The 97633-nt window shown below is 46.1% G+C and carries 78 protein-coding genes, 10 tRNA genes and 2 rRNA genes (1 of these 90 running past the window's edge); 43 read left to right on the forward strand and 47 right to left on the reverse strand.

Annotated elements, in window-relative coordinates:
• The 6 genes from KJS63_RS05385 to KJS63_RS05410 form a co-directional block, all read right to left on the reverse strand.
• On the reverse strand, positions 1 to 293 hold the start of the coding sequence (locus KJS63_RS05385) for a SpoIID/LytB domain-containing protein (RefSeq protein ID WP_213618229.1). 1813 nt of this gene lie to the left of the window's left edge; only the first 293 of its 2106 coding nucleotides appear in the window; its start codon is at positions 291 to 293; the stop codon falls past the left edge of the window.
• Between the two features lie 39 nt (positions 294 to 332).
• A complete protein-coding gene (gene ruvB / locus KJS63_RS05390; RefSeq protein WP_213618338.1) occupies positions 333 to 1334 on the reverse strand; it encodes a Holliday junction branch migration DNA helicase RuvB in 1002 nt (333 codons plus the stop codon).
• Positions 1335 to 1367: 33 nt separating this feature from the next.
• Positions 1368 to 1982, reverse strand: a complete 615-nt coding sequence (gene ruvA / locus KJS63_RS05395; RefSeq protein WP_213618230.1) for a Holliday junction branch migration protein RuvA — start codon at positions 1980 to 1982, stop codon at positions 1368 to 1370.
• Entirely contained in the window at positions 1979 to 2482 is a 504-nt protein-coding gene (gene ruvC / locus KJS63_RS05400) for a crossover junction endodeoxyribonuclease RuvC (protein ID WP_068615818.1), read from the reverse strand. The genes ruvA and ruvC overlap by 4 nt, the downstream gene beginning before the upstream one ends.
• A 146-nt stretch (positions 2483 to 2628) precedes the next feature.
• Complete coding sequence (locus KJS63_RS05405) at positions 2629 to 3318, reverse strand: BofC C-terminal domain-containing protein (RefSeq protein WP_213618231.1); 690 nt, start codon at positions 3316 to 3318, stop codon at positions 2629 to 2631.
• 96 nt (positions 3319 to 3414) lie between these two features.
• Entirely contained in the window at positions 3415 to 4476 is a 1062-nt protein-coding gene (locus KJS63_RS05410; RefSeq protein WP_213618232.1) for a Gfo/Idh/MocA family protein, read from the reverse strand.
• A gap of 423 nt (positions 4477 to 4899) precedes the next feature.
• On the opposite strand from KJS63_RS05410, the gene paiA reads away from it, so the two are divergent.
• Positions 4900 to 5418, forward strand: a complete 519-nt coding sequence (gene paiA / locus KJS63_RS05415) for a spermidine/spermine N(1)-acetyltransferase (RefSeq protein ID WP_213618233.1) — start codon at positions 4900 to 4902, stop codon at positions 5416 to 5418.
• 303 nt (positions 5419 to 5721) lie between these two features.
• On the opposite strand, the gene KJS63_RS05420 is transcribed toward paiA, so the two are convergent.
• From KJS63_RS05420 to KJS63_RS05430, 3 genes are all read right to left on the reverse strand, one after another.
• Positions 5722 to 6591 (reverse strand): SDR family NAD(P)-dependent oxidoreductase, encoded by an 870-nt coding sequence (locus KJS63_RS05420; protein ID WP_213618234.1) that lies wholly within the window; start codon positions 6589 to 6591, stop codon positions 5722 to 5724.
• Positions 6592 to 6640: 49 nt separating this feature from the next.
• Positions 6641 to 7591, reverse strand: coding sequence for an NADP-dependent oxidoreductase (locus tag KJS63_RS05425; RefSeq protein WP_213618235.1), 951 nt, complete (start codon positions 7589 to 7591; stop codon positions 6641 to 6643).
• Positions 7592 to 7802: 211 nt separating this feature from the next.
• Positions 7803 to 8561 (reverse strand): SDR family oxidoreductase, encoded by a 759-nt coding sequence (locus KJS63_RS05430; protein ID WP_213618236.1) that lies wholly within the window; start codon positions 8559 to 8561, stop codon positions 7803 to 7805.
• Between the two features lie 182 nt (positions 8562 to 8743).
• On the opposite strand from KJS63_RS05430, the gene KJS63_RS05435 reads away from it, so the two are divergent.
• A complete protein-coding gene (locus KJS63_RS05435) occupies positions 8744 to 9382 on the forward strand; it encodes a TetR/AcrR family transcriptional regulator (protein WP_213618237.1) in 639 nt (212 codons plus the stop codon).
• Positions 9383 to 9852: 470 nt separating this feature from the next.
• Here KJS63_RS05435 and KJS63_RS05440 read toward each other — a convergent pair whose 3' ends face one another.
• From KJS63_RS05440 to KJS63_RS26115, 11 genes are all read right to left on the reverse strand, one after another.
• Entirely contained in the window at positions 9853 to 11028 is a 1176-nt protein-coding gene (locus KJS63_RS05440) for an MFS transporter (protein ID WP_213618238.1), read from the reverse strand.
• Positions 11029 to 11161: 133 nt separating this feature from the next.
• The gene (locus KJS63_RS05445; RefSeq protein ID WP_213618239.1) at positions 11162 to 12229 is read right to left on the reverse strand and encodes an Atu2307/SP_0267 family LLM class monooxygenase; all 1068 of its coding nucleotides are present in this window, start codon (positions 12227 to 12229) and stop codon (positions 11162 to 11164) included.
• A 147-nt stretch (positions 12230 to 12376) separates the two neighbouring features.
• Positions 12377 to 12658, reverse strand: a complete 282-nt coding sequence (locus tag KJS63_RS05450; protein ID WP_100537217.1) for an ArsR/SmtB family transcription factor — start codon at positions 12656 to 12658, stop codon at positions 12377 to 12379.
• A 320-nt stretch (positions 12659 to 12978) separates the two neighbouring features.
• Entirely contained in the window at positions 12979 to 13218 is a 240-nt protein-coding gene (locus tag KJS63_RS05455; protein ID WP_213618240.1) for a NifU family protein, read from the reverse strand.
• Positions 13219 to 13537: 319 nt separating this feature from the next.
• Entirely contained in the window at positions 13538 to 14935 is a 1398-nt protein-coding gene (sufB, locus tag KJS63_RS05460) for a Fe-S cluster assembly protein SufB (RefSeq protein WP_213618241.1), read from the reverse strand.
• A 42-nt stretch (positions 14936 to 14977) separates the two neighbouring features.
• Positions 14978 to 16285, reverse strand: a complete 1308-nt coding sequence (gene sufD, locus KJS63_RS05465) for a Fe-S cluster assembly protein SufD (RefSeq protein WP_374706244.1) — start codon at positions 16283 to 16285, stop codon at positions 14978 to 14980.
• A gap of 23 nt (positions 16286 to 16308) precedes the next feature.
• Complete coding sequence (sufC, locus tag KJS63_RS05470) at positions 16309 to 17088, reverse strand: Fe-S cluster assembly ATPase SufC (protein WP_213618242.1); 780 nt, start codon at positions 17086 to 17088, stop codon at positions 16309 to 16311.
• Complete coding sequence (locus KJS63_RS05475; RefSeq protein ID WP_213618243.1) at positions 17069 to 17590, reverse strand: MarR family transcriptional regulator; 522 nt, start codon at positions 17588 to 17590, stop codon at positions 17069 to 17071. The genes sufC and KJS63_RS05475 overlap by 20 nt, the downstream gene beginning before the upstream one ends.
• Before the next feature lie 327 nt (positions 17591 to 17917).
• Positions 17918 to 18148, reverse strand: coding sequence for a hypothetical protein (locus KJS63_RS05480; protein WP_213618244.1), 231 nt, complete (start codon positions 18146 to 18148; stop codon positions 17918 to 17920).
• Positions 18149 to 18430: 282 nt separating this feature from the next.
• Positions 18431 to 19045: a tyrosine-type recombinase/integrase gene (locus KJS63_RS26110; protein WP_244862485.1), complete on the reverse strand. Its 615-nt coding sequence runs from the start codon at positions 19043 to 19045 to the stop codon at positions 18431 to 18433.
• 184 nt (positions 19046 to 19229) lie between these two features.
• Positions 19230 to 19394: a hypothetical protein gene (locus tag KJS63_RS26115; RefSeq protein ID WP_244862486.1), complete on the reverse strand. Its 165-nt coding sequence runs from the start codon at positions 19392 to 19394 to the stop codon at positions 19230 to 19232.
• A 491-nt stretch (positions 19395 to 19885) separates the two neighbouring features.
• Between KJS63_RS26115 and KJS63_RS05490 the strand changes: the two genes are divergently transcribed.
• From KJS63_RS05490 to KJS63_RS05520, 6 genes are all read left to right on the forward strand, one after another.
• Complete coding sequence (locus KJS63_RS05490; RefSeq protein WP_213618245.1) at positions 19886 to 20677, forward strand: ParA family protein; 792 nt, start codon at positions 19886 to 19888, stop codon at positions 20675 to 20677.
• Entirely contained in the window at positions 20667 to 21701 is a 1035-nt protein-coding gene (locus tag KJS63_RS05495) for a ParB N-terminal domain-containing protein (protein ID WP_213618246.1), read from the forward strand. Before KJS63_RS05490 ends, KJS63_RS05495 begins: the two co-directional genes overlap by 11 nt.
• A complete protein-coding gene (locus KJS63_RS05500) occupies positions 21698 to 22138 on the forward strand; it encodes a DUF6075 family protein (RefSeq protein ID WP_213618247.1) in 441 nt (146 codons plus the stop codon). The genes KJS63_RS05495 and KJS63_RS05500 overlap by 4 nt, the downstream gene beginning before the upstream one ends.
• 36 nt (positions 22139 to 22174) lie before the next feature.
• On the forward strand, positions 22175 to 28765 hold the full coding sequence (locus tag KJS63_RS05510; RefSeq protein ID WP_483874610.1) for an SNF2-related protein: 6591 nt from the start codon (positions 22175 to 22177) through the stop codon (positions 28763 to 28765).
• A gap of 214 nt (positions 28766 to 28979) precedes the next feature.
• Entirely contained in the window at positions 28980 to 29807 is an 828-nt protein-coding gene (locus tag KJS63_RS05515) for a DNA adenine methylase (protein ID WP_213618250.1), read from the forward strand.
• Positions 29807 to 32944 carry an Eco57I restriction-modification methylase domain-containing protein gene (locus tag KJS63_RS05520; protein WP_213618251.1) on the forward strand — a complete coding sequence of 1046 codons (3138 nt, stop codon included), beginning with the start codon at positions 29807 to 29809 and terminating at the stop codon, positions 32942 to 32944. Before KJS63_RS05515 ends, KJS63_RS05520 begins: the two co-directional genes overlap by 1 nt.
• A gap of 78 nt (positions 32945 to 33022) precedes the next feature.
• Here KJS63_RS05520 and KJS63_RS05525 read toward each other — a convergent pair whose 3' ends face one another.
• Entirely contained in the window at positions 33023 to 34972 is a 1950-nt protein-coding gene (locus tag KJS63_RS05525; protein WP_213618252.1) for a UvrD-helicase domain-containing protein, read from the reverse strand.
• On the reverse strand, positions 34957 to 37035 hold the full coding sequence (locus tag KJS63_RS05530; protein WP_213618253.1) for an ATP-dependent nuclease: 2079 nt from the start codon (positions 37033 to 37035) through the stop codon (positions 34957 to 34959). Before KJS63_RS05530 ends, KJS63_RS05525 begins: the two co-directional genes overlap by 16 nt.
• 166 nt (positions 37036 to 37201) lie before the next feature.
• Here KJS63_RS05530 and KJS63_RS05535 point away from each other — a divergent pair, with 166 nt between their 5' ends.
• The 30 genes from KJS63_RS05535 (at position 37202) to KJS63_RS05680 (ending at position 61680) form a co-directional block, all read left to right on the forward strand.
• Entirely contained in the window at positions 37202 to 38179 is a 978-nt protein-coding gene (locus KJS63_RS05535) for a DUF3991 and TOPRIM domain-containing protein (RefSeq protein ID WP_213618254.1), read from the forward strand.
• 201 nt (positions 38180 to 38380) lie between these two features.
• On the forward strand, positions 38381 to 38863 hold the full coding sequence (locus KJS63_RS05540) for a hypothetical protein (RefSeq protein WP_213581088.1): 483 nt from the start codon (positions 38381 to 38383) through the stop codon (positions 38861 to 38863).
• Entirely contained in the window at positions 38844 to 40079 is a 1236-nt protein-coding gene (gene mobP3 / locus KJS63_RS05545) for a MobP3 family relaxase (RefSeq protein WP_213618255.1), read from the forward strand. Before KJS63_RS05540 ends, mobP3 begins: the two co-directional genes overlap by 20 nt.
• Positions 40080 to 40359: 280 nt before the next feature.
• Positions 40360 to 41010 (forward strand): hypothetical protein, encoded by a 651-nt coding sequence (locus KJS63_RS05550; protein ID WP_024982821.1) that lies wholly within the window; start codon positions 40360 to 40362, stop codon positions 41008 to 41010.
• A gap of 33 nt (positions 41011 to 41043) precedes the next feature.
• Complete coding sequence (locus KJS63_RS05555) at positions 41044 to 41742, forward strand: hypothetical protein (protein WP_024982820.1); 699 nt, start codon at positions 41044 to 41046, stop codon at positions 41740 to 41742.
• Between the two features lie 54 nt (positions 41743 to 41796).
• Positions 41797 to 42450 carry a hypothetical protein gene (locus KJS63_RS05560; protein ID WP_213618256.1) on the forward strand — a complete coding sequence of 218 codons (654 nt, stop codon included), beginning with the start codon at positions 41797 to 41799 and terminating at the stop codon, positions 42448 to 42450.
• Between the two features lie 189 nt (positions 42451 to 42639).
• Positions 42640 to 43134 (forward strand): hypothetical protein, encoded by a 495-nt coding sequence (locus KJS63_RS05565; RefSeq protein WP_024982818.1) that lies wholly within the window; start codon positions 42640 to 42642, stop codon positions 43132 to 43134.
• A complete protein-coding gene (locus KJS63_RS05570; RefSeq protein ID WP_024982817.1) occupies positions 43103 to 44695 on the forward strand; it encodes a VirD4-like conjugal transfer protein, CD1115 family in 1593 nt (530 codons plus the stop codon). The genes KJS63_RS05565 and KJS63_RS05570 overlap by 32 nt, the downstream gene beginning before the upstream one ends.
• 15 nt (positions 44696 to 44710) lie before the next feature.
• Positions 44711 to 45052, forward strand: coding sequence for an Mbov_0395 family pilin-like conjugal transfer protein (locus KJS63_RS05575; RefSeq protein WP_024982816.1), 342 nt, complete (start codon positions 44711 to 44713; stop codon positions 45050 to 45052).
• Between the two features lie 64 nt (positions 45053 to 45116).
• A complete protein-coding gene (locus KJS63_RS05580) occupies positions 45117 to 45347 on the forward strand; it encodes a DUF6133 family protein (protein ID WP_024982815.1) in 231 nt (76 codons plus the stop codon).
• A gap of 57 nt (positions 45348 to 45404) precedes the next feature.
• Positions 45405 to 46253: a conjugal transfer protein TrbL family protein gene (locus KJS63_RS05585; RefSeq protein WP_231504261.1), complete on the forward strand. Its 849-nt coding sequence runs from the start codon at positions 45405 to 45407 to the stop codon at positions 46251 to 46253.
• Between the two features lie 15 nt (positions 46254 to 46268).
• A complete protein-coding gene (locus KJS63_RS05590; protein ID WP_231504263.1) occupies positions 46269 to 46469 on the forward strand; it encodes a mercury transporter in 201 nt (66 codons plus the stop codon).
• Positions 46470 to 46543: 74 nt separating this feature from the next.
• Positions 46544 to 46873, forward strand: a complete 330-nt coding sequence (locus tag KJS63_RS05595) for a hypothetical protein (protein WP_024982812.1) — start codon at positions 46544 to 46546, stop codon at positions 46871 to 46873.
• Between the two features lie 13 nt (positions 46874 to 46886).
• Positions 46887 to 47312, forward strand: coding sequence for a prepilin peptidase (locus KJS63_RS05600; protein WP_024982811.1), 426 nt, complete (start codon positions 46887 to 46889; stop codon positions 47310 to 47312).
• 12 nt (positions 47313 to 47324) lie between these two features.
• Positions 47325 to 48080, forward strand: a complete 756-nt coding sequence (gene cpaB, locus KJS63_RS05605) for a Flp pilus assembly protein CpaB (RefSeq protein WP_024982810.1) — start codon at positions 47325 to 47327, stop codon at positions 48078 to 48080.
• Entirely contained in the window at positions 48073 to 48882 is an 810-nt protein-coding gene (locus tag KJS63_RS05610; protein ID WP_024982809.1) for a hypothetical protein, read from the forward strand. Before cpaB ends, KJS63_RS05610 begins: the two co-directional genes overlap by 8 nt.
• The gene (locus KJS63_RS05615; protein ID WP_024982808.1) at positions 48879 to 50225 is read left to right on the forward strand and encodes a CpaF/VirB11 family protein; all 1347 of its coding nucleotides are present in this window, start codon (positions 48879 to 48881) and stop codon (positions 50223 to 50225) included. The genes KJS63_RS05610 and KJS63_RS05615 overlap by 4 nt, the downstream gene beginning before the upstream one ends.
• Positions 50222 to 51154, forward strand: a complete 933-nt coding sequence (locus KJS63_RS05620) for a membrane protein (protein WP_024982807.1) — start codon at positions 50222 to 50224, stop codon at positions 51152 to 51154. Before KJS63_RS05615 ends, KJS63_RS05620 begins: the two co-directional genes overlap by 4 nt.
• A gap of 25 nt (positions 51155 to 51179) precedes the next feature.
• Positions 51180 to 51479 carry a hypothetical protein gene (locus KJS63_RS05625; RefSeq protein ID WP_197029761.1) on the forward strand — a complete coding sequence of 100 codons (300 nt, stop codon included), beginning with the start codon at positions 51180 to 51182 and terminating at the stop codon, positions 51477 to 51479.
• Positions 51463 to 52227 (forward strand): JAB domain-containing protein, encoded by a 765-nt coding sequence (locus KJS63_RS05630; RefSeq protein WP_024982805.1) that lies wholly within the window; start codon positions 51463 to 51465, stop codon positions 52225 to 52227. The genes KJS63_RS05625 and KJS63_RS05630 overlap by 17 nt, the downstream gene beginning before the upstream one ends.
• A gap of 13 nt (positions 52228 to 52240) precedes the next feature.
• The gene (locus KJS63_RS05635) at positions 52241 to 53113 is read left to right on the forward strand and encodes a hypothetical protein (protein WP_024982804.1); all 873 of its coding nucleotides are present in this window, start codon (positions 52241 to 52243) and stop codon (positions 53111 to 53113) included.
• 15 nt (positions 53114 to 53128) lie between these two features.
• Positions 53129 to 53524 carry a DUF4320 family protein gene (locus tag KJS63_RS05640; RefSeq protein ID WP_024982803.1) on the forward strand — a complete coding sequence of 132 codons (396 nt, stop codon included), beginning with the start codon at positions 53129 to 53131 and terminating at the stop codon, positions 53522 to 53524.
• Positions 53521 to 54057 carry a hypothetical protein gene (locus KJS63_RS05645; RefSeq protein WP_213618257.1) on the forward strand — a complete coding sequence of 179 codons (537 nt, stop codon included), beginning with the start codon at positions 53521 to 53523 and terminating at the stop codon, positions 54055 to 54057. Before KJS63_RS05640 ends, KJS63_RS05645 begins: the two co-directional genes overlap by 4 nt.
• Before the next feature lie 113 nt (positions 54058 to 54170).
• Complete coding sequence (locus tag KJS63_RS05650) at positions 54171 to 54776, forward strand: DUF6550 family protein (protein WP_213618258.1); 606 nt, start codon at positions 54171 to 54173, stop codon at positions 54774 to 54776.
• Between the two features lie 73 nt (positions 54777 to 54849).
• A complete protein-coding gene (locus tag KJS63_RS05655) occupies positions 54850 to 56583 on the forward strand; it encodes a DUF8193 domain-containing protein (RefSeq protein ID WP_244862487.1) in 1734 nt (577 codons plus the stop codon).
• 26 nt (positions 56584 to 56609) lie between these two features.
• On the forward strand, positions 56610 to 57302 hold the full coding sequence (locus KJS63_RS05660; protein WP_024982799.1) for a TraC-like domain-containing protein: 693 nt from the start codon (positions 56610 to 56612) through the stop codon (positions 57300 to 57302).
• A complete protein-coding gene (locus KJS63_RS05665) occupies positions 57292 to 58137 on the forward strand; it encodes a C39 family peptidase (protein ID WP_244862488.1) in 846 nt (281 codons plus the stop codon). Before KJS63_RS05660 ends, KJS63_RS05665 begins: the two co-directional genes overlap by 11 nt.
• A complete protein-coding gene (locus tag KJS63_RS05670) occupies positions 58138 to 59958 on the forward strand; it encodes a VirB4 family type IV secretion system protein (protein ID WP_213618259.1) in 1821 nt (606 codons plus the stop codon). It begins immediately after the preceding gene.
• A gap of 95 nt (positions 59959 to 60053) precedes the next feature.
• Positions 60054 to 61064 (forward strand): hypothetical protein, encoded by a 1011-nt coding sequence (locus KJS63_RS26120; RefSeq protein ID WP_244862489.1) that lies wholly within the window; start codon positions 60054 to 60056, stop codon positions 61062 to 61064.
• Positions 61065 to 61353: 289 nt separating this feature from the next.
• Entirely contained in the window at positions 61354 to 61680 is a 327-nt protein-coding gene (locus KJS63_RS05680; RefSeq protein ID WP_280520789.1) for an acyl-CoA thioester hydrolase/BAAT C-terminal domain-containing protein, read from the forward strand.
• A gap of 52 nt (positions 61681 to 61732) precedes the next feature.
• Here KJS63_RS05680 and KJS63_RS05685 read toward each other — a convergent pair whose 3' ends face one another.
• From KJS63_RS05685 to KJS63_RS05715, 7 genes are all read right to left on the reverse strand, one after another.
• The gene (locus KJS63_RS05685) at positions 61733 to 63619 is read right to left on the reverse strand and encodes a hypothetical protein (RefSeq protein WP_213618261.1); all 1887 of its coding nucleotides are present in this window, start codon (positions 63617 to 63619) and stop codon (positions 61733 to 61735) included.
• Between the two features lie 7 nt (positions 63620 to 63626).
• Positions 63627 to 64037, reverse strand: coding sequence for a transcriptional regulator (locus tag KJS63_RS05690; RefSeq protein WP_163859544.1), 411 nt, complete (start codon positions 64035 to 64037; stop codon positions 63627 to 63629).
• 48 nt (positions 64038 to 64085) lie between these two features.
• Positions 64086 to 64658: a hypothetical protein gene (locus KJS63_RS05695; protein ID WP_213618262.1), complete on the reverse strand. Its 573-nt coding sequence runs from the start codon at positions 64656 to 64658 to the stop codon at positions 64086 to 64088.
• 397 nt (positions 64659 to 65055) lie between these two features.
• Positions 65056 to 66747 (reverse strand): methyl-accepting chemotaxis protein, encoded by a 1692-nt coding sequence (locus tag KJS63_RS05700; protein WP_213618263.1) that lies wholly within the window; start codon positions 66745 to 66747, stop codon positions 65056 to 65058.
• 171 nt (positions 66748 to 66918) lie between these two features.
• The gene (locus KJS63_RS05705) at positions 66919 to 73530 is read right to left on the reverse strand and encodes a fibronectin type III domain-containing protein (protein WP_213618264.1); all 6612 of its coding nucleotides are present in this window, start codon (positions 73528 to 73530) and stop codon (positions 66919 to 66921) included.
• Between the two features lie 788 nt (positions 73531 to 74318).
• Positions 74319 to 74648 (reverse strand): hypothetical protein, encoded by a 330-nt coding sequence (locus tag KJS63_RS05710; protein ID WP_213618265.1) that lies wholly within the window; start codon positions 74646 to 74648, stop codon positions 74319 to 74321.
• Positions 74649 to 74818: 170 nt separating this feature from the next.
• Positions 74819 to 79153, reverse strand: coding sequence for a fibronectin type III domain-containing protein (locus tag KJS63_RS05715; protein WP_213618266.1), 4335 nt, complete (start codon positions 79151 to 79153; stop codon positions 74819 to 74821).
• Positions 79154 to 79544: 391 nt separating this feature from the next.
• Between KJS63_RS05715 and KJS63_RS05720 the strand changes: the two genes are divergently transcribed.
• Positions 79545 to 82163: a winged helix-turn-helix domain-containing protein gene (locus KJS63_RS05720; RefSeq protein ID WP_213618267.1), complete on the forward strand. Its 2619-nt coding sequence runs from the start codon at positions 79545 to 79547 to the stop codon at positions 82161 to 82163.
• A gap of 269 nt (positions 82164 to 82432) precedes the next feature.
• Here KJS63_RS05720 and KJS63_RS05725 read toward each other — a convergent pair whose 3' ends face one another.
• The 6 genes from KJS63_RS05725 to KJS63_RS05745 form a co-directional block, all read right to left on the reverse strand.
• Positions 82433 to 82957, reverse strand: a complete 525-nt coding sequence (locus KJS63_RS05725) for an S-layer homology domain-containing protein (RefSeq protein WP_213618268.1) — start codon at positions 82955 to 82957, stop codon at positions 82433 to 82435.
• A gap of 264 nt (positions 82958 to 83221) precedes the next feature.
• Positions 83222 to 84022, reverse strand: coding sequence for an ExeA family protein (locus KJS63_RS05730; RefSeq protein ID WP_213618269.1), 801 nt, complete (start codon positions 84020 to 84022; stop codon positions 83222 to 83224).
• Positions 84015 to 85367 carry a DDE-type integrase/transposase/recombinase gene (locus KJS63_RS05735; protein ID WP_213618270.1) on the reverse strand — a complete coding sequence of 451 codons (1353 nt, stop codon included), beginning with the start codon at positions 85365 to 85367 and terminating at the stop codon, positions 84015 to 84017. The genes KJS63_RS05730 and KJS63_RS05735 overlap by 8 nt, the downstream gene beginning before the upstream one ends.
• A gap of 49 nt (positions 85368 to 85416) precedes the next feature.
• On the reverse strand, positions 85417 to 86136 hold the full coding sequence (locus KJS63_RS26125; protein WP_306432881.1) for a DUF6431 domain-containing protein: 720 nt from the start codon (positions 86134 to 86136) through the stop codon (positions 85417 to 85419).
• A 356-nt stretch (positions 86137 to 86492) separates the two neighbouring features.
• The gene (locus KJS63_RS05740; RefSeq protein ID WP_213618271.1) at positions 86493 to 90821 is read right to left on the reverse strand and encodes an Ig-like domain-containing protein; all 4329 of its coding nucleotides are present in this window, start codon (positions 90819 to 90821) and stop codon (positions 86493 to 86495) included.
• Positions 90822 to 90882: 61 nt separating this feature from the next.
• Positions 90883 to 91467 carry a TetR/AcrR family transcriptional regulator gene (locus KJS63_RS05745; RefSeq protein ID WP_213618272.1) on the reverse strand — a complete coding sequence of 195 codons (585 nt, stop codon included), beginning with the start codon at positions 91465 to 91467 and terminating at the stop codon, positions 90883 to 90885.
• 997 nt (positions 91468 to 92464) lie between these two features.
• Between KJS63_RS05745 and KJS63_RS05750 the strand changes: the two genes are divergently transcribed.
• From KJS63_RS05750 to KJS63_RS05765, 4 genes are all read left to right on the forward strand, one after another.
• A complete protein-coding gene (locus KJS63_RS05750) occupies positions 92465 to 92848 on the forward strand; it encodes a sigma factor-like helix-turn-helix DNA-binding protein (protein WP_213618273.1) in 384 nt (127 codons plus the stop codon).
• A gap of 75 nt (positions 92849 to 92923) precedes the next feature.
• Positions 92924 to 93124 (forward strand): helix-turn-helix domain-containing protein, encoded by a 201-nt coding sequence (locus tag KJS63_RS05755; RefSeq protein WP_163859579.1) that lies wholly within the window; start codon positions 92924 to 92926, stop codon positions 93122 to 93124.
• Between the two features lie 668 nt (positions 93125 to 93792).
• Entirely contained in the window at positions 93793 to 93972 is a 180-nt protein-coding gene (locus KJS63_RS26130) for a helix-turn-helix domain-containing protein (protein ID WP_280520790.1), read from the forward strand.
• Positions 93973 to 94048: 76 nt separating this feature from the next.
• On the forward strand, positions 94049 to 95203 hold the full coding sequence (locus KJS63_RS05765; RefSeq protein ID WP_213618274.1) for a tyrosine-type recombinase/integrase: 1155 nt from the start codon (positions 94049 to 94051) through the stop codon (positions 95201 to 95203).
• Between the two features lie 56 nt (positions 95204 to 95259).
• Here the strand turns inward: KJS63_RS05765 and KJS63_RS05770 are convergent.
• The 12 genes from KJS63_RS05770 to KJS63_RS05825 all read right to left on the reverse strand — a co-directional run.
• Positions 95260 to 95345 (reverse strand) — tRNA-Leu (locus KJS63_RS05770).
• A 187-nt stretch (positions 95346 to 95532) separates the two neighbouring features.
• Positions 95533 to 95609: transfer RNA gene (locus tag KJS63_RS05775), tRNA-Arg, on the reverse strand.
• A gap of 6 nt (positions 95610 to 95615) precedes the next feature.
• Positions 95616 to 95690: transfer RNA gene (locus tag KJS63_RS05780), tRNA-Gly, on the reverse strand.
• Positions 95691 to 95695: 5 nt separating this feature from the next.
• A tRNA-Leu gene (locus tag KJS63_RS05785) sits at positions 95696 to 95779 on the reverse strand.
• Positions 95780 to 95816: 37 nt separating this feature from the next.
• Positions 95817 to 95892: transfer RNA gene (locus tag KJS63_RS05790), tRNA-Lys, on the reverse strand.
• Positions 95893 to 95935: 43 nt separating this feature from the next.
• Positions 95936 to 96012: transfer RNA gene (locus tag KJS63_RS05795), tRNA-Asp, on the reverse strand.
• A gap of 74 nt (positions 96013 to 96086) precedes the next feature.
• A tRNA-Met gene (locus tag KJS63_RS05800) sits at positions 96087 to 96160 on the reverse strand.
• A 28-nt stretch (positions 96161 to 96188) separates the two neighbouring features.
• Positions 96189 to 96264, reverse strand: a tRNA-Val gene (locus tag KJS63_RS05805).
• Positions 96265 to 96280: 16 nt separating this feature from the next.
• Positions 96281 to 96355 (reverse strand) — tRNA-Glu (locus KJS63_RS05810).
• Between the two features lie 52 nt (positions 96356 to 96407).
• Positions 96408 to 96483 (reverse strand) — tRNA-Asn (locus KJS63_RS05815).
• 8 nt (positions 96484 to 96491) lie between these two features.
• Positions 96492 to 96608: ribosomal RNA gene (rrf, locus tag KJS63_RS05820) — 5S ribosomal RNA — on the reverse strand.
• 270 nt (positions 96609 to 96878) lie between these two features.
• A 23S ribosomal RNA gene (locus KJS63_RS05825) occupies positions 96879 to 97633 on the reverse strand; the annotation flags it as partial.

Raw genomic sequence — 97633 nt, forward strand, 5'->3', positions numbered from 1 at the left:
AATGTATCCAAGCTGAACCGGATTTTGTCCCCAGCGGCAAGATTGACCCAGGCTTCCCCTCCTGCCCCGGAATTTCTGGGACCAGCCGTCCAGGCGGTGGAGGAGACAAGGGTTATTGCTGGTACCGTTGATTTATATGCACTTCCCGCGTCAACAAACAGGGCAACTCTCACTTGATCCGAGTTTGCCGAAGCCGCCGGGGTCTGAAATTGAACCAGACCCATCAGCAGTACGCCCGCTAGAAGGCTTTTTCCAACCTTAAGCATGTTGCTCTTTAATCCTGATCTCTTCATGATATCCTCCTCAGAGATGATTTGTTTCACGTACATATTTTATTTCTCGGGCATGGGAAGGCCTAAGTGATTGTAAGCGGCCGCAGTTACCATGCGTCCGCGCGGAGTCCGCTGCAGAAACCCGATCTGCAGAAGATACGGCTCATACACATCCTCGATGGTCTGGCTCTCTTCCCCTATCGTTGCGGCAATGGTATCCAGCCCTACAGGCCCACCGCGAAAGTTCGTAATCATGGCTCTCAGCATCTTATGGTCAATCAGATCAAGTCCCATCGGGTCGACCTGGAGCATCTTCAAGGCTTCCTTGGCGATTTCCACCGTAATGATTCCGTCTCCACGCACCTGTGCGTAATCCCGTACGCGCTTAAGCAGCCTGTTGGCAATACGCGGGGTTCCTCGCGACCTCAAGGCAACCTCTTCAGCCGCATTTCCGAGAATCTCAATGCCCAGAATGTCGGCCCCCCTGCTCACGATATAACTCAGCTGATCCACAGTGTAGAACTCCAGCCTGCTCACCACACCGAACCGGTCCCGGAGCGGCGCGGAGAGAAGTCCTGCTCTTGTTGTAGCACCCACCAGCGTGAACGGTGGAAGGTCCAGCCTTACGGACCGGGCACTTGGTCCCTTACCAATCATAATATCCAGCGCGAAATCCTCCATTGCCGGATAAAGCACCTCTTCCACCGTCCGGTGCAGGCGGTGAATCTCGTCAATGAACAACACATCGCCTTCCTGCAGGTTCGTTAGCAGGGCAGCCAGGTCACCAGGTCGTTCAATCGCAGGACCTGAGGTAGTCCGCAGATTCACTCCAAGCTCATTGGCGATAATATTGGCCAGGGTTGTCTTGCCAAGTCCTGGAGGGCCATAGAGCAGCACATGATCCAAGGCCTCTTTTCTCATTTTGGCTGCTTCAATATAGATCTTCAGATTCTCTTTGATTTGGTCCTGACCAATATATTCTGATAAATAACGGGGGCGAAGACTTAGTTCGACCGCCTGGTCTTCCATCATTAAGTTAGCCGATATTATCCGGTCATCCATCATCACTGTACTCCCCCTCTCAGATTGTTAATATCATGCCGTGTACAGCATTCTAAGGGCCTTTTTCATAACGGAATCCACCGACTCGTCCGGAGTAACGCCGTCCTTCAAGCTCTGCCATACTTTATCGAGCTCCGCATCCGTATAGCCAAGTGCCCGCAGCCCCTCTTTGGCCTCATGCCAGCCCGTGAATACCGGATTGAATAGATCGTGATCGGAAGATTCCTGCACAAACACCGGCGTGCTTGCAATGCCGTCCAGCTTATCTTTCAGATCGAGAATAATCCGCTGAGCCGTCTTCTTCCCGATGCCCGGCAGCTTGGTTAAGAATGTGATGTTCTCCTGATAAATCGCCGCGATTACGCTGTCCGGCGTGCCTCCGGCCAGAATTCCGAGAGCCACACGCGGACCGATTCCGGTTACATCGATCAATTTGCGGAACAGCTTCTGCTCCTCCCGGGTTGGAAATCCGAACAGCAGAATCGCATCCTCCCGAACGTGGTGGTGAATATAAGCGGTAACCACATCATCACTCTTGGCAAAAGCATACGGATTCGGACAAAATACACGGTAGCCCACATTGTGGACATCCATTACAATATATTCGGTTTCGTAATGAACAACCTGTCCCTTTAAATAATCGATCATGAACGAAGTACCTCATTTATCTTGGAATTTAATGTGCTCGAGTGAGCATGACATATCGCAATAGCCAAAGCATCTGCAACATCATCCGGCTTAGGCACTGCTTGAAGCTTCAGGAAAATCCTGGTCATCTCCTGCACCTGCTTCTTCTCCGCCTTACCATAACCCACAATCGCCTGCTTGACCTGCATCGGGGTATATTCCGCTATGGGCAGACCACGCTGAATAGCCGCCAGAACAAGTACCCCTCTGGCTTGACTGACCGACATGGCTGTAGTGACATTCCGGTTGAAGAAAAGCTTCTCAAGCGCAACCGCATCCGGTTTATATTTATCTATCAAGAGCCCGATGTCCTCATAGACATGCAGCAATCTCTCAGGCTCGGGAGTATCCTTGTGAGTCTGTATGCATCCATATTGAACAGGTACACACTTGCTGCCCTGCTTATCAATAAAACCAAAGCCAACAATGGCAATTCCGGGGTCTATCCCTAAAATACGCAAACTTGATCTCTCCTATAGTTCACAAAGCGAACATATGTATTCACTCTATTATAACAAAAGATAGCCGGGTGCAGAGGAAAAAGTTCATGTTCCATCAATTAAACGCAAAAAAGAGACGTATTCCACGTCTCTTAGAGCTCTTTCGACTAATGTTTATTCTGCTGCATGACCTTTTGCGAGGCTTCCACCGCATAATCGCTAAAGGTCGAAAGAACACTGTTATACTCCTCAACATCCTGAATCCGAATTCCCTGCTTAACCTGACGGATTACATCCTCCGGAAGTGCACTTTCCATAAACTCGATGTCCATCTGGAAAAAAGTGCGCATGACCTTCTCCTCCTTCGGAGGTCCTTCGAATAAGCTTAAGTTCCCGTTGCGGTCCAGACCGATATAACCCGAGCGCTTGCAAATGTCCGAAAGATCATCAATATGATGATCGAGCCACACCGTGCCCTCGGCATCCACCCGGCCCTTCCACTCCGGATGCTTGTTCAGCAGATCGATAATCTCAGCGCTTTCCATTCGGCCAAGGATATGGCTCTCTTCCCCGCATGTATATATTTTATTCAAATGAACCGTTCTGGAGCCCTTCATCTCCGTCAAAGCCCGTTCAAAGTCAGGTGAGGTCGTCTCCATGCTTATAGTGCTCAGATTGCCCAACGTGGCAAGAGCGGCAGGTTCTTCCCTGGTCATCGCCTGCTCCAGCTTATCCGAAAGCAGCATACCCAGCCAAGCCAGACAGGCTACAAGACAGCAGGCGGACACGGTCCAGATTGCCCTCCTCCATCTTTTCCATCGTCTTTTAAAAATTCGCTTTATTCTAAAGATGCTCACGGCAATCCCCTTCTTACTTGCGGTCTTTGATACCTATTGTGACCTTGGGATTGCCGTATTATACAAGTCATGCTGTTCTTGAATCAGCTGATTACATTACAAGTCTAATTGAACTACGCTTTGGGTCTCTGCGGCTTCAAATATCGCTTCAATCAGCTGCATAACACGGAACACTTCCTCATTTCGAATGAACGGCTCAGCTGCGCCTTCAATTACATCTATAAAATTCAAGTAAAAGCCCTGAGGTTTGATCTCCGGCTTCTCTAGAGGCAGCCTAAGCGTTGATTCTTCTGATGGAGGGGCCATCGTCTTCGTAAGCCCGTTTCCGGCCTGAATCGGCAGCGGCTCCATCTTCACCGAGTTAGAGTTAGTTTTTACAATTTCCCCGCTCAAGTCCCAATCCCTTATGATTGCTGTTCCTTCTGTGCCTTTAACATACCAGCGCGGCAGCTTGATATAGTTGGTGGTTCCTACTTCAATCAATGCCGTAAGTCCATTGCGGAACCGGATATGGGTGCTGAACCCGTCATCTACCTCATTCCCCAGAACTGTACTCAAACTCGCGGCTACATGAGATGTTTTGCTATCTGTAAGCTGGAGCAGCTGATCTAACAGATGCACCCCCCAGTCCAGCAGCATGCCACCACCATTGGCTTTAAGCTGACGCCAGTCTCCCGGGATTCCGTTGGCTCCGTGAACTCTGGATTCGATATGGAAAACCTCACCGATGACCTTCTTGTTTATGAGTTCTTTGACAATCAGGTAATCTTCATCCCAGCGGCGGTTCTGATGCACCATAAAGATCCGTTTCTCTTCTTGAGCCACCTGCATAATTTCAGTAAGATCCCTACTTGTAATAGTCACCGGCTTTTCGCAAATAACATGCTTGCCAGCCCGAAGCGCCTTGATGGACAGTTCTTTATGTACCTCATTAGGAGTAGCAATCAACACGATATCTACCGAATCGTCAGACAATACTGCCTCCATGCTTTCATAAGTGTGATACCCACGGGACCGGGCCAGATCCATTCTATAATCCACAATATCATAGACTCCAGATAGTTGAATCCGTTCAACCTCTTCTATTAACTGCCCATGATAACTGCCCATACCACCATATCCTATAATAACCACTTGGTAATTCTTATCTGTACTCATTCCTAATCCCTCCGCATCATTATCGGTGCCCTAAATATGATACCATAGGTGATCTGCACTGCGCTGTGCTTATTTTCATGAGAAAACTAACAATATGGGAAGCAAATGTTAGACTCAAATGCACAAATATCATATTCTTTTCTCTGTCTCACCTCTCTGTTTTTTGTTGCAAATGCAATAAATTTAAGTTAAATTATATTTACGATCTTTGTTGCATTTACAACAAAAGTGTTTTGAGGAGTTAGTTGTGAAGTAAAATCTTCGAGAAATTGGAATGATAGTGCTATCGCAAAACTCGAAATTAATGGTTTTATCTCTGTTCGATCTTCTTTAGAAAGTAAGAAAGAATATAGAAAAAGACTGGGAACTTGTAAAAAAGGGAACAAACGAATTTATTGATTTTATAAAGGAGCGAAACAATTAATGAGTATAGCTATCAAAAAATGCACACTTGAGGATTCACGCAAGCTTCAAGAAATTAGTTATGAAACATTTAATGATACATTCAAGCATCAGAATTCAGCTGAAAATATGCGTGCCTATCTAGAAAAAGCTTTTAATTTAAACCAATTAGAACAAGAATTATCCAATAGTTCTTCGCAGTTCTTTTTTGCTTATGTTAATGATGAACTCGCAGGATATTTGAAGATTAACACCGATGATGCCCAGTCTGAAGATATGGGTGATGAATCACTCGAAATCGAGAGGATTTATATAAAGTATGAATTTCAAAGGGATGGGCTTGGTAAATATCTGCTGAATAAAGCTATAGACATGGCGAGGGAACATCATAAAAAGAAAGTCTGGCTAGGCGTATGGGAGAAAAACGAAAATGCTATCGCTTTTTATAATAAAATGGGGTTCGTTCAAGTGGGAACCCACTCTTTTTATATGGGCGATGAGGAACAAACGGACTATATTATGAGCAAAACACTCATTTAATTTTTCAAAGGAATGAGTTATTACCTATTTAAGTTTCCGCTGAAATTTAGAAAGTCTCCTAAAATAACTTGAGGAGAAATTTAGTGCGCAGGTTACTCGATCACAAAAAAACTGCCTTTGTCATTCGGGACTTGTATCCTAGATAGCGTCCATTTGGGACACATAAGGAAAAGCTCAACCAGTAAAACTGACTGAGCTCATAATATGACTGCAAAAACAACTGAGGGGCTCCCCCGGCTCCCCCAGCCTAATGTGAGAACGTAACCTCAGAGGATGGCCTCGTAAGCAACAATCCTCTGGAATTCAGCCAATAACTTGAACATTCCCGCCAAGAAATTCATGGCTATATATATCAGATATTTTTTCCAGAACACGCTGCGCATGCTCTGTGAATTTCAAGTCCGAAATCCGATCTTTGAACAGAAACACGCCGGTCTCATTGCTGTTTTTGCCCAGAGCTCCCTCATATAATAGGTTGGCTCCATGAGTAGGCGGAGAGGAAAAAAACTTCATAAACAGTTCAAACCCTGCGGTCAGTCCGGAATCTTTTCCTTTTCTTAGCGTATTGTTAATGCCCGGGTCAACGCTGCGGATCTTGATGCCTTCCTTGGCAAGCTGCGGTGCGACGGCTTGGGTCCACAGCGAAAGAGCCAGCTTTGAAGTCGCATATGGTCCATACATTTTGCGGAAGGTTTTGGGATGTTCCAATTTTTCGATCGTAAACTCCTTCGTAAATCTAAACACCTGGGATGAAGTGTTAATCACCGTTTTTAAGCGGCCGTTCTTCAACAGCTCCTTCAATTCCATCAGAATAATATAAGGAACGACCGTCAACAATTCATAATGCAATTCTCGGCCTTGTTTCGAATAGCGCAGCTCACTTAAGCCTCCTCCGGCGTTGTTAAACAAAATATCGATCTGCTGTTCCCTGCTTTTTATTTCTTCCAAAGAGTGTCTCAAGCTGCCATAATCGGTGAGATCCTTCACTTTATAAGCTCGGAGACGTCCGGCCTTGAGATGATTTTGGAGGAATCTATCGTCCGCTGGGAAATCCGACCGGTTTAAAGCAACCACCTGCCAATTCTCCGACAGCATTTTCCGGGTCAATGCCAACCCGATCCCATTGCTTGCCCCTGTAATCAGTGCGATATGTTCTCGCTGGTTCGTATTCAATTCATGTCCTCCTTCATATTTCAGAATATTCACCGGTTATTTGCGCACATCAGTCGGAGACGGGCAGGAGGATCAATTTGCCGTGGGCACGCCCACTCTGACTGATTTCGACGGCTGAACGCCATGCATCGAGTGCGAAAGTCTTGGCGATCGGAATGGTGAACTTGCCGTCTGCTGCGTAATGGGCAAAGTCGCCTACAACGTCATAACGCAGGGTATGTAATTCTCCGTAGCTGGCGCGAACGCCAAATTCAGCGGCTGCAGCGAAATCGCTGACAGTTAGGACCTGCTCGGGATGCCCATTGACAATATGGATCAGATCTATCATTGCACCGCTGATTGGCCCGGCATCCAGGGCGAGTTCTACCGGCTGCTTCGCCAGTTCGGTCACTCGCTCGACCATTCCATCACCGTACGAAGTCACCATCGCTCCCATTGCGCGGAGTTTGTCGGCGTAGGTGGCACCTGCGGTTGCGACCACACGAGCACCGCGCATGATGGCGATCTGCACGGCGGCGAAACCTACCGTTGTGCCAGCTCCGTGCACGAGTACGGTCTGGCCCGACCTCACCCCGAGAGTGTCAATGCCTCGGTAGGCGGTTTCGACCGCCATTGGCAGTGCTGCAGCGTGTACAAAGTCGAGTCCGACCGGGATGCGGAACCAGTAGTACATGATCGCTTGGTCGGACGCACCGGCGCTCGAACCATCCATGAAATCGGCTGCACCCAGAACAGCATCGCCGATGGCGACATCGGTTACGCCCTCTCCGATCGCGTCTACAATCCCTGACACGTCCAGACCAATCCCGCGAGGCAAGGGCAGTTGACCGGCAAAGTGTCCTCGGCACATCCCCCAGTCAACCGGATTTAACCCGCAAGCAAGTACACTTACGCGAATGCGTCCCGGACCTGGTTCTGGAATCGCCACCTCCTCCAAGCGCAAGACGTCAGTTGGTTCGCCATAGTCGTGGAACCGGATTGTCCGCATGGTATTCTCCATTTCGATGTTCCCTCCATTTCGCTCTGATAGAATCATGTTCTCTGTGAAATCAAACGGTCTTCCAAGAAAAAGCAGCGAAATCCTAAACTATAAGGTTCACTAGAGGGCAGGGGGATCACGAGGGGAAAGCTCCATGAAAATTCATGACCCTCCTGCCCGCGCTTTAAAAGTCATGAGAAGAAGTACTGAGCCAGTTACGAACGGAAAGTGCTTAGATCTGGGAGCCGCCTCCGTCGACTGGGAACTCAGCCCCGGTCGTATAGGTGGCCTCAAATGCCAGGAATGCAACAGCCTTGGCGACCTCAACTGGGTCGCCAAGACGCAGCATTGGGATCTGCTGTCTCATCTGTGCCTTTGTCTGCTTGGCAGCTTCTTCCGGCATTGACTTTTCCATGATGCCTGTGTCAATAACGCCGGGACTGACTGCGTTAACGCGAATATTTCGAGGTAATAGTTCGCGTGCCAGACCTCGAGTCATGGAGCGCAGCGCCGCCTTACTAGCTGCATAAGCACTGAGCATTGGGAGACCCACTCCGTTCACAATTGAGGTGGTAAGGACTACCCCACTACCTGTGCCTAGCAACGGGGCGAGTTTCTGCACGGTGAAGTACGGTCCTTTGGCGTTGATTGTAAGTATCTCGTCGTACTGTTCTTCGGTCATTGTCTCGAAAGGGACAAACCCTGTGACACCAGCGTTAACGAACAGGGCATCTATTGTTCCAAATTCAGATTTCACTCGATCCGCTAACGCGGCGATATCCTTCAATGAGGCGGCATCGCTTAAGACCGCGATTGCGTTGCTTCCGAGTTGTTCATGAGCCGCATCCAGCGTTGTCTGAGTACGTCCAGTAATCAGAACATGTGCCCCTTCATCCACCAGCAACTTCGCAGTTGCAAAGCCGATTCCGCTGCTGCCTCCGGTAATCACGACCTTTTTGGCAGAGAATTTGCCCTTACTGAATTGTTCCATTCGAATCGTCCTCCCTTTGTATAATCCGTCATCGGATGATTAGGTACAGGACCAATTATATAGCGTCAGGTTTAATAAGTAAACTAATTTAATTAAATTAGTTCATTTAATTAATTTCATACATAAAAGACAGTAAATTTGTTATAATGAATTTTATAGGCATCAAAGGGAGGTACTTATCCATGAGAAAAGCTGTAAGTGCAGATACATATGTGGAAAAAATAAAAGCCATCATAAGAAAAACAAAATTCAGCCAACTGAAAGTCGACGATCTCGCAAAATATATGGATATCAGCAAAGTGACACTATATAAGCATTTTTCCTCCAAAGACGACATCATCGAACAAGTCGTGGATTATTACATTAATTATTCGAAGAAGGCTGATACCGCCGTCAAAGACGATTCCGTTTCTTTTTTAGATCGTTTTCAATTAACATTTTTACAATCCTTGATGTGTGCCACGTATATCTCTGACTTGTTCTTGCAGGATCTGAAGGAATTTTATCCGCACCATTATGAGAACCTGTCCCTTGCCCTTCAAAATCGGAATAAAAGCTTACAAACTTTTTTTGAATCCGGTATGGAGCAACAGATTTTCAACAGATTGAATGCCGTGTTGTTTATGGTTCAAGATGATGCTGTGCTGCGACGCTTTATCGAGCCATCATTTTCGATTCAATATGATATCACCTTGAAACAAGCGATTATGGATTTCTACAACATGAAGCAGTATCAATTGCTAAAACCTGAATATCTGAAGAAGATAGACAACTCCGATATTGAAAAGAAAATCGTTAGTATTTTGCAAGCCATTTCATAAGTGTGCCTACAGACAATCCTGCCGCTCCGCCGCTCGGCACCATCAGACGGATGAAAATGAGGATACATCGAAGGGCGTCATGAAAAAAAGGGATTCCCCTAGAGGAATCCCTTCGCTATAAATATTATAGTGCACGACTTACATCCTCTCTGCAGTTAGTAGCTGGGGCTGGCCCGTACCTTCTGTTGAAGGTGTGTTTTGCATTTTTTCCTTTGCTTTCTCTATTCCCTCCTTCTTCAAAGGTGCCAGTTCTCCGCTTCACCTATAGAGCGAAATTAAAAGGCATCCCCTCGGATGCCTTGATTTATGCCTAATAAGAGTTCTGATTGCCTTCCTATTCTAAACTCCAAGCGAGTGAAAGGATGTGGAACGTATGCTTCCGAAGTGAAAGCCCCTCCTCCGCTGCCTCCTTCTGCTGATATCATTTGTTCAACTTATATAGAAGCTTGATTTCAAACATCACTTTTCGGTTACGCTCCGTTTCGTTCCGCCGTTGTAGATCGGCGACGCATGGATAAAGAAATAATAGCCGGGATGAGTGCCATTACGACGCCAACGCCGCCAAACCAACCAACTGCTGCAAGAGAGATGTTTTCTACAATGATACCCCCAATTACAGCCCCTACGGCCATTCCCAACTGCACGATAGAATTGTTCAAACTCAGGACGATCCCCGAAGCCTGAGGAGCCATGCCGATTAAATAAACCTGTTGAACCGGCCCCGTCGACCAAGCGAAAAAGGACCATAACATAAGCAAGGGCAACACGATCATGGACGAATGGGAGAACGCTGTCAGTAACAATAATATTCCCGAGTGAAAGAGCAGGCCTCCAAGCATCGTACGGGGGATCCCCCATTTATCTGCACCGTAGCCGCCAGCTTGGGAGCCTATAAGACTGGCCAGTCCAAACGCAAACAACCCGACGTTGACCATCCCTTCACTCATCCCCGTAATGTCCAGAAGAAACGGAGTAATATAGGTGTACAGCATCGTATAACCCAATATCCAGAAAAAGCTGATGGAAAGCGCGACAGAGATTCGGGGGCTTTTTAACAAGGCAAGCTGTTCCCGAATAGGAACGGGAGCCTCTCCTTCCGATCTCGGAATCGTCAGCAAAAGGACTAACATCGCGATCAAGCTCAGGGCTCCGACCCCCGTGAAGATGATTCTCCAATCATGTGAACCCGCAATGATTCTCCCAAGCGGGACCCCTAGAATAAGCGCGAGGTTAAAGCCCACTAGAACCGTAGCGATAGCGCTGCCCTGTTTTCCAGGATGAGATAATTTAGCCGCAACCGTCAGGGCGACAACCATAAATACCCCCGTGCTGATCGCCAAAATAATTCTTGCTCCGAGCAGCATGCCGTAGCCTGTAGTTGTAACAGTGATCAAGTTCCCTATAAAAAATAATCCTAAAGCCGACAGCATCAGCTTTCTTCGATCCATTTTTGCGGTAAGTGCAATAAGAATCGGGGTGCCGATGGCATAAGAAAGCGAGTAGACCGTAATCAACTGTCCGGCTGCCGCTACTGACACTCCAATATCACTTGCAAGCATATCCAAAATGCCGGCAATCACGAACTCCGAAGTTCCGACTAAAAAGCTGACAATGGCTAAAATATAAATTTTCCATGAATTTCTCATCTTTTTTCTCCCTTTTTATAATTCTACAAATCTAAATCTATAGAAATGATAATCAAAAAAATGAATGCTCAATTCGCCGGCTTCATTTCTCGGCCCAATCAAGCCTCCCCGTTTCAAGCGTTCGTACTCTGTTTTAAGCTTTATGGCCTTGCGTCTGACGAGCGAGCTCCTTACGGACAATCGGCGCTACTTTGGTGCCGAGAAGCTCAATCGTTCGCAGCAAGTCGCGATGCGGCAACGAACTGAAATCGTTGTACATCATGAAGCGAGTCAAGCCAAGGTTCTTATGCAGCAGCACGATTTTTTCTGCGACGTATTCGGGATCTCCGACGTAAAGATCGCCGTGAAGGCTGCGGGCTGAATCGTACGAGTCACGTGTATAGGTAGACCAGCCTCGTTCCCGTCCAATGTGATTCATTTGGCTAGCCATGACAGGATAATACCGTTCAGCTGCCTCTTGTGCCGTATTCGAAACAAAGCCATGCGAATGTGTAGCAATTTGCAGCTTATTCGGATCGTGACCAGCTTTCACGGCGGCTTCTTTATAAAGCTCCACTAAGGGTGCGAATCTGTGCGGCGCTCCGCCCAGGATAGAGAAGGCAATCGGAAGTCCCAGCAAGCCAGCCCGAACAGCCGATTCCGGGCTGCCCCCTGTGCCGATCCAGACAGGCAAAGGCTCCTGCTGTGCACGAGGATAGACGCCCATATTGTCAATCGCCGGACGATGACCGCCGTGCCAGATCACCTTTTCGGAAGCACGAATCTTCAACAGCAGTTCCAGTTTCTCTTCATACAATTCCTCGTAATCTTTCAGATCATAGCCGAATAGTGGGAACGATTCGATGAACGAACCCCGTCCGGCCATGATCTCCGCTCGTCCGTTCGACAGACCGTCCAACGTTGCAAAGTCCTGATATACCCGCACCGGATCGTCCGAAGATAGCACCGTCACTGCGCTCGAGAGCCGGATCCGCTTCGTTGTAGCTGCAGCTGCTGCCAGAATGACAGCTGGCGACGAGCTTGTGTATTCGATGCGATGATGCTCACCGATGGCGTAGACGTCAAGGCCGACCTGATCTGCCAATTGGATTTCTTCAATCGCTTGGCGCAGCCTCTGGGCATGCGAGACACCGCCATTTCCGGGATTTGCATGGAGAAATGTGCTCATTCCAATCTCCATCGTATTCGTTTGACCGATCATAGTTATTCTCTCCTTAAAATTGGATTAGGAATGATTAGCTAAATGTTTTAAGAATTCTCCAAGTCGACTCGAACGCTAGAACATCATTCAAGTATGAGCTCCATCATTTCTATTGTTCTAAATATATAGAAATGATTCTTAAAAAAATTACGCCAACAAAAAGGGCGCAAATTTTTCCGCTACTTCTCGATTAACGTTATAGTGAATAAATGATCCATTCTTGCGAGAATCAATCAAGCCAGAGTCCGTCAATTGCTTTAAATGATGAGATAACGTCGAGCCTGCAACCGATTCAAGCCTTTCGCCGACGGCGGTGAAGCATAAATTGCTCTCTTTCGCGAGCAGTAAAGCAATTTTCAGCCGGGTTGGTTCCCCTAAAGCTTTATACACTTTAACCGCTTGCCCGATATCTTCTTGATTTTCTCCCACTGTTTCCACCTCCCCACACGTCTTCTGCAGTTCTATAACTATCGAAATCAATATTAGCACCATGTCGTTCAAATGTAAAGGGCGTATTGGTTTTTGCCTCAAATACGAAAGGAACTGCCGCGTCGCATGGTTTCCAACCTCTTTTCCGATCTAAGGGGCTATGATTATGATGAAGTACGGTATGATTATTGAAAAAGGAACCCATGAAGAGTTCCTTTCCGACGACACCTTCTATGCGGATTCATATAACATCCTTTTTGCTAATTTTTCAGAGCGTTTATCTTAAGGATCTTTATAAAGTCGTTTCCGTTAAAAAGAATTCAGAATACTTGTACAACTTCTTTAATATCTTCAATCTCTTCAAGAATTGCGCGCTCAATAGCAGCCTTTAACGTAATCGTAGCACTTGGGCAACCATTGCAAGCTCCCAAAAATCTTAATTTGGCTATACCGTTCTTAACCTCAACCAGTTCAGCATCTCCACCGTCACGCAGTAAGAAAGGACGTAGTTTGAGAAGCACTTCCGATACTTCATCGAATAGAATTCCATTCTCCTCCATTATGCCAGCTCCTCTCTTTGTTTTACCAACAGTCAATTCAAGTTTTTTTCACCCTAGATAGTCTGAGTAATCCTTTGCTTCTTGCCTAAGAATGGCCTCTTGATCCGAAAGTTCCCTTATAAGCGTATAAATAGAGTCTAAAGGTATCATCACACCAGAACATGCACTCAAGCTAGAAAGCATATTGAAGTAGAACTGAAGTTTCCGTATCTCTCGGGTAATTTGAGCTAGTTCTGAATTGTCCGAATTATTTTTCTTCATTCCTAACACCTCGTACTTCTTAAAGGGTGATAAAAGTTGGATCTATTAAATTAATGAATCAACCGATGCTTCCTTCCATCTCAAATTGAATCAACCGATTCATTTCAACGGCATATTCCATTGGCAATTCTTTGGTAAACGGCTCAATAAAGCCCATTACAATCATTTGTGTGGCATCTTGTTCTGTAAGCCCACGGCTCATTAAGTAAAACAATTGTTCCTCGGACACTTTGGATACTGTTGCCTCGTGCTCCAAAGTAATCTGATCGTTTTTAATTTCATTGTATGGAATCGTATCGGATGTTGACAGGCTGTCCAATATCAACGTATCGCACTTAATATTGGACTTGGACCCTGCGGAATTGCGGCTGAAGCTGGACAATCCCCGGTAGTTTACTTTGCCGCCCTGTTTGCTGATGGATTTAGATATAATCGTAGATGTTGTCTCGGGAGCAAGATGAATTACCTTCGCGCCGGCATCTTGATGCTGATCTTTACCGGCTACAGCAATTGACAAGATGGACCCCTTGGCTCCCCGTCCTTTCAATAATACAGCCGGATACTTCATTGTTGCCTTGGAGCCGATGTTGCCGTCTACCCATTCCATTGTGGCGTTTTCCTCTGCCACAGCCCTTTGCGTTACCAAGTTGTAGATATTAGGAGCCCAATTCTGAATTGTTGTGTAACGGACACGGGAATCTTTCCGGCAAATAATTTCAATAACTCCGCTATGCAGAGAACTGGTACTATAAATAGATGCTGTACATCCTTCAACATAATGGACAAAGCTGCCCTCTTCGGCAATAATTAATGTCCGCTCGAATTGGCCCATATTTTCAGAATTAATACGGAAATACCCTTGTATAGGAACCTCGCACTGAACGCCCCGCGGAATGTATACAAAGCTGCCGCCTGACCAAACCGCACTGTTAAGCGCCGCAAACTTATTGTCGGCAGGAGGGATGATCGTTCCAAAATATTGCTTAAACACTTCGGGGTATCGCTTTAATGCAGTGTCCGTATCAAGGAAAATAACGCCCCGTTCCTCCAGTTCTTTCCGCATACTGTGATAGACTACTTCCGACTCATATTGAGCCGATACGCCTGCCAGAAACTTTTGCTCCGCTTCAGGAATCCCCAACTTGTCAAAAGTTGCTTTGATCTCGGAGGGAACCTCCTCCCAGGTCTTTCCCTGTTTTTCAGACGGGCGAACGTAATATTGGATGTTATCAAGATTTAGTTCAGACAAATCCGCTCCCCATTGAGGCATCGGCATTTTGTAGAATTGTTTCAAAGCTTTCAACCGAAAATCGAGCATCCACTCCGGCTCTTCCTTGATTTGGGAAATTTCCCGGACGATCTCTTCAGTCAGACCTTTTCCAGATTGAAAAATAGACTGGTGCTCGTCGCGAAACCCATATTTATATTCGCCCATATCTGGCGCTTTTTTAGCCATTAGTATCACTCCTTTTAACCTTACAAGACTCATTTTGATTTGCTATGATCTGCCGAGCTTGCTCTCCACTAAATCTTGCAGTCGATTGCGAACCCCCTCCAGCGGGATCTCCGAAATGACAGGTGCGAGGAATCCGAAAATAACAAGATATTCGGCTTCTCTCCGTGATATCCCGCGCGACATCAGATAATAGATTTGTTCTGCATTTACTTGCCCCACGGATGCAGCATGACCGGCGGTTACATCATCTTCATCAATCAGCAGGATCGGATTGGCATCGCCGCGCGCTTTAGGACTTAACATAAGCACACGTTCTGTTTGCTGACCATCACAACGGGTTGCACCCTTTTCAATCTTTGTAATGCCGTTGATAATGGCTGTAGCTTCTTCAAGCATGACTGCACGCGTAATCATCTGGCTCATCGAACTTCTGCCAAAATGCCGGGCTTGAGTTGTATAGCTCGATTTTTGATTACCCGTGCCAATAGCAATCACCTTACTGTCGGAGACCGACCCGCTGCCTTGAAGCAAAGTCTTGGTATCGCTGGCAGTATAACCATTGTTCATCTCACCAATAATCCATTCCACACCGCCATCCGCATGAACAACCGCCCGCCGCTGGGTAAAATCTGTCGTTGCTGCAGCAAGCTGATGAACCGAAGCGACTTGTACCTTTGAGCCCGCTCTCGCAAAGACCTCCACCACACCGTTATGCAATACCTCGACATCATCCCTGCTGGATACACAATTATCCACATAAATGATCTTGCTGTTGCTCCCGGCCACAATTAAGATGTGAGGAGCAAAACGCACTCCACTTGTATCGTTAAGAAAGATCGCTTGAATGGGCGCTTCAACCTCTACACCATCCGGGACATATAGAAAAACGCCACCACTCCATAAGGCACCATGTGCAGCAGATAAACTATGCTCTTCCGGCTTCACTGCCTGAAAGAGATAACGTTGAACCAACGCCTCATGCTCTTTTGCCGCAGTATGCAGGTCCGTTAAAATGACTCCCTGGGCGGATAAGCTTTCGGACAATTTCGTATACACTACATCCGAATTGAACTGAACGATTAATCCGCCTTTCACTGGAGAAGCAACCAAACCTCGAACAACCTCCGGTGCATCTTCCAAACCAGACCACGCATTCTCAGCTTTGTAATCCCCACTTTCGTAGATATCCCAATTTTCAAGTTTGATTTTCTCCACTTTAGGCAGTTCCAGCGTCCCTGCCAGCTCGAGGGCCTGAATCCGGCGTTCAAGCAGCCAACGAGGTTCATCCTTAGCACTTGACCAAGCGCGTAAAGCGTTCGCATTCATTGAAATTCTTGACTGTATACCCACTTGCGTTTCCTCCTCTCCAGCTTTTAAACTTCCTCGCCTACCGTCTCATCCGTAATCCCAAGCTCCTCTTTCACCCAATCGTACCCTTCGGCTTCCAGACGGTGGGCAAGCTCCGGGCCGCCGGATTTGACAATCCGGCCTTGCATCATGACATGCACAAAATCCGGGGTGATATAATTCAGCAAACGTTGATAATGGGTGATGATTAAAAAACCTCTATCCGGGCTGCGCATCTCATTTACACCATTAGCCACAATACGCAGTGCATCAATATCAAGCCCGGAATCTACTTCATCCAAAATCACAAACTTGGGTTCAAGTAACATCATTTGCAAAATCTCATTCCGCTTTTTTTCACCGCCGGAAAATCCCTCATTCAAATAACGATGTGCGAATTCCGGGTTCATCTCCAATCCCTTCATTTTGCTCTCCATTTCACGGACAAAACGGATTAAGGAGATCTCATCGCCTTCTTCACGCCGTGCATTGATGGCACTTCTGAGAAAGTCGGAATTCGTCACACCGGCAATTTCACTTGGGTATTGCATAGCGAGGAACAAGCCTGCCCGGGCACGCTCATCTACCTCCATCTCCAGAAGATCCTCATTGTCCAATGTCACCTTGCCGTCAGTAACCTCATATTTGGGATGGCCCATTAAAGCCGAAGCCAACGTACTTTTTCCCGTCCCATTAGGCCCCATAATCGCATGAATCTCTCCACCATGAATCTCCAGTGTGAGCCCTTTTAGAATTTCTTTCCCTTCAATCTTGGATCTTAATTCCTCAATCTTTAAGGTCGTCATTTTCCCATACTTCCCTTCCGGAGTTTTCTTCGACATGTGCCACCAAATCACTCATAAATTTTCCAATAGTCTGTAGCTCAGCCTCTGAATAGGATTCAATGAATTGGTAAAACCTTTCTTCTTTTTCTTTGTGCAGCTCTTTATGCAAATGATAAACATGTCTTCCCTTATCCGTTAAACTAAAGTAAATCTCCTTACGATTGTTGTTCAGATGACTTCTCATGATAAAGCCCATTTCCAGCAGCTTTACACTAATTTTAGTAATGCTAGCTTTGGACAACCCCATCTTCTCCACAATCCCGGTATGATTTATCGGTTCATAATCACCAATGCAATCAATAACATGCACACTGGTAATATTGTTAGAGAGCATGTCAATCTGGTGCTTTCTGGCTCGTTGCCGAAACATGTTAATTTCATGTTCAGTATACAACTCATTCAGATGCAGTATTTTAATATATTGCTCGTAAAGATGACCTTTAAAATCATTTTGAAACTCCAATTTCGCAATCTCCCCTCTCTTGTAGTAGTTGCAGACCAAGTTCAATGTCAGCATCAGATTGTTATCCTTTTTTGTTCACCTGTAAACAAAATCATATTAACATAATTGATATTGATAATCAATATCAATTATGTTCGATGAGATGCAATTCTGTAAGCACTTTTCATTGGTTGATTCCCATCGGCCTCATGCTGCGTTCCGACTAGTTGGATCTCACCACCATTATCAGGGATTTATCCGTTTCGCTTCGGTACTACGAACCCTTGGTTCATTTCTTTCGCTCCTCCGCCTGTTCGCTAGACTCCTTGCACACAGTCTGGCTTTTGGTCATGCGAGCTCAGGCGGCACGGCGGCACGTTCTATCATCACCTCTAGCGCGGTCAGTGCGGCCATCTCCATGGAACAGCTTAGGTGCAGAGTCTCTTGAACGTCCAAGTAGCCCTCACTGTGTAAAATCTCCACTTCGACGTGATATACCCTTGCGCACTCTACAAAAATGTTAAGATTAACGATTCCGACGTAGAATTCTACGTGATGTTCGAGATCAATCCCCTTCATAAGCCTTCCTCCTTCGATATCATTTCGTACATGCCTTCTCGGCAACCTCAATCGATGCCCCATTCGGACCGGATACCGCTATCTTGATAATCTCGACATGTTTACCTCGCGCCACCATACCGCCTTTCTAATTTCGCTTATACCGTTATGTAGAATTCCGATAAGACTTCGCACGCTTTTGCGATAATTTCTTTTACACCTAATATAAGGACAGTAACTTAGCGATTTGGGACATCGAAGTCAAAAAAATAGCGCCCAATCCCGAAGGACTGAGCGCATCTGTTAATACATCTTTTCTAATGGACTGAACTTACGGTGTTCGTTCCGAACTTCATGGCTGAACATATATACGTATGTCTTCACCTGATCTAATGTCGCGTGACCAAGAACTGCCTGCAGCGCAAACACGTCTGCTCCATTCTGTATGCTCATCTTAGCAAAGGTATGCCGCAGGGTGTGAGGAGAGCAACGCACGCCCTTAATACCCGCTCTGTGGCCGTAGAACGAAATTTGCTCCTGTATTTGACGTATAGTAAGCGGAGTGTTGTTGATTGTTACGAAAAGCGTATTATGGTCGAGATTGCCCCGGAGCGCTAGGTACTTGCTGAGCTCCTTACGCATTACTGATTGAAAAGGGATTACACGTTGTTTATACCCCTTTCCATTTATTAAGATGCAGCCCTCTTTCCAGACAATATCGGTTGTTTCTATATCTGTTAGCTCCCGCACTTTTATGCCCGTCTCCGCAAATAACATCATTATTACACGGTCCCGGACACCTACGAACGTTTTTTGATCCGGCTGAGCTATGAGAAGACGTAATTGATCGGGCGTGAACGTATTAACTATAGTCTTTTTTTGCTTCAAGAGCGTCATCTTCCCCATAGGACTCTCCATTAGGTAGCCCTCTTTGACTAGAAAATTAAAGAGCGCTCGAAGAGCTCGAAGAACACAGTTAATTGACGTTTCCTTTTGCCCGCTCTCCATCATGTACAGTATTACGTTCTCTTTTAGGATATTATCCGTCAGCTTGCCGGGGTCGGTTGAGATATGCTGTTCATCAAGAATCTTCTTAAAGACATTAAATTCCCGCCGATAAAAACGCCTGCGTATGCTCACTGATGTTACGAATCTTCCCGTCCCGCAAAAACAAGTGCGCTGCACTATCGAAGTCATCAACGATATAAAGCGGCTGTGATTGCGGTGCTAAATCCTCAATTGTTAGAGCGTTTTTTCTACGTGCCATCCTCATACAACTCCATCCGATATGTTATCGTTGGGGCTGCCGAATCGACTCGCGTAATCGACCTTAGTCGAGCGCGGCTCCTGTGGATAAGCGCGTAAAACTGGCCCGCATTATTAAAACGCAAAAAGCCGATCAGACATAGCGTCCAATCAGCGTTTAAATCTCCGTCAATCCTGCGTTTTTAATATACCGGCGAGAGGACTCGAACCTCCACGGTTTCCCACTCGATTTTGAGTCGCACATGCTACTCGGAATATAGCAGAAACTAAGTCAAATAAGAGGAATCTAAAACCCGCGAAAAGCCTTGTAGAATCAAGGTTTTTCGCGGGTTTTTTTGTTGAATTCAAGCGCAGCAAGGCTTCCGGGAATTTTCTCAAAAAGTAGTCACTTTTGCACAAATGAGAGAACTCGGAGAGAACAATAACAGATCAGCCCGCTCCCTACCATTGACAGAATTAATTGAAGCTTCGGCTTCAGGGAGGGTAATTGATATGAGTAAAACAACAGTAATCACTATCGCTAATCAAAAAGGCGGTACAGGCAAAACGACCACCGCTTATAATCTGGCCTACGCCTTATCTAATGAAGGAAAAAAGATATTGCTGATTGATTTTGATCCACAAGGGAATCTCACGATGTGCTTTGGTATCGAACAACCTGATAAACTCCCTTACTCCATGTTCAACATCATGAATGCGATGATGATGGACGAACCGCTTCCATCGCCCGAAGAGTACATTCATTCTCAAGGTAACATCGACCTAATTCCAAGCAACATCGAACTGTCTGTTGCCGAAATCAACCTACGGGATGAAATGGGCGGCGAAAAAACACTAACGACGTTGTTAGAACCGTTGAAAGCCAATTACGACTATATCATTATAGACACAAATCCATCACTTGGCTTACTCACAATCAATGCTTTGGCAGCCAGTAATAGTGTTCTTATCCCGGTCAATCCCCAACTATGGTCTGCAACTGGATTAACCCAACTGCTCAAGATCATTGTGAAGGTAAAGAAACGAATCAATCCACTTATTAGCATTGAGGGCATCTTGATGACCATGTGCGACACCCGCACCAATCTATACAAAGAAGCCTTTCGCCTAGTCAAAGTATACTATCGGGAAACCTTTCGTGTGTTCAATATACAAATTCCTCACTCCGTTAAAGTTGGGGAAGCCAACTTTTACAGCCAGAGCATTATCGAGTTTCATCCAAAATCCAAAGTAGCCTTGGCTTACCAAAGCTTGGCGAAGGAGTTGATCCAAAATGGCAAGTAAACGCCCTACGCCCAAGCTCTCCAGTATTGATGAACTGCTGCTGTTGTCTGAGGAATCAAAAGTACCCGAAACCGTGACCGGAACAGGTGTAACCCAGCTACTTCTATCTGACCTGGTTCCGTTTCATAACCACCCCTTCAAGTTATATGAAGGGAATAAGCTGGATGAACTAGTTGAGAGTGTCATGGAAAACGGAGTGTTGATTCCGATCATCGTCCGACCAAAAGAACCCAATGGTTATGTAATCCTGTCCGGGCATAACCGTGTGAATGCCGCGAAAGCTGCCGGTTTAATCTCTGTTCCTTCTATTATAATGGACAATCTTACAGAGGCCGAAGCCGTCATCATCGTGGTGGACACTAATTTCCATCAACGTTCTATCCAGGATATGCTGCCCAGTGAGTTGGCTCGTGCCCTGCATATGCAGCTTAAAGCCTGTAAGGAAGCCAAGCAAAAGCAAAACAAATTAAACCAGCTTGAGAAAGGTGAAAACTCTAGTCACAGCAGCGCTTCCGAAGCCTCTGTCCCAGTGGGACAGGGAGCTTGGAGCGTAATTGAAGTTTCTGAAAAAAACGACATGAGTCCTACCAATATCAAGCGTTATTTACGTCTCAATCATTTAGTCCCTGAGTTGTTAGAACGAGTCGATCAGGGAGAAATCAAACTACGCCCCGCTGTAGATCTGTCTTATTTGAAACCGGAAGAACAGCAAACCGTGGAAACCTTGATTCAGGAACAAGGCTACAAGGTGGATATGAAAAAATCTGAGTTGCTAAGAGGAAAGTCCGAAAACCGTCATTGTACTGAACAGGTCGTTAAGGCCATTCTTTCCGGGGAAGCCACCCGGAGACCAAAAAGCAAAACCCCCGCCCCTTTTAAGTTGAAACATAAAATTTACACCAAATACTTTTCGCCGGATAGCAAAGCGGCGGAAGTCGAAGAAATCATCGACAAAGCGCTGACCTTATATTTCTCGCAACATCCCAAAGAAAACCACGATCCAGACAAGGAGGTATTTCAATGATTTTTAAAGACCTTGCGCATGAACAGTTTTATGAAGGTAACGTGATCCGCACTCATCGTCAGCACGACCCTTACCGTAAGGCCCTCTTTTATCTCTTGGGCCTGACAGAAAACACCCGTAGAAATATCAACGATCTTTACAATTTCAAAGAGGATAGCATCCGACTAGAGGGATTGTACGAAGGTTGGCAGACCGGAACCACTTCCCGTCTTACGCGATTGGCATTCAATTTATATACCGGTTATACGGGAGAAAGCGAAGAGGATGCTCGTTATTATAGCCCCTACTATCTGTTTGACAACGGCCTACTGCCTTACTTTTTTGAAGCTGTTAAACTTCGCTATCCTTCCTACGCTTCTGACTTATCGCAGAGTTGGGCAGGGTTCCAAACTTTCGCTGATAACGGCAGAGATACATGGAATGAACTGGAGCAATAAAATCACTTCGAACCATGGAGGAAGGAGGACAACCACATGACGCGTGCGAAACAACTGAAATCGTTATATGAATCCGGAGTAGCTTATATTTCCAATACACCTGAAGCCTGGACGGACTATCTGACCTTTGCTTCCGGTATTTATAAATATTCCTTCGATAATGCCCTGCTGATCTATATGCAAAACCCTACCGCAACCATGCTGGCCTCCTTGCCTCTTTGGAACAAATTGGGGCGTTATGTTTCCAAAGGAGAAAAAGCGATCGCTGTCTGTGATTATCGCGATGCCGGGTTAACGCTGGATTATTTATTTGATGTTTCCCAAACTTACGGTAAGGTTGCACCAAAAACATGGCGTTTGGAACATTTGGATATGGCTGAATTGGCAGGCCGACTGTCTTCTTACGATACCGATAATCTTAGCGAATGTATCAGTATGATGGTCAGACAAAGCATCGCTTCTTTGGATGTGTCTATGCAGGATATGGAACTGGACATGACTGATCATCTGTTTGGTTCGCTTCCTACCGGGGGCATTGAAGATCAAATGTTGGAGTTGATTGAAGCGAGCAGTCGTTTTTTCATTCATCAGCGCTGCGGCTTGCCGGAATCCGTCCTCTCTTCAGCCTTTGATACAATCCCACATTGGAATACCGTGCCTCTAATGTCCCAACTCGGCGGTCTCGTCACCGAGTTATCCAAAGAAATCCTGCTGGACATCGGGAGACATGTAAAAATCTTGGAACAGGAAAGGAGTATGACACATGACCGAAATCAAGGTGAATCTGAATTATTCCAAACAGACGGACGGCCTGCTTTATCCCCAACTGCAAATCTCCAATCAAGCGGAGGCAGACCAACAGCCCCTGGGCAAATACGGGCGAATGACGCTGAACTATTTGCGCAATCATTATCCACAGAGGTTCATGAGCTTAAAAATGCAAGGGAACCTGATGGAAAAAATGCATCAGGCGGATCAGGAAGCCAACGAGAAGATGAACCAGCTCACCGAACAGCTTCTCCGACTTCGTCCGATGCCGCAGACCGAAGACATTTTGGAGCGGACACGCCACCTGAATCAGATCAAGTCCATAGCCGAGGAACTGGTACTGAACGACATCGTACTGAAACCGAGATAACCAAATCAAAGCCGAATCCTGAACCGCCTGCCAGCGGTTCTTTTTTTGCACCTAAACAGGAAACCGACAGCATTAGGCATGACGCCGAAGATATGCTGGAGCACCTGCTGCGCAGCGACCGAGGCGGATTGGTGATCAAACCGCGTGTGTATCAATTTGTTACGGGGGATCCTCAACCCGTAAAAACGGCTAAACTGGCCGCATTGCTCAAGTCCCTTTACGGAATCGGCGGTGCTAGAGGAGAATTCGGCAGCGGTTTAAGCGGATACGACTACAACGGCAAAGGGATCGAGTTGTATTGGTCGGATGCGGATGGAGAACATCAGGCTGCGTTCACATGGAATAAAATCGCCACCAAGATTCTGGATCTGATCCGGGATGGTCGTTATGATGAGAACTTTGCTCCCTTTCCTCCCGTTGAACCGGAATGGACATTGTTCGATTATGATTTGCAAATAGGACATCAGGAAACAGACGATGAGCAGGATGCAGGCGACCAGACAACCGTAACGCTTGAAAAAGTTGCGAATCAAGATGTTCCAGACCTCGAAACGGAATACGAAAATCACGGAGTAGTCGTCAAGGTATCGGATGTCCCCACTTCTTCACCCACTCGCATCAACGCTATTAACTATCGTTTCAATCCTGAAAACTCTCCTTACGTTTCAGGCCCGAAAAGCAAATACAAGCGGAATGTGGAAGCTATTCGACTGCTCAAGCAACTGGAATATGACCAGCGCTTAGCTAACCCGGAGGAACAACAGATTTTGGCCGGTTATGTCGGATGGGGTGGTTTGGCCAATGCCTTTCATCCATCCGCGTCCGGTTGGGAGACAGAGTATCAGGAACTGAAACAATTGCTGGATGAAACGGAATATACAGCGGCGCGGAACTCCACGATCACAGCTTTTTATACCGAGCCATTCCTTATTGAACACATCCATGCCACGTTGCATCGTTTTGGCCTTACGGATGGCGAAGGTCGCAAATTGCTGGACCCCTCCATGGGAACCGGAAATTTCTTTTCAGTTTTGCCTCTGGATTGGCAACAGGCCGAGCTTCATGGCGTGGAATTGGACAGCATCACTGGCAGAATCTCGCGGCAGCTATATCCTCAAGCAACCATACATCTACAGGGCTTTGAAACGGTCGATTTTCAGGACAATCATTTTGACGCTATTTTCAGCAATATCCCGTTTCACAATATTCGTGTATTTGATCGACGCTACACGAGCAATTACCTGATCCATGATTATTTTTTCGTTAAATCTTTGGACCTGCTCAAACCTGGCGGGATCTTGGCCTTTATCGTAAGTAAAGGAACATTGGACAAACAGAATTCCTCCGTCCGGGAGGTCATGGCGCGAAAAGCGAACCTGATTGGAGCCGTACGCCTGCCCAACACAACCTTTCAATCGCTGGCCGGAGCCGAAGTCACAACAGACATCGTCTTTCTGCAAAAACGGGAACAGCCGCTGAAGTCGTTGAAAAGGGAAGACATGCCAGAATGGGTGTTTACCGGTGTTACCGAAGATGGCGTGCCGATCAACCGTTATTATCTCTCTCATCCTGAAATGGTGCTGGGACGAATGGTTTGGGATCGCGGCATGTATGGGCCGGAGCAGACTACAGCTTGTGTGCCGCATGACAACCAGGAACTATCTCCCCTGCTGGAGCAAGCACTCAGTACGCTACAAGCCTCCTTACCCGGCGCATCGGAAAAAACATGGGAAACAAACTTGCCGGATGTGTTGGATGAGGAAGAAGTCAAACCAATCAAGGCTCCTCCTGGAACCAAAAACTTTACCTATATCATTCAGGAAGGTCAAATTTTTTACTGCGAGAATGGCTATTTGTTACCGCAGGACATCAAAGGCAAAAAGGCCGATCGCATCAAGGGATTGTGCGAAATCAAGTCGGCTCTCTTGGATGTCATTCAAATCCAATCCCATGAATCCGGATACGACGAAACGGAGCTAAAGAAAGCCCAGCAGCAACTCAATCAGGTATACGACCGCTTTGTCCAGCAACACGGATTTCTCAATGATCGAGCGAACACGGCTGCTTTTGCCGATGATGATCAACTGCCACTCCTGCGCTCCATCGAAGATCAGACTCCAGAAAAAACATGGGTGAAGGCTGCCATCTTTTCCCGTCCGACGATTAAGATGAACCGTCTGCCAGACCATGCAGATAACGCTCTGGAAGCCTTGCAAATTTGCTTAAATCAACGGCTTCGAGTAGATTTGCCGTATATTGCCCACTTATGCGGAAAATCGGTCGCTGAAGTGCGGGAAGAACTAGGCGATCGTATCTTCCTCAATCCACAAAAATATACCGGCGATGAGGAAGAAGGATGGGAACTGGACGAGGAATATTTGTCCGGCAACGTGAAAGATAAGCTAGCTTACGCCACGTTAAAGGCGCAAGAATTTCCTGACTTGTTCGAGCGTAATGTAGATGTGTTATCCCGCGTTCAACCTGCCCCTCTGTTGCCGGGCGATATCGATTTTCGTATTGGCAGCCCATGGATACCCGTACGCTATTATAGGGATTTTATGTTCGAAACTTTCGGTACATCCCAAACATTTCAAAGAACCCGCGCCATCGATGTGGAATATTTGGAATATACCAATACATGGCGAGTATCCGGTAAAACGTTGGAACGAAACTCCATCAAGGCAAATCAAACCTACGGTACTCACCGCGTCAATGCCTACGAGATCTTTGAAAGCAGCCTGAATTTGCAAAGTATCACGGTCCGGGATCCGGTCACCTACTTGGACAGTAACGGCAAGGAGAAAGTCAAGTACGTCGTCAATGCCAAAGAAACAATGATTGCCCGTGCCAAACAGCAGCAAATGAAAGAAGCCTTCGGAGCCTGGTTGTTTCGGGATAAGGAACGGGCGGATACGTTGCTAGCCATTTACAACGACAAATTCAATACCATCCGTCCCCGTACCTATGATGGCGATCATCTGGTGTTCCAAGGCATGAACGAGGAAATGGCTCTGCGGAAGCATCAAAAGGATGTCGCAGCCCAGATTATCTATTCCGGCACAGCGCTTATGGCTCACGAAGTCGGCGCAGGTAAAACCGCCGCCATGATTGCCGCCGGCATGTACTTGAAGCGAATCGGTGCGATTCAAAAACCGATGTACTGTGTTCCCAATCATTTAACCGAACAATGGGCCAATGAGTTTTTACGATTCTTCCCTGCTGCTAATATTCTAGTGACGACGAAAAAAGATTTTGCACTGGCTAATCGCCAGAGATTTGTCTCAAGGATTGCGATGGGAGATTATGATGCGGTCATCATCGGCCATAGCCAATTCGAAAAAATCCCCATATCCAAGGAACGCCAGGAGCAGCTCCTGCAAAATGAAATCCGCAATGTCTCCGAAATGATCGACCAAATGAAGAAAGAAAAAGGAGATAACTGGAGCATTAAACAAATGGTCGTCTTTGAAAACAACTTGAAATCCCGTCTGGAACGCTTGGCAAATGAAGAAAAAAAGGACGATTTGCTAACTTTTGAGCAGCTTGGTGTGGATATGCTATTTGTCGACGAGGCGCATGCGTATAAAAATTGCTTCACATTCACTAAAATGCGTAACGTTGCCGGCATCGGTAAATCCAGCAGCCAACGAGCGACGGACATGCTGCTGAAATGCCAATATTTGCAGGAAATCAACAACGGTCGCGGCGTCGTCTTTGCTACTGGCACACCGATCAGTAACAGCATGTCTGAGATGTATGTGATGCAGCGCTACCTTCAACCGCATTTGCTGCAAAAATTGGGATTACACTTTTTCGACAACTGGGCCGCAACATTCGGTGAGGTCATAACCTCGTTGGAGATCACCCCGGAAGGCAGCGGCTACCGGATGAAATCCCGCTTTGCCAAGTTTCACAACTTGCCGGAGCTGATGAGCCTATTTCGTCTTGTTGCCGATATTCAGACTTCCGACATGCTAAAACTTCCTACCCCACAGTTGGAAGGCGGTAAAACAACCATCGTCGTCAGCGAATGCACTCCTTTTCAAAAGATGATGATGAGTGAATTTGTCGAGCGAGCCGAGAAAATACGGAACAACGAAGTGGATGCTACGGAAGACAATATGCTGAAGCTGACACACGAAGCAAAACTCATGTCCATTGATCCCCGACTCGTGGACGAAGAAGCCCCCTCCGATCCGGACTCCAAACTGAATTGCTGTATCTCCAACGTTTTTGACATTTGGAAGAAAACTCAGGATGATCGGCTCACTCAGGTGATCTTTTGCGACAGCGGTACTCCGAAACCGGGACAATTTAACGTGTACGATGAGGTAAAAGTCCAACTGTCTCATTTCGGTGTACCTGAACAAGAAATTGCTTTTATTCATGATGCGAAGACCGAGGTGCAGCGGGAGGAACTTTTTGAAAAAGTTCGCCGCGGCGAAGTCCGGATATTGCTCGGATCGACTCAAAAAATGGGAACTGGTACCAATGTGCAAGATCGTCTCATTGCTGCCCACCACTTGGATTGCCCCTGGCGACCGGCAGACATTACGCAGCGTGATGGCCGTATCCTGCGGCAAGGAAATCGGAACGAAATCGTCCAGATATTCCGTTATGTCACCAAGGGAACTTTCGACTCTTACTTATGGCAAATCCAGGAACAAAAACTTCGCTATATCTCCCAGGTCATAACAGGTAAAAGCATTTCCCGCTCCTGTGAAGATGCCGATGAAACGGTTCTTTCTGCCGCCGAAGTGAAAGCCATTGCGACCGCGAATCCATTGCTTGCGGAGAAAATGCAGGTAGACAACGTAGTCATTCGCCTGAAACTGCTGCAATCCAATTGGCATAACGAGCGCATGATGCTCGAGGGCAAAATTAAGCAGTATCCGCACTTGATCGAAAAGATACAACAGGAAATCAAGGATTTACAGGCGGACATTCAATTGTCCCGCCAGTCCATGAACCAATCTTTTGTCATGGAATTGGACGGAAAAACCTTTACGGAACGCCCCAAGGCTGGCGAGATGCTTCTTCTCCTTTTCAACATGACGGTATTGCATCCTGATGAATCCCTACGAATCGGATCTTATCGGGGATTCGACCTTCTGCTTGTCCGTCAATCGATGTACAACATGCATCTGGAGATCAAAGGAGCGAAAAGCTACGCCATTGATTTAGGTGAGTCAGAATTGGGCAACATTTCCCGTATCGAGAATGCCATTGAAAAAATCTCCTCTTTGCTGCAAGATGCTGAACAAAAGCAAAAAGATATGCACGATCAGCTAACGGCTGCCAAAAACGAAATCGACAAGCCTTTTGAATTTGAACAAAAATTGCAGGAGATGGCAGCCCGGCAATCCGAGATTAATTCGGCACTGGAGTTTGAGGAACTACAAGGACAAGAAATCATGATCGATGAGCAAACGGAGGAAGGACGGTCCGAACATGCAGAGAAGTCCTTTGAGTTGGAAAAGGAGGACTAGACGGATAATGGTTATTTAGGTAATCATCCAATTCGTGAATTAACTAGACTTCTCACTTCATTTGAATATGAACTCAAAAATATACATCCTTCGATTTATATACTATAATTGAAAGGTTAATGCTCAAAGCTTCATCTTTTCTATTCTTTTTGTTATAGTATTCTTATACAAACTAACGTTCGCTTTATTTACGTATTAAAAGGATGATTGCATAATGGTTAAATCCCCTCTTAGATATCCAGGTGCCAAGAAAAAAGTTCTTAATCGATTCACACAGTTTTGGGAAGTCCCTCATGTAGAATATAGAGATGTTTTTGTTGGCGGAGGGTCTACATTTTTTGGTAAACCGAAATGTCAGAGAAACTGGTTGAATGATTATGATGAAGAAATTGCAGCCTTCTTTATCTCAATGAGAGACTATCCTAATGAACTTTGCAATTTAGTCATGTCTACAAAACCAACAGTTGAGCTATGGAGACAAATAAAGGATAAACAGTTAAATACGGATTTAGAGAAAGGGTTCCGTACCTTGTTTTTAAACCGTACGACGTTTAGCGGAATATTGAAAGGAAATCCAATTGGTGGGATTGAGCAAAAAAGCAACTATACTATTGATTGCCGCTGGAATCCTGTTGCATTGTGCGAACAAATTCGTTTGTGCAGTGAAATGCTGCAAGGAGTTGAAATTACGGCCTTAGATTTCTCGAACGTAATTCAAGAACCCGGGGAAAATGTTCTGCTTTATCTCGATCCCCCTTATTATTACAAAGGAAATCTCCTATATCGTCAAGGAATGACGCCTGATGATCATGTAAAGCTCTCCAATTTGTTAAAAGATACAGAACATAAATTTTTTATAACATATGATGATTGCGAGGAAGTTAGAGAATTGTACGAGGGATGGGCTTATCTATACCCTGCATCTTGGTTTTATAGTAGTTCAAATAAAAAAGCTAGAGAAGTCGGCAAAGAATTATTCATTTCTAACTTCATGATTCCTGAGCAAATTGTATGTGATTTTGGTATAGGGAGAGAAAACTAATGGACATATCAAAGTTAATTAGACTAATTGAACATGAAATCACTGAAGTCGGAAAAAACGCCAAATCAGAAGAAGATGTACGGCTCGGTTGCGAAAGTATACTTAAAACTCATTTGCCTCAAATAGGAGTTCACTATGATGCCAGATATGAAGTCACAGTAAGTAATGGCCGTATAGATGCCCTTTTTCACCATTTGATTACTGAATATAAAGAGCCTGGAAAACTAGCATCAAAAAATGGTTATGATCGGGCAACTGAGCAAGCTTTGCAATATATAAAAAATCTAGCCAAAGAGAATAAAGAATCAGCTGATAAATATATTGCAGTTTTATTAGATGGAAAGAATATTGGATTTGTTAGATTTAATCAATCAAACAAAAAAATAGTATCACCTCTGCTGCCCATCAACTTTGAATCAATTCGTTTGTTTTTGAAATATATACACTCACTAAATTATAAAGCTTTAACAACATCTAATGTACTATCTGATTTCGGGCCTCAGAGTAAAATAACTGGTAATGTTATAAGAGCACTATGGTCTCGATTTCAGACCCATCGGGATACACGTACATCTATGTATTTTACCGAATGGTGCAGATTGTTTGGACAAGTATCAGGTTTCGGGCAGTTTACTGGCCCTGAACACGGTGTTAACAGTATTGCAAAGCAATTAGGAATAGATATTAATAATAAACCTGCTGAGTTTATTTTTGTTCTCCACACTTATTATTCAATACTCATAAAATTAATAGCAGTCTTTATCATAGAAAACGCTAAAGAAACAAGTGGAATTTACGATAAATTCAAGACTTCTTCTTTAGATGAAAAAAGATCCATGATTGAAACAATGGAGAATGGTACTATATTTAGGCGGTTAGGAATAACAAACTTTTTAGAAGGTGACTTCTTTGCTTGGTATCTGAATGAATGGGATGAAAGCTCTGCCGCGGCAATACTAGAAGTGCAAGAATGCTTATGTGACTATGAACCTTCTACCCCATCACTTATGCCAGAATCTGTACGTGACTTATTAAAAACTTTGTACGAGCGGCTGTTACCAAAACAAATCAGGCATGACTTAGGGGAATTTTATACTCCTGACTGGCTTGCTCAATATACAATTAATTCATCAGGATTTCTACCATCTGATAAAATACTCGATCCTACTTGTGGATCAGGAACTTTTTTAGTGCTATGTATAAAAGAAAAAATCGATCAATTGCAAAAGGTAATGAGTCCTGATGCACTTTTAAAACATATTTTAACACATGTTTATGGGTTTGACTTAAATCCATTAGCTGTTATTGCAAGTAGAACTAACTACCTACTTGCGCTTGGTGATCTATTAGGATATGCAGATGGTGACATAGAAATTCCTGTATATCTAAGCGATGCGATTCTATCGCCACAAAAGCAAGATAAAGGATACACTTATCGAATCGAAACTACAATGGGGCCAATTGAATTAATTATTCCAGATCAAGTTGTTTCAAATGGTTTTTTAGGAACAGTACTTATTCAAGTAGAAGAACTGATTATTCAAACAGCCGAAAAATTCTGTACACAAGAACAGGCTAGAAAACATCTAAAAGAGAGCATGATTAGGCTCGGATTAGCCGAAAGCATATCTGATATTGTTAAGTTATATGATGATATCATGGAGCTTGAAAAAAAGAATTGGAATAGAATTTGGTGTAGGATAATCAAAAATCACTTTAGTTCTGCGACTTTAAAGAATTTTGATGTTATTGTTGGAAATCCTCCATGGTTGCGTTGGACTAATCTTCCTGATGTGTATAGGAACTCTATCAAGGAATTTTGTGTGAATTACGGTCTCTTTTCCAAAGATAGATTTGTTGGTGGAATTGAGACTGACATCTCCACAGTTATTTTGTATTCAACTGCCGAGAAATGGTTAAAACAAAATGGCAAATTAGCCTTTTTAATTACAAGAAGTGTTTTTAAAACAGAATCATCTGAGGGATTCCGTAAATTTGAGATTCCAAATGATAGGAAGACGAAATTTAGAGTTATAAAAGTGGAGGATTTTACAAACATAAAACCTTTCGAGGGGGCGACCAATAAACCCGCCTTAATTCTTCTGGAAAAAGGAAATAAAAAAACTGAATATCCTGTTCCATGGATTGTTTGGAGCAAAAAGAACAAGAACCGCATCTCAGATGATTCCTCTCTTCAAACAGTCCTTGATAACACAATAAGATCTGATAGGTCTGCCTATCCTATATATACAGATGGCGGGCCATGGTTAACCTTAACACCCGAGTATGTTGATCAATGTATACAATTAATTAATCGTCAAGGAGAACACAACTATCCTGCAAGAAAAGGAATATGCACTGATAGGAATGGAATCTATTACGGAGCAATTCTTGAAAAAAGAGGGCAATCAGAAGTAATTTTCGAGAACAACCCTGCCCTTGGAAGAACAACCGGTATTCCCATCATTCGTTCGATTATAGAAAAGGATCTAGTCTATCCCATTGCTCGTGGAAGAGAAGTATCTTCATTTCAATGGAAATTTGGGAATATTTATGGAATAGTTCCACAAGAAAAAATGGATGGTTTTCCTGAAGATTTTATGAGGTTAAACTACAATAAAACACTTCGTTTTTTTAGAGAGTTTGAAAATAATGAAGTTCATCATTTAACAACACGTGGGAGCTTTCGACGCTATCAAGCAAAACGTAATGCTCCGTTTTACTCTTCTTGGAATGTTGGTGAGTATTCATTTGCACCTTATAAAGTAGCATGGCCGGAAATATCCGGAAGACTACAAGCTTGTGTATTATCCAGTATATCAAGCCCTTATTGGGAAACGAAAAGAATTGTTATCCCTGATCATAAGTTATATTTCGTCCCTCTTTACTCTGAAGCTGAAGCTCATTATCTCTGTGCCTTATTAAACGCTCCGCAAATAGAAGAGTTTGTAATGGGATATGTTGAAACTACACAAATCGGAACGCACGTCACAGAATACCTTAATTTGCCGAAATTTGATAAGTCAAATGATTATCATCAGGAATTATCACAGCTATCTTTAAATGCCCACCACGATAATAACCTTGTTCAATCTACTCGAGAAAAAATTTCTCGTCTTCTTCATAAAATAATCTAAGAAACCTGGTATTCATAAGTTGAGCAGTTAGATTTCACTAACTGCTCATTATAATTCTTCATGCCAAAAAGTATAGTACTAGCAGTACTCAAAATCATAAAACTTTTCTTTCCCATTCTTTTTACAGTACTCTTCAAGAATTCGATCAATACTTCCTGAAATTTCCTCATCGCCATTTAAATGGATGTATAGTTTGTTTCTAGCTCTACTCGCAGCAACATATACTATTCTTGTGAACTCCTCGTACTTCTTTTCGTTATCAGTGATTGAATTTCCAAAAATAATAGGATTGCATAAAACGTTTAAAGGAGAACATTCTTCGGAGTCCAGCCTATCAGCCCGTTCAATATTAATAAGTACATTATCAAACTCTGCTCCCTTAGCTTTGTGTATTGTCATAAACCTACTATTTTCCGAAAATATTTCACAGCAAATTTTTTTTGACGTTATATACTGTAACTTATCGATATATTTGTATACCCCTTCGTAATAATCATCGTCACCTTCAAAAGGATATCTGAGATAGGATTTTACCGGAATCTCCAAATCATCTATTAATTCATTAATTCTTATTATTAAATCTTTGAGCAATATAGTATTATCAATATAGCTATTTACATTCTCCCAAAATGTAAAGACTCTTTTTAATAATAGGTTGTTTTCCTGATTAAAACTTCGATATGAAGGTTCGATGTTAAAGTATTTTTCAAATACTGTAAACGCACTCGGTATGCATTTCCTACTGAATGCTTCTTCAAGTTCATTAATAGCTAGCATAGATTCAATCCATGCTTCCCTTTTTGCTTCAATCTCATTTTCTAATTTTCTTCCCATCTGGTATGAGTAGGCATTTATTATGTTGTTTACTAACCTACGTTGATCCTCATCAATGTTACTGATATACTTTAACACCTCAGACCATTTTCTGCATAAAAATACTGTGTTCCTTTCAAGTATTGTTTCAAGAGGTTTAGAAAAATTGTTTTTACTCCTCTGCATTAAAAAGGTTACTTTTTGTTTATTTTCAAAGTTCAATTCACAAGTCTGCTCATTTAATTCAATGTCACCTTGCCGCAAGAAATTTAATAAATTTATTATATTCTGGGTACTTCTCCTGTTCCCTTTTATCACATAATTTTCAATTGGTAGACTTGAAGATAAATTAAAATTATGAAACTCCCTGTAATCGGCCCCTTGAAAAGAATAAATGGATTGGGCTATATCACCAATTACAGCTACAATAGATTCTTTCTCTGAAAGAATTCTAACAATCTTATTTTGAATTGGATTCGTGTCCTGATATTCATCAATTAGAATATATGGAAATTCACACCTAATAAGATGAGTTGAAAGTTCATAATTCTTAAGAATTCTATAACCAAAATATAGAATCTCATCAAAGGTCAATCTTCCTGCCTCACCCCAAATATATTTTTTTACAGCTACGGCTACTTCTTGCGTTATGTTCTGATGATATTTCAAACAAATACCAGTACTTTCGTTTATATATCCAGAGTTTAATAAAGCAATGTCAACCTGGACGTCCGCCATTTTATTGCGTGATAAATCATTATATAGATTAGAAGGGATTAATGGGTAGTTTCTCTCAAGATAACTATAAATATCTTCTTTTTTGTGACCACTTAAAACTGAAAAACCTTCTTGTACCGAAACTATTTCTTTGTTTTTATCTATAAGCAAACCAAATTCTTCTTTTATAATTTTTTTTAATTGGACCTGATTAGGTTTGATTATATATTCATTTATAAAAGAATGAATGGTTGATACAAATACGTTATGATTAAATGCTCCTAATCTGTTTTGAATCTGTTCAACAGCAACATTTGTATACGTAATACAAAGTATTTTCCGAAATTCACTCTGAAGTTTGGCACTATGCTGGACCATCTGCTTTATATTTTCAATTAATAAATGAGTCTTTCCAGCTCCTGGACCAGCATATATTTTCAGATGCCTATTATTATCATAGATCCGTAAATCATCAGAAGAGTTTATTTCCTGAGCCATTCTAATCCCTCCCTTATGTATTCCGGAACGATTAAATCATTAATAAGATATTTGGGCTCCTTATTCAAATCATCTTGAACATTTTTTGAAAGAATATTTAATGCAAGGTCACCTTTCTTATTTTTTGCATAACTCAGAAATAAGTTTGCAAAAAACAGCTTCTCAATTTTTTGTTGAAGTTCTTCATCGTCAGCATTTGTATAGTCATGTATATACAGTTCAATGTAATCACTAACCTTCTTTCTTGTTTTTGGATGCGTTATTAGATCTAAATTCATTTTCCAATCGAGTATTGACATATCCTCAATACCCTCAATAAATGGATGCAGATTGTCTGGTGAAACAAATTTAAGCAACCTTTTTACAACGAATCTATTCTCGAAATTTTCTAAAAAGAGCTCATTCTCAAACGTTGATCCTAATTTTTTTTGTGTTTTAACTAAAATATTTTCATTTCCTAAAAATTCTTCGCTTATTGGTTCCATTAAAGTTAAGTGTTCTTGATATAAAGATAAATCATTAAATTTCCCATCCTCAAAATATTTGTAATCACAATCTCTAAAGCATAGAACTTTAACACCCGTGTTTATAAATAATGGAAGAAAATGATCAAAATTTATGCCACCAACTTCTACTACTGAGATATGATTGCTCTCAATTTCATAATCAATTCCACATTTACTTGCAAATGCAGACATTAACATCTTTTCTGCTAATCCCTCTACTAAAATTACTTTATAAGCAAATAACATATCAGACCTTGTCACATCCAAAAATTTAGCCAGATGTGCTTTACTTTCCTTATATTCTTCTTTCATATATTTATTTTTTAAATTATCCGAAACAACTTTATGTTCATTCACTACAGAATTACGATAATACTTCAGTGAGATCATATCATCAATATCAGCTGACGCTGTTATATTAGGTGAATGGGTGGTTAAGAAAATCTGATTTTTGATAATTCTACCACTGTCACCTTTCACACCATCTTCTTGAGCTTTTTCTCTCTCTTTTTTCTTTGATAATTCATCTGCCTGTTTTAAAGCACTCAAATACCTAAACAGTTTATATTGCATTGCCGGATGTAGATGTGCTTCTGGCTCCTCAATCAGCAGAAGATTGTAGTCATTATTAATTTTGAACGCAATGATATTGTATATCTGAACAAGATTGTTATAACCCAAACCATTATTCTTCATCGGCATCTCATACCCTAATGACGTATCTTGAAGTATATATTGAAAATAACGTTCGAATGGGGAGTCATATATAAAACTAGGCGTTAAAGAGTTATTTCCATTCTTTATTCCTACTTTGTCTTGATCGATTTCAATCAATTGCTTCATTTCTTCTGTAATCTCTGCAAAGCTAGTCCCAAGCAATTGAGTTATATTGGCTCTTAAATCGACTTTCCCATCATACATGTCTAGACGCTTCTTGACATATCTCTGGGTATGTGGGAGTAAACCATCCGTAGTTCTATCGGCTGGTATGTAGTCTATATTAAAGATATTCTGTACTTCATTTTTTTTGATACTTTGATGAGACGTCGTATTATAGTAATTCCAAGAAAACTTTACGATAAACTTTTCCAATGAAAGCAGATAATCTTGAAGCTTATCTTTACTTTTCATTTCATCACGGTAGTCATTTAAGTATTTTGGATCAAGCTCGTATTTAAGCAAAACTACTGCACTGATTACATACTTCTCATCATCAGTTAAAACATTCCCATCTTCATTGTAAACAATGAAATTCCTAAATCTTAAAATACCATCGTCAAAGCTATCTAATCTAAGTGAGTGTTGAATATGATAATAAATTTCGATACTTGGGGGATCTTTTTTATACATCTCAAGATTTGAGTGAAGGTCATTTTTATTGAAATCATGCACTGATCCAGTATTCTCTGAAATATTATCCAGAAGATTAATAACCTTTAGCAAATTTGATTTCCCTGAATTGTTAGGTCCAATAATTATATTTATACCATCTTGAAATTCAACTACTGTATCATCAAAATTTCGAAATCGTTTAATATGAACCTTTTTTAAAAACATAACCATCACCTCGGGCTATATAGTTCTTTATAAACTCCATCAATATGGGCCAAAAGAATGTGTTCGTTCCTGTATAAATTCGACTTCATACCTGATTTTTCCTCTGATTTTGTAGAAATTTGTATAAACGTCATGCCTTCTTTAAATTGATTGAGGAGTTGTTTTTATGAATAATTTCTTTACTACTCTCCAAATCATACAAGCCAACAACATCAATTTAATCGAATTCGCCAAATTTCAAGGCTATATTCTTGAAAATGGCGGCCGCCGCGCGCTTCATGCGAAGCAAAGTGGCGGTCTTTACTTTTTCCGGGATAGCAACAAATTCTATCACTTCTCAACAGACACCAGCGGCGGTCCCATCGACTTTGTGATGCAATTTATGCGAATGGATTTTAAAGAGGCCGTTGCGTATTTACTAGAAACTGGCTTGCCGCAGTATCAGACAGTTCCTTCCCTACCTAAACCTTCCGGCAAACTTCAGCTCCCGGATAAAGCCCCTAACTATAAACGTGTAGCCTGGTATCTGATCCATGTTCGGGGTATCGATCCGGAAATCGTCTCTTGTCTAATGCACGAAAAAAAGCTATATCAGCAGGATAAAACCGGTAATTGTGTTTTTGTCGCCTACGATAAGAATGGTGTTGCCAAGTATTGCTCCTTGCGCGGCACCAGGCCGGAACGTCCTTTCAAGCAAGATCGGGAACATTCCGACAAGAGCTATCCCTTTCACATCATCGGGTCTAGTCAAAAAGTTTATGTATGCGAAAGTCCCATTGACGGCATGAGCCATGCTACGCTTGCAAAATTGAAAGGACTGGATTGGAAAAACGACCATCGCATTTCCCTAGGCTGTCTGTCCGACCTTGCCCTGGAACGATTTCTCCAACATCACCGTATTCATGAAATCATTTTTTGCCTGGATAACGACCATAACGCAACGTTTCGTGATGGCAGCCCTGCTCCCAACTGGGGACAAGAGGCTGCCTTAAAATTTGCCCAAAAGTACAACGATCAAGGCTACCAGACATCGATTGAGAAACCGTTCCGCAAAGACTTCAATGAGGACCTGACTGCCATACTCCAAGCGAAATATGAAACAGAACAAGCCATCAGAGAGGGGGAATGCGAGTATGAGCATTAGATCTTTTTTCCATTGGATAAGACAACTGCCAGACCAAAAACAGAGGGGGCCCCCTCTGTTTTTGGTGTAAAGGCAGGAATAGCAAAATGTCATTTTGCGAAAAAACAGCGTGAAAGCAGAGCTTTCACCGACATTTTTATGGGGTTTCCTCCGACAATCGAATGTCGCTTGCAAATAGCTCCCAAGAGTGAGGTGATTCCCTTGGTACGCGCAGATAAAACGGTGCAGATCACCGTCAAGCTGCCCAAGAAACAATACGAAGCATTAAAGAAATACGCCGCTTCCAAGCATTTAAGCATGGCGGATATCGTAAGGGCCTTTATCCAAAAAGGCATGTCTGTGGAGGCTTATACCGAGGAGATCGATTTCATCACGGCCATCATCCGCCAGGAGATCAAAATTGCCATTGACGGATTAAGCAACCGGCTAGCCGGACTCGCCAGCAAGGACTTAATCATGTCGGCTGCCTCCTACTACTCCACCATCGCGATTATCGCCGATCTGATTGATACGAATCGGTACACGACCTTTCGGGAGATCGAGAAGAAAGCGCGGCGGCTTGCGGTGGACTATGTCAAAATGAAGCTCACCGATGCAGAAAAACTGTTTTTGTCGGGGAATGCGTTGGATCAGAGCATCGAGCATCTACGCGGGGGCGACTCCGATGTCGATCCTGATCTATAAACAGCGCTTCTTCCATCCCAACCACCCGAAAACGGCGAAAAGCAACTACTGCCATACCGGATATATTGCCACCCGTCCTGGTGCGGTGAAGAATGAAGGCATGAATCATGGGTTGTTCGGGAAGCTGCGCCCCGGAGACTTGCAGGAGTTTTCCTCTTGGCAAGAAGTGGCCCGACTGGCCCGCGACTTATCCCGACAAAAAAAGAACATGTATCGTAGCGTCATTTCATTCAAACGAGATACGGCGCTGGAACTGGGCCTAACCAATCAGAAGGCTTGGCAACAGTATATTGAACAACATATCTCCACCATCGCCGCCCAAAATCACATTAAAGGAAAGAACCTCTGTTGGGCCGCCGCTGTCCATAATGAGAAGGAGCATCCGCATCTTCATGTCGTCTTTTGGGATCGACAACAGGACATCCTGAAAAACTATACCCACCCCGAGATTCCCAATCGCATACGCAGGCAATTGATCAAAGACACCTTTGCTTACAAGATCAAACAATTTTGCGCTTTGCGGGATCAGTTTAAATCCGGTATTACGGAAATCACCGACCGCATGGTAAGTGAATTCGAGTTGTATATCAAGAATCTGAACCCGAAATCGTTCAAGGTTTTCTACAAGCGCTTTATGAACGAGGATGAAGATTCCCTACACCGTCTGCCGAAACACCATCTTTTTCAGCAAAGCCATGCCGCTGCGCTAGCCGAAAAACTGGTTCAACTCCGCGCAAACATGCCGAAAACCGGTAGACTCGCTTATCAACTCCTCCCCCCTGCTGTGAAATCCATGTTGGATGAACTTGTACAGGAATTGATGAAAACCAATCCCTATCTGGCACAAATGGTTGAGGATTATGTCCAAGTCAAAGTCCAAATCGCGATGCTGTATGACACCGATCCGGAACGTATCGCTAACTACCGTGAGAAGTATCTGACCGAGGCGAAAAAGCGAATCGTGAACCGTATTTTGGGAACGGTCCGTACGCTGATCAAAATGGAACGGGAAGTATCCATGGAACAAAACCATAGGATACGGCGACAGTACCTGGCCGAGCAGCTTCTGGTTGGCATCCTTGATATGCTGGAGAGTCTGATCATGAACGGCAATATAGACTACGATGACAAAGCAAAAGCCATGGGCACGGAGTTATCCAAACAAGCCAAAAAGGAATGGTTTATAAAACATCGGGACAAGGGTTTAGAAAGATAACATCCATCATATTCTCTATCCACCATTGTGGATAAATCTGTGAATAACCGGTGAATATTCTGTGGATAATTACACCCTTTATTTACGAAATGGCTTTTCATTTTGATTGAAGAAAGGAACGATCTTATGTTATTTACCGAAGGCAAACATCAACAGTACGAACGAATGATGCGGCAGACTCCGCGAAATCATCCACGTTCAAGGAAAGAAAAAAAGAACTCGGAAACAAAACGTACAGCTCAGAAGGTTCCCCCGAACCATCCCAAGGAGCGTTGTTCTTATGGAAATCAATGAACGTATGAAAGATGTATTGCAAGTCCAGCTTTCTCCCTTGGGCCTGGAATTAAAACCGGAGGATCGCTTTCCTCTAACCGTGCTCCATGATGATCGCCCGGTTGCATACATCCAAGAGGACGGTGCAGTCCATTACCCTGTTGATCGAGACACCACGCCTGCCCGCCGAATTCCCGGTGTCATCGCAAAAGTTTGGGAGATGGAGCAGGCTTACCGTCAGGCTCCACATCTGGAACTATCCGGCGTGAACAGTTACAAAAAAATTCTTCAATACAACCAACATCTATTGGCTGCCCGGTACGACGGAAACGGCCATTTTCGTTTTGTGACCTGGCAAGTCAATTTCGATCAAACGGGTGTAACGCTGGGCCACTATTTTTATCGGAATGAATACGAGCAGGCGAAAGAAGATTTTATCCAACGCAGCGGACTGGTGGACGAACGAAAATTATTCAGCAAGGAACAGCTTTCCCTTCTCTATTCCGCGTTGCTCTATTCTAGGTTCCATGATATCAATCTGGACTACGCAGATAAGCAAGAAATTGACCAATTAATTCGACACATTGAAGCTGTAGCCCCAGTTTCCCAAACCGTTCGGCAACCTGCATCCGACTGCGAATTGGATTACGAACGCTAAAACGGTTCCGCAAAGTGAAAGGAGATGGCATTTTTGAAAAGCAAAACGGAGTTCTACAAAAAGTTTTTTGAAGCCGTGACCAAACAAGGCTTTGAAGTGAAACGCTCCACCTCTGCCGACTATTTGGCCGATTTGTATTACAAAGATCAGCTCGTCGCCTTCTACACCCGGATGGACACGATCGAGAAAAACCCATTCGTGACCGTGCCGGACCGGCTCATGAGCGCGATTCACGATTTGGCCAGACAATCGGCGTTGCAAGCTGGAATCTGCGTGGAAAAACCTTACACGGACAAAGACCCTAAAATCGCTAACGGCGTCTATAAGCTGAGCGAATACAACGATGTGATCTTGGCTTGCAAGCATCATCCCATGTTTGAGTATGTGTTTTCCACGTATCGCCTTTCCCCGGAAAACGGAACGCCAGTGCAGCGGCAGTATTTTTACAATAAAGAAGAAGCGTTGGAAAACTTCGCAGTACGGAGTGGACTCGTAGATGAAAAAAAGCTGTTTAGTGAAGAAGAACTGGTCCTGATCCATTCCGAACTGATCAAATTCATGATTACGCCCAACGATAAAACGGTCGAACAGTTCGAACGAGCCGGAATCATCATCGAACGGATTGAGGAACTTCTGCCGGCATTAAAGGATCGGGAAATTCATCTGGAGTTCGAACTCGAGTTTCAACATGAAGATGAACTGCTGGCCGAAGAAATGGAAATCGGAGATTAGTCTCTGTGTTTCCAACTACTTTGCTAAAGCAGTCGTTACAAGGAGGGATTTGCCTTGGCAAGCGTAAGACCGGAAAGCTCCCTCTGGGGGAACATCATAACCTGCACCGAAATCGCCCTTCATGTTTATGAGATCGTGGCCGAGTATAAAAGCGGAATCGTCATTCCCACTGAGCAAGCAGAAGAGTTGCTAAGTCCGAAAGCCATTGCACTTGGCAACGAAAAGGACGGGTATCTGCATTACGAGGATGACCAAAAGAGCATGATTCCGGCCTACGAACTGCTGCAAAAAGACCTGATCACGGACTCCAATTTTAAAGAGAAGTACGGAACGCCGGAACAATTAGAAAAGGAAGGCCCCTTTTTTGTTCCTGAATATTTCGGAACATTGGAAGAACCGCAGACTTCGCCTTGGGGCGACATTGCCAAGACAAACGCGATCCACCATGGGATCGGTTTGATTGAAGGTGAAGGGAACACCGCGTTAGCCGTCCATCAGACCATTGCCGATCTCTTCTTGTCCGACTTAGCGCGGCAGCATGCTGAAACTGAAGGAAACTATCTGTTTTATACCCTTGATGCGAACTGTGCTATCCCCATCTATGAACTGTCGGCATCGCATCCGCAAGTGCTCGAACTGATTATCGACGAGGACAGTCTGGTGCATACGCTATGCGAGGATTTCCCCCGATTACGTCGATTTTCATAACCGTCATGTCGACGAGTGGGGATGGATTCAAGACTTTCCTGCCCCCAAAGGGTTATTTTTACAAGCTCAGGTAGACCAGGAAATCGGTCATCCGCTTCGTACCAGCGAACAAGTTGCCGAATCTTCCTTATCGTATGGAAGTGAACCGGAGACCGACGACTTTTTTGAGCCAAACGGAGAGTATGAGTTGTGAAAACCAAGTACAAGGTGATCATCTGTTTGTTCCTCTTCGTTGTTGGAGCGTTCTTCAATCTGTTCTTTACCACCGCCTTGCACGGCATCTTATCCGGAAAATCCCATACGCTTGCTTTCACTCCTTTCGCAGGTTGTATCGCAAGTCTCATTGCCAGCAAACAACATTTGCTGCTTTTTTTATGCTTGCAAGGATTGGTCGGCGTCGTGTCCACAATGTTCTTTTTTACGAATCATCGCCCTTACCAAAGTGAACTGGCCCACATCACGCCGCAAATCGAAACGCCGGTTCCAGTTGGTCAGCATCAGCACGGCTCTTCCAGATGGTTGACGGAACAGGAGAAGCAGTCCGCTTTTGATACGCTCGTACTGGATCTCAAGCATCCGCTGATCCGGGAACTCATCGCGACCGGCTACGATCATCTGGAATTTTACCAACGCGGGGAGGAGGAGCAATCTCATGAAGTATCCGGAGAACATTTCAAAGAATGAAGACGGGGCCGCTGCAAAGGAACAGCCTCTGCCCTTCTCGCAAGGCGGAATCGTGGTAGGCATGAACAAACTGCGCGGGAAAGAACGCATCTATTGCATCCAAGACGATGTGCACACGCTTTGCCTGGGCGCAACCCGCAGTGGAAAATCGAGAACGGTCGTGCTGCAATCCATCTGTACGCTTGGCCTTGCCGGGGAATCGCTGGTCATTTCTGACCCCAAAGCCGAATTGTACCACTATACCCACGAATTTTTGCAAAAGTTGAATTATGACGTGTATGCACTGGATTTCCGTACGCCTGAAAAAAGCCATCATTACAATCTGCTCCAACCGATCATTGATGCCGCCCTTCGCGGTGATCAGGAACAGGCGGAAATGCTGGCTTGGGATATGACCAACGTTCTTGTCGGCAAATCACAGGGAGAAAAAATCTGGACAAACGGGGAAATGTCCGTCATCGCCGCCACGATTTTAAGTGTGGTGTGGGACAATGCCAAACGGCCGGAATACCAGAACTTGACCAACGTCTACTGGTTTTTGGCCGAGATGAACCGTCAAATCGGAAATAAAACGCCAATGCAGGACTATATGAAGCGTCTCCCGCCCACCCATCCTGCCAGAGCCCTGCTCAGTATTTCCGACATCGCGCCTTCGCGCACCAAGGGAAGCTTCTATACTTCAGCTCTGACGACACTGCGTCTTTTCACGTCCAAATCCATCTATGCCATTACTCACAAAAGCGACTTTTCGTTAACCGAATTGGGGGAGAAGAAACAGGCGCTGTTTATCATTTTACCGGACGAAAAGACGACCTTCTACCCTGTCGCTTCCCTCATGGTATCGCAGTTGTATGAGTTACTAACAGCAGAGGCAGATAAACGCGGCGGCAGACTGAAACGGCGCGTGAACTTCATTCTGGACGAATTCGGTAACTTTACACCGATTGCCGATTTCACGAACAAGCTGACGGTAGGCGGCGGGCGCGGCATGCGGTTCAATTTGTTCTTGCAAAGCTTTGAGCAACTCAAGGAAAAGTATGATGCTCACGCCGCCAGTACAATCAAATCAAATTGTCAAACCTGGATTTATTTGCAGGCGGATGACCTGGAGACGCTGCGGGAAGTCAGCGAAAAACTGGGCACGTACACCACTTCCAGTTACCAGCTCTCTGCTTCTAACAGCAAATATTCTACGCCAAGCACATCGCACAGCATGAACCTGATGGAACGCAAGCTTTTGACCGTAGACGAGGTGCGCCGCGTCGCCCGGCCGTATCAAATTGTCATTTCTCGAAGCCACCCCGCGATGATGTTTTCGCCCGATTTAAGCGAATGGGCTTTTAACGCCATGCTGGGGTTGGGCGATAAAGAGCATAATCGTCAGGTTCGGGAAGAACGGGAACGAAAGCGGCCAGTTCGGACCGATACGCGAAAGGAGGTGAAACTGTGGAATATCTGGATTTATTATCAGAAAGACATCGCCAGACAACTGGAAGAGAAAAGACTCCAGGAGGCAACAGGGGGTAACGTTTTTTTCGGACCCAATTCGGACATAGAATAGGAGGTCTGCCTTGAAATGAAGAGATGGATACGCAGAGTCATTCGCTACAGCAGAATGGCTCTTTTTGTGTTGGGCACAAGCTTATGGCTGACCCAACCTGCTAATGCAGCGGATATCCAAAACAGCAAGATTGTAAAGGGAACGGAAAAGCTGATTGGGGATGTCACAACCTGGCTGATGATCCTCGCTCCCGTTGTTTCCGGTCTGCTGATCATTTACTTCTGTATTCGGCGTTCTGCAGCGGATGAAATGGATCAGAAGAAATGGAACAACCGCATCATCGTTGCCGTTGTTTCCTGTATCGGAGCCGTACTTGGTTCCGCCACACTGAACGTCATTATTGGCTACTACAAGTAAACCGAATCTGCCCTGATTGGGGCTTTTTTGATGAAATTCACTACATTTTTGGAGGGTAACACATATGAAAAAGTGGCTGAAAACCGTAAAGAAAAACTCGATGCAACGTATTTTGCTGGCAAAATCGGTCATCACCGACCGCCGCGGCGAAGGGTTTGTAGATACTGCCGTGAAAATTTTGATGGCTGTCGTCATCGGCGCTTTGGTGCTTGCGGGCTTGTATCTGCTCTTCAGCGATACGATCCTGCCTACTCTGACAGAACGGATTCGGAACATGTTCAATTACAGGGGATAACGGATACCCTTTGGCGGGAACGGCTGACAAGTATAGGCCGTTCCTGTAGAAAGGAGGTTGAGGAAACTGGAAGCCATTTTAGTGGTGCTGATCGTAGCCATCCTGAATGGAGCCTTGATATACATCGATACATTGCTGAAAGATATTATTCCGATGACCCTGTACGCTGAACGTTCTATGACCGCTCTCTCGGGCGGGAATATCGCGGATTCCCTGTTCGATATTTTGTTCGGCTTCGGGGTTTCCCTCATCATTTTGAAGTTTTTGAAAAAGGGATTTGAAATTTATGTGATGTGGTCCGATGGCGATCCTGATGAAGAACCGCTATCGCTGCTCACCAATTTTTTCAAAGCGATGGCCGTAGCGATTTGTTTCCCGACAATTTATCTATGGCTGGGCCAGATCGTGGAAGAGTTAACGGACAAGCTGCTTGTTGCCCTCGGGCAATCGACCAATTACGATTGGAATGCCTGGGTAAGCGGGATTAGCTCGTTGGGATTGGTGACAGCCATTTTCGGGCTGATCTTCATCATCTGCTATTTCATTCTTTACTTTCAATTTCTCATGCGCGGGTTGGAAATTCTCATTTTGCGCATTGGGGTGCCCCTCGCTTGCGTTGGACTGTTGGACAACGATAAGGGCGTGTTCAAAGCCTACTCCCAAAAGTTCGCCCAATCGACATTGGCCGTTGTCGTACAAATTACGCTGGCCAAGCTGGGCGTCGGGTTAATGTTGAATATGCACATCTTTTGGGGTCTTGCCTGCATGGTGCTGGCCATTCGCACGCCGCGCTTCTTGTCCGACTTCCTTATTACGACTGGCGGCAATGGGGGAGTCGTCAACAATGTATATCATTCCGTCAGACTGGTCGGTATGGCGCGCAAGATGCTGATGAAAACGGGGTGATGTCCATTGGTTACGGTGGACGAACTGGCCCAAGCGGTCATTCTGCTGATTCGTCTGGGCTGCGTCGCCCGGTTTATCTATTGCATGGTTCGCCTGTCGGGTGCGGATGAGGAGAGCTCGCAGTATAAAAAGAGAACCCGAAACGTGATTCTGTTTTATGTACTGGCTGAAAGCATCTGGCAGATCAAAGATATCGTATTGTTTTACTATCAATAGGCGATGATGTTTGGTCACTCAAGCGCCTGAAATGACAGTCGTTTTTTTCATTCCACAAAATCGGGAGGTTTTTCATGGAAGACAATCCTCAAACCCTTTATATCCCCATGGGCGTAAAATCGGAAACGGAGTTGTTTCCCGGATTCGGTCGAAAGCAACTCTTTCAATCGGTAATCGGTTCGCTAGGAGCTGGCCTTGTCGCTTTGCTGCTCTGGATTTTCGGGAGAAGCGTTTCCTTAACCATGGTCACCTTTCTAATCGGCGTTTCGGCTTCCGTCATGATGACTACGAAAGATCGCATGAATCTGTCGGTACTGGATCAAATGAAACAGATGATCCGTTTCGCCAAAGGTCAGAAAAAATATCCGTATATCGCGATGAACGAATGGCCTGACAATCCCTAAGGAGTTTCGAATCATGTGGGTAGTAAAAGGTATACTCTTTGCCAGTCTGCTGCTGTGGGCAAGTATTTCGGATATCCGAAAACGGGAAATCCCGGATATGCTTCCGGCATGCATCTTATTTATCGGTTTGATTCAAGTCTCCCTGCTCCCTGCCCTATTAGGTTTGTTTGTTACCGCTCTTCCCTTTTTTGCAGCGGCGATTTTATCCCATGGGAGGATCGGCGGCGGAGATATAAAACTGATGGCTGCTTGCGGCTTTGTTTTAGGCGTTTCCGGGGGATTTCTGCAAACGATCATTGGACTTTCAATAGCTTTGATCGGGTGGTTGTTCCAATCCGCCAATTCCTGTTTCAAAAATAGTCAAAATATAGCGATGCCGCTTGCGCCGTTTTTGGCTGTGGGCGGCATCATCGCTTTTTGGATCATTCATAGAGCTTAGGAGGAATGCAAATTGCAATGGGGTAAGAATCGTACCGTGCTAGGGATTGGCTGTATTGTCCTTTCTCTCCTGATTTGTTTTGGGTTAACGCTCCTGTTTCAACAATCCTTGCGGGCACAGACGGAAATCGTCAGAGTCACGCAGGACATCGCAACGGGCGAACAAATCACCAAAGAAAAGCTGGAAATCGTCCAGGTTGGGGCATACAACTTGCCATCCAATGTGCTGACATCGATGGATGCAGTCATAGGACAGTATGCCGCTGCTGTGTTACAAAAAGGAGACTATATTCTCTCGACGAAACTATCCGCTGTTCCGCTCGCAGAATTTTTGGACCGTTTGAACGGAAGTAAGCAAGCAATCTCGATCAGTATCAAAAGTTTTGCAGCGGGTCTATCGGGCAAACTGCAGACCGGGGACATTATTACCCTGATCGCTTCCGATTACGGAGAAATGAGAACGACGACCATGCCGCCGGAACTGCAATATGTCGAAGTGCTTGCCGTAACGACAAGCAGCGGGGTGGACAAAGAAAAGGCATCCACACAAAATAAATCCGACGATGACAAGCAGCAGTTGCCTTCTACGCTCACGTTGCTGGTACAGCCGATACAAGCGGAGCTTCTGGCCGATATGGAGGTCAAAGGCCAACTTCATGCTGCTCTCGTATACCGGGGAGATCAGGCCACTGCTCAAGCTTTTATTGCAAAACAGGATGCTTTTCTCTCCGAAAAGTCTACACCAGATAAGGAGGCTGTCCATGAATAATCACCAAATCATTGCCGTATGGGGCAGTCCGGGCAGCGGAAAGACGGTAACTTCCATAAAACTGGCTCGGGAATTTGCCTCCAGGCAAATCAATGTACTGGTTGTTCTCTGTGATTCGGTGTGCCCTTCGATTCCAACCCTTCTGCCAGGTGTCCATGCAAAAGAACAATCATTGGGCCGATTACTCAGTTTGCCGTCGATATCGCAAGAACAGATTTTCCAGCATCTCGTTCCATGCAAAGCTTTTTCCCATCTGGCGTTCATCGGCTATGTTCACGGCGATAACGCCTTTACCTATGCCAGCTATACCAAAGAGAGAGCACTGGATTTTTTCACCTTGAGCCGACACCTTGCAGATGTCGTCATCGTGGATTGCTCCAGCGTGTTGTCTGCCGATCAGTTATCCGTGGCCGCGCTTGAAGTCGCTGATCAGGTTTTGCGAGTGCATGAATGCACGCTGAAAAGCCTGAGTTATTTTGCCTCCCATTTACCACTGCTGAGTGACTCCCGATTTCATACAGATCGTCATCTGCATCTTCTTTCCAACGTGAAAGCAAAACAAGACAGTGTTCAATACAGCAATGTCTTTGGGGGGATCCATCACCTGCTGCCTTTTGTCTCTATCGTGGAACAACAAGCGGTTTCGGCTCGGTTATTGGACGCTTACGAAGGAAAAGACGCCCGTTCCTACCTGAGTGCTATTCAAAAATTAGCCGGACGTTTTATGGACTATCCTTCGAAAGCAGATAAGCAACCATTCATCCAGCGCTTGATACAAAGGTTCAAAGGAGTGCGGTCATGAAAGGGGCAACGTTATTTTATCCGGCAAGTAGCAATAAAAAGCCATTTTCCGAAGTACTGAAAGAGGTGCAAGAATATCTCTCCGGCAAATACGCTACGCTTATTTCCCGAAATGCCGAGGAACAAAAACAACAGATCATTTCGTATACCACCAAATATGTCATGGATTATCGCTTGAGTGTAGACGGGCTTTCTTTCGACGAACTGGTGGAACGGTTATATGCGGAAATGGCGGAGTTTTCTTTTCTTACCCCGTATTTGTTTTCCCATGATGTAGAAGAGATCAATATCAACGGGTACAAAGATGTCAAAATCACCTATACGGATGGACGCATTCTCCCGGCCTCTGAACAGTTTACCTCACCGGAACATGCCGTCGACGTGGTCAGACGCCTGCTGCACAAATCAGGGATGATCCTGGATCATTCACAACCGATCGTCCGTGGACATCTGGCCAACAATATTCGGATTACAGTTTTCGGAGCACCGATCACTGATTCGGACAAAGGCGTAGCCGCATCCATACGGATCATTAACCCGCAAAAATTGGGAAAACAAGATTTCATTCGCAACGGAACGGCTACGGCGGAAATGCTGGATTTTGTCAGTCTTTGCTTGCGCTACGGCTTGTCCATTTGTGTTACTGGAGCCACCGGCAGCGGGAAAACGACCTTGATGAGCTGGATGTTATCGACCATTCCTTACGACAAGCGAATTTTCACCATTGAGAATGGCACCCGGGAATTTGATCTTGTGGTGGAAGATGAAAATGGGCAAGTACAAAATAACGTCGTTCATACCGTTACCCGGTACAGCGAAGATAACAGGCAAAATATTGATCAGGAGAAGTTGCTCGAATATGCCCTTACCGCCAACCCTGATGTCATCTGCGTCGGGGAGATGAAGTCGGCAGAGGCCTTCGCCGCGCAAGAAGCAGCTCGTACCGGTCATGCCGTGATTACAACGACACACGCCAATTCCTGCATTGCCACCTATTACCGAATGGTTACGCTCTGCAAACAAAAATACGATATGAGCGACCAAACCTTGTATAACCTTGTGACGGAGGCGTTCCCGATTGTCATGTTTGCCAAGAAATTGGAGGATAACTCCCGCAAGGTGATGGAAATCACCGAATGTGAAATTCTGCCGGATGGAAGTCGAAATATCCGCACGCTTTTCCGCTATGCCGTGGCCTCCAATACGATAGAAAATGGGAAAATTCGGATTGCCGGATCCTATGAAAAAGTCCAAAATATATCGCCAAGTTTGCAAAAACGGCTGCTCGAAAACGGGATGCCGCTCCATCTGCTTGAGCAAATGATGGGAGGCGAATCCGCATGATCGTACTGCTCGTCATGGCCTTTATGGGCCTCGTTGCCGGTTCCTTCCTTGTTCTGAAGTTGAATCCCGCAGAATGGGTGCGCGAAGTAGCCGAACACATTCCTTTTCAAAAGAACCCTTCCTTGCGAAAAAAAATCAAAGCCGTACAGAATCCGAAAAAGAGAAAAGGCATTCGGCTCACGATTGATGAAGCCAAAACGATGCTGGAACAAACGGGAAGGAAAGAATCGTTTGGAAAGGTATGTATTTCTTCCCTTGCCCTCTTTTTGGTTGGTGCGCTATTGGCCCTGGCTTTTGGCAATTTGTTTATGGTGCCGGTTCTCGCTATTGGTTTTGCCCTTCTGCCTTTTTGGATCGTACTGTTCAGCGCAAGCTTTTACAAAAAACGTCTGAATGCCGAATTGGAAACCGCTCTCTCGGTCATCACCACCTCTTACTTGCGCAGCGAAAGCATACTGTCCGCTGTGGAGGAAAACGTCGGTTATTTGAATCCGCCTGTTTCGGATGTGTTTTTGTCCTTTCTGGCCCAGTCCAAGCTGATTAACTCGAATCTGCAACAAGCGTTGACAGAGCTAAAAAGTAAAATCAACAATAGCGTCTTTCAGGAATGGTGCGACGCAATCATGGCTTGTCAGGAAGATGTCACGCTCAAAACGACGCTTACCCCGATCATTTCCAAACTATCCGATATGCGTGTCGTATCTGCTGAATTGGACTATCTGCTTTACGAACCGTTAAAAGAATTTATTACGATGGCGCTGCTTTTGATCGGGAATATTCCGCTCCTGTATTTTCTTAACAAAGATTGGTTTCACACGTTGGTCGATACAGCGGCGGGCAAATTCGTCATGGCTCTTTGTGCGTTAACCCTGTTCATCTCCCTGGCCGCAGTCATTCGATTAACACGCCCGATCGAGTATAAAAGATAAAACCTACTCGCAAGGAGGAACTGAAATGTCAACATCACACTCTCGCGATATGGAAACAACCTTACAACGAACCGCTGCGATTCTGGAAAGACTCCTTTCCCCTCCTCCCTCAGTTACTGCCCAAATTCAAAGGGGATTGAAAAAATACGGAACGCGGGGCTTTTTTCAACGATTGGATGAGCTGGACCTGCCCGAAGAAACGCGTTACAAGCTACATGCCGTGCGCCTTGTCCTTTATGGAACCGGAGAATTGAAGGATGAATCCGATCAGGAAAACAGGGATGTTCCGCAGGATTGGGGGTACCCCTATGACACCATCTTATAACTCGCTTCATGCCTCCAACTTTATTGAAGGGATATCCGCACTGACCGGCATTTCGACCCACAAACTGCAAAAATACGCCAGGGATCATAATCTGTTCAATATTCTCGATCACCCTTATGTCATTGAATCCACGCCGCGCCAGCTTGAAAAGCTCCATCTGTTGAACGAATTTCTCGTTTCCTACAAATTGCTCCGATTCGAAGAAAGTCAGGGGAAGAGCCCGTTCCGTTCTCCCGACGATGCCGGAAAGTTTTTTGCCGCGCAATTGGGACATGTCAAAGACAAAGAGAAACTGATGGTTGCGTTTTTGGACAATGGGAACCATTTGATCGAGTCACGCGTGATGTCAGAAGGCAGCGTCGGGTTCGCCCAAGTTTATCCCCGCGAGATTTTAAAAGCGGCATTGAATTGCGACTGCGCCGCTATCATTTTGGCACATAATCACCCCGGCGGTTCCCTTCGTCCCAGTATGGAAGACCAAATCCTGACTGAGCGCCTTGTTTCGATTTTCTCTCCATTGCACATTTCCGTGTTGGACCATTTGATTATTGCGAACGGAACTTACGCTTCCATGGCCGCGATGGGGCAATTGCCGCAGCCTTCCGACGATAAAGTAAATTACGAGAGCATCATACTTCGTTCCGAGAACACAAGCGTGAACGAAGCCATTTATGAGAACCATTCGGCTGCTTGGGATGACTTTAGTTCTCACGACACCACATGGGAAGACGATGAATTTGAACGATGAAGGAGGTGAGCCTATGATCGGCATCCTTGTGAGCTTCGGTCTGCTATTTGCAACCGGAGCTTATTTTTTGGCCTCAGAATGGTTAAAGCTGCCTACATGGGCGGATACGCGTGTCATCATGCAAGCAACCAAGCCGTTCAAGCGAAAAAGCCAGCTTCTTGAAGCAATTGTTTCCGAACTTTCAACTCGCCTAGCTCCCCTCATTCCGCTAAGCGATTATAAACGAAGAAAGACCGAAGCCATATTGAAATCGACAGGGATCCGCATGACGCCTGCCGCGTTTTATGCCAAGGCCATCGTCAAATCCGGCTTGGTCGCCCTGTCGATTATTCCCTGCTTGCTCATTTTCCCCTTGCTTTCTCCTTTGCTTCTGTTTTTAGCGATTGGTATTTACTTCAAGGATATCCAATCCGCGGACCGGGTCATTCGCAAAAAGCGGGAGCATATCGAATATGAACTGCCCCGCTTTGCCGCTACCATTGCACAAGAGTTGAAGGCGACCCGAGACGTTTTGCTGATCCTGGAAACGTATCGAAAAAACGCCGGAGAAAGTTTGGCAAGCGAACTGGAAATCACGATAGCCGATATGAAAAGCGGCAATCACGAGACGGCATTAACCCGACTGGAGACTCGTATGGGCAGCACGATGCTGTCCGATATTGTCCGCGGCCTTCTGGCTGTACAACGGGGCGACCAAGGTGTCGTCTATTTTGAAATGCTGGCTCATGATTTTAAGCTGCTGGAAATTCAGCGATTGAAACTGATCGCGATGAAGCGTCCCAGCAAAATTCGCAAATATTCCTTTTATATGCTTGGATGCTTTTTGCTCATGTATCTGGTGATCATCGGTATGGAAATTATGAAAGCCCTCGGCAAACTGTTTTGAAGGGAGGAGTTGCGAATGCAGCATTGTTTACGGTGCAAACGCGGCGAGGGTTATATCGATGTTGTCGTACTTGTTCTGGTTGTCATGCTCGGTATCGCGTTAGCGGTGAAAGTGTTTCCTGTGTTTATCGCCAAAAACCAGCTTGACCGTTTTGCCGACGAATTGGTCAGAGAAGCCGAAATCGCCGGCAGGGTCGGTCAGGAAACAAGCCGCCGCGCGATACAGTTAAAGAACCAGACTGGGCTTGATCCGACCATCTCCTGGTCCAAAACGGGAAATGTGCAAATCAACGAAGAAGTTACTGTCACCTTGCAAGTAACGGTGAACATTGGGTTGTTCGGCAGTTTTGGTTCTTTCCCCATCGACCTGACAGCTAAGGCATCAGGAAGATCGGAGGTCTATTGGAAATGAAGTTCATTCGCAATACATTCGGGAACGGATACCCGCTTGTCATAGCTGCGGTGTTGGCGATCCTGATCATTTCCTGTGCCATATTTGAGTATATGCGACTTGTCATTATCGCTACCGGCGTACGGGATGCAGTGCAAAGCTCCATCATTGCGGTCGCTACGGAAAACTATGCGCAAGTGTATAACGGGCTGAGGGAAGGCTATTCCGGCGGCTATACCTTAACCGCCGCGGATACGTGGAGTGAACAATTCAGTACCGGCGATGTGTATGCTCGCCTGGATCAAACGCTTGGGCTTACCGTACAAGGCAACAAACATATCAAGTATGCCGGTACCGAAGAAGAATTTGCGGTGTCAGGTCTTAACATTTCTGTTCAAAACGCTCCCTTTGCTCCCGCTTCCCCCAGTACCGTTTCAAAATTCGAAGCAGAAGGAACGATTACGCTTGAGGTGCCCTTCTCCTTCGGCTGGCATGCCCTTCCCCCGATGAAATCCACCTTGACCGTGAAAGCGGGCTATACGCCAAAGTTTTGAAATCATGTGTCAACCACTGTTTTGTTGAGATTTACAAATATATACAGTACAATAAATTTAGGAGAATGCCTGGTTTATTGTACTGTACTCTGAGAAAAAGGAGATGAGTAGCGATGTTTAATCCGAAATCCAAATCGAAATGGCTGATTCTAATCTCGGGAGTATCCGTTATCTGCCTTCTATGGGCAGTTTTTATAATCGGTTCACCAAATAAAGAAGAGCAGGAGCCGGTAGCCAATGTCCCGGAGAATTCAACGCCAGCTTCCGTTGCAATTAACACGGAAGAGAAACAATCCAATAACATTGTGGATATAAAAGATCCTCAACCGGAATCTTCTACGGCTCCGTCACCCTCTCCCGTTATCGTACCTGAAATAAAAGATCAACCAACCGTAACCGATTCACCGGTGCTGCAACCTGAAACGAAAAAAGAAGATGTGAAAGTTCCTATTGCAACTCCAAAGGAAGCATCTAAACCAACGGAGCCGCCAAAACCCAAACCAAAAACTGCTACACAGGATAAATCCACTCCTCCTGTTTATGACGAGAAGGAGACGCAGCCAGCAAAAAAAGATAGCGAACCTAAATCCGGAGATAAAATTAGCAAAGGCCAGGTATGGTTTCCCGGTTTTGGTTGGGTAGATCAGGAAGGACCAAATCAGGAAACCGTGGCAAACGATATGTACGAGAATGGCAATAAAATTGGCAGTATGGATTAAAATAAAATCTATTAAATCTTGTTAAAGAGTGCGGCTAATATAGCGTGCTCTTTTTTTATGGGAGGTGTTCGGCTTGCGAAGGCTATTCAACATTCTTGGCTTCTTCATTATCGCTTGCATGCTCTCTACTACTACACCCGCATTCGCTACGGGTGACGGCAATATCGATAATGGCGGAGGAGACATGGGGCAAGGTAACTCGCAAAACAAGTGGAGCCCTGGTGATGATGGGGTTCGAATAACTGTCATCCGTGCAAGCGATGAAATGCCAGTTTCTACCCCAATGGACTATACCAATAAAACGATACCTGAAAATCTTCTTCACTTTGGTAAAGTCAGTAAAATTCACTATCGCAATGGAGCAAATTTAGCACCGAAAAATGGTGGCTACATCTATATAAAAGCAAAGCAACCCATTCCCAAAATCATTAGTTCCGGCAGTTCCCCTTCCAATATTGAAGTCATCAAAAGTTATTTCACAGATGAGCAAGTGATACGCAGTATCGCTTCATCTTCTGGAATCGACTTTGACACCCTCACCAACGGGAACTACCGTCTATTACTCGAACCTATTGCCTACTTCACTTTCCAAGGCTCCAAAGTAGGTATGACCGCTCACGAAGCGGCGCTATATGATCAAGTCCTGAGCGGCGGATTACGTTCGAAAATGGTCAGTCTTACTCATCAAAATTTGCCGCTGGCAATGTTTCTGGAAAAGCCGGATCTGGGTTTCCCTGCATGGTCTGGCTCCAGTAGTGACCGTGTAAGCAATGCCCAGATTATATCATCACTCGGTCTTGGCATTGTACGGTTCAAAGAATTGCCTCCACCGCCTCCTGTTGAAAGCGATGCGGAATATGAATATCGGACCGATACCGAAGTGATTACCTCGGTATTCCTATCAACTGGAGAGCAGATTACGCCTGAAGATCCTGCACAAGTCACCTTCTCCGTGATGGGCAGCTCCTACACCGTAACAGACATCGTCATTCCGGAAGGCGATAGCCAGGTTGTCTGGTTTAAATGGCGAACTCCTCGTACACCACAAATGGTCACGATTCATGTAAGCACGAGCCAAGGAAGGTTAAGTCAACACACCATTCAGGCCAATATTGTAGATCTTGATCAGAACCCGCCGCCAAATCCCACCGCCACAGATCGTAACGATTCCTTCAAACTCCCCACTCTTCCTTCCCATCCTCAGAAAACAACGGCTTCATGGGGAGTTTGGTCAGCAAGTTGGCATGCCAACTGGGTTTGGATATCGAATTGGGTATGGCACGGAACCGGAGATGGCGGCGGTTACTGGGTGGATCATGGTCATTGGGAAGATCAAGGCTGGTGGGATTATCACTGGACAAGCTACATCGCTTCCTTATCGGCCACCCATACCGTCAAGCCGGACGATAAAGTGCCCACCGCTTCGGGTAAAACGATGAAATCCGGGTACGGTATTCAAATGAATGTCAATACTTCCCTTGCCTCCAATGCTCCCGCCTCACACATCACCGGAGCGCAGCATGCTGTAGCTTATTTTCCTGAATTCCAATTTTCCACCTACTGGCGATTGTACGACCGAATCACTGGCGGATATCAGGCGGCCTTTGAACTAAAGCCCAATAAATACTCGACCTATAACCGGAGGGTCCATTTTACGCCGATCTGGTTTCCTGATGGAATCTATGAGCCCTATACGGAAATTATCGATGCCTGGACGCCTGACGGAATGTTGCAAGTCAATGTGTCAGACCAAATTCAAATCAAAGAAAATCTATATTCAGATTGGCATATTGCTCCCAAAAAATAAACAGAAACCGGAAAGGCGGTACAACCATGCTGCTACCGATTATCATGCTGCTCCTCTGCCTTGTTGGCGGAGGTGCAGTCTTTTTTTATCTCAACATGAGCAACCGAAAAAAGAAAGCTACATCTGATACAAAACAACAAACAGCCCACGAATTTATCAACGTGAAAGATATTCGCGGACACTATTTGTATACCTTGGATGGTTTGGTGCTGTGCTTTTTGAAAGTTTTTCCCGTTAGCATTGACCTGCTCAGCAAGAGTGAAAAACAGCATTTCATCAATATGCTAACCGCCGAGCTTTCCACCGTTCAGTATCCGTTCAAGTTTATTGCGGTTAGCCGTCCAGTTGATATCTCTCCCGTCATCTCACAATTGACCTCATTATTGAATACCGACGACCCCAAACAAAAGGAATTGCTCAAACACGAAATATTGGAGATGAACACATTCGCGCTCTCTGGAGAAGTGGTTGAACGCCAATTCTATCTATCTGTCTGGAATCGCCTTGAACCGGATGGTGAACGAGAATCGCTCCAACGTATTAAAAGTCTGGCTCAACATTTTGAAGACTGTCAAGTACAAACCCAAATCCTGAAGCAACAGGATATTGTTCGGCTGTGCAATCTGGTTCACAATCCGGGGTATACCCATCTGGAAACGACAGATCAAGATGCGGTCATTCCCTTTTTAACGGAAGGGGGCCTATTACATGGCCGTTGATCCGGGTACAGCCAAAATCATTGCACAAATTGCTGCAAAAATAGCCACCGATGAACAAGTCCGTAAACGAATCCTCCTGCTTGTGCTTGCGCCTGTCATCACTTTCCTCCTCCTCATCGCCATGATTCTGCAAATTCTGACCGCCCCCTTTCAATTTCTCGGTAGCCTGTTTAAACCGAATGAATTGCCTTATGTCACGGAAATGAGAGCCGACTACGGTTTCACCCAGCTGCTGCAAGAAGCAGATGATGGGTACCGGGAAAGTCTTGGTCAGCAATACGAGGGTGTCATCCTGAAATCGGGTGAAACCGAAGTCGTGTACTACAACCAAATGGATTCCCGATGGGCTAATACATTGTACGGCACCAGCGATACGATTGGCGTAGCCGGTTGCGGCCCAACCTCATTGGCCATGGTGGTATCCACCCTTTCCGGCCAAACGGTCGACCCGGTCACCATGGCAAACTGGGCGTATCAAAACGGTTACTATGCAGAAGGCAACGGCAGTTACCACAGCCTGATCCCGGAAGGCGGCAAGCACTTTGGTCTGCAAGTGGAAGGCAGCAGCGCCAAGGAAGCGCAAAAAATTGTCGATGCCCTGGCAAGCGGCAAATTGGTGATCGCCATTATGGGCAAAGGGCACTTCACTTCATCCGGGCATTTTATCGTGCTGCGAGGCGTAACGGAAGAAGGGAAAATCCTGGTTGCAGATCCCGCCAGCAAAAAACGCAGCGAACAAGAATGGGACCTCGACATTTTCTTGAAAGAAGCTCGACAACATGCCGCCGCGGGCGGTCCCTTCTGGATATTTTCCAAACAAGGAGTGAACCCATAGATGGCAAAACGAAAAGAGCATTGCGAAATATCAGTGAATCCCTCGTTGCTTAATGTCATTACTCCACTCGGATTGGGGTTTGAACGCAATCGGTTTGTTCTCGGAGAAAACAGTGCAAAAGTATATGGAGTGATTCAGTATCCGCAAAAAGTCGATGTCGGTTGGCTCTCGAAAATGACCCACATTCCCAGCACCATCGTCACTATTGGTTATCAACCTACCGACAACAGCGCTCTGATCTCGGCCATTTCCAAATCGATCATTCAGAATCGAGGCACAGCGGAAAGCGCCAAGGATCCGCTCACTCGTCAACGGGCAGAAAAAGCGGCAAATGACGGTGAACGAATTATGCTTCAGATCGATCAGCACGGAGAAACCGTAGGCTTGATGAATATCACCGTCATGCCGCTGGCCGACGACGAGAAAGGGTTTAGCCGTGTTTGCCGCAGAATGGAAAATACGCTGAGTATGTTAAAGTGTAAAGTTCGTACGTTGGCCAATTTGCAAAAAGAAGGATTTCAGCATCTCTCCCCCACGTTTCCGGGAAACGAACAGGTTGAAAATATCCTCAATCGGATCATACCGATGAGTACGTTTGTAGGGGGCTTTCCCTTTGCCAGCAGCGGTTTTAGCGACGAGAATGGCTACTATTTTGCCAAAGACAGCCACGGCGGACTTGTTATTGTCGATACCTGGCATCGCGGCAATGACCGTACCAACTCCAATTTCGTCATTATGGGTGTGGCAGGCGTAGGAAAATCGACAGCCGTGAAACATATCGCACTCAGCGAATATTTTATGGGAACCAAGCTAATCTTCATCGACCCGGAGTCTGAGTACAAAGAACTATGTCAAAGTTTAAACGGGGATTGGATCAATGCTGGCGGCGGTTCGAACGGGATGATCAACCCTTTGCAAATTCGTCCCGCTCCCCGTGATGAAGAGGGGGAAAAAAAACCGCTTTATAAGGATGAAGGCAATGGAATGTCAGATATGGCCCTACACCTGAAAAATCTTGAAATCTTCTTTAATCTTTACATTCCTGACCTGACCATTATGCAAAAAGCGGTACTCAAGCAATGCCTGATTGAGTTATACAACCAGTTTCACATTACCTGGACCACAGATATTACAACACTAAAAAATACCGACTTCCCCACCTTCTCCGATCTGTTCCAATTAATCCGCCATAAGGAATCGACACTCGAAGACGAAGTCTATAAAGAACTACCCCTGCTGCTCTATGATATTGCAAACGGCGGGGATTCTTTTTTATGGAACGGACATAGCACGATTGAAACCCATTCCCGCTGTATCTGCTTGGATACTCATACACTGCAAAATACATCCGACAATATTAAGCGAACCCAGTATTTCAACCTGCTTTCCTGGTGTTGGGAGCAAATGTCCAAAGATCGGACGGAACGGGTGCTGCTCATCTGCGACGAAAGTTACTTGATGATTGACCCGAATGTGCCTCAAAGCCTGGTTTTCCTGCGAAATGTGGAAAAACGCGCTCGGAAATATGAATCCGGGTTAGCGATTATTTCACACAGCGTCGTGGACTTTCTCGCCCCGGAAGTAAAGATGTACGGGCAGGCGCTTCTGGATATTCCCTGCATGAAGATTATCATGGGAACGGACGGAAAGAACTTGCAGGAAACGCGAGAGCTTTACAATCTTACGGATGCCGAAGAAGAACTACTGGCCAGCAAGAAACGAGGACATGCCCTATTTATGATCGGTTCCAAGCGGCTGCACATTCATTTTGATATCCCTGAGTACAAGTTTGCTTACATGGGAAAGGCAGGCGGACGATAACGATGGAACGAAAGAAGAAACTCATTGAATTGTTCCTCTACATCGCATTTGTTCTTGTAGGCACGGTATTGCTCTTGCTTAGGGGAGTGTAAGCGATGATTTTATATTTGACCAGCAAGGACAGAGTGAATCTGCTGGATTTTGCTGAACAGGAAACCAATCTCATTGCCAAAAAGCTCACTGGCCGTTTTTCTCTTTTGCAGTTTGTCGTAAAAGACATGCGTAACTTTAGCCACTTCAAGTACTTTGTGATAGATCGAAATGCCGTGGTCGAGGACGATGTAGAATTTGTAAAAGCCATTGCGTCCTTTCTCACCATGTACGAAGCCAGAGTAATTGTAATAGCCGAGGGTTTGCAAGCCGAAAGCTCGTTTGCGAAAGAATTGATCCAATCCGGTGTATCTGATCTTGTGACCGCACAAGACATAGAAGAAATTCAAGCTGAAATTTTGGAATGCCTTTCCGCTAATGGCATGCAAAGATATAAGATCTCCCCCGCTCCTACTCAAACCAATAATGAATTACCTCTGCCCGAACAAGAGCAGTATCGTTTTGACTGTACCAATATTACAATCGCTATTGCAGGAAGTGATCGCCGGACTGGAGTAACAACAACGGCGTTCAATCTGGTCTGCTGGATTAACAGCCATGGTGGAACGGCTTGCTATGTAGAGGCTAATACCAGCAAGCATCTGGCCCATATCGTCCAGCTATTTCAGCCCGAGCAGGACCAGAACGCCTATATACTTGAACAAATGGATTTCTATTTCACAAAGGAGTTAAACAAAGATTATAACTTTATTGTTATAGATTGTGGCGTACTTGGGGAAAGGCAGCTTCAGGAGGAGTTTGTCCATGCAAATATCCGAGTACTCTGCGGTTCCGCTATGCCTTATGAGTTGCCGGTTTTCTATAAGGCAATCAGGCGGTGCAAAGAGTACGCTGTACAGGCATTGGGGCTTTTTGTCCCTGGGGATTTGCAGCCTCATGTGCAACGTTTAATCAGCAATAACATCCGGTTCGGTGAAAGCTCCCATGATTTGTTTGATACTAATGTCAATGCAACAGTGTACAAACGATTGCTCTCTGAGTATATCCTCATATGATTCATACTTGAGGAAAATTGGCCTTGCAATTAGGAGCAACCTATCCGGAAATATCGGCCGTCATTACCGCCTCCCCGAGCGCATACCGTTACGCGGGCACCCGCAATAATATGCCTCTCCCACAACCTGCATGGACGCTGAACAATGAGGCTTTACCTTATTTGAAACCAAAATTTGACGTAAGCGGTACATTTCGATTCTTCTGGAACTGGATCACACGGCGCCCAAGCGGCAATAAGGCCGGCTTTATCAAGACGTTGAAAGACTCAGCCAAATCCGAGCTGCCCGTATTCCTGGTGAGCGAATGCAAGGACCGATCATGCTCGTCTCGGGTGGCGACGACCAGCTATGGCCTTCATCAAAGTTTGCTGAGATCGTGATGGAATGGTTAAACTGTCATCACCATCCCTATAAAAACATCCATCTTCATTATAAGGATGCAGGTCACTTCCTCTGTTTTCCGTACACCTTGCCCTATATGCCGCCCAATGTAATGCTGTCTCCCGGCGGAGGTATGACGGTTACATTTGGCGGCAGCGACAAGGCCAATACCCGCACCGCTCTCGACGCCTGGCCCAAGATGCTTGACTTTTTGAAACAAAACTTGGATGGATAAAGCTCGATAATATCGTTTAAAGGAAATTCCAGTTGAATTTTTTAGGAATTTCCTACCATTTTAACTCATAACCGTTTCTGCATTTCGAATCCCAGCATAGGAGGGAAAATTGCTCATTTCGATATTGCAACCTCAACGAGCCTTTGCATTTCGGACACTTACACTTCGAAGCAGGCCATCCCATAAGCTGAAGGTATTCGAAAATGGCCTGCCCCAGTTTGGAATAAAGTCCTTTCATTGCCTCTCTTGGTGACAAATTCAGCTGATTGACACTAAAGTGATGGTCAATAACTCTCTCTTGAAGGGAATGATCTGCCGGAAGCCAAGCCTGATCATGTGCCGTGTAAAGTTGCATAATTGCTCTGATGATACCCTTAGATTCATCTTCTACGCTGCAATGGAATCCGAGAAACAAATCCCATCGAGGGTGCCTTAGCGGAATACGAAAAAGATATGGATCAAATGCAGCTAATGTTCTCTTGAGTTTTGTTTCTGTAACAGCGCCTCGATCTGCTCTCTCGATGTCTTGCTTTCGCTTTTCCAATGACTGCTTCCATTTATCCCACTGAAGTTTCTTCTCGTTATTTAGTTGAAGTGTTTCTTCTTTTGCTTTTAGTCCCTGATTGATTTCTTGAATTTGTTGTTGGATGCGATTTCGATTATCTTCATGAGCCCCCAAAGTTTTTCGGTTAAAACCGAATCTGGATGATAGCTTCGCACCTTCACTCCGAAGCGCCGCGGCAACTTGCTGCAGCTCCAATTGCAATTGTTCAACCTGTTTTTTATCGTTTGCTATTTGCGAACGCAACTTGTTCCAGCTCGTCATAAATGCCTCGAAGCCGGGTTGCTTCGCTTCTTCTTTCGCCAAATTTGCCTTGTGTTGTGCCGCTATTGCTTGTCCATGTATGGTTAATAAATCTTTGATCATTTGATCGGCGAGCCGCTCCGTTCCCCAAAATCTTGATGTGAAACCTGAGCATTCTTGCAGCGCGTAATCAATCGGGTCGTCAGGCTCTTCAATTGAGCCGATTCTTTTCCGATCCGGAGGGTTTTCGAAAAAATAGATTTGATGCTCTATGGAATACAACTCCATTTGATAAACCGTGCCATGTGCCAGCATTTTCTTTTCCGCAAAACCATAGCAAGCGATCTTCTGATTTTCTAGAAGCGTAACGTCGCCAACTTTAGCTGCGTAATCATGATGCACATAGAGTCGAAATGGTTTTGAATTTCGTCTTTTTTCCTCTCTACTGGTGGAAAAATCAATTATTATATGACCTTTATGAGTAGCATTTCTTACGGTACCTACGACTACAGCCAAGCAACTTGAACCGAGTTTGTCGATTCTGTTGATGATATCGTCCTGCATTCCGAATATATCGGCAAATTTAACTTTTTCCCCGCTTTCTGTTAGGACACCGAATGCAGAAACGTTATTCTTGAAGGTATTAATCTCATAATCTTTCAGCAGACTGGATAAGAAAAAATAAAACTTCTGGTGAGCAGGTTGGGTAAAGAATTTAGCATACGCTCTTCTTGAATACCCCAATGGATCCCCAATTTTTCTGACCAATTTGGCGCTTGTTAATATTCTGATCACCTTTGCTCGTTCATCGACGGACATTCCGTTTGTTTCTGCCAGCGAAATGACTTTTGAATCTGGACTCCGGAAACGGCACCTTTCGTAATGCTGCTGCAACTTGCCTTTTCGAAAAAAGGGATATTCATCGTCGGCGACATGTTCAAGAACCGTTGGTTGTTTGTCCTTTTCGTTCGCTGATATGAGATGTTTGGGAAGTTCTTTACATCCTAAACAGACATAACGATTTGGCTCCTTCAAGTGCTGGTGATTATGAACCTCCCTTGCCGATCTTATTTTCTCTGTCTTCCGGTCAATCGCCCAGTTCATGCTTAAATCAGAAGATTTAGGTTGAGACATGCTTCCATCATTCCTTTATCGTTTCCACTCGTTTTTGATAAGGTGAACCTCCGATATAAATCAAGTGCCCCCAAGCAACCTGGATGTCATGATAAGAAACACCCATGATCTCCGCTTGTTTGGTATAATCCATGATCACTTCAGGATGTTTCTGCAACATCAGGATCAATTTTAATGCGAATCCAATCGGTGTTTTTTCGATGACATTGGTATTTTTGACACAGTAAGCTCCTGCATGACCTATTCTCTCAACTGCACCGAATCTGATTAATGTTCTCAGCTTTTTTGATACATTACTTTGAGATACTTGTAGAATTTCGGCCATCTTTGTTTGTGGAATCCGACTTATTCCTTCCTTATCTCGATACTCCAGAAGAAGATCGATTACTTTCTGGTAAGACTCGATTAGATACTTCAAATTTTCGAACTCCTGTCTTTCTGTAAGCATATTTCCACCGTCCTGTTATCAATGCCTTTTTGCATGTGCTATCTTTGCGCCAAAATCACGAATTATCATTTGGGTGAAGCTCTGGAATTCTTCTGAACTGGTCAAACCCTCTGTCATGTACCGATTAAAAACCGTTTCAATATTGTCGGCCAGTTTCCAAGGATTAACAATCATAAATTGATTTTCAACGGTAATCATTCCAGCAAAAATATAGGAGAACTGCCCCCCATCTTTAATACGTCCTTCATGGACCAAACCGTTTCTGAATTGTTTGTAAAATAAGTCGGCCAATAATTGCTTTTTACCTGGCAGACGCTGGGCGAACTCCGGGATTTCCGTGGCCAACCAATGAACATACCTTTTGCGCACTTCTTCGATATTTGATTTCAGTCTTGATAGCACATCCATTGTTGTTACACAGAGTAAGCCTGCCGCAAATGCGTCATTGTCTTCATTTAGTTTCTTTATTGCCCCTAGGTAGAAACCATTTATTCTATCTCTGAATGCTTGGATAAGCACCTCTGGATTATCCAATGTGACATCGCGATATTTTAGAGTAGGTGAAAAGTAAATCCCGTCTTCGATTCGCACGTAATCAACTTCCTTAAAGGTTTTTGGAGATAAAACAATTGCCGCTCAGATTCCCTGTCGGGAAACGAGCGGCTTTTTATTGCCAAGCATGACACAAGTGAGGGACAATGGATGGCGTATGCAGCAAGAGGATATAACGCCATTCTTTGTCGTAAGAGCCGCGAAAGCAAAAAGACCTATTTGATCCATATGCGGACAAACAATGAACAAGAAATTACTTTTGCAATATTTGCCGGAGCTGTCTCCAACGAAAACAAATTGAAGATCTGTCAGCACAAGCTGATTCGGATGACATGGCCCCGAACCCGCTTCGAGTAGAAAAGCTGTCAAATCGTTCATAAAAACGGTTATCTACTTCACTTCGATACAGAAGAGAAATGACCGGAACTAAAATATTTTAATGCTCAACTTTGAACTTGTGAATAGAGTTATTCAATTCTTTGGCCATGCGGCTTAATGTTTGCACGGAAGCAGAAATCCCTTCTATCGAGGCCAACTGTTCCTGTGAGAATGAAGCAGCATCTCTACTCCTTTTGTAAGACGCGGTGGCAATGTTGTTCAGTTCACCGATGGAAGCGCTAATTTGTTCAGAACCGGCTGACATTTGTTCCGTCGCCGCAGAAACTTCTTCGGCCTGCGCAGCAATCTTTTCTGAATCTAAAACAATATTTTGGAAAATCCCTCCCGCCCATTGTATGATTTGATTCCCTTCATCCGCCTCTTTTGTACCGATTTCGATAGATCGGACCACTTTGAAAATATCATCCTGAACTTTTTCGATCATATCCGCGATCATGTCCGCCGACTGTTTGGATTGTTCCGCAAGTTTTTTGACTTCGCCTGCGACAACTGCGAATCCTTTTCCTTGTTCTCCGGCTCTTGAGGCTTCGATGGCGGCGTTTAAGGCCAACAATTCTGTTTGACTGGTAATTCCCGTAAGAACCTCGGTTATGCGATTAATTTCGTTCGATCGTTCCCCAAGCTGTCGTACCAGGGAGGCTGATTCATGAACCGTTTTGCTAACCATCTCCATTTTCCTAATCGCTTCTTGAATCGACTCATTACCTGCACCGGCTGCTTTTGCCGTTTCGTTGGAGAGTTCCGCCACTTCACCGGAAATTTCGGCAATGCGCTGCACACCAATCGCCATTTCTTCCGTTGCCTTACTGCTTTCTTCCGTCACACTTACCTGCATATCAGAACCGCTTGCAATTTCCTCGGTCACCACGGCAACCTGATTAACAGCCAGTACAGTTTCTTCGACGCTGCTTGCCAATTGCTTTGACGAATCTGCCACCTGTTCGCTTGTTGCTTTAATCCGTTCTATTAACGTGGCCAAATTCTGCCGCATCGCTTCGAAGGAAAGGGCAAGCTGTCCAATTTCATCCTTGGATATTGCCGCTATTGGCTGGCCTAAATCTCCCTCGGCAATCCGTTTCGTGCCTTGAATGAGTTTTTTCAGCGGCCGGATGACTGAACGACTATGTAAATAAACAACCACAAGACCGACTGCAAGTACGACCACAAGGTAGATGACGGACAATTGGTTATTAGCCTTGTTCGTTTGTTCGGCCTGTAAGACTGCGTTCGTGATCTCGATTAATTTGCTGTTACGGAGTTCATCAATACGTTTATTGATGTCCTCGGCGCTTTTGTCAAATTCGCCCATGATCCGATTACCACGTTCGTATCCGCCGGCGATGTACTCGTTTGCCATCTTTTTCCCCATTTCATAGTATCGGTCAAAAGAAGTTTTGGTTTCATCCAACTTTTGCGCTTCATGCGGATACATATCTTTCATTTTTTTCAGGTTTTCATGAAAAAGAGCCGCGTATTTTGCGGCTTGGTCGAAACCGTCGTCAAGTCCATCCTTGCCTCTCGTCGCGCTTATATCAGTGAGCCATTGCTGCACTTGCACGACAGATAACTTTAAATCATCCGCCAAAAGGGCAGCTTTCAAGGTATGATCCTCAATTTTTTTCAATTCCTTCCACTGTGCTTCGGATATGAAGTACTGAAACAACTGCATCGCTATAAAAGCGATAAAAAGAACTGCGAACGAAATGAAACTTTTCATTTTAATACTCATAATCTATTGGTTCTCCCCCTTGTTTTTTATCTATTTAGAATAATTATATTTAAAAAGATGAAATTAAACAATAAACACGGGCACCGATGTGCAATCAATTTTTTATAGTTCCCTTGCAAAAAAATCACGCGAAGAATCCCTTTTTCAGGACGCTTCGCGTTGTTTAAAGATTTATTTTAGAATGTCTACCATCCGGAGCAAAATAGTAGCCGCTTCCGCTCTTGTCATCGTATCATTTGGCACGAACTTGTTACCTGCGCGACCGCTGACGATGCTAAGCCCACGAATCGCTTCTACAGAGCCTTTCGCCCACTGGGGGATCGCTTCATCATCAACAAAACCAGTTGTGGTATGGGCTTTGAGCGGTCGTTTGATCGCTTGTGCGACCATGACCGCCATTTCCGCGCGGGTAACCGACGCATTCGGACGGAAGCTGCCGTCTTCATATCCGTCGATAATTCCCGCCTGTACCGCCTGGGCAACCGCTTGCTTCGCCCATGCCCCGATTTGATCGTTATCGTTAAATGTAAGAGCAGCGCCCTTCTCTTCCAACCGCAAAGCACCTGTCAGCATCACAGTAAATTCCGCGCGAGTAACAGGATGGTTCGGTTGGAACGTCCCATCTGGATAACCGCTGACGATTCCTTTGGCCGCGGCACGCTTAATGTGATTTTCTGCCCAGTGTCCGGCAATGTCGGTAAATTCAATAACTGGTTCGTATGGCTTGGGTGTTTCTCTGTAAATAGTCAACGTGTATTTCTTCTTCGTACCATTCTCCGCCTGCACCGTTAACACAAACGTATTGTCGCCTTCCTCCAGATGTTCTTTCGTTCTGTCCGTGATCTCTTTTTCTTTCAACATCACCTTCGCCCCAGAGTGTGCAGATTTTGCTGCAATCTCGACCTGCTCGGCTTCCGTTCGGGCCGTATAACTTGTCGTACCAGCTGCAAACGATGGGCTGAGTTCCAACTTCTTATCCTTATCCCGTACCCTCAATTCTTCAAGATCGGCGTTACTGGATAACACCCTGCCTCCTCCGGAACCGCTACCCCCGGTACCGCCGCCTCCACTCGAAGATTGGGCTGTTGTTGCTTGCTTGCTGAGCGACGTACTCTCGTTACCCACAGCGTCATAAGCCTTGACTTTGAACATGTACGTCGTATTGCCCGACAGGCTGTCGACTGTGGTTGCATATACCTTCCCGCTTACCGTCATACGCTCCTTGTCATCGACGTAGATCCGGTAGCCCGTCACACCGACGTTATCCTTCGCTGTTGGCCATGACAGCTTCACGCTATTTTTCGTGATACCCGATACAGTCAACTGACTGCCGCTTGGCCATTGTGGTGCTTCGGTGTCCGGTATCGATGGCTGCGGCAGCGTCTTGGCCGAAGTATTCAGTCCCGCGCTTTCGTTCCCCACTTCATCATAAGCCGTTACTTTGAACGTGCAGGATGTATTGGCCGTTAAGCCATTGATGGTGGTTACGTATACGTTCCCGCTTACCGTTGTACGTTCCTTGCCATCGACGTAGATTCGGTAGCCCGCCACAGCAACATTATCCATCGCACTTGGCCATGCCAGTTTCACGCTCGTTTGCGTCACATCCAAAACCATCAGTTCACTGTCATCCGGCCATTGCGGTGCTTCTGTGTCTGGTTCCGACGGCTGCGGCAATGTCTTGGCCGAAGCGGTCAATGCATCACTTACATTCCCCGCCGCATCAAAAGCCGTGACTTTGAACGTGTAGGATGTATTAGCAGTCAAACCGTTGATCATGATTCCATTTCCACTGCTGCTGCCTACCGTTTCGTACTCAGCTCCATTGACATAGATTCGGTAGCCGGTCACCTCCACATTATCCGTCACACTTGGCCAGGACAGCTTCACGCTCGTTTGCGTCACATCCGAAACCGTCAGTTCACTGTCAGCCGGCCATTGCGGCGCTTCGGTGTCCGGCTCCGTTGGCTGCGGCAACGTTTTGGCCGATGCACTCAGTTCCGCACTTTCGTTCCCTGCCTCGTCGTAAGCCGTTACTTTGAACGTATAACTCGTTTCTGCCGTCAGACCATTAATGATGAGTGCATTTTCGTTCCCGCCTGCCGTTTTGTACTCGACATCATCTACATAAATCCGGTAGCCCGTCACTCTCACGTTATCCGTCGCGCTTGGCCATGAAAGTTTCACGCTCGTCTGCGTGACATCCGAAACCGTCAGTTCACTGTCATCTGGCCATTGCGGCACTTCTGTGTCTGGTTCCGACGGCTGCGGCAATGTCTTGGCCGATACGCTCAGTGTCGCGCTTTCGTTCCCTGCCTCGTCGTGAGCCGTAACTTTGAACATATAACTCGTTTTTGCCGTCAAGCCAGTGACGATGATTGCATTTTCGCTGCCGCCTGCCGTTTTGTACTCGAAGTCATCTACATAAATCCGGTAACCGGTCACTCCTACGTTATCCGTCGCGCTCGGCCAGGACAATTTCACGCTTGTCTGCGTAATGTCCGAAACCGTCAATTCACTGCCATCCGGCCATTGCGGCGCTTCGGTGTCCGGCTCCGTTGGCTGCGGCAACGTCTTAGCCAAGGCGGTCAGTGCCGCGCTTTCGTTCCCTGCCTCGTCGTAAGCCGTAACTTTGAACATATAACTCGTTTCTGCCGTCAGGCCAGTGACGATGATTGCATTTTCGCTGCCGCCTACCGTTTTGTACTCGACGTCATCTACATAAATCCGGTAGCCCGTCACTCTCACGTTATCCGTCGCGCTTGGCCATGAAAGTTTCACGCTCGTCTGCGTGACATCCGAAACCGTCAGTTCACTGTCATCCGGCCATTGCGGCGCTTCGTTGTCCGGCTCCGTCGGCTGCGGCAGCGTCTTGGCCGATACGCTCAGTGCCGCGCTTTCGTTCCCTGCCTCGTCGTGAGCCGTAACTTTGAACGTATAACTCGTCTCCGCCGTCAGGCCAGTGACGATGATTGCATTTTCGTTCCCGCCTGCCGTTTTGTACTCAACCTCATCTACATAAATCCGGTAGCCCGTCACTCTCACGTTATCGGTCGCGCTCGGCCATGAAAGTTTCACGCTCGTCTGTGTCACATCCGAAACCGTCAGTTCACTGTCATCCGGCCATTGCGGCGCTTCGGTGTCCGGCTCTGACGGTTCCGGCAATGTCTTGGCCGAAATAGTCAATGCCTCACTTTCGTTCCCCGCCGCATCATAAGCTATCACTTTAAACATATAGGTCGTATCTGCTGCCAGACTGGTCACAGTGGTTCCATTGACGCCGCCGCCTACCGTTTCGTGCTCGGTTCCGTTGACATAGATCCGGAAACCCGTTACGCCCACGTTATCCGTCGCTGTTGGCCACGACAGTTTCACGCTTGTTTGTGTAATATCCGACACGGTCAGTTCACTGCCAATCGGCCATTGTGGTTCTTCGGTGTCCGGGTCGGGCTGCTTTGCTTTCGGCGTTACCGGATTCGATGGGGCTGATGGAACCGAGTTTCCTATTTTATTCGTCGCTTCTACCGTAAACGTATACGTCGTGCCGTTCGTCAACCCGGTGACGATAATCGGGCTTGAATCGCCGCTCTTTGTAATCGGCGTTGCCGTTCCGTTAACCCAGCCAGTGACGGTGTAACTTAGGATAGGGCTGCCTCCGTCATTCTCCGGCGCATGGAAGCTGACCTTCGCTTGACCGTCTCCCGCCTCCGCAATTACTTTTAGGGGTGCACTGGGTACTGAAGAGACAGGATCTGCGGCAGGGATTGCAATTACTTCATCCGAGAAATCACTTGCTCCTTTTGTATTGAAGGCTTTAACCGCAAAGGCATAACTCATGTAATTCATCAAACCTGTAACGGTGTATGTGTTGACTGTTATATTCTCTTGTATCAATACCCAATCATCCGGGTTTGCCGGCGCTGATGTCCCTTCGTATTTGTACACCGCGTAGCTGTCCGCATTTGCTCCGGTGCTCCAACTCAGGGTGATTTCCCGGTCGCCAGTGGCGCTCGTCAGCTTTTCTGGCGCAGAAGGAGCGGAAGGAGCGGTGACCGGAATCGTATACGTTTCCGTCATGACGTCACTATCCGCCATGCCAGCCTTGACTGCAATCGCTTTAACCGTCATGTTTCGCGTTACAGGGATCGGTTCGTGATACAGCAAGCTGCTGCCTGGAGTTGGCGTGCTGCCATCCGTCGTGTAATAAATCGACGCTCCGGCAGTAGACGCAGACAACGAAACTGTCGTTCCCGACTCCATCTCTCCACTTGGCTTGCTAGCTGTCGGCGCGGCAGCTTGTGGAGCGACGTAAAAAGGATATGCGCCTCCAACTCCCGATCCCATTTTCGCTTCTTGCCCATCTGTCGCCATTGCGAACAGCACATGCATGCCTGGAGTCAAACCATCAAGCGAGCCTTCCCAGTTTTCCTGGCCTGAGGGTGTCGCCTTCTTCCATGCGCCTTGCGAAGAATCAAGCTGGTAGTATACGTCTAGTATCCGGCCTTGAATGGGAGCGTAATTGTTTTTCGGTGTGAAACGAACGGAAGCCGTTCCATCGGTTAATCTGTTGTTCGGGAAAGCATCGATCTTCACAGGCAATGGACTCGCTGTCTCCCTTTGATGAATGGCCATCAATTGATTGGTCGTCGCCGTAGCGTAAACCTGATTTGTCACAGGATTGACCGCTATAGCCGTCGCATTGACGGCACTCGCCAGTTTTGTCCAGGTGTTCCTCACTCCATCGAGAACCGTAATCGAATTCAATGCGGCGACATAGATTTTATCGTTTCCCTCGTCCACCGCCAACTTTTGAGGATAATCATCATCTAATGTTAATAATTGTGCGGTCGATAAGGATGCGCCGTCTATGACAGTAATGGTTCTGCCCAAAAAGTTGGAGACATAGACTTTGTTCGTTTTTTTGTTAACGGCGATCGCATAGGGTTGGTTTCCGGCGGGAACGGTACTCGTGGCATTCGACGCCCCGTCAATAATCGTAACGTTATTGCTTCCGCTATTGGCTACATAGATTTGGTTCGTTTTCTCGTTAACTGCCGCCATTTTCGGGTTTGTCCCTACCGGCACAGTAGCGGTAACCTTTTTCGTTGCGCCATTGAGAATCGAGACTGTACCATCCTGGGAATTGGTAACATACACTTTGTTGGTTAACGGATGGATAGCCACATGGACCGGACCCGAACCGACAGGCACGGTGCTTTTGTTGTTCGACGCCCCGTCAATCACAGTCACACTGCTGCTTTGATTGTTGGCGACATAAATTTGGTTTGTGATCGGATTGACAGCAATGGCGGAAGGGGACCCGCCCACAGGAACTGTTGTGACAATGGTATCGTCGGTGCCATCGATCACCGTCACAAAGCTGGGAGCTGAATCATGCACGACATAAATCCGGTTCGTCAGCGGATTTACGGCTGCCGCGATTGATCCTTCGCCAACATTCAAATTCTTTACGATGTTTAATTCTTTTGATTTCAAATCGACAATAGTTACTTCCCGACTGCCCGCATTGGTTACATACGCCTTTTGGGTAAAAGGATTGATCGCCACAAATCGGGGATTGTTCCCCGTCCCAATCCTGCTTATATCCGTACGCGTTCCGTCAATTACGGATACATTATTTTTATTCTTAGATCCGGCATAAATTTTGTTGGTGACCGGATTGACGACGAGAGGAGCATCTCCTTCTCCAATATCTACTGCTAATGTACCCAACGAATTGTTTGTATCGCCGTCAATTACCGTGACGCCGTCATTGGCGGTTACATAAATTTTATTTGTGACAGGGTTTAAGACCACGTTTTTAGGTTTTGACTGCACCGGCACCGACTTTTCAATGGCTTGGTTTTTGCCGTCTATAATCAAGGCAAGCCGGTTTGACAAACCGATGGCATAAATTTTGTGTGTGATCGGATTCACAGCAATTCCTACTAAGTAGTCATTAAAAGGAATCGTATTCTTCAAAATGTCGGTATCGCCATTGATCACCGAAACGCCTCCAGCATTAGCATGAGCGATATAAACCTGGTTCGCGGCATGATCGATGGCAATCGATTCCGGATAATCTCCAACCGAAACCGACTTGCTTAATTTGCCTGTTTCCCCATCTATAATCTTTACAACATTTCCCGAGCAGGTTACATAGACTTTGTTCGTCTGCGGGTTGACGGCGATCGCACGAGGCATGCTTCCCAAATCAACGGTACTCGTCACTTCATTCGTTTCGCCGTCAATGATGAACAAACTTTTGCTTTCTTTATTGATTACGTAGATTTTGTTCAAAACCGGATTTACGGCAACTGCTATGGGGTATTTTCCCGTCCAAATGTTTCTCGTCTGTTGATTATTTCGATCAATGACCATGACGATGTCATTATCTGAAATACCACCAAGATAACTGGTGACATAGATTTTATTCGTTTTCGGATTTACAGCAACATCCAACGGCATGCCGGATAGTTGCCAACTTAGCTTTGATTGATTCGTCACACCATCAATAATCTTGAAGTTTTCTTTACCCGCATAACTGATGACATAGATTTCGTTCGTAATCGGATTCACGGCGGCTGCGCGCGGCTCGTACTTGTCTATTTCCGCAACCACCGCATCTGCCGACACGATCTGCGGAGTATGAACAAACCCAGCGATAAGCATAACCGCGATAATCCAGATCTTGACTAATGCAGCAAACCTTCGCCTGAAGCTACTCTTCGCTATCGTTAAGAACAAACCTGCATGTGTAAGAAGTAATCCTTTTCCCATCATTCCAGTCCTCTCTATCTATTCATTCTTAGCAATCGTTACAACAGTTGCATTTCATCCATATATTTCTGCTGCACGGGTCCTCGATAAAATTTGCAATGATAAGACAATCATCTCTATTTTATTTTGAATAGAAGTGCATATCTATTCCCCTTGGGGGAAGTTTAGGGGGTATTTTGGGGAGTAATATTCCATTGATGCACCGACAGTGTTTTACTATAATCAATTTATGGAAAACTTCAAAAATGAAAAAAGGACTTCCACTATGTACCCACAATCTGAATCCCGGTCACTTTCTCATCTTCTGCAAACCAAATTGCATATCCCCGGCACCGGGTCAACGCTTGTGCAACGGCCATCTTTACGACGTCTTCTCGATCAGGGACTTGGCGACAAGCTGACGTTGGTGACCGCACCGGCAGGCTTCGGCAAATAGACGCTGATCACGGAGTGGATTCGTCAGCAGCCGTATTCATACGGATGGATTTCTCTGGACGGTCGTGACAACGATCTGGTTCGCTTCATGGAATATCTGATCGCCGCCTTACGTACGATACAACCCGGTCTCTGCGATTCCGTGTTACAGTACATTCAAGAAGCGAGGAACTTCTCCTCCGAAACGGCCATGACCCTCTTAATGAACGAGCTCCAGGCACTGAATCAGGAAATCATCATCATACTTGACGACTATCATGTGATATGCGAGCCGTCCATCCATCATGGGCTGACTTTTTTACTCACGTATCTTCCTCGAAATATGCATATGGTCATAGCAAGCCGTTCCGAACCTCTCAACTGTCTTTGTCGGTGATGCTTGCCAAACGGCAGCTTGTCCGCATTTCAGCGAACGATTTGCGTTTTACGGCTGATGAAATTCGCGAGCTGTTCAAGCTAACGGTTGACAAACGTTTGACGAAGGAAGAACTGGTCTGCCTGGAGCGTAGAACGGAAGGATGGATAGCGGGTTTGCAGAAGGTGAATTTGGAGGTTCCTTTGCGCTTGCTTAGGATGTTGTTCTGAACCTGCAAACGAGCGGTATTACATGAAGCAATATGGAAAGTGACGAAGACGCCATTATGTCCGTCCCTTCCCAAATTAGTCCAATAAACCATCATATGCATCTTTAAGTTCCCCCATTATGGACTGACCGGTTCATTCCTGTTCACCTTATGCTTTCAAAGAACAGTCGCACAACGATTGCAGATCTTTCTCCGTCTATCCTCTTCCCTACAAAAAAACAGATACAACATAGAAACTATCGTTTCTGTCGTTGTATCTGTTAACGTTCTGTCTACTCTTCTTTTTTCTCTAACATCCGAAGCAACATGACCGCCGCTTCTGCACGCGTCGCTGTCACGCTAGGCACGAACTTATTACCCTCACGGCCACTGGAGATGCCAATCGCACGAATCGCTTCCACAGAGCTTTTCGCCCACTGCGGAATCGCTTCATCGTCAGCAAAAACAGTTACGCTGTTGGCCTTGAGCGGTAGTTTGAGCGCTCGAGCGATCATAACCGCCATTTCCGCTCGGGTAATGTGCGCATTCGGACGGAAGCTTCCGTCTTCATATCCATTAATCATTTCTGTCTGTACCGCCTGAGCGACAGCTTGCTTCGCCCATTTGCCGATCTGAGCGTTATCGGTGAACGTTACAGTTGCGCCTTGCTCTTCCAATTGCAAAGCTCCTGTCAGCATCACCGTAAACTCCGCTCGGGTAACAGGATGATTCGGCTTGAACGTTCCGTCCGGATAACCACTGACAATGCCTTTCGCCGCGTCGCGTTTGATGTCGCTTTCCGCCCAGTGTCCGGCGATGTCGGTGAAATGGATGGCCGGTTCCGATGGCTTGGGCGTTTCGCGGCGAATGTTCAACGTATACTCCTTCTTGCTGCCATTCTCCGCCTGTACGATCAACACCAGCTTATTTTCGCCTTCCTCCAGAAGCACTTTCGTTCTGTCCGTGATCACTTTTTCTTTCAAGATCACCTTCGCCGCGGAGTGCGCCGGTTTTACTGCAATCTCGACCTGCTCGGCTTCCGTTCGGGCCGTATAACTTGTCGTACCAGCTGCAAACGATGGGCTGAGTTCCAACTTCTTATCCTTATCCCATACCCTCAATTCTTCAAGATCGGCGTTACTGGATAACGCTCGGCCTCCTGCGGAACCACTGCCTCCGGAACCGCCTCCTCCACTCGAAGATCGGGCTGTTGTTACCTGCTTACTGAGCGGCGCACTCTCGTTACCCTCCGCGTCATAAGCCTTGACTTTGAACATGTACGTCGTATTGCCCGACAGGCTGTCGACTGTGGTTGCATATACCTTCCCGCTTACCGTCATACGCTCCTTGTCATCGACGTAGATCCGGTATCCCGTCACACCGACGTTATCCTTCGCTGTTGGCCATGACAGCTTCACGCTATTTTTCGTGATACCCGATACAGTCAGCTGACTGCCGCTTGGCCATTGTGGTACTTCGGTGTCCGGTTTCGATGGCTGCGGCAGCGTCTTGGCCGATGCGGTCAGTGCCGCACTTTCGTTACCCTCTGGATCGAAAGCCGTGACTCTGAGCGTGTAATTCGTATTGGCCGTTAAGCCAGTGATGGTGGTTAGGTATACGTTCCCGCTTACCGTTGTACGTTCCTTGCCATCGACGTAGATTCGGTAGCCCGCCACAGCAACATTATCCGTCGCACTTGGCCATGTCAGTTTCACGCTCGTTTGCGTCACATCCAAAACCATCAGTTCACTGTCATCCGGCCATTGCGGTGCTTCTGTGTCTGGTTCCGACGGCTGCGGCAATGTCGTAGCCGAAGCGGTCAATGCATCACTTACATTCCCCGCCGCATCAAAAGCCGTGACTTTGAACTTGTAGGATGTACTAGCAGTCAAACCGTTGATCATGATTCCATTTCCACTGCCGCCTACCGTTTTGTACTCGAAGTCATCTACATAAATCCGGTAGCCCGTCACTCCTACGTTATCCGTTGCTCTCGGCCAAGACAGCTTCACGCTCGTTTGCGTCACATCCGAAACCGTCAGTTCACTGTCATCCGACCATTGCGGCGCTTCGGTGTCCGGCTCCGTCGGCTGCGGCAATGTCTTGGCCGAAGTAGTCAATGCCGCGCTTTCATTCCCTGCTTCGTCGTAAGCCGTTACCTTGAACGTATAACTCGTTTCTGCCGTCAGGCCAGTGACGATGATTGCATTTTCGTTCCCGCCTGCCGTTTTGTACTCAACCTCATCTACATAAATTCGGTAGCCGGTCACTCTCACGTTATCCGTCGCGCTTGGCCATGTGAGTTTCACGCTCGTCTGCGTGATATCCGACACGGTCAACTCGCTGCCATCCTGCCATTGCGGCGCTTCGGTATCCGGCTCCGTTGGTTGCGGTATTGTCTTGGCCGAATCGGTCAATGCCTCACTTTCGTTCCACGCCGCATCATAAGCCGTGACTTTGAACGTATAAGTTGTATCTGCTGACAGACCAGTCACGGTGGTCCCATAGACACCGCCGCCTACCGTTTCGCGCTCGGTTCCGTTGACATAGATTCGGTAGCCGGTCACTCCCACGTTATCTGTCGCGTTTGGCCATGAAAGCTTCACGCTCGTTTGCGTAATATCCGACACAATCAGTTCGCTGCCAACCGGCCATTTCGGGGCTTCGGTATCCGACCCAGGCTGCTGATCTGTCGGCGTTACAGGATTCGATTGCGCCGATGGAATCGAGTCTCCCACCCCATTCGTCGCCACTACCGTGAACGTATACGTCGTGCCGTTCGTCAAGCCGGTCATAATGATCGGGCTTGAATCACCGCTCTTTGTACCCGGGGTTGCGATTCCATTCACCCAGGCCGTGACCGTATACTGCAGGATATTGCTGCCTCCATCATCCCCCGGGGCTTCGAAGCTAACCTTCGCTTGACTGTCTCCCGCTTCCGCTAGGACATTGACAGGTTGCCCCGGCACGGCAGGAGCTGAAGATCCAACAGGTGTCGCGATCACCGCGTTTGAAAAGCCGCTTGCTCCATTTGCATTAACAGCTTTCACTGCGAATGCATAGTTCGTGCCGTTCGTCAAGCCGGTGACAGTGTATGTGGTCGCAGTTACATCCTGTTGTAAGAGAGTCCAGTCGTTTGCATTCGATGGTGCTGATGCTCCCTCGTATTTATACACGTTGTAGCTTTGTGCATTTGCTACAGTGCTCCAGTTCAGGGTGACCTGTTTGTCTCCCGCAGCACCTGTCACGTTTTCCGGCGAGGACGGTGCAGGTAGCTGAACTGTATACTGTTCCATCATTGCTTCGCTATCGATCATGCCGTCCTTCACGGCAATGGCCTTGATCGTCATCGCTGCGGTGACTATGATCGGTTCCGTATATTTGGTGCTGCTGTTTGATGGGGTACTGCCATCCAGCGTATAGTAGATCGCTGCGCCATCCGTCGTTGTCGTCAATGTCACCCACGTACCAGGCTCCACTTCCCCTCCCGGCGGACTCGCCACCGGCGGGGCTGTACGCCCAGCGCCGTCAATGACCGTCACGTTGTGGCTGCCGTTATTGGCGACATAGATTTTGTTTGTCACCGGATTCACCGCGATGGCCAAAGGATATGATCCTACCTCCACCGTTGTCGTCGTGTTGCTCGCGCCGTCAATGACCGTCACGTCGTGGCTGTTAAGATTGGCGACATAGATTTTGTTCGTCACCGGATTCACCACGACGGCCGAAGGAGCGGTTCCCGCCTCTACCGTTGTCGGTGTGTTACTCGTGCCGTCAATGACCGTTACGTTGTTGCTGTTAGAATTGGCGACATAGATTTTGTTCGTTACCGGATTCACCGCGATGGCTCGAGGAAGGATTCCCACCTCTACCGTTGTCGTGGTATTGCTCGCGCCGTCAATGACCGTTACGTCGTTGCTGCCATTATTGGCGATATAGATTTTGTTCGTCACCGGATTCACTGCGATGGCCTGAGGAGAGATACCCACCCCTACCGTCTTCCTTGTGTCGTTCGCGCCGTCAAGGACCATCACGTTGTTGGTGCCAAAATTGGTGACATAGATTTCGTTCGTCACCGGATTCACCGCAATGCTCTGAGGACCGGAATATCCGGTGAACAAATCCGTCGTGTCGTTCGCACCGTCAATGACCGTCACGCTGTTGCTGCTAGAATTGACGACATAGATTTTGTTCGTCACCGGATTCACCGCGATGGCTCGAGGAGATCTTCCAACCTCTACCATCTTCGTTGTGTCGTTCATGCCGTCAATGATCGTCACGTTGTTGCTGTAAGAATTGGTGACATAGATTTTGTTCGTCACCGGATTCACCGCGATGTCCGAAGGAAAGGTACCCACTCCTACCGTCTTCGTTGTGCCGTTCGCGCCGTCAATGACCGTCACGTTGTGGCTGCGAAAATTGACGACATAGATTTTGTTCGTCACCGGATTCACCGCGACGGCCTGAGGATTGGTTCCCGCCTCTATGAGATTCAAACTCGTATCTGCAAAAGACGATTGCTGCGCCGAAAAAAACGCTGAAATCAGCAGAACGAATACGAAAATCTTTTGTAGCACTTCAACAGGCCTGCTTCTGCGTGACTCCTCCATTAAGCTGCTCCGTTTCATTTTTGTTTCCCCCTGTTCCTTGTCGCGACTTTTCCCCATTCCAGCCATTCATCCCGGTAACGCTTACCGTCGCTTCTTTGTCTTCGGCTACCGTCACGGGATCGATAGAGAGGACCGGCCCGCCGACACATAGGATGTGTTGGCACGATGGCTATAGTCCGACAAATCGCGCCAGATTTATCTATTCGCAGTTGTGCTTCCGAACAGGGAAAACGCTGCCGTAATGATTATGGCGCATAAAACTATTTTATTTTTAATATGAGTGCATATCTATTCCCCTTGGGGGAAGTTTAGGGGGTATTTTGGTGAGTAATATTCCATTGATGCACCGACAGTGTTTTACTATAATCAATTTATGGAAAACTTCGAAAATGAAAAAAGGACTTCCACTATGTACCCACAATCTGAATCCCGGCCACTTTCTCATCTTCTGCAAACCAAATTGCATATCCCCGGCACCGGGTCAACGCTTGTGCAACGGCCATCTTTACGACGTCTTCTCGATCAGGGACTTGGCGCCAAGCTGACGTTGGTGACCGCACCGGCGGGCTTCGGCAAATCGACGCTGATCACGGAGTGGATTCGTCAGCAGCCGTATTCATACGGATGGATTTCTTTGGACGGGCGTGACAACGATCTGGTTCGCTTCATGGAATATCTGATCGCCGCGTTGCGACCGATACAACCCGGGCTCTGCGATTCCGTGTTGCAGTACATTCAAGAAACGAGGAACCTCTCCGTTGAAACGGCCATGACCCTCTTGATGAACGAGGTCCAGGCACTGAATCAGGAAATCATCATCATACTTGACGACTATCATGTGATTTGCGAGTCGTCCATCCATCATGGGCTGACTTTTTTACTCACGTATCTTCCTCGAAATATGCATATGGTCATAGCAAGCCGTTCCGAACCTCAACTGCCTTTGCCGGCGATGCTTGCCAGACGGCAGCTTGTCCGCATTTCAGCGAACGATTTGCGTTTTACGGCTGACGAAATTCGCGAGCTGTTCGAGCTAACGGTTGAGAAACGTTTGACGAAGGAAGAACTGGCCTGCCTGGAGCGTAGAACGGAAGGATGGATAGCGGGGTTGCAAATGATCCTTCTTTCGGGCGGGGAGTACGGCGTAAGTACGACGGAAACCAACCTCTTCATAGACTCATTCAAGCAGCATCCGTCAGAAGAGGTGGAAGGAGATATTGCCGATTATTTGACGGAAGAAGTGTTGGCCCGACAGTCGCCTGACGTGCAGCAATTTTTGCTCAAGACGGCTGTGCTTGAACGGATGAACGAGTCTTTATGCCGACACATCATCCAGAAGGAAAGCGGCCAGTCGTTGTATGAAGCGGTTCAAGCCGGATTGTTCCTGATTCCGCTGGACCGGGACCGCGTATGGTACAGATATCACCATATGTTCGGTCGTTTGCTCTATAATCGCTTAACCCGTCAGTATGCCGAAATCGTTCCTGAACTGCACCGGCGTGCAAGTGAATGGTTCAGGATCAACGGCTATACTGTGGAAGCGGTCGAACATGCAGTAGCCGCGACCGATTTCAATACGGCTTGCGAGCTTATTGTACAAGAAGCTTCGGAACTGCTCCGTAATGAAATGCATATGCTGTTGCGCTGGTTTGGACAATTTCCCGAGAACTTGCTCACACATAACCCCGCACTCGCTGTTCTGTATGCCTGGTCGCTGGCCACGTTCGATCGACTTGAGGAAGCGGAGGACGTCCTTGATCGCGCGGAGCCGTATCTTGATTCGGGGGAAACTGAACTCCAATCGCTTAACGGCGAAGATATACTCGGCTATTTCGCGGCTATGCGATGCATGATTTGCTTGGGCCGGAACGAGACAGAGAAAGCGGTTGTTTACAACGAAGAGATCATGAGAAGGCTCGGAGGAGTCGGCAATATTTCCGCTGCGTATATCGTGGGCTATAACCATAACGGAGAATCGCTCCTAAGAGGAAGATTCGGATTTTTCGGGGGACTGAAACAAACGTTAGCGATCTATCCTCCCCTTATCGCACGCTGGCAATCGGCACATGACCATTTTTACGGCTACTTGCATACGGCTATTGGAGAGGGTTACTACGAACGAGATGACTTGGCTCAAGCGGAGAAATACGTCAACATAGGAGCATCGGTCGGTTTGAAATGCGAAAATGCCGGTATTTTCGTACCGGCCCTGCTCACAAAGGCTCGCATGAGCCTGGCCCAGGGCGAGCAGGAAGCAGCCTTTGCCCTTGTACAAGAGGTTCGCAATCAGGCGTTTCGGATACATGCCCTTTCGTTTTTGCCGGTTATCGACGCTTTTGAGGCCAGACTGTTCATCTTGACGGGTCAACCCCAGCATGCCGCAAGTTGGGCCGAAAACTGCCGTCTGCAAGTGGATGGATGGATCGATCCTTCCCGTGAGTTTGAGCAAATTACATGGCTGCGCTTACTTGTCGCCTTGGATGATGGAGAAACGGCATACCGTTATGCGGAGCGTTTGGCGCAAGTATACGAGTTGAAAAACCGTAAAGCGGCGGTAGTTGAGATCAGAATCGTTCAGGCGCTCCTTTTGGAAAGGCAAAAAAATCTTTCTGCTGCGGTTAAAAAGCTTGATCAATCCTTGGTCCTAGCTTTCTCCGAAGGCTATATTCGTTTGTTTGCAGACGAGGGAGCAAAACTTTATCGTCTCTTGACCTTATGGAAAAGGCAACGTAGCAGTGTGTCAAAAAGAGCGCAAGACCCTTTATTTCAAGATTACACTGATACGCTTCTTTCCTTTTTTCAAGAGGAAGACGGTGCCTCTCCGCAACATCTGCTTTCCAGGCTCACGAGACAGGAAATGAACGTATTGAAGCTATTGTCACAAGGACTCGCAAATAAAGAGATTGCCGAAGCATTAGGCACCTCTACGGAAACGGTGAAACGACACTGCAAAAATATTTACAAGAAGCTTGCCGTGTCAGGTCGCCATGAAGCTGTTTCCTTTATGAGCGATCACCTAATCGTATAATGCAATTTTATACGTTTAGTCATGTACCAACCTCGATTTAGGGTTTTCATCGTACTCATATAGGGGCAGATTCTATGTACGATGAGCCTCATCTTTGCTTGTAAGTTGAATTTGGAGGCTCTTTTACGCTTGCTTAGGATATTGTTGTGTACCTGCAAACGAGCGGAATCACATGAAGCAATATGTCAAGTGACGAAGGCGCTATGATGTCCCTCCCCAAATTAGTCCAATAGGCCATCATACCTCAGATAACTTATGGGCTGACTGGTTCATTCCTGTTCGCGCCTATGCCCCCAAAGAACAGTCGCACAACGATTGCAGATCTTCCTCCGTCTATCCTCTTCCTTACAAAAAAACAGATACAACATAGAAACTATCGTTTCTGTCGTTGTATCTGTTAACGTTCTGTTTACTCTTCTTTTTTTTCTAACATCCGAAGCAATATGACCGCCTGCTTCTGCACGCGTCGCTGTCTCGTTAGGTACGAACTTATTACCCTCACGGCCACTGGCGATGACAATCGCACGAATCGCTTCTACAGAGCTTTTCGCCCACTGCGGAATCACCTCATCGTCAGCAAAAACAGTTACGCTATTGGTCTTGAGCGGTAGTTTGAGCGCTCGAGCGATCATAACCGCCATTTCCGCTCGGGTAATGTGCGCATTCGGACGGAAGCTTCCGTCTTCATATCCATTAATCATTTCTGTCTGTACCGCCTGAGCGACAGCTTGCTTCGCCCATTTGCCGATCTGATCGTTATCGGTGAACGTTACAATTGCGCCTTGCTCTTCCAATTGCAAAGCGTAATACGAAATTTGGAAAGTTAAACAAAGCTAAAGGAACAAAAAACTATAGCAGTTATTCAGACTACATAAAAAAACATCTGAAGGAAAAATGAAAGTATTTACTTTTAAACAGTTCTTCGTGGTCGATCATTCCATCGGAGCACATTGAAAATAAGTGTTACTGCTAAAGCATAATGTCCACCAGTTGACGGCGTAAGCTGTCCTGCTGATGACGGACAATCTGTCCGACTGGCTTGATAAAAAAGGGGAGAATCATGACAATTCTCCCTGGATGACACGTTTCACCATGTGGTCGTCGATGATCCGATGTCTGTTCTGTGCTCCGTAAATGAGGCAGTGCGTGCAAGCCTTGTTGATCATGCGAGCTGTACCACTTGAAAAACGGTAGATGTCGTCGATCGCAACGTCCGTAAAAATGTCATGCTCCGCACCAGCGTACTTCATATGCCGCTGAATATAAGCACCGGTCTGTGCCCGATCATAATGGGGCAGCTTACGCTGCAGGTCAATACGCTGCCGAATCGCAGCATACGTCTGAAGGTTCAGGCGATCCCACAACTCGTTCTGCCCTACAAGAATGAGCGCCATAGGGCTCTGCGCATCCATCTTGAAGTTAAGTAGGAAGCGTACCTCTTCCAGCATTTCGCGGTCCAGTAGATGGGCCTCGTCAATGACAACAACCGGTTGAAGCCGGTGGATCCCTCGCATGAGCTCGATTTCTCGGTGTAGCTGCCGTTTGGCATCCCCTCGGTAGAACTTCGCCTCACAACCGAGTTGTTCTAGCAATCCCTTATAAAAGTGCCTCGGCGTCAACTTGGAGTCCGATAAGTAGAGTACCTTGTACATGGAAGGATCAAGAACTTCAGTAAAACGGCGAATGGTCGTCGTCTTGCCTGTCCCGCAATCGCCGGTTATAACGGCAAACCATTGCCGTTTGGCGGCGAACTCAAGGCGACCAAGGGTCTCTTCCAAAATGTCCGACTCGTACAGTTCTCTCGTTGGCACATCTCGTGAGAAAGGGGAACACTTCAGTCCATAGAAGGATTCAAACATGGCTGTCCTCCTTATTGACTCGGCGGTAGGTCACGGCAGGAGCCTGCTGTGCCTTGCGGTCCCTACTGCGATCTTCTGCTGCTGCAAGCAGCCTCGACGCCTCGGCTGGCAATTGGTTTAAGTGTTCTGGCAGCGGCGGACGTTTTCCTGCGCGCTCACCGATGGTGAGCTCCCGAACGCGCCACGGCGTATGCCCCTCGTACTCGATCGTCAGTTCTGTTATATCTGCAGGGTCGAACACGACATCTACTGTTTTTCCGATGAACGGGAGACCAACCTCATATTTGCGATCCATGAAGCTGATGCAGCCTGACTTGTCGACCTTACGTGTTTCGCAATGTAAGAAAGCGTTGGCGAGCATATCTGGATCCGCGAAACGAAGCGCTTTCTTGTCGCTACGAAAGGCGGTTTCGGGGCTGCATTTGTTTTCCAGCGCCGAATGTGCCTTGTTCTGATAGCACTCCGAAAGCCACACCCAAAACAGTTCATTTAGCCGATCCAGTGTCTTCGGTTTCTCCAGCGCAGCCTCACTTAGGAACGTGTCGACGACACGATTGAAACGTTCGACTTTACCCGTGGATTCCGGCGAGTAGGGCTTTGCGAACAACAGCCGGACGCCGAGTTTAGAGCAAGCGCGTGTCATCCATTTGGTGCGGTATTGCTTGCCATTGTCGAAGTAAACCGATTCGGGTACGCCGAACTTTTGGATGGCCCGCCGGTAGCAGTCCTCCACGATCGTTTTATCCATGACTGGATAGAACTCACCGTGAAGAACATAACGCGTCGCGTCGTCGATGAACGTGATAAGGAACACTTGCTTCATGGAGCCATTCGGACCAATGGGCAGATACGGCCCATACTTGATGTCTGAATGCCAAAGACGGTTGCGATGGCGCTGTTGAAAACGCCTTGCGGCCACGCCGGATTCAGCATACATTCGCATATGGCGTGTGCTGTAACCACGCTGGGCAAGCTTTTCCTGCAAGGTGCTTCGTTTGATCTCTCCGGGCAGAATTCGGCCTTCCCATTCGAGGATTTGAATGATCTGGGTCACGCTTCTGCCGGGTACCTCGCGGCGCAGCAAAATAGCCTGATCCAAAACCTCCGGTGGGATGGTTGAATCCGACGGTTGTCGACCTTTGCCTTTCGGCATTAGCCCCCCAAATCCCTCATGGCGATACTTCGCCAAATACCGACGAAGTGTCCGCTCGGAAAGCCCTGTCTGCATACAGATCCTTGCCTTTATCTCTCTAGCTTTGGCAGGGTCTAGCCCTTCCGCTAAGAGAGGAGACAGTAGCTGCACACGCTCCGTCGCAATGCCTTCCGCTTTCTTTTGATCCTTCATTTGCTTCGCACCTCACCTTGGTAGACTTCGAGATGAGTCTACCGCAAGGCTAGATGGACAAGAATGCAGAACGGGTATGTACCCAAAGATTTACATTAACCACCGGGCGGACAACTCTTGCCAGCCAACCGTGGGCATCTCCAACGTAGTGTCCGAAAGGGTGATGTGCAGACTGCGAAGGGGTGGACAATTCCTCCACAGGGTTCTGATGAAAGCGAATGGCAATTGACGCCAAGCATCCTAATAAGTACGTGTACTGCTCTTGGAACCAGTTCCTCCAGCGCGCAAGGGTTGCATTGTCCGCTGCTACTGTGGGCAGTATTTCAGGTCCTGAAAGGATTTGCTCGATACACGCCGATTCGTATCGCTTGTACGGCACCACACAATCCGGAAGCTCATGGTGAATCTTCTGGCACTGTGAGCAACGCATCCGACGGATGACAAGCAGGCGGCGTTCCCCTCCCTCACTTGCTACCTTCCGTCTCCGACTACCAATGACACTAAGTTTTACTCCACAACAAGGAGAGGGAACCACTTCTGCACATCGAACGAAAAACGCCCGGTACCTTCTCAACCAGCTCATATTTTGATACAATGACCATGTTGTTTGGGGGATGCATCCCGTGAGCTTGTTACAGCAGGCCCACACCATGGGAGGCATCCTTTTCCTTTTCAGAGATATGGTCATTATATTCAGCAACTCTTGGACAGGCAATCCCGCCAGCAATTGGACATTATGCTTTAGCCGAAACAATAAGAACAGAATCATGTTTCCAAGTTGTAAGCATAGTGTTTTGATTGAAGACTGCCTTCAACTGCAACAACAGTGAAAACAAGGATATCGATGATCCTGGCTTGTATTGAGTAAGCGTAAACAGTCCACAACATCACGGTTGAAGTGATCCAAAACTCAAATTGATGAGATAACGACCCAAGAGGGAGAAGACCTGCTTACAAGTTTCTGACAAATCCACGTGTTGAATGGGAACTGAGGTGATCTGTTTCCACCCCACATTTTATCCTGACAAAAAAACTATCTCCCTACCTGTGAGATCCACAAAAATACTTACAAAAATAACAAGTGCGATAGGCCTGGATGAACTGCCCTCGCACTTGTTGGATTGCTTATTTACCTCTTTCGATCATACGTAGTAATATCACCGCCGCTTCGGCACGAGTTGCCTTTTCGTTCGGCACGAAGCGATTCCCGCCGCGACCATCGACGATGCCAATCCCACGAATCGCTTCCACAGCGCCTTTTGCCCACTGAGAAATCGATTCATCATCAGTAAAACCAGTCACGGTATTGGCATTAAGCGGCAGTTTCAGTGCTCGGGCGATCATGACTGCCATTTCTGCGCGGGTAATCTGCGCATTCGGTTGGAAGCTGCCATCTCCATATCCGCTGACAATGCCCGCTTTTACTGCTTTGGCGACTGTTTGCTTCGCCCATGTTCCGATTTGATCTTGATCGGTGAACGTGAGCGTTGCGCCATCTTCCTCCAACTGCAAGGCACCAAACAGCATTACCGTAAACTCTACCCGGGTGACGGGATGGTTCGGTTTGAACGTTCCATCCGGGTAACCACTTACGATGCCTTTCGCCGCGGCACGCTTGATATTGCTCTCTGCCCAGTGACCAGCGATGTCAGTAAATTCGATAACTGGCTCGGAGCGCTTAGGTGTTTCACGGTAAATGGTGAGCGTGTATTTCTTCTTCGTACCATTCTCCGCTTGTACCGTCAACACAAACGTATTGTCGCCTTCATCCAGATTTGCTTTGGTTCTATCCGTAATGACTTTATCCTTCAGTATCACTTTTGCTGCAGAGTGCGCCTCTTTCGCCACAATCTCGATCTGCTCAGCTTCTGTACGAGCTGTATAACCTGTCGTTCCCGAATCAAATGATGGGCTGAGCTTCAGCTTCTTGCCGCCCACCCATACTTGCAGATCAGCAAGATCAGTGTTACTCGATAGCACGCGCCCACCCCCGGAACCACTACCTGAACCACCTCCTCCACCGCCACTCGATGATCGGGCAGTCGTTGCTTTGGCGCTGAGCGGCTCACTCTCGTTCCCGATCGCATTGAACGCTTTGACGGTAAACGTATAGAAGGTACCTGCTTTAAGACCCGTGACGGTTTGTTCGTACACGCTGCCGGTAACTGTCTGATGTTCCCTGCTGTCGACATAGATGCGGTAAACGATCACCCCGTTGGTATCCTGCGCTTCTGGCCAGGATAGTTTTACGTTTGTTTTGGTGATATCCGAAACCAACAGTTTACTACCACTCGGCCATGTCGGCGATTTGGGATCCGGCACAGATGTCCTGACGACCACTTTCACTTCCGCCGTCAAGCCCTGCGGATTCGACACGTCCTGCGCTAGGTTTCCTGTGAACGTATATTCTCCAGCCGTATTGCCGTTATATGCCGGGTTTCCATCGTCCCACATGACACCAAGGCTTCGGCTAGTTTGATCGCTTAGCGTGACCTGAACCGTTGAAGGCAATGGCAGCGCTGAACGTTCCGTTCCATAGGAAACCTCGATATTCCCGAGCGACTCAACGCTTGATACAACCGGAGGCTTTGCTGGTTTCGGGTGCATGACTACTTTCACTTCCGCCCTCAAACCCTGCGGATTCGACACGTCCTGCGCCAAGGTTCCGGTGAACGTATATTCTCCGGCTGTATTGCCGATATATACAGGGTTTCCACCGTCCCAAGTTACACCAAGGCTTTGGCAAGTTTGATCGCTTAGTGTGACTTGAACCGTAGGTGGCAAAGGCAGAGCTGAACGTTCCGTACCATAGGCTACCTCGATATCGTCGAGAGACTCAACACTTGATACAACTGGAGGCTCTGCTGGTTTCGGGTTAACAATCACTTTCACTTCCACCGTCAAGCCCTGCGGATTCGACACGTCCTGCGCCAAGGTTCCGGTGAACGTATATTCTCCCGCTGCATTGCCATCATACTCCGGAGTTCCATCATCCCACGTTACACCAAGGCTTCGACTACTTTGATCGCTTAGCGTGACTTGAATCGTCGATGGCAATGGCAACGATGAACGTTCCGTGCCGTACGAAACTTCGATGTCATCCTGTGATTCTACGCTTTCCACTACTAGCGGCTCCGCTGGCTTCGGATGAACGATCACCTTCACTTCCGCCGTTAAGTTCTGCGGATTCGATACGTCCTGCGACAGGGTTCCGGTGAACGTATATTCTCCGGCTGTATTACCGTTGTATAACGGGCTCCCTTCGTCCCACGTTACACTAAGATTTCGGTTAGTTTGATCGCTTAACGTGACCTGAACCGTAGGAGAAAATGGCAGTGCTGAACGTTCCGTACCATAGGCTACCTCGATATCGCCGAGAGACTCAACGCTTGATACAACCGGAGGCTCTGCTGATTTTGGGTTCACGACCACTTTCACTTCCGCCGTCAAGCCCTGCGGATTTGACACGTCCTGCGCTAGGTTTCCGGTAAACGTATATTCTCCATCCGTATTGCCGTTATATACCGGGTTTCCATCATCCCACGTTACACCAAGATTTCGAATACTTTGATCGCTTAGCGTTACCTGAACCGTTGAAGGCAATGACAGAGCCGAACGTTCCGTACCCTGGGAAACCTCAATATCGTCGAGAGACTCAACGCTTGATACTACTGGGGGCTCTGTTGGCTTCGGATTCACCTCAAAGCTCACTATTGCACTAGCCGTCTTGAAGTCGTCGATTCCGTTTGTCGTGCCATCATCCTGTACGGTATAAGAAAACCGAGCTGTACCAGCAAATGTCGGATCCAAATCGAACTCTATCTGCCCGTTAACGATGACAACAGTTCCACCAACAGCATTATCAACATTAATAATCGTTAGGGATTGCGATGATTCGTTAGCAGGACCCGCGGAATCATTCATGAGCAAATCCGCAAAGGCAATGACAACTTTGCCGCCTGCTTTCGCCACTTTTGGTAACGTATCATTGACTGCCACTGGCGGATCGTTCACTTCACTGACCGTAATCGAAACATGCGCTGGCGGACTCAATCCCGCTCCAGCGTTATCATGGGTAGCCTGCACCTGGAACGAGAATACGTCACCAGCTGGAGAGTTTGCATCAGCCTCAGGTGTAAACTTTAAGCCAGCGCCACCTTCTGAAGTGGTTATGAAATCTCCACTATGGATTTGAGTCACACCGTTATTCTTGTACAGTGTACCGCCAACAATCGCGCTAATCTTATAATGCATTACATTACCGGACTCTTCCGGATGTGGCGTGATGATGAGCCCGCTTGTACTCTGTGTATCTTCTGCGGTAGAAGCATCGGTAATGACAGGAGCTCTAGCATCCTCTGGAACCCATTTGGCAAATAAAACAACATTTTCTTCTCCGATTGTAACTTGACTATTGACGGCATAATCTTCTCCGCTGCCATCAGCAGCACTATTCCATCCGTCAAAGCGATACCCTTCTCTTTCCAACATTCCTGTATTCCCTAATACCGTTGCTTGCTCCCGCCTCACATACAAATTATCGTCAATGGGGACATTCCCACCACTATGGCCATTTCCATCGTAAACAACACGATTCGTAAATGGCTCAAAAAGATAGCCTTTGTATAGGGAATTGTATTGCACATGTAATTGAGCGGTCGAGTTTGCATGCCCGTAAATCGTTAATTGGGATCCGATATTCGGGAATGAAACACTGCTCAACTGGGTTGTACTTGAAAGAATCCTTACTTCTGATAATTGCATATTACCAGTGAATGCATAGTCATCTATTTTGATCACGCTTTTGGGAAGCGTTACCGCCGTTAATTTATTATAAGCAAATGCATACTGATCTATCTTCGTCATACTATCAGGGATGGTTAAACTAGCTATTTGATTATAGGCAAATGACCATTGACCGACACTTGTGATTCCATTAGGTAGCGTTAGAATTGTAAGTTTGTTGTATCCAAAGGCTTGAAAACCAATATCACTTACACTATCCGGGATGATCAAAGTTGAAAGGGAATTATGAATGAATCCATACTTCCCAATATGTATTAGACTATCCGGTAGTTCTATACTTGTAAGTTTATTATTACCAAATGCATAATCCCCAATCTGTTCTAACCCATTTTGCAATGTTACACTTACAAGATTATTGTATTGAAATGCTTCATCTCCGATACTAACGATAGTATTAGGAAACTCCACGCTTGCGAGGGATTTGTTGTAAAAAGCTTTGTTCCCAATAGCTGTTACATCTCTATTATTCAACTGATTTGGGATAATCACATTCCTTGCTGAACCCTTGTATTTTGTAATCGTAACTGTACCATCCTCGTTTTCACTCCATTCGTAATCCGCTTCATTCGCATAAGCCTCATATCCAACTGAAAGAATAGTAAAGAAAAGTAACAAACTGAATAACCCAAATCGAATGCCACCCCTCACGATGAGTTCATTCCACCTTTCTAAAAAATTAGTACGAAAAAGATATAGAAATAATATTCATCTATTCCGCAATCATCCCATTTAATAATAAATCGACGATTTGGGTCGCTAAATGACCTGCACTACTTAAACCTGGCAATAAACGTGTTTCTGTTAACTGTTCGATCATACTTACTAAACATTCAGCCACAAATTCCATATCCAAGTCACTGCGAAAATAACCAGACTGCTGTTCTTTGACCAAATTATCCCGAACCATGCGAACCATATCCGCTCGAATCTGAGCTCTATTCGGATTGACGAATAATCCAATTCTCGTCAAATCGGGTTCCATCGCCAAAAACTCAAAGAACATTTTCAACTTTGTTTTGATGTGTTCAAAAACATTCTCCTGTTCCATTGCGGAATCTAGTAAGCTATTTTCAATTAATGTCCTCATCCGGTTATGAAAAGCTTGAGTTAGTTCTATAAATATCGCTTCTTTACTAGAGAAATATAGATAGAATGCAGGCTGAGTAAGTCCGGCTGCGGCTACAATATCACTGATTTTAGTATCATGATAGCCTCTTCTAGAAAACTCAGAGGCAGCTAATGTAAGCAACCGAGCTTTACTTGCTTTTCCTTTCTCCTTACTTGACTTTACCATCCAATCTTCCTTTCTATAACTTACTCATAAGTAATGTTACTACATAGTAAGTTTATTGAAAAGTATTTTTTCTATCGCGTACTAATGCATTCAACTCATAATCCTAAGAGATCCTCTATTCAAACTACAGCAACAGCTCAAGCGTATTCGTTGCTTGAGCTCTAATTGAACAGGTCAATGTAGTGTCCGATTGAAATTTTCTTACAATCAGTCAAAACAATAAAACGGCAGCTCTGCCGTTTCAATAGTTTGTATGAATGATGGACGGGATATAGAAAGATCCATAAGCAACTGAATGAAGAATTGTTGAAGCATATTTTCCTCTCGGATGGGAACAAATTAATTTCTTAGGTGAATACAAGTTTGATATCAAACAAATCGCAACACTGAAAGGGCTACGTCCACTTAAACGGCCTTCACGAGAAGAATAAAAACAAGCCGGATTTCCTTAGCATACGGAAATTCCGGCTTGTTTGACCAATTATTCGCTTAGCGTATGTTTTCGTTTTGTTGGCGGGACCCCTAATTAAGGCTATGTGTTCTATATCAATCGTGCTGCACTCTGGTTTTTTTCATGTCTGAACGTTTCATACGACTGATGTCCTTAACGCGATAAAACCGCCATAAAGTTTTTACTTCCATGAGCTCCCGACCTATTTCTCGGGAGCTTTGTTTTTAGGAATGATGAATCTTATTCGGGGAGATTTTCGGTAATAACCCTATCGTAAGAGTCATTCAGAACTTTTGCTGCGATCCCCCATGTCATTCTCAAGATAAGACATGGTAATGGCTTGACCACTCATTAGCAACGTAGTGAACACAACCTTTACACAGTGTAAGTCCCCAATTTTGACTTTTTTGTGACCAATGGTTCAAAAAATAAAAACGGGAACGTTATCATCCGAAATACCTACTATTAAAAATTTTAATTAATTTTGACAGGAGGTTGCTTTTGTGTGGACAACTTCCCATTTACTTAATGAGGAGGTGTAACATTATGGAAAAACAGCAAAGCGCAATTATCGCAATTGAAAAAGGTTTTAGTAGTTATGTTAATTCATGCCTTAGTCGAGCCAGTCGTGATTATTTCAGAAGACTCAAAAGAGAATACCAACGACTGGTACCCTATGAAGAACATGTTCCGAAGCTCTCTCTTACTTGCAGTATTGTTGTATGCCCTTTCATTTATGTCGAAAAACGAATCAGTCTGGAACAGGCCATGCAAATTTTAAGTCCTTCCGAGAGACAAATGCTATACTTGAAATTTTATTGGGAAAGAACCGACAGGGAAATTGCCCGTATGTTTGGAGTAACCAGACAGGCTGTAACAAAATCGAAAATCAATTTGTTAATCAAGCTTAAAAGTCTTATGGATTGTTAAGCAAGAACACATAAGGTGTCGCGCTCCTCCTAAACATCTCGAGATTAAGACTTACTAAAAAAGGAGGAGCATGGAATGCGTGAAATCATGGAACTGATTCAGTTGGCCCAGCAGGGCGATCAACAAGCAGAAGCCGAGCTTATCGAGCGCTATGAGCCTCTGATTAACAAATACTCTCGCTATTATGGTGTGATCAATGAAGACTGCAAGCAACAACTTATCATTGAATTTATTTTGGCGGTTCGCCGTTTTGATCTTGATCGTTACAAGGATTAGAGAACGGCCGAGCTTTAGAACGTTTATGTTCTATCGCTCGGCTTTTCTTGATTAGCGTTTTATCCTGATGCCCCGCAAATACAAACTTTCCTCGCAACTTTATAAAAATATTTATTGCTAAGGTTGCCTTTCTAAGTGAATCCTCCTATTTATTTTGTAGGAGATGCAAAAAACTTTGGTCTCCAATATCCACTTGATCATTGACAATACCATATGCATACTTCAAGTACTTTTCTTTTGCATCCGTTAAAAAACGGAAAGCGACTGGACGGAAGCGCGAAGACTGCTAGTTCTTACTGGCAAGAGCGATACCTTCTGGCTCCAAATCAACCTGTGGTGGGTTGAATCGCCATGATGTGCAAGAGGGATAATGATACTTCTGCCCGGCCAGCGTCACTGCATTGGGGGCAGCCCGCTCGGACGAGGGGGAGTCTCTGTGAAGAACCGGAGCTATGATGCCGCATAACCAACGGCAGCTTGAAATGTGCTTATTTTAAGGAAAACACAATTTGATCAGATCTCTTTATGTTCACCGCCTAACGATGATTTATACATAACTTTGTAGAGAGGAGATTGCGATGTTGTACAATTCATTCGATACATTGAGTCAAAAAGAAACATATGATTTGCTGTTTCAAAATTATCCGGATGTAGTCAATGTTGTTCAAATGTGCGAAATGTTGGGCGGCATTAGCACCAAAACAGCCTATAAACTGTTGAGAGCTAATAAAATTGAACATTTCAAAATTGGCAGAGCTTATAAAATACCGAAGATTAACATTCTCCTCTATCTCCAACATATGACTCAACATTATTCCACTTCACACTGTAACGCTTTAGTGCATTGAATTACTTATTGTACTATGTTACACTAGAATCGTCAATGGTAGGAGATAGGGCTGCTATATCAAGGAGGGACATGGATTGGTAGCAGGCCACCTACAGGAGAAGAAAGGTTATTTCTACATCGTCTTAAATTATAAGGATGAGCTCGGTAAAAGGAAAAATAAGTGGATCTCCACCGGATTGCCCGTGAAAGGTAATAAGAAAAAAGCCGAAGCATTGCTTGTTGAAGCTCGTAAAAATTTTGAATCCCCTCAGCAAGCAGATAAAGAAAACCTGTTGTTCTCAGACTTCATGCTTCAATGGCTGGAAATGATGAAGCACCAGATTGAAATCACTACTTATGCTTCCTATTCACATGCTGTAAAAAGCAGGATTGCGCCCTACTTCAAAGAAACAGGAATTTTGCTTAAAGAACTGCAACCAAAGCACATCCAGGAATTTTATCGATATAAGTTAGAAGTACGCGGCGTTACAGCGAATACAGTGATTCATTACCACGCTAACATTCGTAAAGCACTTCAATACGCGTTCAAAACCGATCTTATTCCGTCGAATCCCGCTGACAAAGTGGAACGCCCGAAAAAAAATAAATTCGTCGGCAGTTTCTATGACAAAGAAGAAATGAACAAGCTGTTTGAAGCAGTTAAAGGCGATCCAATTGAATTAGCGGTATTGCTCGCTGCATTCTACGGGCTGCGTCGAAGCGAAGTGGTTGGGTTAAAGTGGGATGCGATTGATTTCAAAAATAAAACTATCACCATTCAGCATACGGTGATTGAAGTATCCGTTGAAGGAAAATATATTACCGTGGAGAAAGATCGCACCAAAAACAAATCGAGCCATCGTTCCTTGCCACTAGTTGTCGCATTCGAAGAATTGTTACTGCAAATAAAGGAACAACAAGAACGAGATAGGTACCAGTATAAAAATTCTTACTGTACCGACTATCTTGATTATATTTATCTGGACAAGTTGGGGCATCGAATCAAGCCGGGATATATCACACAGCATTTTCCGCTTGTTCTCGAAAGACATAAATTGCGGCGGATTCGTTATCATGATCTGCGACATAGTTGCGCTAGTCTTCTTCTAGCTAACGGAGTGAGCATGAAAGAAATTCAAGACTGGCTGGGGCATAGCGATTTTTCAACAACCGCTAACATATATGCCCATCTGGATGTCAGTACGAAAATTACTTCCGCTCATGCAATGAGCGAATGCTTACAGCTTTAAAAAAACAAAAAGTTCCTTGGGTTAGTTATATCCCAAAGAACATCACTTATTAATTATGGTGCTGGTGAAGGGACTTGAACCCCCACTCCGTCGCCGGAAGCGGATTTTGAGTCCGCCGCGTCTGCCATTCCGCCACACCAGCATATTATAAAGGTCTCCATCTCTTCCCTAGATAAAGGAGAGAACTACAGGAGAGAACTTGAAAACAAAACTTCAGAGAAATACAGTAATACCAAGGCTTTAGCGGTAATATCCTCGACTGACGAAAGCGATTTTGAGTCGAGCGCGTCTGCCATTCCGCCACGCCGGCATATGCAACTATAAGAAAATGGCGCGCCCTAAGAGATTCGAACTCCTGACCTTTTGATTCGTAGTCAAACGCTCTATCCAGCTGAGCTAAGGGCGCACATTATGGAGCGGACGACGGGAATCGAACCCGCGACCCTCGCCTTGGCAAGGCGATGCTCTACCGCTGAGCCACGTCCGCATATTTGGTGCGCGTGGAGGGACTTGAACCCCCACGTCAAAGACGCTAGATCCTAAGTCTAGTGCGTCTGCCAATTCCGCCACACGCGCACATGTCTTACATACCTACCCTCTTATACTGGGTAAATGGTGAGCCATGAAGGACTCGAACCTTCGACACCCTGATTAAAAGTCAGGTGCTCTACCAACTGAGCTAATGGCTCTCAATAAAGAGAAATGAATCATCTTATTATCAAGAATGTTAAATGGCGGAGCCGACGGGATTCGAACCCGCGGTCTCCTGCGTGACAGGCAGGCATGTTAGGCCTCTACACCACGGCTCCACACTAGGTAAAGATGGGATCCCCGAAAAAAATTGAAATAAGCTTCAAAGTTTCTCATCACTTTTTGGGGATTATTGCGGGGGCAGGATTTGAACCTGCGGCCTTCGGGTTATGAGCCCGACGAGCTACCGGGCTGCTCCACCCCGCGTCAGTATTATATATTCTCTTGGAATAAGTGGTGGAGGCTGAGGGGATCGAACCCCCGACCCTCTGCTTGTAAGGCAGATGCTCTCCCAGCTGAGCTAAGCCTCCAGAATATTAATGAAAGTGGTGACCCGTAGGGGATTCGAACCCCTGTTACCTCCGTGAAAGGGAGGTGTCTTAACCCCTTGACCAACGGGCCATAATAAAATCCAAGCTGATAGTAAAGATCAGCCTGGACTAATCTGTATAAATGGCTCCCCGAACAGGACTCGAACCTGTGACAACTCGATTAACAGTCGAGTGCTCTACCAACTGAGCTATCAGGGAATATGTATGCTTGGCGGCGTCCTACTCTCCCAGGACCCTGCGGTCCAAGTACCATCGGCGCTGGAGGGCTTAACGGTCGTGTTCGGGATGGGTACGCGTGGAACCCCTCCGCCATCGCCACCAAACATGATTTTTCCGAGTCATCACTCTCTGAGTTATCTCAGGTGAATCGCTGACTTCAGAAAATCTAATTCAGGTTTCAGCATCGCCAAATGCTGAAAGCTACTTTCTTCTAGCCGAAGACTTGCTTCGGAATAGAAATGAGGTTTGCTCCCTGAAAACTAGATACGAAACGAACTTGCGTATTAGATTGTAGCCTTCCCCGTTGTTCTCGGGGCCCCCGCAAAGTACTCGGAATCCGCATCGAAGCGATTCTTCACTTTGTGGGGTTCTTTTTGGATAAGCCCTCGACCGATTAGTACTGGTCAGCTCCATGCATTGCTGCACTTCCACCTCCAGCCTATCTACCTCGTCGTCTTCAAGGGGTCTTACATATTGGGAAATCTCATCTTGAGGGGGGCTTCACGCTTAGATGCTTTCAGCGCTTATCCCTTCCGCACTTAGCTACCCAGCTGTGCTCCTGGCGGAACAACTGGTGCACCAGCGGTGCGTCCATCCCGGTCCTCTCGTACTAAGGACAGCTCCTCTCAAATTTCCTACGCCCACGACAGATAGGGACCGAACTGTCTCACGACGTTCTGAACCCAGCTCGCGTACCGCTTTAATGGGCGAACAGCCCAACCCTTGGGACCTACTTCAGCCCCAGGATGCGATGAGCCGACATCGAGGTGCCAAACCTCCCCGTCGATGTGGACTCTTGGGGGAGATAAGCCTGTTATCCCCAGGGTAGCTTTTATCCGTTGAGCGATGGCCCTTCCATGCGGTACCACCGGATCACTAAGCCCGACTTTCGTCCCTGCTCGACTTGTCAGTCTCGCAGTCAAGCTCCCTTATGCCTTTGCACTCTTCGAATGATTTCCAACCATTCTGAGGGAACCTTGGGGCGCCTCCGTTACGCTTTAGGAGGCGACCGCCCCAGTCAAACTGCCCACCTGACACGGTCCCCGTACCGGGTTACGGTACTAGGTTAGAACTCCGATACGATCAGGGTGGTATCCCAACGGTGCCTCCACCGAAGCTGGCGCTCCGG

The organism is Paenibacillus sp. J22TS3 (genome assembly GCF_018403205.1).
GTDB lineage: Bacteria > Bacillota > Bacilli > Paenibacillales > Paenibacillaceae > Fontibacillus > Fontibacillus tuaregi.

Bases quoted from the DNA above. Each gene is read 5' to 3' on its own strand.
- KJS63_RS05645 (WP_213618257.1), top strand. From the start codon at position 53,521: ATGAAGTTCATTCGCAATACATTCGGGAACGGATACCCGCTTGTCATA.
- KJS63_RS05750 (WP_213618273.1), top strand. From the start codon at position 92,465: ATGGAAAAACAGCAAAGCGCAATTATCGCAATTGAAAAAGGTTTTAGT.
- KJS63_RS05620 (WP_024982807.1), top strand. From the start codon at position 50,222: ATGATCGTACTGCTCGTCATGGCCTTTATGGGCCTCGTTGCCGGTTCC.
- KJS63_RS26130 (WP_280520790.1), top strand. From the start codon at position 93,793: ATGTGCGAAATGTTGGGCGGCATTAGCACCAAAACAGCCTATAAACTG.
- KJS63_RS05630 (WP_024982805.1), top strand. From the start codon at position 51,463: ATGACACCATCTTATAACTCGCTTCATGCCTCCAACTTTATTGAAGGG.
- KJS63_RS05490 (WP_213618245.1), top strand. From the start codon at position 19,886: ATGAGTAAAACAACAGTAATCACTATCGCTAATCAAAAAGGCGGTACA.
- KJS63_RS05715 (WP_213618266.1), bottom strand. From the start codon at position 79,153: ATGAAACGGAGCAGCTTAATGGAGGAGTCACGCAGAAGCAGGCCTGTT.
- KJS63_RS05535 (WP_213618254.1), top strand. From the start codon at position 37,202: ATGAATAATTTCTTTACTACTCTCCAAATCATACAAGCCAACAACATC.
- KJS63_RS05745 (WP_213618272.1), bottom strand. From the start codon at position 91,467: ATGGTAAAGTCAAGTAAGGAGAAAGGAAAAGCAAGTAAAGCTCGGTTG.
- KJS63_RS05735 (WP_213618270.1), bottom strand. From the start codon at position 85,367: ATGAAGGATCAAAAGAAAGCGGAAGGCATTGCGACGGAGCGTGTGCAG.
- KJS63_RS05685 (WP_213618261.1), bottom strand. From the start codon at position 63,619: ATGTCTCAACCTAAATCTTCTGATTTAAGCATGAACTGGGCGATTGAC.
- KJS63_RS05500 (WP_213618247.1), top strand. From the start codon at position 21,698: ATGATTTTTAAAGACCTTGCGCATGAACAGTTTTATGAAGGTAACGTG.
- KJS63_RS05515 (WP_213618250.1), top strand. From the start codon at position 28,980: ATGGTTAAATCCCCTCTTAGATATCCAGGTGCCAAGAAAAAAGTTCTT.
- KJS63_RS05610 (WP_024982809.1), top strand. From the start codon at position 48,073: ATGAATAATCACCAAATCATTGCCGTATGGGGCAGTCCGGGCAGCGGA.
- sufC (WP_213618242.1), bottom strand. From the start codon at position 17,088: ATGACGACCTTAAAGATTGAGGAATTAAGATCCAAGATTGAAGGGAAA.
- KJS63_RS05665 (WP_244862488.1), top strand. From the start codon at position 57,292: ATGGCCGTTGATCCGGGTACAGCCAAAATCATTGCACAAATTGCTGCA.
- KJS63_RS05595 (WP_024982812.1), top strand. From the start codon at position 46,544: ATGGAAGACAATCCTCAAACCCTTTATATCCCCATGGGCGTAAAATCG.
- KJS63_RS05495 (WP_213618246.1), top strand. From the start codon at position 20,667: ATGGCAAGTAAACGCCCTACGCCCAAGCTCTCCAGTATTGATGAACTG.
- KJS63_RS05755 (WP_163859579.1), top strand. From the start codon at position 92,924: ATGCGTGAAATCATGGAACTGATTCAGTTGGCCCAGCAGGGCGATCAA.
- KJS63_RS05550 (WP_024982821.1), top strand. From the start codon at position 40,360: ATGGAAATCAATGAACGTATGAAAGATGTATTGCAAGTCCAGCTTTCT.
- KJS63_RS05700 (WP_213618263.1), bottom strand. From the start codon at position 66,747: ATGAGTATTAAAATGAAAAGTTTCATTTCGTTCGCAGTTCTTTTTATC.
- KJS63_RS05410 (WP_213618232.1), bottom strand. From the start codon at position 4,476: ATGAGTACAGATAAGAATTACCAAGTGGTTATTATAGGATATGGTGGT.
- KJS63_RS05445 (WP_213618239.1), bottom strand. From the start codon at position 12,229: ATGATCGGTCAAACGAATACGATGGAGATTGGAATGAGCACATTTCTC.
- KJS63_RS05525 (WP_213618252.1), bottom strand. From the start codon at position 34,972: ATGGCTCAGGAAATAAACTCTTCTGATGATTTACGGATCTATGATAAT.
- KJS63_RS26115 (WP_244862486.1), bottom strand. From the start codon at position 19,394: ATGGCACGTAGAAAAAACGCTCTAACAATTGAGGATTTAGCACCGCAA.
- KJS63_RS05660 (WP_024982799.1), top strand. From the start codon at position 56,610: ATGCTGCTACCGATTATCATGCTGCTCCTCTGCCTTGTTGGCGGAGGT.
- paiA (WP_213618233.1), top strand. From the start codon at position 4,900: ATGAGTATAGCTATCAAAAAATGCACACTTGAGGATTCACGCAAGCTT.
- KJS63_RS05600 (WP_024982811.1), top strand. From the start codon at position 46,887: ATGTGGGTAGTAAAAGGTATACTCTTTGCCAGTCTGCTGCTGTGGGCA.
- ruvB (WP_213618338.1), bottom strand. From the start codon at position 1,334: ATGGATGACCGGATAATATCGGCTAACTTAATGATGGAAGACCAGGCG.
- KJS63_RS05455 (WP_213618240.1), bottom strand. From the start codon at position 13,218: ATGGAGGAGAATGGAATTCTATTCGATGAAGTATCGGAAGTGCTTCTC.
- ruvA (WP_213618230.1), bottom strand. From the start codon at position 1,982: ATGATCGATTATTTAAAGGGACAGGTTGTTCATTACGAAACCGAATAT.
- KJS63_RS05570 (WP_024982817.1), top strand. From the start codon at position 43,103: ATGAAGTATCCGGAGAACATTTCAAAGAATGAAGACGGGGCCGCTGCA.
- KJS63_RS26110 (WP_244862485.1), bottom strand. From the start codon at position 19,045: ATGGAGAGTCCTATGGGGAAGATGACGCTCTTGAAGCAAAAAAAGACT.
- KJS63_RS05625 (WP_197029761.1), top strand. From the start codon at position 51,180: ATGTCAACATCACACTCTCGCGATATGGAAACAACCTTACAACGAACC.
- KJS63_RS05510 (WP_483874610.1), top strand. From the start codon at position 22,175: ATGACGCGTGCGAAACAACTGAAATCGTTATATGAATCCGGAGTAGCT.
- KJS63_RS05615 (WP_024982808.1), top strand. From the start codon at position 48,879: ATGAAAGGGGCAACGTTATTTTATCCGGCAAGTAGCAATAAAAAGCCA.
- KJS63_RS05530 (WP_213618253.1), bottom strand. From the start codon at position 37,035: ATGTTTTTAAAAAAGGTTCATATTAAACGATTTCGAAATTTTGATGAT.
- KJS63_RS05730 (WP_213618269.1), bottom strand. From the start codon at position 84,022: ATGTTTGAATCCTTCTATGGACTGAAGTGTTCCCCTTTCTCACGAGAT.
- KJS63_RS05520 (WP_213618251.1), top strand. From the start codon at position 29,807: ATGGACATATCAAAGTTAATTAGACTAATTGAACATGAAATCACTGAA.
- KJS63_RS05710 (WP_213618265.1), bottom strand. From the start codon at position 74,648: ATGCATATGATGGTTTATTGGACTAATTTGGGAAGGGACGGACATAAT.
- KJS63_RS05430 (WP_213618236.1), bottom strand. From the start codon at position 8,561: ATGGAACAATTCAGTAAGGGCAAATTCTCTGCCAAAAAGGTCGTGATT.
- sufB (WP_213618241.1), bottom strand. From the start codon at position 14,935: ATGGCTAAAAAAGCGCCAGATATGGGCGAATATAAATATGGGTTTCGC.
- KJS63_RS05480 (WP_213618244.1), bottom strand. From the start codon at position 18,148: ATGAAGGGGATTGATCTCGAACATCACGTAGAATTCTACGTCGGAATC.
- KJS63_RS05425 (WP_213618235.1), bottom strand. From the start codon at position 7,591: ATGGAGAATACCATGCGGACAATCCGGTTCCACGACTATGGCGAACCA.
- KJS63_RS05635 (WP_024982804.1), top strand. From the start codon at position 52,241: ATGATCGGCATCCTTGTGAGCTTCGGTCTGCTATTTGCAACCGGAGCT.
- KJS63_RS05580 (WP_024982815.1), top strand. From the start codon at position 45,117: ATGAAAAAGTGGCTGAAAACCGTAAAGAAAAACTCGATGCAACGTATT.
- KJS63_RS05640 (WP_024982803.1), top strand. From the start codon at position 53,129: ATGCAGCATTGTTTACGGTGCAAACGCGGCGAGGGTTATATCGATGTT.
- KJS63_RS26120 (WP_244862489.1), top strand. From the start codon at position 60,054: ATGATTTTATATTTGACCAGCAAGGACAGAGTGAATCTGCTGGATTTT.
- KJS63_RS05650 (WP_213618258.1), top strand. From the start codon at position 54,171: ATGTTTAATCCGAAATCCAAATCGAAATGGCTGATTCTAATCTCGGGA.
- mobP3 (WP_213618255.1), top strand. From the start codon at position 38,844: ATGTCGATCCTGATCTATAAACAGCGCTTCTTCCATCCCAACCACCCG.
- KJS63_RS05705 (WP_213618264.1), bottom strand. From the start codon at position 73,530: ATGATGGGAAAAGGATTACTTCTTACACATGCAGGTTTGTTCTTAACG.
- KJS63_RS05670 (WP_213618259.1), top strand. From the start codon at position 58,138: ATGGCAAAACGAAAAGAGCATTGCGAAATATCAGTGAATCCCTCGTTG.
- KJS63_RS05440 (WP_213618238.1), bottom strand. From the start codon at position 11,028: ATGAGAAATTCATGGAAAATTTATATTTTAGCCATTGTCAGCTTTTTA.
- KJS63_RS26125 (WP_306432881.1), bottom strand. From the start codon at position 86,136: ATGATTCTGTTCTTATTGTTTCGGCTAAAGCATAATGTCCAATTGCTG.
- KJS63_RS05575 (WP_024982816.1), top strand. From the start codon at position 44,711: ATGAAGAGATGGATACGCAGAGTCATTCGCTACAGCAGAATGGCTCTT.
- KJS63_RS05435 (WP_213618237.1), top strand. From the start codon at position 8,744: ATGAGAAAAGCTGTAAGTGCAGATACATATGTGGAAAAAATAAAAGCC.
- KJS63_RS05720 (WP_213618267.1), top strand. From the start codon at position 79,545: ATGTACCCACAATCTGAATCCCGGCCACTTTCTCATCTTCTGCAAACC.